We start from the raw sequence: 112,177 nt of genomic DNA, 5'->3' as shown, positions 1-112,177 counted from the left end.
CGATCGTGGTGGATCGACGGATGCCGGTCGGCGCCGACGGCACCTTTCTCTACGCACGCCGCGAAGGCGCGAACCCGGGCTGGGCCGGAGTGCTCGAGAAGGCCGTGGCGGTACACGTCGCAGGCGGGTACGGGATGCTGCAGCGCGGTTTCGCCCGCTTCGGCCTCGAGCTGCTGCTCGGGGAGCGGGTGCGCACGCAGCTGCGGCTCCCCTCGGCCGAGCAGATCCTCGCGTGCCGGGAGGAGGGCCGGGCGATCGCCGCGTCGACCCATCCGCTGAGTGCGCGGGTCGGGACCGCTCAGGGTCCGCTGCCGCCCAGCCACGTCTTCGCCGTGGTCGGCGCCGACGCCACGACCGGCCACGTGCTGCTGCGCAATCCGGTGCGGCCCGGTCGGGTGCTGCGCATCGACGCGCGCACCTTCCGCCGGGGTTTCCTCTCCGTGGACGTCACCGGCCCGCTGCGCTGAGCAGCGGGCGGGTGAGCGTCAGCGCGAGCGGGCGAGGGTGTGGTCGACGGTGCGGAACACGTCCAGCCACGCATCCGCGAGCAGGCGGTGGCCCGCTATCGTCGGGTGCACGCCGTCCTCGGCGATGCTCGCCGGCGTGTGCCCGACGGTCCACGCCTCCTCGAGCACCGCCTCGAGATCCACGATCGCGGCCCCGAACTCCTTGCCGAGGGCGCGGATGATCGCGACCTTCTTGTCGAGTTCCCCGTGATACCCGGCCTTCTCCTCGTCGACATCGGCGACGAAGGGCACCACGAGCAGCACCGGGACGCCCGGGCGGGTCGCCGAGAGCTGGTCGAGCAGGAAGCGGTAGTCCCGCTCGAAGTCCGCGTCGCTGACGCCGTCGCCGCTTGTGAAGCCGTGCCACACGTCGTTGACGCCCACGTAGATCGTCACGACGTCCGGGTTCAGGTCGAGGCAGTCCGCGTCGAAGCGGGCCCGGAGGTCGCGGGCCTTGTTTCCGCTGATGCCGCGATTGATCACGGTGGCCGTCGGCTCATGGGCCGCGAAGTGCTCGGCGAGGAGGCGGACGTAGCCAAAGCCGAGACCCGCCGGATCCTCGGCGCGAGCGCAGTCGGTGATGGAGTCCCCGATGAACAGGAGGGTGCGAGGCGTGGGCGCGGACGTCGTGGTCATGCGCACATCCTGCCATCGGGGGGACGCGACGGTGAGCGACCCGCCGACCCCCACCTGGCCCTGGGCCCCGCCGACTGGATGTTCCCCGTTTGACCCCGGGGTCCCGTCGCGCTGTAGCGGCGCCTCAGGAAGCATCCTGCACCGAACATGCTCCCTCAGACGCCGTGGAGCGGCTCTGGGGGCACAGCAAAAGACCCCTCCTCAGCATTTCTGCTGAGAAGGGGCCTTACTCGTAGCGGGGGCAGGATTTGAACCTACGACCTCCGGGTTATGAGCCCGGCGAGCTACCGAACTGCTCCACCCCGCGGCGACATCGATAACTCTAGGACGACCCGACCGCCGAGTCCAGGCGAGACCCCTCGGACGTGTGCCATCGCACGTTCACGGGGAGTTCACCGGGCACCGGCATCACTGCGGACCGCTCCAGACCACCGCGGAACGGCCCGGACAGGACGGTTCCGACCCGGAGAGGTCCGGTCCGCTCCGGGCGGGGCTATTCCGCCCCGGACACGATGGCGCCCGCGAGGGATGAGCGCTCAGCCCTCTCCGCCGTCGGAGGCGCCTCCCCCGTTGATCTCCTGGTTGGCGGTGTTCGCGCGGTTGAGCGCGTCGGTCAGTCGGTCCTGGGCCTCGCCGTAGGCGGCCCAGTCCCCGGCGGCCATGGCCTCCTCGGCGTCGATCACCGCGGCGTCCATGTCCGCGAGGGCCTGGTCGAGACGCTGCTGCGGTGTGCCCTCCTCCGTCGGGGCCTGCGTCGGCTCGGTGGTCTCACCGTCCGCCGGCGGCTCCGCGGGGGTGCTCTCGCCGCCCTCGGTGTCCACCGCGCCGGTGAGCGACTCCTCGCTCCCGGTGGCGGGCTCGGTCGAGCCGGTCACCTCGGCGTCACCCGCGTCGGCGCCGGAATCGCCGCCGAACACCAGGTCCATCGCCTCGTCGAGGGTCGGCGCGAAGCCGACCTTGTCGCCGAAGGACACCAGCACCATCTGCAGCAGCGGGTACTGGGTACCGCCGCCGGCGGTCGAGGACTGCAGGTAGACCGGCTGGACGTACAGCAGGCCGCCGCCGACGGGCACCGTGAGCAGGTTGCCGTTGATCACCTCGGAGTTACCCTCGCGCAGCAGGTTCAGCGCCTGCGACACGGTCGGATCCGAGTTGAAGGTCGCCTGCACCTGTCCCGGGCCGTTGACCGGGTTCGAGGTGGGCAGGACCAGCAGGGTCATCTTGCCGTAGGTCTCGGCGGGATTGCCGCCGTCGCTGCCGGTCTCGGAGTCCACCGCGAGGAAGCCGGTGAGCACGCTCTGGCCGTCCGAGGGGATGAAGCTCGAGGAGAGCATGAACCGCGGCGAGTCATCGCCCGGCATCTGCATGGTGAGGTACATCGGCGGCTGCGGCGGCTGGGTGCCCGCGCTCCCGTCGGGGTTGGTGGTGGGCTGCACCGTCGGGTCCGGGGAGACCTGCCAGAAGTCCTGCTGGGTGAAGAAGTCGTCCGCATCGGTGATGTGGTACCTCGAGATCAGCTGGCGCTGTGCCTTGAAGAGGTCCGCCGGGTAACGCAGGTGCGACATCAGCTGGTCGCTGATCTCATCGGCTGGGCGCAGCGCCTCGGGGAACACCTCGGACCAGGCCTGGAGGATCGGATCCTCGGTGTCCCAGGTGTAGAGGGTGACCGAGCCGTCGAAGGCGCTGACGGTGGCCTTGACGGAGTTGCGCATGTAGTTCGCGCTGCGGGACCGGTTGCCGGCGCTGGCCCGCGGGTCGGTCTGCGAGTCGTTCACGACCGCGTCGAGGTCGACCCCCTGGGCGTACGGGTACTCGGTGGTGGTCGTGTAGCCGTCGATCACCCACACCATCTCGCCGTCGACGACCGCCGGGTACATCTGCGAGTCGAGCGAGAGGAAGGGGGCGACCTCGCGGACCCGCTGCGCCGGATCGCGGTCGTAGAGGATCTGCGACTCCTCGTTCACGTAGCCCGAGATCACGATGTTCGGGTCGCGGAACTTGATCGCGTAGAGCAGCTGGTTGACGAAGCTGCCCACCGAGGGGCCGCCGTCGCCCTGGTAGGTGTTGTAGACCTGGTCGCCGCCCTCCTCGCTGTCGGTGCTGCCGCGCTGGTAGTCGAACTCCTCGGGGGTCGCACCCTCGGGGGCGCCGACGATCGAGTAGTCCGGCGAGTGGCGGCCGAAGTAGACGCGCTCCTCGTACTCCCCCAGCTCGCCGGTGCCCGGGACGCCGGACTGCAGGAAGCTCGGCTCGCCGTCGGAGCTGCGACGGTTGCCGTAGGCCGCGGCGAGCCCGTAGCCGTGGGTGTAGATGATGTGCTGATCGACCCAGGAGCGCTCGGCGAGGCCGAACTTGTCAGGGCGCAGCTCGCGCACTCCGACGACGGTGTCCTGCAGCTCCCCGCCGATCTCGTAACGGTCCACGGCGAGCACCTCGTCGAAGCCCCAGTACTGACGGTTCGCCTCGCGCTGGACGAACGTCGGGGAGACGACGTTGGGGTCCATCAGGCGGATCTGCGCCGTGGTGGCGGCATCGGCGCGCAGGGCACCGGGCTCCGCATCGGTCGCCGCTGTGTACGGCACCTCCTCGATCGCATCGAGGCCGAAGGCCGCGCGGGTGGAGTCGATGTTGTCCTGGATGTACGGCTGCTCGAGGGCGCGCTCGTTGGGCTGGACGCGGAATTGCTGGATCGCCCACGGGTAGGCGTTGCCGACCACCAGGGTGGTCAGCAGCATCAGGCCGGCGCCGACGGCGGGGATCCGCCAGTCCGCCCGCAGGATCCACAGCACGAACAGCGCAGCGACGACGATCGAGGAGATCGCGATGATGGTCTGTGCAGGCAGGATCGCGGTGACGTCGGTGAAGCTCGCCCCGTCGAAGCGGTCATGCTCGTTGACCAGCATGTCGTAGCGCTGGAACCAGTGCCCCGCACCGAGGAAGAGCACGTACAGCGCGGCGAGCACGCCGAGATGACGGCGGGCGGCGGTGGTGACCTCGAGGCCGCGCTCCTGGCCCCAGGCGACGCCGCCGTAGATGAAGTGGCCGATCACGGCGCCGACGATCGCGACCAGGAGCACGAACTGCCCGTAGGACACGACCATGTCGATGACCGGCAGGGTGAACACGTAGAAGCCGATGTCGTTGCCGAAGACCGGATCGGTCTGCCCGAAGTCCTGGGAATGCATGAACAGCTGCACGTCCTGCCAGCGGCGCGAGGCGGCGAGACCGCCGAAGGCCCCGATCACGACCGGCGCGGCGTAGGTCAGGCCCCGGCGCAACGGGTCGACGGCCGCGCGGAACTGCTCCAGCGCCTCCTGCTCGCGGGTGATCGGCGGATAGACGGGACGCTGCGTGTAAGAGATCCGCAGGCTGAAGAAGAGCGGGACGGCGAGCACCGCGAAGGCGATCGCGAAGAGGACCGCCTGCGTCCCCCAACGCACCAGGAGGACGTCGGCCGCGCCCAGCTGATCCATCCACAGGTACTTGGTCCACACCTCCGAGGCGATGACCAGGCCGACGAGCAGCAGACCGATCGCGAGGGCGGTGATGGCCAGCGGGGAGATCCGACGCGGCCCCTCCTCGCCGGCGCCCGACGCCGGTCTCGGAGAGGGGCGGGGGACGTCGCCGAACGGGGCGGAGAAGCTCACGGGGTACCTCAAAGTGCCTCGGGGTCGGAGCCGTGGTGGTCACCCGCCGCAGCGCGGGACCGGTCCTCGACGTCCGGGTACAGTGGAGTGCCCCCGCGCAGGGCGAGGGCCACACCATTCTGTCAGGCCTTCCTGGAAGAGAGTTCTCGATCTGATGACGATCCCCGCCCAGGACCCCCTCGACGCCCCCACCGCGGCACTGGCCGCGAGCGTGCTGGAGATCGCCCGCCACGTCGGCGAAGGAGACCTCCCCGCACCGCGCCTGTTCGCCCTGGCCCGCAGCGCCGAGCTGATGGCGGCCTCGCCCTCGCTCGCCGCCCTGCTGGGCATCGGGCAGGAGACCGCTCCGGATCCCCTGCACCTCACCCCGATCGACCTCGACGACGGCACCGCGGACCAGCCCACCGATCCGCTGGCCGCCCTCGAGCAGGTGCAGTGGCCGGACCTGGCCGCCGGTGGCGCGCTCGCCGGTGACCTGGCGCCTACTGCGGTGGAGCTTCGCGGGAGCGAGGCGACAGATGCCCGGCCTCTCGGAAAGCTGCGGGTCGTCGTCGCGGCCCTGGCGGACGGCACGACCTGGTCTGCGGTCGACCGGGGCGACGGGCGCGGATACGCCCTGGGCGCTGCTCTGCTGCCGGACATCACCACGGCCCTGCAGCAGACCTTCGCCTCGGACTGAGCGCCCGCCGCGGTCGCTGCGCTCAGAAGGGCGCGGATCCGGCGAGCTCGCGTTCTTCGGAGGTCTCCTCCTCGGCCTCGTCCTGGCGGAGATCCTCCGCTCCGTCGGAGACGTCCTCCGGCAGGATCACGCCGGTGTCGTGGTCGAACACGGGCACATCGGCGGCGCGGGTCGGGCGGGTGAACACGGCACTGCCGTAGCGGAGATCGTGGCCGATGGTCTCGGCCCACAGGGTGAGGCTGAACCGCGTCACGCCCTCCTTGTCAACCCACTCGGAGCTGCCGAGGCGACCGCTGACCACGAGCGGCTGCCCCTTGCGCACGGAGTGGGCGAGGTTCTGGCCGAGTCCGCGCCGGGCGTACACGGTGATGAACTCGGTGCGGCGGTCGACGAACTCGCCCTTCTCGCGGTCGAAGTAGCTGCCGGTCACCGCGATCCGCACCGAGGTGCTCTCGCTGCCGTCGCGATGCTTGTGGATGGCCGGGTCGGCGGTGGCGTTGCCGGTGATGCTGGTCTGGATGTCGCGCATGGTGCGTCGTCCTTCCTGAGGTGCCGGGACCGTCCCGGCCTCGGCACGGTGCCGATGGACTTCAGCGTCCTCGGCACGACGCGGCGCTTCCAGGGCGGCGCGGATCCTGTGGATGAACGGGGTGTGGGGAGGAACGGTCCACGGCTCGACCCTGCTGGAACTCCGCGCCTGGCGTGACCTCAACACCCCACAGGCCCTGAGGTCACGCCACACGCAGTTTTTCAGCAGGAGCAGCTGGGACCGGGCGGCAGAACCCCGGTCACAGGATCCGCCGACACCAGGCCGGCAGCACGCCCGGCCCCAGACGACGAAACGGTCGGCCCCTCCGGAGAGGGACCGACCGTCCGAGATCAGCGCGCACCGGGCGCGCACGGCACCGGTCATTGCTGACCCGTGCCGCAGAGCGGATCAGGCGCCGGGCACCACGATCGTGCTCGCGTTCGCCCGCGCGTTCTCGAACCGCGCCTGGACATCCGCCCAGTTCACGATGTTCCAGACCGCCTTCACGTAATCAGCCTTCACGTTCTGGTAATCCAGGTAGAACGCGTGCTCCCACATATCCAGCTGGAACAGCGGGATCGTCGCCACCGGCACCCCGTTCTGCTGATCGTAGAACTGCTCGATCACGAGGTTCCCGCCAGCCGGCTCATAGGCGAGCACCGCCCAGCCCGAGCCCTGGATCCCCAGCGCCGCGGCCGTGAAGTGCGCGCGGAACGCATCGAAGGAGCCGAAGAACTCGTCGATCGCGGCCGCCAGCTCACCGGTCGGCTTGTCGCCGCCCTCCGGGGAGAGGTTCTTCCAGAAGATCGAGTGGTTCGTGTGACCACCGAGGTTGAACGCGAGGTCCTTCGACAGCTGGTTCACCGTGCCGAAATCGTTCGCCTCACGCGCCGCCGCCAGCTTCTCCAGCGCCGTGTTCGCACCCTTGACATAGGTCGCGTGGTGCTTGGAGTGGTGCAGCTCCATGATCCGGCCCGAGATCGAGGGATCCAGAGCGCCGTAGTCGTAATCGAGATCGGGAAGCGTGAATTCCGCCATGTGGATCATCCCTTCGTCAGAAGTGCGCGGGACCAGCCGCTGCGGGCCCCGCCGTGCCGTCCATCCTGCCACGCGGCGCGGAGCGGCGGCAGGCGTGGTCGCGGGGCGATCGCCGGTCGCGCGACTCCGCCCCCGTCGGCCGCGGCGGATCCGCACCGGACGTCGGCCCCCGCGCGACAATGGACCGATGGCCCGCCCCCACAGCGCCCTCCCCTCCTCGTTCTCGCGCTCCACGGCGACCTGGTTCGAGGAGTCCTTCGCGGCACCCACCGCCGCCCAGGAGGAGGCGTGGGCCGCGATCGCCCGGGGTGAGGACACGCTCGTCGTCGCGCCGACCGGCTCCGGCAAGACCCTCGCCGCCTTCCTCAGCGCGATCGATCGGCTCTCCGCCGCACCGCCCCCGGACTCCCCACGCACCTCCGTCCTGTACATCTCGCCGCTCAAGGCGCTGGGCGTCGACGTCGAGCGGAACCTGACCTCGCCGCTCGTGGGCACGGCGCGCATGGCGGAGCGGCTCGGCGAGGAGCGTCGGCCGCTGAGCGTGGGCGTCCGCACCGGGGACACCCCGCCCGCGGAGCGCCGTCGGCTCGCCTCCCGTCCGCCGAACATCCTCATCACCACCCCCGAGTCGCTGTTCCTGTTGCTCACCTCGCAGGCGCGCAAGACGCTCACCGGGGTCGACACGGTGATCCTCGACGAGGTCCACGCGGTCGCCGGCACCAAGCGCGGCGTGCACCTGGCTCTGTCGCTCGCACGGCTCGACGCGCTGCTGGAGCGTCCCGCGCAGCGGATCGGGCTGTCGGCGACGGTCGAGCCCGTGGACGAGGTGGCGGCCTTCCTCAGCGGCTCCGGGCGCGGGCGCTCGGCGACGGTGGTGCGCCCTGCCTCGACCAAGCGATGGGACCTGAGCATCTCCCTCCCCGTCCCGGACCTGCAGGCGATCGAGCCGCCGGCCGATGCCGTCGACGACGAGGACGTCTCGGGGACGATCTGGCCGCACGTCGAGCGAGCGGTGTACGAGGAGGTCCTCGCCCACCGCTCCACGATCGTGTTCACGAACTCCCGCAGCCAGGCGGAGCGCCTCACCGGGAAGCTGAACCGGCTCCACACCCGACGCCTCGCCGCGGCGGCGGACGAGTCCGCAGACTCGGCCAGCGACGCGGAGCCCGAGGAGGCCCCGGACATCGCCCGTGCCCATCACGGCTCGATGGCGAAGGAGGTGCGCGCGCAGATCGAGGACCAGCTGAAGGCGGGGACGCTGCGCTGCGTAGTCGCGACCAGCTCCCTCGAGCTCGGCATCGACATGGGCGCGGTCGACCTCGTGCTGCAGGTCGCGGCCCCGATGTCGGTCTCGAGCCTGCTGCAGCGGGTGGGCCGGGCCGGGCACGACGTCGGCGCCGTCTCCACCGGGTCCCTCCACCCCCTGCACGCGGCCGACGTGCTCCGCTCCGCGGTCGCGGTGCAGGAGGCCGTCGCCGGACGGATCGAGCCGCTCGCCGTGCCCCGCAACGCCCTGGACGTCCTGGCCCAGCACACGGTCTCGGCCGCCGCCATGGAGGACCTGCAGATCGACGCCTGGTTCGATCTGGTCCGCTCCGCGCATCCCTATCGGGCCCTGCCGCGCGCCGCCTTCGACCAGACGATCGATCTGCTCGCCGGCCGCTACCCCTCGACCGCCTTCACGGAGTTGCGCCCACGGCTGGTTCACGACCACGCCACCGGCACCCTCACCGCACGTCCCGGAGCGCAGCGCCTCGCCGTGACCAGCGGTGGCACCATCCCCGATCGAGGTCTGTACCCGGTGCACCTGGTCGCCTCCGACGGCGACTCCCAGCCGCGGCGGGTGGGAGAGCTCGACGAGGAGATGGTCTACGAGTCCCGGCGCGGGGACGTCATCACGCTCGGGACCAGCAGCTGGCGGATCGAGGAGATCACCGCGTCACGCGTCACGGTCTCCCCCGCCTTCGGGCTCAGCGGCCGGATCCCGTTCTGGCATGGCGACGGGGACGGGCGTCCCGCGAGCCTTGGCCAGGCGATCTCCACGGCGCAGGCCGAGCTCGCCGCCCTCCCCCGCGCCGAGGCCGAGGAGCGGCTGAGCGGACTGGGACTGGACGATAACGCGCGCACCGTCCTGCTCGATCATCTCGGCGAACAGCTGCAGGTCACCTCCGTGATGCCGGGCCCCGACCGGCTCGTGGTCGAACGCTTCCTCGACGAGCTCGGGGACTGGCGGGTGGTGCTGCACTGCGCGGCCGGACAGCGGATCACGGCGCCGTGGGCACTCGCGGTCGGTGCCCGCGTCGAGGAGCGCTACGGCCTGGACGGCCAGGTGATGGCGGCCGATGACGGGATCGTGCTGCGCATCCCCCACGGTGAGCAGCCCCCGGGAGCGGACCTGTTCACCTTCGAGCCGGAGGAGATCGCGGAGGAGGTGCGGCGCCTGGTCGGCTCCTCCGCACTGTTCGCGGCGCGGTTCCGGGAGTGCGCCGCCCGGGCGCTGCTGCTGCCGCGCCGGGACCCGAACCAGCGGGCGCCGCTGTGGCAGCAGCGACAGCGGTCGGCACATCTGCTCGAGGTGGCGCGTCCCTATCCGGACTTCCCGATCATGCTCGAGGCGGCGCGGGAGTGCCTCCAGGACGTGTACGACCTGCCGGCCCTGGTGGAACTGATGACCCAGGTCGGGCGCCGACGGGTGCAGGTGCACGAGGTCGAGACCCCCTCCCCCTCCCCGTTCGCCCGCTCCCTGCTCTTCGGCTACATGGCGCAGTTCCTCTACGACGCCGACGCCCCGCTGGCCGAACGGCGCACCGCGGCCCTCGCCCTGGACCAGTCGCTGCTGGCCGAGCTGCTGGGCACGGTGAGCCTGCGGGAGCTGTTGGACGCCGAGGTGATCGCAGAGGTCGAGCGGAGCCTGCGGGGGCTCAGGGAGGAGGGGGCGCTGCACACCCCCGAGCAGCTCACCGACGCCCTGCGGCGCCTTGGCCCGCTCACCGTGGGGCAGATCGCCGAGCGCGCGGCCGACGAGCTCGACGTCGAGGAAGCGCTCGCGGAGCTCGAGCGGGCGCGTCGCGTCATCCGGGTGCGGATCTCGGGCACCGAGCATCTGGCGACGGTCGAGGATGCGGGACTGCTGCGCGATGCGCTGGGCACGGCGCTGCCGACGGGAGTGCCCACCGCTTTCCTCGCCCCGGTGGACCGGGCGGTCGCGCAGCTGATCGCCCGCTGGGCCCGGGGGCGGGGCCCGTTCCCGGCCGGGGCGCCGACGGAGGCCTTCGGCCTCGCGCCGGGGGTGGCGCGGGCGGCGCTCGAGCAGCTCACCGCTGAGCGCGTCCTCTCCCAGGGCGAGTTCACCCCGGGCCGCGAGGACCAGGAGTGGGTCGAGACGGACGTGCTGCGCCGCATCCGTCGAGCGAGCCTCGCCGCCTCGCGCCTCGAGATCGCGCCGGTCCCCGGCCCCGTCTACGCCCGCTTCCTGGGCCAGTGGCAGCACCTCGTGGGGCGTAGGGCCGACGGCCGCCGCGAGCGCGCCTCCTGGTCCGGTCACGACGGTCTGCTCTCCGTGGTGGACCAGCTGGCGGGGGTCTCGCTGCCGCTGTCCGCCTGGGAGCGCCAGGTGCTCCCGGCCCGCCTGCCCGAGATGACCCCCGCCCTGCTGGATGCCGCCTTCGCGAGCGGGGAACTGGTGTGGACCGGGCACGGCCGCCTCGGCGCCGACGACGGCTGGGTCCGGCTCCACCTCGCCGACGCACTGCCCCTGGGTCTCGACGCCGCAGCCCTCGAGGAGGCCGCGGACGCCCTGCCGCAGGACTCGCTCGCCGCGCGCGTCCTCGCCCTGTTGCGCGCCACGCCTGGCGCGCTCCGTCACGGGGAGATCCTCGCGGCACTGGCGGGCGAGGACGGCGCCCCGGTGGACCCCGCCGCGCTCGAGGAGGCGGTGTGGGATCTCGCCTTCCAGGGACTGATCACCAACGACTCCTTCGCGGCGCTGCGCACCCTCGCCCACGGACCCTCGGGCAGCGGTGCCGCCCGCACCGGGAGCGCCCGACGCTCGGGCACGCCGTCCCGATCACGGACCCTCGGCCGACGCGGCGCCGCCCGGCTCTCCGCGGCGATGATGCGCCAGGGCGTCACGAGCAGCGCGGAGCTCGCCAGCACCGCGCTCGGCACCGGCCGCTGGTCCGCAGTGCGGGTCGGTGCGGTGGATCCCGCCGCCCGGTCGGCGGCCCTCGCGGCGCTGCTGCTGGACCGCCACGGCGTGGTCACCCGCGGCGCGATGGACGTGGAGGACGTCCCCGGGGGCTTCGCCGGCGTGTACCGAGTGCTCTCCGCCCTCGAGGACAGCGGCGGCTGCCGCCGTGGCTACTTCGTGGACCATCTCGGCGCCTCCCAGTTCGCCCCCGCCGAGGCGGTGGACCTGCTCCGCGACCGCGACCGCGAGGCCGCGGCGAGCTCCGGGGCCGAGGCGGCGGGGACCGCCCCGTCGGCCGATGCCGTCGCCGTGGCGCTCGCCGCGACCGATCCCGCGAACCCCTATGGTGCGGCCCTCCCCTGGCCTGCACTTCCGATCGCCCCGCCGGAGGGCCCGGCGGTGCGCCCCGCGCGCCGCGCCGGGGCCCTCGTGCTGCTCCGGGACGGCCACGTGCAGGCCTTCGTCGACCGGGGCGGGAAGCACCTGATGTGGTGGGCCGACGAGGCCGCGACACCGGAAACCGCGGAGCAGCTGGTCCGCGCCGTGGCGGAGGACTCCCGCCTGCCGCATCTGCGGATCGAGCGCATCACCGGCCACGGCCTCGACGCGGAGCCGGTCGCCCACGTCACCGCAGCCCTCGCGGAGGCCGGCTGCTACCGCTCCCCCCGTTCGCTGCGGCTGCGGGCGGGTGATCGCTGATGCCCGAGGGCGACACCGTGGCGCGTCAGTGCCGGATCCTCGACGAGGCGCTCGCCGGCGCCGTGCTCACCACCTGCGACCTCCGGGTGCCGCGCGCGGCGACCGCCGACCTGGCCGGCTGGAGCGTGCTCGAAGTGCGACCGCGCGGCAAGCACCTCCTGATCCGGCTCGCCCCTCCCGGGCCCGGACCGAGCCCGCTGACCCTGCACAGCCATCTGATGATGGACGGGATCTGGCACGTCGACGGGCGGGCGCTGCGCTCGAGCGACACCAGCGCCGGACCTCGCTCCCCCGACACGATCCGCATCGAGCTCCAGGCCCGGCACGGGGACGGGAGGTCGGTGCGGGCCGTCGCCTACGACGTCAAGCAGGTGCGGCTGCTGCGCACGGCCGACGAGGAGCAGCTGCTCGGGAGCCTGGGCCCCGATCTGCTGGACCCGGCCTGGGACACCGATGAGTCACTGCGCGCGCGAGCGATCGCGAACCTCGCCGCCGAGCCCGCACGTCCGATCGGCCTCGCCCTGCTGGACCAGCACGTCCTCGCCGGGATCGGGAACATCTACCGCAGCGAGCTGTGCTTCCTGCGCCGGGTGCATCCCGCCGCCCCCGTCTCCGCCGCCGGGGACCTCGGGGAGCTCGTCGACCTCGCCCACCGGCTGCTGGTGCTGAACCGAGACCGGGAGGTGCGGGTGACCACCGGCGGGATGCTCGGCCGGGACGGCGACCTCTGGGTGTACGGCCGCGGAGGCCGCCAGTGCCGCCGCTGCCGCACCCGGATCGAGCGGGGAGAGCTGGCCGAGCCGCGGCTCGAGGGGACCGAGGCGCGAGTGCTGTGGTCCTGTCCCCGCTGCCAGGCAGGACCGGGTGCGCCCGAGGTGAGCGGGACGCCACCGGCCTCTCGGGCCCGGGGTCGACGCGCGCCTCGGTAGACTCGTGCGCCGTCAGCCTCCATAGCTCAATGGATAGAGCAACGGCCTTCTAATCCGTAGGTTGCAGGTTCGAGTCCTGCTGGGGGCGCCGCCCGTCGGCACACCGCCGATCCCCACCCGCCGCAGAGGTGCCGCACTGATGATCCTGAAGGTCCTCACGTTCGGCGCGATCGCCCTGCTGATCCTGCTGCGCCTGACGCGCACGCCGCTCGGTGCCCGGCTGCTCGGTGTCTCCCGGAGGGTGCTCGACGCCGTCTACTTCGGGGCGCTGCTGGTCACCGGCGTGCTCGCCGCGGCCTTCGAGCAGTGGATCCTGCTCGGCGCGGTGGTGGTGCTGCTCGTGCTCGGCCTCGTCGAAGAGGTCCGCCGACGCTCGCGAGCCGCTCGCCTCGTCACAGAGCCCGGCCGTGCGCCGAGGAGCCCTCGTTCCAGGCGATGACCCAGGCGGGCAGCTCTCGGTCCGCGGGCATCGGACCGGAGAGCTCGAGCACCTCGGAGACCGGGACGGAGCCGCCCTCCTCGCGCAGGAAGCGGGCCCGCACGACCGCGTCGGCGATGACGCGGCCCTCGCGGCGGAACACCTGCTCCATGTAGATCCACCGCTCGTCGTGCCCGATCACCCGCGTGTCCAGATCGAACTTCTGCCCGAGCGTGAGGGAGCGGCGATAGGTGATGGTCTGGCCCGCGACGACCGGGTACCACCCGGCATCGGTGATCCGCTTCCAGAAGCCGGAGCGGAGCATGAGGTCCATCCGGCCGAGGTCCATGATCGAGAGGTAGCGGCCGTTGTTCATGTGCTGCTGCACGTCGAGATCGGCGAGGTTCACGCGAAAGCGCGCCCTCGAGGTGTCCCAGATCGAGAGCGGGGTCTTCCCGCGCACCCGCACCAGGAACAGGAGAAGGCGGATGTACATGTTCACGGCAGGATCCTCCCCGGGCCCCCGTCGGCCCGCCCTCGACTCCGGATGACCACAGGGTAATCTCCCGCGGCCCGCGTCCCGGCCGCCGGGCGGGACCGGCCCTCGCGCTACTGTTGCCCGGTGACCTCCAGCTCCTCCCGCTCCGTGAACGACCGCATCATCTGGGTCGACTGCGAGATGACCGGACTCGACAAGCAGCGCGATGCGCTCGTCGAGATCGCGGTGCTCGTGACCGACGCCGATCTGAACATCCTCGGAGACGGCGTCGACGTCGTGATCAAGCCGCCCGCGGAGGCGCTCGAGGGCATGGACCCGTTCGTGGTCGACATGCACACCACCTCCGGTCTCCTCGACGAGCTCGAGGCGGGCATGACCCTCGAGGAGGCGCAGGAGCTGTGCCTCGAGTACGTGAGGGAGTTCTGCCCCGAGCAGGGCAAGGCGCCGCTCGCCGGCAACAGCGTCGGCACGGACCGTGCGTTCCTGGACCGCGACGTGCCCGAGTTCGCGAGCTGGCTCTCGTACCGCACGATCGACGTCTCGAGCCTCAAGGAGCTGGCCAAGCGCTGGTTCCCGCGCGTCTACTACAACATCCCCGCGAAGCACGGCGGCCACCGCGCCCTCGCCGACATCCGCGAGTCGATCCAGGAGCTGAAGTACTACCGCGAGGTGCTGCTCGTCGACGAGCCCGGCCCGACCTCCGCCCAGGCCCAGGCCGCTGCACGCACCTTTGAGCTCACCGACGAGGAGAACCCCGTGACCCCTGCCCCCGGCCCCCACCAGCCCTGGCTGTCCCGCCCCTCCCACCGCTCCTGGCTCGAGGGCGAGGGCGACGAGCTGCTCGTCTTCGGCTCCGAGTCGGTGCGCGAGGACGGCGGCTTCGCGTGGCTCGACGAGGAGGGTGCCCCGGATATCTCTCGCCCCGCCGAGCTGTGGATCACCTGCCGGATGACGCATTGCTTCGCCCTCGGCCATCTGCTGGGCCGCCCCGACTTCGGGCGCTTCGCCGACCACGGCATCGCCTCGCTGCGCGGGGTCTTCCGCGACGCGGAGCACGGCGGCTGGTTCGCCTCCGTGCAGGACGGCGCGCCGGTCGACGACACCAAGCAGGCCTATGCGCACGCCTTCGTGGTGCTCGCCGCCGCCTCCGCGACGGCCGCCGGTCGTCCCGGCGCCGCCGAGCTGCTGGAGGAGGCGCTCACCGTCCTCGAGGAGAAGTTCTTCGACGAGGCCGCGGGGATGAGCGTCGACACCTTCGACCGCACCTTCACCGAGTGCGAGGAGTACCGCGGGATCAACGCCAACATGCACACCGTGGAGGCCCTGCTGGCCGCCGCGGACGTCACCGGCGAGCGTCGCTGGCTGGACCGGGCCGTCGGCATCGCATCCCGGGCGATCGACGAGTTCGCCCGGGCGAACGACTGGGCGCTGCCCGAGCACTTCGACGTCGACTGGAACCCGCTCCTGGACTACAACCGGGACGAGCCGAACCACCCGTTCCGCCCCTACGGGGCGACCGTCGGCCACTGGATCGAGTGGGCGCGCCTGGTGCTCCACGCACGGGCGGCGCTCCTCGCGGCCGACGGCGTGGCGCCCGAGTGGATGCTCGAGGCGGCGACCGCGCTGATGGAGAAGGCCGCGGCCAGCTTCGGCATCGACGGCGCCCCCGGCTTCGTCTACACGGTCGACTGGGACGGCTCCCCCGTCGCCCGCGAGCGCATGCACTGGGTCGCCGCGGAGGCCGTGGGCGCCGCCGCCGTGATGCACGAGGTCACCGGCGAGCGGATCTGGGCCGAGCGCTACGAGCAGTGGTGGGAGTACATCTCCACCTTCCTCCTCGACGCGGAGGACGGCTCGTGGTTCCACGAGCTCGATGCCGACAACGAACCGCAAGGCGTGACCTGGCCGGGTAAGCCCGACATCTACCACGCCTTCCAGGCGACGCTGATCCCCCGCCTGCCCGTCACGCCGACCCTGGCCGCCGCGCTGCGGGATGGTCTGCTCGACGCGAACCTCTGAGACGGCAGGAGCGCTCGGCCGCCGGATCCGCCGAACGCTCCCCGCGTCCCCGTCGTCACCGCGGGGGATCTCGCGGCGCGCTGCCGTCCCGGGTCCGTGCGTCGACGGGACCCCGAGGAGGAGTGCGGAGGAGTGCAATGCGACTCACACTCCTGCGGGCCGCCGGACGGCTCGGAGCAGGCCGCGGAGACGGTATGCTTGCTTCTCGTTGCACGGCATCGCCGCGCACATGGTGGTCGTAGCTCAGTTGGTAGAGCTCCTGGTTGTGGTCCAGGCGGTCGCGGGTTCAAATCCCGTCGATCACCCCAAGAAACGCCCTGGCCACAGGGCGTTTTCTCGTTCCCCGGCAGAGTGCGGGGTCTCCGGGATGAGCACCTGAGCGGTGGGAGACGCCCCTGGCCCCCAGCCAGGGCTCGTCCCCGCAGCGACCTCGACTGCACCTCGCATCCAGTCCGTTCTGGCAGGATCGATCCTCCGACCCCGACCCGCGAGGAGTGCCCCGGATGGACGACGCAGCGTCACCGCAGGAGAGGCCCTCGCCGGTCGTCGCAACCCAGCCGGTCCGCGACCTTGTCGCCGCTCGCGCGGAGCAGGCCGTGCTGACGGAGTCCGAGCAGGACGAGATCGCAGCGGGGCTGCGACAGGTGTACGAGGAGTTCATCGCCCTGCGAATGCACTACCAGTTCGGCATCGACGAGGTGCTCACGAAGGTGGAGATCCTCCGCAAGGAGTTCGAGCAGATGCACGACTACTCCCCCATCGAGCATGTGCGCACACGGCTGAAGTCCGTCGAGTCCCTCATGGACAAGGCACTGCGCACCGGCGGGGAGATGACGGTGCGCGCGATCCGGGAGCGGATCCACGACATCGCCGGCATCCGCATCACCACGAGCTTCGTCGCGGACGCGTACTGGATCGCGGACATCCTCGCCTCGCAGGGGGACCTCGAGGTGCTCACCGTCAAGGACTACATCGCCGCCCCCAAGCCCAACGGCTACCGCTCCCTGCATCTCATCGTGCAGGTGCCGGTGTACCTGTCCACGCATGTCGAGCAGGTGCCGGTCGAACTGCAGATCCGCACGATCGCGATGGACTTCTGGGCGAGCACCGAGCACAAGCTCTCCTACAAGTACGAGAAGAACCTCCCGCCCGCGCTGCGCGAGGAGCTCGACGACGCGGCCCGGGTCGCGAACGAGCTGGATGCGCGGATGGAACGGCTGCGCGGGGAGATCCGGCCGCAGGCCGCGCCCGGAGGGGGCAGCGGCCTGTTCTCGGACCGCCCCGGCTCCCCCGCCTGAGCTCGGCAGCATGTGACCGGGGACATGCGCGCCATACTGGGGGCATGTCACGGAACACTGCCCGACGACGTGTGCTGATCACGGGAGCCACCGGAGGCGTCGGCTCCCATCTGGCCACCACCCTGGCCGACGACTACGAGCTCGTGCTCCACAGCCGCAGCCCGGAGAAGACACCCCAGGGCACGGCGCTGAAGATCGCCCAGCTCGGCGAGTACCAGCAGGTCCTGGAATTGATGGAAGGCATCGACACGGTAGTCCACATGGCCGGGGCGGCTTCGCCCGAGTCCAGCTGGGAGCTCGTGCTCGAGGCGAACATCATCGGCGTGCGCAACGTCCTGGAAGCCGCCCGGGAGGCGGGTGTGCGTCGCGTGGTGCTCGCCTCCTCCAACCACGCTATGGGCATGTACGACCGCCACGAGCAGTGGCCGGTCTACCCACACCAGCTGCAGCGGGCCGACTCCCTGTACGGGGTCTCGAAGGTCTTCGGGGAGGGGATCGGACGCTTCTACCACGACGAGCACGGCCTGGACGTGATCGCCCTGCGCATCGGCTGGTTCACCGAGGATCCGCTCGCCGCGGAGGAGGACATCCTGCGCGCCATGTGGCTCAGCCCCCGCGATTGCACCGAGGTGGTGCGCTGCGCGATCGAGGCCGAGGTGACCTTCGGCCTGTTCTACGCCATCTCCGACAATCCCAACCGTCGCTGGTCCACGACGAACACGCAGCTGGAGCTGGGGTATCGGCCGCAGGACTCCTGGACCCGCCTTCCCGGGGCAGACGAGCACGTGGTCGAGGGCGGTGCCGGAGTGCGGGACGACTGGCCGCTCGGGTCATGACCGGCGTCCCCGGGCGAGGTCCGGGCGAACCCGGCGGTACGCATCGACGCCGCGACCCGCTCACCGCGGTGCCGCGAGCGGCGGTCGCGGTGCTCGTGCTCGCGGCGCTCGCCTGGAGCTCACTCGAGGCGGCCCGCGACGGGACCCTCCCCCAGCACGTCTCCTTCTTCACGAACCAGTCGAACTTCGCCTTCGCCCTCGTGATGCTCGCGATGGCGCTGCTCCCGCAGGCGCGGCACCCGAGGTGGTGGGAGCACCTTCGGGGCGCGGTCGTGTTCTACCTGGCGATGACGGGGATCATCTACGCCCTGCTGGTCGCCCCGCTGGACGAGCTGCTGCGCTGGGACATCGGCTGGACGGGCATCGTGCTGCACCGGGTGGCGCCCGTGGTCGCGGTGCTCGACTGGCTGCTGACCCCGCGGCGCTCCCGCCCGCGACCGGTGCGTCTGCTCGTCTGGCAGGGGTACCCGGTGCTCTTCCTCGCGCTGACCTGGATCCGGGGCGCGGTCACCGGCTGGTACCCGTACGACTTCCTCGACCCCACGGCGTCCTCGTGGGGGCAAGTGCTCGTGACCACCGCCGTCGTGCTGGTCGCCTTCCTCACGGTCGCCCTCGGGATCCATCTCCTGCAGGGACGGCTCGTTCGCCGCCGACCCGCTCCGAGAGACGGCGGATCGGGCGTCCGGTCCTCGACCGAGGAGCCGACGGGCTGAATGACCTGCCCGGGCCCCGGCGACCGGTGCCGCTCCCCGCGGAGAGTCCCGGGCGCGGGTCAGCTCAGTCGTGCCCCTCGGCGATCAGCGCCTCGAGCTGGGCGACGGCCTCGGGATCGCCGTCCACATCCACCGTCTGGGGTCCGCCCGGGAGTCGGTCCAGCGCCCGGACCCTGCCCCAGGCCCACAGGTCCAGGGCCTGCGGGGTGCCGGCGGCCCGCGCACGCGGCAGGCCGTCGGCGTCCGCCGGATCGGCGAGGGGCCGGCCGACGGGGGCGTCGAACTCCTGACCGTCGCGGGGTCGGGTCCCGGACCAGCGGCTGATCAGCAGCTGCCGGGCCTCGTCACCCGCGGGGGCGATCTCGACCACGGCGACGGGGCGCAGCGTCGCCCAGTCGGGGATCCACTCGAAGCCCGCCGGCCACATCACCTGCAGGACGTGGTCGAGTCCGGCGAGAGCGTCCTCGGGAGCGATCGGGCTGAGCTGGTCGAGATCCGCGGTGAGCTCGGCGTCCACCCTGTGCACCGTCGCCTCGTGGGGCTGCATGCGACGGGTCGCGCCGACGCCCTGCACCTCGGAGAACCAGAACCAGGCGGGGTCCTCGTCCTCGTGCGCCCCGAGCTGATCGAGCAGGGCCGCGGTGGCCGCCGCGCGACGGGCCAGCAGCTCCTCGCGATCCTCGGGCCGCGGGGACTTGGCCTCCTCGATCCGCTGGACCTCCTCCTCGCTCGTGACGCCCTCGCGGAGGATGGCCGCCCAGAACTCATGGACCTCGGTGAGGTGCCACAGCAGGTCGTCAGCGGTCCAGTCGGGGCAGGTGGGAACGCGTGCGGCGGGGTCGGCCCGGGCGAGGACGGCGGCGAGGCGATCGGCCTCGCGGGCGATGGTGGCGTGCGCGTCGATGCTCATGGGCCCATCGAAGCACCTCGGGGTGACGCACGACACCCGATCGGGGGCAGGAGACCTTGCGGCACATACCCCCAAGGGGTATAAAGGACCTGTGCGGAGCGACCGCCCGCCCATCGTCGACCCGAGGAGAACCCCATGACCACCGCCACCTTCCAGGTCTCCGGGATGACCTGCGGCCACTGCGAGATGTCCGTGCGCGAGGAGGTCTCCGAGCTGCCTGGCGTGCAGGACGTCCAGGTCAGCCACGAGTCCGGGATCCTCTCGATCTCCTCCGAGCAGGAGCTCGAGGACTCCGCCGTGCTCGCCGCCGTCGAGGAGGCCGGCTACACCGCCGTCCGAGCCTGACCCGTCTGGAGGCCCTGCGCCGCGACCTCCTTCCCCTCCCGGGACTCCCCCGTCTCGCACCCGACCTCCCGTCCCACCCGCCCCGAAGGAGGACCCATGTCCGCCGGATCGTCCCCATCGCCCCTCGGCGCCGAGATCGACCTCGAGATCAGTGGGATGACCTGCGCCTCCTGCGCGAACCGCATCGAGCGGAAGCTCAACAGGGTCGAGGGCGTCTCCGCGAGCGTGAACTACGCGACCGAGAAGGCCAGGATCACGGCCCCCGCGGGAACCGACCCCGCCGCGCTCGTCGCCGTGGTCGAACAGGCGGGGTACGGGGCGACGCTCCCCGCTCCCCCGGCTCCCGCGCCGGGTGAGGACGGCTCCGGCGCGGACGCGTCGGCCGATCCGGACGACCCGGAGCTGCACGCGCTCCGGCAGCGGCTGATCGGTGCGGCGGTGCTCGGGATCCCGGTGATCCTGCTGTCGATGATCCCGGCGCTGCAGTTCCCGAACTGGCAGTGGGCGGTCCTCGCCCTGAGCGCGCCGGTCGTGGTGTGGGCGGCCTGGCCCTTCCACCGCGCGGCGCTGATCACCGCCCGTCACGGCGCCACCACGATGGACACCCTGATCTCCGTGGGCGTCTCCGCGGCCTTCCTCTGGTCGCTGTACGCCCTGTTCCTCGGCGAGGCGGGCATGACGGGGATGACCCACGAGTTCTCCCTGTCGATCACGCGCACGGACGGCTCGGCCAACATCTACCTCGAGGTCGCCGCCGGGGTGACCCTGTTCATCCTGCTCGGCCGCTACCTCGAGAAGCGCTCCAAGCGCCAGGCCGGGGCGGCGCTGCGGGCCCTGATGGACCTCGGGGCGAAGGATGTCGCGGTGCTCCGCGACGGCGTCGAGACCCGCATCCCGATCACCGAGCTCGCCGTGGGCGACGAGTTCGTGGTGCGTCCCGGCGAGAAGATCGCGACCGACGGCACCGTCCTGACCGGCACCTCCGCGGTGGACCTGGCCATGCTCACCGGCGAGTCCGTCCCGCAGGAGGTCGCCGCGGGGGACGCGGTCACCGGGGCGACCGTGAACGTCGGCGGCCGCCTCGTGGTGCGCGCGACCCGCGTCGGCGCCGACACCCAGCTCGCCCGGATGGCGCGCCTCGTCGAGGACGCTCAGTCCGGGAAGGCCGCCGCCCAGAGGCTCGCCGACCGGGTCTCCGGGGTGTTCGTGCCCATCGTGCTGGTCCTCGCGCTCGGCGTGCTGATCGCCTGGATCGCGACCGGCCACCCCCCCGAGACGGCGTTCACCGCCGCGGTGGCGGTGCTGATCATCGCCTGCCCCTGCGCGCTCGGCCTCGCGACCCCCACGGCGCTGCTCGTGGGCACCGGCCGCGGCGCCCAGATGGGCGTGCTGCTGAAGGGTCCCGAGGTGCTCGAGTCCACCCGCCGCGTCGACACGGTGCTCCTGGACAAGACCGGCACAGTCACCACCGGCACGATGACCCTCGTGGACACGGTGGCCGCCGAGGGCGTCTCCCCCGAGGAGCTGCTGCGCGCCGCGGGCTCCCTCGAGGACGCCTCCGAGCACCCGATCGCCCGGGCCGTCGCCGACGGCGCCCGCGAGCGTCTCGGCGGGCTGATCGTCCCGACCGGCTTCAAGAACCTCCCGGGCCGCGGGGTGCGCGGCGAGATCGAGGGCCGCGAGGTCCTCGTCGGCCGCGAGTCGCTGTTCCCCGGCGCCCTGCCCGCGGAGCTCGCCCTCGCGAAGTCCGAGGCGGAGGCCGCCGGACGCACCGCGGTCGTCGCCGGCTGGGACGGTGCCCCGCGCGGGGTCCTGATGGTGGCCGATGCCGTCAAGCCCACCAGCGCCGAGGCCGTCGCCCGACTGCGGGACCTGGGCCTCACCCCGATCCTGCTCACCGGGGATCACCGCGCCACGGCCGAGCAGATCGCCGCCGAGGTGGGCATCGACGAGGTGATCGCCGAGGTCCTCCCCGAGGACAAGGTGCAGGCGGTCGCCGACCTCCAGGCGCAGGGACGGGTCGTGGCGATGGTCGGGGACGGCGTGAACGACGCCGCCGCCCTCGCCCGGGCCGATCTGGGCCTCGCGATGGGCACCGGCACCGACGCGGCGATCGAGGCCGCGGACATCACGCTCGTGCGCGGCGATCTGCGCGCGGCGGCCGATGCCATCCGCCTCGCCCGCCGCACCCTCGGCACCATCCGCGGGAACCTGTTCTGGGCGTTCGCGTACAACGTGGCGGCGATCCCCCTCGCGGCGCTGGGGCTGCTGAACCCGATGCTCGCCGGCGCCGCCATGGCCTTCTCGAGCGTCTTCGTGGTGGCCAACAGCCTGCGCCTGCGCTCGGTGCGCAGCCTCTCGCGCGACTGAGGTCCGCAGGGCGCGCCCGGCGACCGCGGTCCGGTCCGCGCAGTGGCGATCCAGGGGCGCTCGCTAGAGTGCCGAGGGTCCGCTCCGTCCCGTCCCCTGCGAGGAACCCTCCCCATGCCTCCTCCCGCCAGCCTCCTCGCCACCGCCGTCCGCGCCGGATACCCGGGGGAGGTCGTGCTCGAGGGCGTGGACCTCGAGCTCACCGCGGGCCGGCCGCCGCTCGGCCTGCTGGGCGACTCCGGCTCGGGGAAGACGACGCTGCTCGCCGTGCTCGCCGGGGAGCACCGGCCGAGCAGCGGGCGCGTCATATGGGAGGGCCGGGACGTGTCCCGGCTGCGGGGCAAGGACAGGCGACGCTTCCGCGCGGCGGTCCGCTCCGTCTCCCAGTACGCGATGACGATCGCCGACCCGCGGGAGACCGTCGGCTCCCGACTCGAGCTCGCCGCGAAGGAGGCCAGGAAGGGCGGTCGCACCCATGCCGTCTCCCCCGCCGAGCTGCTGCAGTCGGTGGGGCTGTCCGAGGCCTTCCTCCCCCGCACCATGCGCACCCTCTCGGGCGGCGAGACCCAGCGCGTGTCCCTCGCCGCGGCACTCGCCACCCGGCCGGAGCTGCTGCTCCTGGACGAGCCGCTGACCGCGGTCGACCCCGCGACCCGGGTCGAGATAGCGCGTCGGCTCGCCGCGACGATCGAGCGGCTCGGCATCGGCACCCTGATCGCCTCGCACGACGTGGAACTGCTGCAGCGGCTGTGCCCGCAGATCGCCTTCCTCGGCGAGGGACGGCTGCTGGCCCGCGGCACACTCGCCGAGGTGCTCTCCCGCACCGAGCACGAGCCGATCCGGGAGCTCGCGGCGGCGAACCCGCTCGCGGTGCAGCGCTTCCGCTGACCTCGTGAGCCCGGCCGTCGGCTGCGGGCGTGCGGCACCTCAGGAGGCGGCGGCCCACAGCCTCGCGGTCGCGTAGCTGCGATATGGGCTCCACCGCTCGGCCGACGGCGCGGCGGATCGCTCTCTCGGCTCCGCGGCGAGCGCGCGCCGGAGCACGGCGTCGGTCGCGGGGAACGCGTCCCGGTCCTCTCCCGCGCGGATCGCGAGGCAGTCCAGGGTCCAGGGTCCGACGCCGTGCAGGGCGTGCAGTGCCTCGCGGGGCGGGAGCGGCTCTGCACCCGTGGACGGATCGATCCCTGCCTCCGCGAACAGGGCGGCCACCTCGTGGAGGGTGCGGGCTCGGCCGCGGGTCAGCCCGACCTGCTCGCGCAGCTCGTCGACGGGGACTGCGGCGAGCACCGCCGGAGCGGGGAGATCGCGGAGCGCGCCCATCGTCTCGTCGCCCACCGTCTCCTCGCCCTTCGGCCGGATGCCGTGCGCCGCGATCAGGCGCCCGGCGAAGACCCGGCCGGCGGCGAGCGAGACCTGCTGGCCGAGGACGATGAGCACCGCCGCCTCGAAGGGCGAGGCGAAGCGGGTGAGGCGGACGCCGGGCCGCGCCCGGACCTGCTCGGCGAACAGCGGATCCCGTCCCAGCAGGGCGTCGATCGGCTCGATCGGGGTGTCGAGGTCGAACCAGCGCCGCACCCTCGCGGCGACCACCGAGCGCACGCCCTCGTCCCGCGTCTTGACGCGCAGCGCGACGCCGTCGGGGACGAAGTGCAACGTGATCGGGAAGCTGTCGCCCGCGACCGTGAGGCGCCGGGTGAGCGTGCCCGTGCCCGCCTCGAGACGGTGCAGCCCGTCGATCGCGTGCGCGCGCACCGTGGTGAGGGCGGCGGCCATGTCGACGGGACCCTCCGCGGTGAGGAGCAGGGCGTCGGCGTCCCTCACGCTGGCCAGACCCCGGACGTGCCGCGCCGGTGCGCGCCGAGCAGGTGCGTGTCCACGATGCCGATCGCCTCCATGAGGGCGAACATCGTCGTCGGCCCGACGAAGGCGAAGCCCTCCGTCCGCAGGGCCTTCGACAGCGCGATGGACTCCGCCGACCTGGTCGGGACCTCGGCGGGCGTCCTCGGGCGCGGCGTCTCCTCCGGCTGGAAGGACCACACGAGGTCCACGAGCCCGCCCTTCTCCCGCAGCCTCAGCGTCGCGTTCGCGTTCGTGATCGTCGCGAGGATCTTCGCGCGGTTGCGGACGATCCCGGCGTCCGCCAGCAGGCGCTCGACATCCCGTTCGTCGAAGCGCGCCACCGCCTCGGGATCGAAGCCGGCGAAGGCGGTGCGGAAGGCGGGCCGCTTGCGCAGGATCGTCGACCAGGAGAGACCCGCCTGGAAGGCCTCAAGGCTGATCCGCTCGAACAGGCCCTGCTCATCGCGGACCGGCATCCCCCATTCGGTGTCGTAGTACTCGCGCAGCAGGGCGTCCGTGCTCGCCCAGACGGGACGGGCCAGGCCGTCCTCACCCCGCACCAGACCGGGCACCTCCTCCGTCCGGTCGGCGTCGTGCTCGCGGGTCTGCTCGGGGTCGGCGGGATCGGGGGCGTTCATCGGCGATACCTCAGCTCTCTCGGGGCGCTGCGGGCAGTGTGTCAGCCCGCGGCACCTGCGGCGGCCTCGAGCTCGAGAAGGGTGGTCTTCGCCGCGAGCCCGCCGAGATAGCCGCCGAGGCGGCCGTCGCTGCGCAGCACGCGATGACAGGGCACGACGACCGGCAGCGGGTTGGTCGCGCAGGCGGTGCCGACGGCGCGGACGGCCCGGGGGTTCCCGACCAGCTCGGCCACCTCCCGGTAGGACAGGGTGCTGCCGTAGGCGATGCGCGGCAGGTGCTCCAGGACCTGCTGCCGGAAGCCCCGCGAGAGGGAGCGGTCCAGCGGCAGGTCGAAGGCGCGGCGCGTCCCGCCGAAGTACTCCTCGAGCTCGGCGGCGGCCTCGTCGAGGCGGCGCGGTGCCTCGAGCACGCGGGGGCTGAGCGTCTCGGCGAGGGTGCTCAGCACGGCGTCGAAGTCCTCGCGAGCGAAGGCGACCCGGACCAGTCCGGTGGGGGTCGCGGCGAGCAGGAGCGGGCCGACGGGGCTGTCGATCGTCCGGTAGGCGATGTCGAGGAGGCCGTCCTCCTCGGCGCATCGGGCGAGCCGCTCCCGCAGCGAGGTCAGGAGGGCGCTCGGGACGGGGAGATCCCGGTCGAGGTCCACGGTCGGGTCCGGGGCGGCGTCGGGGGCGGGGTGGTCCGCGGGGTGGGGGGAGCTCATCGGGGGTCTCCTGTGCTCGGGTCTCTCGGGGCGAACTGCCGACGGAGGGCGCGCAGGCCGTCGGAGGCGGCACGGCGCACGGAGTCGGCGCTGCCGCCGATCAGGGCGGCGGTCTCGGTGTGCGGGAGCCCGCCGAGATAGTGGTAGGCGAGGGCGAGGCGCTGGCGGTCGGGGAGCGCGGCGACCGCGGTCCAGAGGCCGTCCCCCTCCCCCGGGTTCCCGTGGGAGGAGGCCTGCTCGGGCAGATCCGCGGTCGGCAGGGCGTGGCGCGCCCGCCTCCGCGTCACGTCTATCGCCTTGCGCTGGGCGACGCGGACGAGCCACGCCTCGACGTTGGTCCCGGCGGGGAGCTCCGGCCAGGCGGTGAGCGCGGCGAGGAAGGTCTCGGACCAGGCGTCCTCCGCGTCGGGCCCGGGGCCGAGAACGGCTCGGCAGACCCGCAGCACCATCGCGCCGTGGCGGTCGACCGCGCTCTCGAAGGGAAGGGTCATGGGCATCGGCGAGCCCCGTCCCGAGCGGCGGCGCATGCGGGGTCCGGGGCCATGGCGCTCGCGGCTCAGAAGAGCCGTGCCCCGCTGGCCGCGTCGGGCTCCTCGAGATCGAGGAGGAGGCGCTTGCGGTGGAGGCCGCCGGCGTACCCGGTGAGGGAGCCGTCCGCCCCGACCACCCGATGACAGGGGATGACGATGCTCAGCGGATTGTGGCCGACGGCCTGGCCCACGCGCTGCGCGAGATGCGGATTGCCGAGCTCCCGCGCGATCCATCCGTAGGTGGTGGTGTTCCCGTAGGGGATCTCCCGCAGGAGGGCCCAGACGGTGCGGGAGAAGTCGTCGCCCGACGGGGCGAGCGCGAGGTCGACGTCGCGGCGATCGCCGTCGAGGTACTCGATGAGCTGGTGGGCGGCGCGGGCGAGCACCGGCCGGGTCGAGGCGTCGACGCGGTCGCCGATCGAGTCCGGCGCGGGCGGGTAGCGGTGCTGCGGGAAGTAGACGCCGGTGAGCGCGTCCTCCTCGGCGACCAGGGTCAGGTCCCCGAGGCGCGTCCCCACGAGCGTGTGGCAGGCGGTCGTCATGGTCACTCTCCTCGTCTCTCCCCGTAGTCGCGCGAGCGGCACGGGATGTGAGGTCCGCGTCCCGGCGAGTCCGGCTCAGCGCTCCCGGCTGACGGTGCGCCGCACGGCCTCGGCGATGTCCGCGGCGTCGAGCATGCCCGGGCCGAGCGCGTGATGGATGGTGAGCCCCTCGATGAGCGCATCGAGCAGCCGGGCCGTGAGCGGGTCGACGTGCCGCTCGAGCGCGGCGCGGCTGCGGGCCATCCACGCCATGGTCAGTTCGCGGAAGGCGGGTGAGCGGGCCGCGAGGGTGTACAGCTCGTGAGTCAGCACCAGCTCACGCGGGGTGGGGAAGACGTCCTCGAGGATCAGGGCGACGAGCGCCTCGACCACCTCGTCCTCGCCGCCGCCGACGGGCAGGGCCGCGAGCCGCGCCTCGAACCGCTCGGCAACGGTGTCGGCGAAGAGCGTCAGCGCCTCGCGGAGCAGCTCCTCCCGTCCCGTGAAGTGGTACGTGGTGGAGCCGAGGGGCACCCCCGCCCGCTGGGCGACCTTGCGATGGCTGGTCCCGTCGACCCCGTTCTCGGCGATCACGTCGACGCACGCCTCGATGATCCGCTGGCGGCGCTCGGGGTCGTATCTGCGTTCGGCGGCCATGGCTCAGGGTATCCGGCGCCGGACGCGCGCCGGGTTCCCGACGGCGACGACGTTCGCGGGGATGTCCCGGGTGACCACGGACCCCGCGCCGATCACGCTGTTCTCGCCGATGGTGACGCCGGGGCAGACGATGACCCCGCCGCCGAGCCACACGTTGTCGCCGAGGGTGATCGGCTCGGCCGCCTCGAGCTTGTCGCGGCGGAGCTCCGGATCGATCGGGTGCGTGGGCGTGAGCAGCTGGACGTTCGGGCCGATCTGGCAGTCCTCCCCGATCACGATGGGGGCGACGTCGAGGGCGGTGAGGTTGCAGTTGATGAACGTCCGGGCGCCGATGCGGATGTTCTCCCCGTAGTCCACGGCCAGCGGCGACGTGACGTGGGCGCCCTCTCCGAGCTCGCCGATCAGCTGCTCGAGCAGGGCGCGGGCGCCGGGCTCGCCCAGGGAGTCGGCACGGTGGTACTCGTGGGCGAGGCGCCGGGCGCGGGCGTGGAGGCGGGCGCTCTCCGGGTCGTCGGCGATGTACAGGTCGCCGGCGAGCATCCGCTCGCGGTTCGTGCGGGGGTCACCCGCGAAGTGGGGATGGGTCATCGGTCCTCCCGGCTCGGCACGGTCGGGACGATCGTACACATCCGGATGCGGCGCGTGAGCGGGGACCGCGGCGGACAATCCCGGCTCCCGAGCACCGGACGACGACGAAGCCCCCGCCGCATCTGCGACGGGGGCTTCTTCCTCGGGTGCGCCATCAGGGACTCGAACCCCGGACCCGCTGATTAAGAGTCAGCTGCTCTAACCAACTGAGCTAATGGCGCCAACGGAGAAGAACTTTACCCCCAAGTCCCCTCCCGTCCAACCGCAACGCCCCTTCTGTGAGCGAGCGAACAGCGACGACGCTCCGCTCAGTCCGCCACGGACCTCCCCGGGATCTGCACGCGCGCGGGACGGTCGGCGACGCGTCGACCGGACCGGATCCCCTAGACTCGAGCATCCAGGAAAGTCGTCGCGCGAGAACCCGGCCAGGGCACTCGGGAAAGAGGTCAGCGTGAGGATCGCGATCACCGGTGCCACGGGAGTTCTCGGCCAGGAGGCCGTCGAGGCGCTCGTCGCCGCCGGCCACGAGGTCACCGGGATCACTCGACGCGACTCCGGGGTCCCGATCATCGAGGGGCGTGGAGCTTCCGCGATCGTGGCCGACGTCTTCGATCAGGCCGACCTCGCCCGGGCCTTCCGCGGTCACGACGTCGTCATGAACACCCTCGCCCACGTCCCCGTCGGGATGGCGGGACTGCGTCCGCTCGCCTGGCGGGAGGACGACCGTCTCCACCTCGAGGCCTCCGTCGCCATCGCGAAGGCGGCCGCCGAGGCCGGGGCACGCCGCCTGGTGCAGGAGTCCTCGATCTTCATGTACCCGGACAACGGCACCGACTGGATCGGCGAGGACCTCCCGCTCAGCGTCCGCAACCAGGCCTTCCGGCCGCGGGTCCGGGAGATGCGTGCCGCCGTCGACTTCGCGACCGCCGGCCGCACCGCGGTGGTCCTGCGCCTCGGCCAGCTCTTCGGCCGCGATCAGCACACCACCCACGCCCTGCGCGCCACCCGGGCTGGGGACCCGATCCTGCTCGGCCGGCCCGACGGCTACATCACCCTGCTGCACCACTCCGACGCGGGCACCGCCTTCGTCGCCGCGCTGCGGGCGGGCAGCGGCTTCTACAACGTCGGTGGCGAGCCGATCACCCGTGGCCGCTGGGCGAAGGATCTCGGCACCGAGGCCGGCGCGTCCGGGCCGGCGAAGTTCTACCCCGAGATCACCCAGGCCCTCGTCGGGACCCGGCTCGACACGCAGCGCCGTTCCCTGCGGGTCTCCTCGCTCCGATTCATGTCCGAGACCGGCTGGCGGCCGACGGTGGGTCCGTCGACCAAGGGCTGGTCACGCCGCTGAGCCGCTTTCAGCGGGGCAGGCGCATGCCGAGGCTCGGCGTCGAGTCGACAAATCCGAGGGAGCGGTAGAGCCGTTGCCCGGGCGGGTCGGCGAGCAGGGTGATGTACGGATGCGGGGGCGCCGCCGCCTCGATCCGCGCGATCAGGTCCTCCATCACGGCTCGCCCGAGCCCCTGCCGCTGATGCCCGGGATCGGTCGCGATGTCGGCGAGGTGGAAGTACCAGGTGCCGTCGCCGAGCGTGCGGCCCATCGCAGCGAGATCGCCCTCCGCGGTGCGCACCGTGGTCCAGGCCCAGCTGTTCGCGAGCGCCCCGGCGGCCTGCTCCGGGGTGCGCGGGCTGAGCCCGGCGATCTGCCGGAGCCGCACGTACTCCGCGCTCGTCGGCGGCTCGGCACTCTGCTGATAGCCCGGCGGGAGCGGGGCGGGCGAGGGTGCAACGGGAGTCATGTCGGACGAGGCCATGCCCCGATCCTGCCACCGGGGCCGGACGGGCCGGGATACTGGGGCGATGACCCACTCCCCCGCTCCCCCGCCCGATGACGCCCGCTGCCCGTGCGGGAGCGGGGAGGTGATCGGCGCCTGCTGCGGTCCGGTGCTGCGTGGTGCGCGCCGGGCCCCGACGGCCCAGGCCCTGATGCGCTCCCGCTACACCGCCTTCGCCACCGGCGACGCGGAGCATCTGCTGCGCTCCTGGCATCCGAGCACCCGGCCCGACGAGGCCGAGCTCGCGGGCTCCCTCCGCGAGGAGCGGCACTGGCTGCGCCTCGAGATCCTCCGCACCGAGGCGGGCGGCCCCTTCGACGACGCCGGGGTCGTCGAGTTCGCCGCCCACGCGAAGGGCCCGGGCGGCCGCGAGCGGCAGCACGAGGTCTCGCGGTTCCTGCGCGAGGACGGCCTCTGGCTCTACGTCGACGGCGAGGTCGACTGAGCCCGCCGTCCCCCGCCCCGTCGGCCGCGGACAGCGAGACGCCCCGGTCCGAAGGGACCGAGGCGCCTCGTACAGACTCCGCGAGGGCGATCAGGAGCCGGCCGAGGCGACCTTCTTCTCGGCGCGCTTCGCGGCCTCCTGAAGGATCGCGCCGAGCTCCGAGGCGTGCTTCTCCGCCTCCTTCGGGACCGGCAGCGAGGACTTCCGGACGGACTTCCGAGCCTTCTTCGCCGAGCGCTCCGCGCCGCGGCGGGCGTCCGTCATGACCGCGGCGACCTTCTGGCCGCGGGTCGGCTCGCGGCGCGACAGGGCCACCGCCGCGGCGATCCCGCCACCGATCACGACCAGGCCGATGACGCCGCCGACGACCACGGGGAGGGTCGCGGCGGTCTTCCCGTCACCGGCGTCGGAAAAACTCTTCACCGATCCGAGCAGCTCGTTCTTCCAGCGCGTCACGGCGTTCTTGGGGTTGACGCGGTCGAGCAGCTCGTCGATGTCCGCGGCGAGGTTGTCCTGCCGGCGGAACGCCTCGTCGCGCATGTCGTCCAGGCTCTGCTTCTTGGCCACCACTTGCCTCCGGTGCTCGTGCGGTTCGTCAGGGGAATCGTAACGTGCCGGGCGTCTCAGCCCTGCGTGCGGGCGAGGAAGTCCTCGGCCCCGCCGACCAGCTCGACGTGGCCGGTCTCGACGTCGGCCGTCGCCATCCTCGCGACCTCGGCCGCGAACTCCTCGACCGAGTACAGCTTGCCGGCCGCCTCACGCCGCGCCTCGAGCGCCCCGGGACGGGCGCGGTTGAGCAGGGTCGCGGTGACGGTGCCCTCGATCATGTCGCCGGAGACGACCACGAAGGACACTCCCTTCGCGCTCAGCTCGGGGATGCGGGCGGTCAGCGCGGTCTCGCCGGCGCGCTTGGACCGGGCGACCTGCTCGTACTCGGGCATGGTCTCGACCTCGTCGATGAAGTGCGCCTGGTGGCTGGTCACGAAGACCACCCGGCCGCCCTCGGTCAGGTGCTCGAGGCCGGCCGTGAGGGCGTCGTCCTGCGCGTCGCGGTTCAGGCGCATCGCGTAGTCCTCGCCGAGGTCGGACTCCATGCCGCCGGAGGCGTTCAGGACCAGGAGGTCCAGGGAGCCGAAGGTGTCGACCGCCGCGCGCATGAGGGCGCGCACGCCCTCGGGGTCGGTGAGGTCCGCGCCGACGGCGAGGGCTCGGCCGCCGGCCGCCTCGATCTTCTCGACGACCTTGTTCGCGCGGGGCGCCTTCTGGCGGTAGTTGATGACGACGTTCGCGCCCTGGGCGGCGAGGAGCTCGGCGGTCGCGGCGCCGACGCCGCGGGAGGATCCGGTGATGACGGCGGTCTTGCCGGCGAGGGGGCTCATGGGGGTCTCCTGGTTCTCGGGACGGATGCTCGGGACGGGGTCCGGGTCGGGCGGGCGCCGGGCTCCGCCGCGGAGTCCTCCGCGAGCGGGTCGGCCTGCGCCACCGACCCTCGAGCCTACCCGTCGGCTCCGCGCGCTGCGGCTAGGCTGGTCCGGCGCGCGAGTGGCGGAATTGGCAGACGCGCTGGATTTAGGTTCCAGTGCCCGAGGGCGTGAGGGTTCGAGTCCCTTCTCGCGCACCGTCCGTCGGCCCGGGATCCCGGGCCGACGGGGCCTCCCCGCCCGTGGCCAGCGCGGTTGTACCCTGGGAGCCGCAGCGGCCCGGCCCGCTGCGCGACCCGTCCGCGATCATCCCGTAGGAGCCTCCATGACCCTGTTCGGTCTCGTCCGCCACGGTCAGACGGAGTTCAACCGACAGGGACTCTTTCAGGGCGTCAGCGACGTGCCGCTGAACGACACCGGACGCGAGCAGGCGCACCGGGCACTGGACGCGCTGCCGCCGATCGCCTGGGACGCCGCCCTCTCCTCGACCCTGTCCCGCGCGGAGGAGACCGCGCGCATCATCGCGGAGGACCATGCGATCCCCTTCGCCGGCACCGACGCGCGACTGGTCGAGATCGACTGGGGCGCCGCCGAGGGGAACCCCGTCGGCGAGATGGAGGACCGCTACCCGGGGCGCACCTTCCCCGGTCGCGAGACCACGCAGTCCGTGATCGATCGCGCGACCGCCGCGCTCGACGAGATCGCCTCCCAGCGTCCCGACCAGAACCTGCTGATCGTCGCCCACGGCACCCTGATCCGGCTGCTGCTCTCCGGCGTGACCGGCGAGCACCTGCCCTCGATCCCCAACGGCACCCTGTCGCAGCTCGAGGTGGTCACCGGCCCCGAGCAGGAGACCTGGACCGTGAGCATGGTCGCGGGCGAGGAGCTCGCCCCGCGCACCCGCACCGTCCCCCGCGACGGCACGCCGCGCTTCACCCTGCCGGACCACCACCTGCGCCCGCTCGGCCTCGAGCCCGCGCGCGACTGACCCGCACGCGCCGGAGCGGCCCTCGCGTCTCTCCCCGTCCCCGTCTCTGTCCCCGTCCTCTCATCCCGACCGCAGTACCCGCACCCCAGGAGCAGCCATGAACCGCACCGCCGTCGACTCCGAGGGAGCCTGGTTCGAGCGCGAGCGCATCGATGAGCTGCGCCGGCGTCTGCCCATCACCTACGTGGACGTGGTGCCCGTGCGGACCGACCTCGACGGCTCCGTCACCGAGGTCGGGCTGCTGCTGCGCGCCTCGGGCGACGGGGAGATCGTGCGCGCGATCGTCTCCGGCCGCGTCCTGATCCACGAGACGATCCGCGAGGCGATCGGTCGGCACATCGAGAAGGACCTCGGCCCCATGGCGATGCCGCGCATCCCCGTCTCCCCCGTCCCGTTCACGGTCGCCGAGTACTTCCCGACCCCCGGGGTGTCCCCCTTCCACGATGCGCGTCAGCACGCGATCTCCCTCGCCTACGTCGTGCCGATCGACGGGGAGACCGCCCCGCAGGAGGACGCGCTCGAGCTGTCCTGGTTCGGGATCGACGAGCTGCTCGGGGACAGCTCCCCGCTCGAAGAGATGAACGGCGGCCGCGACCTGCTCGTGCGGCGGGCGCTGGCCCACGTCGGCGCGGTCTGAGGCGGACCAGCCGCCCCACCACCAGGACCAGGCGGCGGCTCAGCCCAGCAGCCGCGCCACGTGCGGGGCGATCGCGCGGAAGGCACGCCCGCGATGCGAGATCGCGTCCTTCACCTCGGGGCTGAGCTCCGCCGAGGTGAGCTCCTGCCCGTCGGGCACGAACAGCGGGTCGTAGCCGAAGCCCCCCGCCCCGCGCCGCTCCCGCAGCAGGCGCCCGGTCATCTCGCCGCGCTCGACGAGCTCGGTCCCGTCGGCCGCCACCAGCGCCGCCGCGCACACGAACCGTGCCCCGCGATGCACGTCGGGGACGTCGGAGAGCTGCGCGAGGAGCAGGTCGTTGTTCGCCTCGTCGTCCCCGTGCCGACCCGACCAGCGGGCCGAGAAGATGCCGGGGGCTCCGCCGAGCACGTCCACGGCGATGCCCGAGTCGTCGGCGACCGCCAGCAGCCCGGTCGCCGCGGCCGCGGAGCGGGCCTTGAGCAGGGCGTTGCCCTCGAAGGAGACCTCGTCCTCGACCACGTCCGGCAGCGCGATGCCCGCCGAGGAGATCACCTGCTCCGGCGCGAGGCCAGGCACGGCCGCCGCGAGGATCCGCTGCAGCTCCCGCAGCTTCTTCGCATTGTGGCTCGCCAGGATCACCCGCGCCCCGGCCGGGACCTCGGCGGTGCTCATCGGAAGGCCGCCAGCACCTCGCGCTGGATCCGGGCGAGATCCGCGCAGCCCGCGGTCGCCAGGTCCAGAAGCGTGCCCAGCTCGGCCCGGTCGAAGGGGGCGCCCTCGGCGGTGCCCTGCACCTCGACGAAGGAGCCCGCGCCCGTGACGACGACGTTCATGTCCGTCTCGGCGCGCACGTCCTCGCGGTACTCGAGATCCAGCAGCGGCCGGCCGTCGACGATACCGACGCTGATCGCGCTCACCGAGTCGGTGAGCACGTCCTTCGCGGCCGGGATCGAGGAGTGCCGCTTGCCCCAGGAGATCGCGTCGGCGAGCGCCACGTAGGCGCCGGTGATCGCCGCGGTGCGGGTGCCGCCGTCGGCCTGGAGCACATCGCAGTCCAGCTGGATCGTGTTCTCGCCGAGCGCGTCGAGGTCGATCACCGCGCGCAGCGACCGGCCGATGAGGCGGGAGATCTCATGGGTGCGCCCGCCGATGCGTCCCTTGACGCTCTCGCGGTCCGAGCGGGTGTTGGTGGAGCGGGGCAGCATCGCGTACTCGGCAGTGACCCAGCCCGATCCGGAGCCCTTCTTCCAGCGCGGCACGCCCTCGGTGAAGGAGGCGGCGCACAGCACCCGGGTGCGGCCGAACTCGATCAACGCGCTGCCCTCGGCGTGGTCGAGCCAGTCGCGCGTGATGCGTACCTCGCGCAGCTGCTCGGGGGTGCGGCCGTCGACACGGTCGCCGGTGGGGGTGGGGGTCTGCGAGCTCACGGAGCTCCTCTCCTCGAGGGTCAGGATGACAGCTCGAGGATATCCATCGGTCGCACCATCGTGATCTCCCCCGGGAAGGCGGCGCGGGCCTCGGCCAGCGGCACCTCCGGATCGGTCCACGCGGGGATGTGCGTGAGCGCGAGAGACCGTGCCCCGGCGCGCGCGGCGCACTCCCCCGCGCGTCGGCCCGTCAGGTGCACGCCCGTGAAGCGGTCGTCGCGCCCCTCGACGTACCCCGCCTCGCAGAGGAAGAGGTCGGCGTCGGCGGCGAGCTCGTCCAGCGCCGGGCAGGCGTCGGTGTCCCCCGAGTAGGCGAGCACGCTCCCCCCGGCGCGGATCCGGAAACCGTACGCCTCGACCGGGTGCTGGACCTCGCGCACCGTCATCTCGAACGGGCCGATCCGCAGTTCCTGACCATCGGTCAGCGCCCCGTACTCGAAGGGCACACGGTCCGTGCCGTCGGGGATCCGGCCGTCCCGGCTGAGCACCGCCGAGAGCCGCTCCGGGAGCGGTGCCGGCGCGTGGATGGGCAGCTGAGGGAGGTCGGTCCGCTCGTGGTAGGCCCAGAACACCTCGAGACCCGTAAGGTCGAGATAGTGGTCCGGGTGGAGGTGGGAGATGATCACTGCGTCGAGATCCGCGGGGTCGATCACGGACTGCAGCGGGCCGAAGGCGCCCGAGCCGAGATCCATGAGCACCCGCCAGACGCGACCGTCGGCGTCCTCCTGCTCCAGCAGGTAGCTGGAGGCGGCGCCGTCCGGGCCGGCGAAGCTCCCCGAGCAGCCGATGACGTGGAGCCTCATGCCGAGATCACCGGGAGCGTCGAGGTCATGTCCAGGGCCGGGCCGAGGAAGCGCCGGGACAGTCGGGCGAAGGACTCCCCCGCGGCGCCCGTCGCGGTCTGGGCGAACACGTGCCGCGGCAGGTGCGCGTCCTCCCGCAGCAGTCCCGCCCCGCGCAGCTGACGGTAGACGTCCAGCGCCGTCTCTTCCGCGGAGGAGACCAGGGTGACCTCCGGGCCCATGACATAGCTGATCGGACCGGCGAGCATCGGGTAATGGGTGCAGCCGAGCACCAGGGTGTCCACGCCCGCCGCGAGCACCGGCTCGAGGTACTCCTCCGCCACCTCGAGCACCTCCTCGCCCGTGATCACGCCGCTCTCGACGAACTCCACGAAGCGCGGGCAGGCCTGCGTGGTGATCTCCAGGTCCGGGGCCGCCGCGAAGGCGTCCTCGTAGGCCCGCGAGTTCACGGTGCCCTGGGTGCCGATCACCCCGATCCGACGGTTGCGGGTCGCGGTCACGGCACGGCGCACGGCCGGCTGGATCACCTCGATGACGGGCACGTCATAGCGCTCGCGCGCATCGCGCAGCACGGCCGCCGACGCGGTGTTGCACGCGATCACCAGCATCTTCACGCCCCGGCCGACGAGATCGTCCATGATCTCGAGCGTCAGCGAGCGCACCTCGGCGATCGGGCGCGGGCCGTACGGGCCGTGCGCGGTGTCGCCGATGTAGACGAGCTCCTCGCGCGGCAACTGGTCCAGGATGGCCCGGGCCACGGTCAGCCCGCCCACCCCGGAGTCGAGGATCCCGATCGGCGCAGTATTCATCCCGGACAGGCTAGTGTCCCGGCCCCCGTCCCGCCGTGACGGCGCACGCACTGGGTGCAGTCTCACAACGGATTCGGACAGGTGTCAGGAAGGAGTGCTCGTCCCTCGCCCGTACGTCGATCAGTCCTGCGTCCGATCGACTGATCTCCTACCGGCTCGTCCCTCGCCAGTACGTCGATCAGTCCAAGGCCCGCAGGAGGCTTTCCTGCAGCCAGCTCAGCAGCTCGTACACCGCGATCACCACGTCCGAGCCGACCATCTCGTCGTCCCGCTCGGGGAGGTCCTCCACCCGCTCGCCGATCTGCTGGATCATGCGCACGGTGTCGAAGTCGCCGTCGCGCTGCAGGCCCAGCCGGTCCGCGAGCACGATCCGCACGTCGTTCAGCGCGCGGAGCACCACCACGGCCTCGTCGGCCGCGACCACGACCTCGCCGTGACCGGAACCCGCCCCGTCCAGCAGCGCGATCACCCGATGCAGATCCGCGAGCTTGCCCTCGGCGAGATCCTGCTGCCCGAGCCGCCGGTACTCCCGCGCCAGGTCCGGATCCTCCGACGCATCGGGGAACAGACGCTTGACGGCGCTGTCCGAGGGGATCCGCGCGTCCCGGCCCGCGAACTCCGCCTCGAGCCGGCGCAGCGGATCCTCGCTCTCGGCGGCCCGGCGGACCGCCTCCCGCTCAGGGTCCAAGCCGAGATCCGCCCGGATCAGATCGGCGGTCTCCTGCGCGACCTGGGCCAGGATCGCCTTCTCCTCGCCGTCCAGGCGGCAGGCGACGGTGCCGTCGGGCCGACGGCGGAATGCGTGCGCCATCAGCCCTCCCCTGCCCGCTCGAGCGTCGCCCGCAACCCGAAGGAGTGCATCGCCTGCACGTCCCGCTCGGCCTTCTCCTTCGACCCGCGGGAGACGATCGCCCGCCCCTCCTCGTGCACCTGCATCATCAGCTGCTCGGCCACGAGGTGGGAGTACCCGAAGTAGCTGCGGAAGACGTAGACCACGTAGCTCATGAGGTTGACCGGGTCGTTCCAGACGACGGTGCGCCAGGGCCCGTCCACCTCGAGCGTGGCCTGCGCGCCCGGAGAGAGGTCGCCGAGTGGCCCCGTCCCCGGGTCCGCTCCTGCCACCACGTCCTGCATGCGCGCTCCTCACCGGCCGGGGCCGCCCGCGGAGACCCGGCGGACGGCAATGCCGATGATTCTACGGCGACCGCGCACGCCCTGCCCGCCCCGCACCCATTACGGTGGACGCGTGACCTCCGCCCTGCTCACCGACCTCTACGAGCTGACCATGCTGCGCGCCGCCCGCGAGGCCGGCACCGCGTCCCGTCGCTGCGTCTTCGAGGTGTTCACCCGTTCCCTCCCCGAGGGGCGCCGCTACGGCGCGCTCGCCGGCACCGGCCGCGTCCTCGAGGCGATCGCCGACTTCCGCTTCGACGCGGCGGACCTCCGCTACCTGCGCGGGCTCGAGCTGCTCGACGAGGACGCGCTCGACTTCCTCGCCGACTACCGCTTCCGCGGGGACGTCCACGGGTACGCCGAGGGCGAGCTCTACTTCCCCGGCTCCCCCGTGCTGCGTATCGAGGGCACCTTCGAGGACGCCGTGATGCTCGAGACCGTCGTCCTCTCGATCCTGAACCACGACAGCGGCGTCGCCTCCGCCGGATCGCGCATGGTCACCGCCGCCCGCGGCCGTCCCTGCATCGAGATGGGCGGCCGACGGGTGCACGAGGACGCGGCGATCGCCGCCGCGCGCGCCGCGTACGTCGTCGGCTTCGCCTCGACCTCGAACCTCGCCGCCGGCGCCCACTACCGGATCCCCGTCGCCGGGACCGCCGCGCACGCCTTCACCCTGCTGTTCGACGAGGAGTCCGAGGCCTTCTCCGCCCAGATCTCCGCCCAGGGTCCCGGGACGACGGTGCTGGTGGACACCTACGACGTCGAGGAGGCGGTGCGCACCGCCGTCGAGCTCGCTGGGCCCGAGCTGGGCGCGGTGCGGCTGGACTCGGGAGACCTCGCCGAGCAGGCCGTCCGCCTGCGGGCTCTGCTGGACGGCCTGGGGGCGACCGGCACCCGCATCACCGCGACGGGCGACCTCGACGAGCACCGCATGGAGGACCTCGCCGACGCCCCGCTCGACGGCTACGGCGTCGGCACCCGGCTGGTCACCGGCGGCGGGCACCCCGCCCCCGGCTTCGTGTACAAGCTCGTCGAGCGGGAGGGCTCCGACGGGCTCATGCATCCCGTCGGCAAGCAGTCGAAGGACAAGGCCACGCTCGGGGCGGGCAAGCACGCCTACCGGGTGCTGGTCGGCGACCGGGCGCACGCCGAGCTGGTGCTGCCCGGCGAGTCCGAGGTGGCCGAGTTCGAACGGGAGCTGATGGCCGAGCTGACCTCGGCCGACGCCTCCCCGGACTGGGGTCGCACCTCGCTGCGCCCGCTGCAGGTCCCGCTGATCCGCGACGGCGAGCCCGTCGAGGACCTGCGCGGTCCCGAGCGCGTGCGGCGGGCACGGGAGCGGCACCGCGCCTCGGTCGCCGAGCTGGGCCTGGTCGCCGACGACGGGCCCGACGGGCCGATCGCGATCCCCACCGTCACCGACGGCACGGAGGCCGCCCGCGTGCTGCGCTGAGCGCAGAACGCTCGACCGCCCTCCCGCTCGACCTCCCGGATCAGCGTCGGCCGACGAACCAGCCGCGGACGATGTCGATCCGCGCCTGGATCTGCTCGGCGCTGGCCTGCGCGACCGCCGGACCGCCGCTGCGCGAGCGCAGCGTGTTGTGGACCGAGCCGTGCGGGGAGCCCGACTTCTTGGACCAGGCCGAGACCAGCGAGGAGAGCTCCTTGCGCAGGTCCATGAGCCGGCGGTGGTCGACCACGCCGGGGGTGACGGGAGCCTGCTCGGTGCCGTTGCGGCGGCGGCGCGCCTGCTGCTCGGCCTGCTGCTGCTGGAGGACGGCGCGCATCTGGTCCGCATCCAGCAGACCGGGGATGCCGAGGAACTCCTGCTCGTCCTCCGAGCCGATCATGCCGCCCGCGCCGTACTCGCCGCCGTCGAAGAGGACCCGGTCGAAAGAGGCCTGCGACTCGAGCGCCTCGAAGCTCATCTCCAGCTGATCGGAGGCGCGCTCGGTGCGGTTCGCCTCCTCGATCAGCGACTCGTCGAGCCCCGTCTCGGCATCGCCCTCGGCGGGACGGAGGTCGAGCACGTGGTCGCGCTCCTCCTCCATCGCCGCCGCGTGGGCCATGAGGATCGGCACCGTCGGCAGGAAGACGCTCGCGGTCTCGCCACGGGTCCGCGAGCGGACGAAGCGACCCACCGCCTGCGCGAAGAACATCGGTGTCGCGGTCGAGGTGGCGTACACGCCGACGGCGAGGCGGGGCACGTCCACGCCCTCGGACACCATGCGCACCGCCACCATCCAGCGGTCCTGCGAGGCGGAGAAGTCCTCGATGCGCTTGCCGGCGCCCGCGTCGTCCGAGAGCACGACCGTGGGCGCCTCCCCGCACAGCTCGCGCAGCGTCTCCGCGTAGGAGCGGGCGGCTTTCTGGTCGGTCGCGATGACGAGCCCGCCCGCGTCCGGCACGTGACGGCGCACCTCGGTGAGCCGGCGGTCCGCGGCGGAGAGCACCGACTGGATCCACTCACCCTGGGGATCGAGCGCGGTGCGCCACGCCTGCTGGGTGATGTCCTTGGTCTCGAGGGCGCCGAGCTGGGCCGAGACCTCGTCGCCGGTCTTGGTGCGCCAGTGCATGCGCCCCGAATAGGTCATGAACAGGACGGGGCGGACGACGTGGTCGCGCAGCGCCTCCCCGTAGCCGTAGGTGTAGTCCGCCTTCGAGCGGGAGAAGCCCTCGCCGTCCTCCTCGTAGGTGACGAAGGGGATCTGCGAGGAGTCCGAGCGGAACGGTGTTCCCGTCAGCGACAGCCGGCGGGTGGCCCGATCGAAGGCGTCCCGGACCCCGTCACCCCAGGTGAGGGAGTCACCGGCGTGGTGGATCTCGTCGAGGATGACCAGGGTGCGATCGGCCTCGGTGCGGGCGCGGTGCAGCGCCGGGGCCATGCCCACCTGCGCGTAGGTGATCGCGACCCCCTGGTAGTGGGCGCCGTGGGTGCCCTGGGCGTTCGAGAAGTTCGGATCCAGGGAGATGCCGACGCGCGCCGCGGAGTCCGCCCACTGGGTCTTCAGATGCTCGGTCGGGGCGACCACGGTGATCCTCCGGACCGTCCCTTCCGCGAGGAGGCCCGCGGCGATCTGGAGCGCGAAGGTGGTCTTGCCCGCGCCGGGCGTCGCGACCGCGAGGAAGTCCTTCGGCGCGGTGCGGCGATAGAGGTCGAGAGCCTCCGCCTGCCAGGCACGGAGCTTCGGGACCGTGCCCCAGGCGGCGCGCTCGGGGTAGGCGACGGGGAGCGATCGCGCGGCGGCCTCGGAGGGCCGACGGGGATCGCCGGTGGAGAACAGGGATGGTGTCGTCACAGCGTGCTCCACCGTACCGCTGAGGACCGACGACCCGCCCGCGCGAGGGATGTGAGGAAGTCCCCCGGGCGTGTCGGGCGGACGGGTGGGAGAGAGGGTCGCCGACTGGGGTCAGCGGCGCCCGCCGAAGAGACCGCGGAAGCCGCCGCCCCCGCCCTTGCCGCCGGAGCCGCCCGCGCCGTTCCCGCCGTCGTTGGGCTCGCGCAGACCTTCGTAGATCTCCTTGCACTCCGGGCAGACCGGGTACTTGTTCGGGTCGCGGCCGGGCACCCACACCTTGCCGCAGAGGGCGATCACCGGGGTGCCGTCGAGCGCGGCCTGCGTGATCCGGTCCTTGCGCACGTAGTGGGCGAACCGGTCATGATCGCCGTCGTCGGTGGTCTGCTCCCGCTCCTGGACCTGCCGGTCCAGCACGGCGGTGCTGCCGGGCGCGGCACCGGGTTGGTCGCTGTACGGGTCCAGGCGGGACGGATCAGAGGTGGAGGACATGGCTGCTCCCGGGGTCAGGGGTCGATCTCTCGAGACACGCCGAGACTAGCGGAGTCCCTGGGCGGCGGACGGCCCCGCCTCCCCGATCCCGGTCACGGCTCCGGGGAGAATGCCGCCCATGTCAGCGCCGCTTCGCTTCGCCCTCGACCTGCCCGTCCAGATCCGGGAGGTCGGCGGATCGCTGCCGCTGCGGATCGCGCTCGCGGTGCTCGCGCTCGTGCTGAACCTCGGCTTCTACCTGCCGTCGATCCCCTCCGGGACCCCCGGCGTCGGGGTGCCGGGACTGGACAAGATCTACCACCTGGTGGTCCTCGCCCTCACCGTGTGGGCGCTCGGTCGGCTGCTCGCGCCGCGGCGCCGCTTCCCGATCGGTTGGGTGGTGATCGTCGCGCTCGCGCAGGTGCTGCTGGTCGAGCTGGTCCAGGCCCTCGCCCTGCCGGAGCGGTCGGGAGACCTCGGCGATGCGGTCGCGGGCGTGCTCGGGATCGGGGTGGGTCTCGGCGCGTGGATCCTCGAGCGGCGCCGATCCGTCACGGCCGCTGACGCCGACGCCGACGCGCTCGACGGCGACATGGTCTGAGGCCTCCGGCGGCCGGTGCCGCCGGAGGGCCCGGCTCAGCTCTCCAGCGTGATCTCGTCGGCGTAGACCGGCCGCATCGCACCGGTGATGGTGTCGACCGTCCCCTCCTCCTCGCGAGCGACCTGCTCGACGGCGCTCGCGACCGCCTTGGTGACCCCGTCGTGGAAGACGCTCGGCACGATGTAGGTGGGGTTGAGCTCCTCGGTGGAGACCACGTCGGCGAGCGCCTTCGCGGCGGCGAGCAGCATGCGGTCGCTGACCTTCGTGGCGTGCGCGTCGAGCAGCCCGCGGAAGACTCCCGGGAAGGCGAGGACGTTGTTGATCTGGTTCGCGAAGTCGCTGCGGCCGGTCGCGACGACCTCGGCGTGCTTGGCCGCCTCGGACGGGTCGATCTCCGGGGTCGGGTTGGCCATGGCGAACACCACCGAGCGGTCGGCCATCGTCGCGACGTCCTCGGCGGTGAGGATGTTGCCCGCGCTGACACCGATGAAGACGTCGGCGTCCACGACGGCGTCCCGCAGGGTGCCCGTGAGCTCGCGGGGGTTGGTGACCTCCGCGATCCAGGGGAGGCGGCCCTCGAGCTGCTCGCGGCGCTCGTGCACGATGCCGTGGATGTCGGTGACGACGATGTCGCGGGCGCCGGCCGCGCGCAGCAGGCGCAGGATCGCGGTGCCCGCGGCGCCCGCGCCCGAGAGCACGATGCGGGCGGTGGCGATGTCCTTCTCCACCACGCGCAGGGCGTTGCGGAGCGCCGCGACGACGACGATCGCGGTGCCGTGCTGGTCGTCGTGGAAGACGGGGATGTCGAGCTCGGCCCGCAGCCGGTCCTCGATCTCGAAGCAGCGCGGCGCGGAGATGTCTTCGAGATTGATGCCCGCGAAGACCGGCGCGATCGCCTTCACGTGCGCGACGATCTCGTCGACCGTATGCGCGTCGAGGCAGATGGGGAAGGCGTCGATGCCGGCGAAGCGCTTGAAGAGGGCGGCCTTGCCCTCCATCACCGGCATCGCGGCGAGCGGGCCGAGGTCACCGAGGCCGAGAATCGCCGAGCCGTCGGAGACCACGGCGACGGTGTTGCGCTTGATGGTGAGGCGGCGCGCGTCCTCGGGGTTCTCCGCGATCGCCTTGACCACGCGGGCGACGCCCGGCGTGTAGATCATCGACAGGTCGTCACGGTGGCGGATCGGGAGCTTGGACTCGACGGTGAGCTTGCCCCCGAGATGGGCGAGGAAGGTGCGGTCGGAGACCTTGCCGAGCTCGACGCCGTCGAGTCCCTTGAGCGACTCCACGACCTCGATCGCGTGGTCATGGCCGGCCGTGAGCACCGTGATGTCCGCGCGCATCCGCTCCGGGCCGGAGGCGGAGACGTCGAGGGCGGTGACGGTCGCCCCGTGCTGCTCGATGCGACTGGTGATGTCGCTGACGGCGGCGGATCTCGCCTCGAACTCGAGGCGGATCGTGATGGAGTAGCTGACGGATGGCGACGGTGACATGAGGCACAGCGTAACGAGCGCGTCAGGCCACGCGCACCCGCGCCGCGCCGGGCGTGTCCGGCACCCCGGACAGCCGCTCCGCCCGCGGCGAGCGCGTCCCGATCAGGCGGTGTATGGCACCACGCGGTCGGCGAACCGGTCCCACAGGGCGTCCGCGGCCGGGATCTGCTCGCTATAGCGGTCGGGGTGGGCAGAGGCCTGCACGGCCTGCGCCGCGGCACCCGGGTCCCACGCCTCGTACTCCGGGACGACCTGCAGCAGGCCGGGCGCCTCGGAGTGCTCGGAGAGGCCGAGGAAGGCGTCGACGGCGAGCTTCTTGTGGCGGACCTGGGCGGCGGTGCCCCAACCCATCGAGGGCCGCTGCTGGAAGAGACCACCGGAATCGAGGTCGACGGCGGGCTCGTAGTTGCGCAGCCAGGACTCGACGATCGCGGTGATCAGGGTGATGCGGGCGGCCTCACGTCCCAGGCCGTGCCCGGCGATCACGGAGAGGATGAACCGCGCGTTCTGCTCCTGCCAGGAGTCCAGGGTGTTCACGTCGAAGCCCTCGCGGGTCTCCGGCCGGGTCATGAACTCCTCGGTCCACACGTCATCGGCCCGGGCCGGCGCGGTCACCCCGAGTCCGAGGAGGGCCCCGGCGCCGAGCGCGCCGACGAGCAGCGTGCGACGTCGCGGGAGCGGGGACGGCGCCGAGGCGACGAGGGCGGTGGAGCAAGAGCCGAGCATGCGGGAGTTCCTTCGGGAGACGGGCGGATCGGTCGCCCGGGACGCGGGCCGTGCCACCGTAGGCGCGACCCACGCCGCAGGGAAGAGAGCGATGTCGCAGGTCGGAGCCGTGCGCCGCCCTTCTTGGGATCGCCATGACCACCGCTTGGGGTCTCTGCGCAGGACCGTCAGGGCGACGTCCGCACCGGTCGGGGACGGTTCCCGGCCGCCGCGGCCGGGGCGGCCGAGCGGAGACGCTGACGAATCACGGCGCGCGGGTAAAACTTCCGCAAGGTCCCGCTTCGGCGCAGGCGGCGGAGGCGTGGCTCACCCCGAGCGGGCCTCGGTCCGTTCGGGGCTCAGAGCGCCGCGATCGCCTGGCGGATCCGCTTGTCGGAGACGGTGACGCGGGTGCCCAGGGTCTGCGCGAAGAGGCTCACCCGCAGCTCCTCGAGCAGCCAGGCGATCTCCTGCGCCTCCTTCTCGGAGCGGCGCCGGGCACCGAGTGCCGCACGTCGGGTCGCCCAGTACCCCTCGAGATCGGCGATCTGCCAGGCGGCCTGTTCGTCCCGGCGCGGGTTCTCCGGCAGCTTCTCGAGCCGGATCCGATCCGCCTCGAGGTATCGCCGCAGGTCCGGCAGGCGATCGACGCCGGTGCGGGAGATGAAGCCGTCCGCGAGCAGGCCGGCGGCGTGCTCGCGGATCTGGGTCAGGTGGGACAGGATCGCGAGGGACGAGACCCGCGAGAGCTCCTTCTGCAGCTTCGCGTCGACGGCGAGGGCCGCGGCGGCGTCCTTGACGGCCTGCGCCGCGAGCTCGGCGTGCCGGGGGCGGGCCGCCTCGAGCAGTTGCTCGTACTGCGCGCGGGTGCGGATGGTGGCGGCGTCGCCCCCGAGGTGGATCGTCGCGGCGCGCGTCGCGTCGGCCAGCAGCGCCGCCGTGCTCGCGTACTCGGAGCCGGCGACGGCGAGCTTGGTGGGGTTGGGCAGGGCGTTCAGCACGGTCGACAGCTCGGTGCCGAGGTCGCGGTCCAGCAGCGCGATGACCCCCTCCCGGTGGGCGAGGGTCTGCTCGTCGGCGCTCGCGAGCACCGCGAGGTCGACGCGCTCGAGGCGGCCGTCGGAGCCGCGGCGGGCCACGAGCGCGGGATACCCCGTGACCTTGAGCCCGCCGACGGTCGACTCGTGCAGCGCCGGCACGCCGCTGTCGGGGAAGCCGTCGAGATCCCGGCGGGCCAGGTCGTCGCCCTGGGAGGAGACGGAGGCGTCGACCCGCTGCTTGAGCCGGCCGCGCAGCGCCTCCAGATCATCGCCCGCTCCGATCTGCTTGCCCTGCGCATCGACCACCCGGAAGTGCATCCGCAAGTGGTCCGGCAGCTTCGCGAGGTCGAACTCGGGTCCGTACAGCGGCAGGTCGTCGGGCACGCCGGGCAGGGCCACGAGCTCGTCGGCGACCGCCTCGACGAAGGCCTCCCCGGACTCCGGGTCGTCGTCGTGGAGGGTCGCGGCGACGGTCTTCGCGCGCTCGGGCGCGGGGACCAGATGCCGCCGGATCGGCTTCGGGAGCGAGCGGATCAGCTCGGTCACCAGCTCCTCGCGCATGCCGGGCACGAGCCAGTCGAAACCCGCGGGCCGCAGCCGGTTCAGCACCGCGAGCGGGATCGTCGCGGTGACGCCCTCGGCACCCTTCGACCCGACCTCGCCGAAGGAGTAGCTGAGCGGGAGGGTGATATCGCCCTGGACCCAGGTGTCGGGGAAGTCCGCGGCGATCGCGGCCGTGGTCTCCTCATCGGCCGCGAGGAGGTCCTTCTCGGTGAGGGTGAGCAGGTCCGGGGTCTCGTGCCGCTGGGACTTCCACCAGGTATCGAAGTGGCGGCCGGAGACGACCTCGCGGGGGATCCGCCGGTCGTAGAAGGAGAAGATCTGCTCGTCGCCGATCAGCAGGTCGCGTCGGCGGGTCTTCGCCTCGAGCTCCTCGAGCCGCGCGATCAGGGCCCGGTTGTCGCGGAAGAAGTGGTGGCGGGTGCGCCAGTCCCCCTCGACGAGGGCGTTCTGCAGGAAGATGTCGCGGGCCGCCTCGGGGTCGATGCGTCCGTAGCCGACCACGCGGTCCGCCACGAGCGGCACGCCGTAGAGCGTGACCTTCTCGTGGGCCATGGCGCCCGCCTGCTTGGAGGACCAGTGCGGCGCGGAGTGGGAGCGCTTGACGACGTGCGCGCCGATCTCCTCGGCCCAGGCGGGGTCGATGCGGGCGGCGGTGCGGCCCCACAGCCGGGAGGTCTCCACCAGCTCGGCGACCATCACGTAGTCGGGGCGCTTCTTGGCGAGCGCCGACCCGGGCCACAGGGCGAAGCGCGCGCCGCGGGCGCCGGAGTACTCGCGGGTGCGGTCGTCGAGGAGGCCGACGTGGCTGAGCAGCCCCGCGAGGAGGGACTGGTGGATGGCCTGCGGGGTGGCGTCATGCTCGTTGGCGCGCAGATCCGCGTCCTTGGCCATGTCGCGCAGCTGGGCGTGGAGGTCCCACCACTCGCGGATGCGCAGGTAGTGGAGGTGGTCGGCGCGCACCTCACGGCGGAAGGCGCTCGAGGAGAGATCCTTGCGGCGCTGCTGCAGGTGGTTCCAGAGGTTGAGGTAGGCGAGGAAGTCGCTGGTCTCGTCCTCGAAGCGCTTGTGCTTCTCGCGGGCCTGCTGCTCCTGCCCGAGGGGCCGCTCGCGCGGGTCCTGGATCGAGAGGGCGGCGACGATGATCAGCACCTCGCGCAGGGCGCCGAGGCGGTTCGCCTCGAGGAGCATGCGGGCCATCCGCGGGTCGAGCGGGAAGCGGGCGAGGTCGCGGCCGATGCGGGTGAGGCGGCGACCGCCTGGTGATTTCGGATCGTCCTCGATCGCGCCAAGCTCTTCCAGCAGACGCACGCCGTCGGCGATCGCGCGGCTCGCGGGCGGCTCGACGAAGGGGAAGGACTCGACGTCGCCGAGGCCCAGCGAGGTCATCAGCAGCACCACGGAGGCCAGCGAGGTGCGCAGGATCTCCGGCTCGGTGAACTCGGGCCTGCTCTCGAAGTCCTCCTCGGAATAGAGGCGGATGGCGATGCCGGGATGGGTGCGTCCCGAGCGTCCCGAGCGCTGGTTGGCGCTCGCCTGGGAGATCGGTTCGATGGGGAGCCGCTGCACCTTGGTGCGCTGGGAGTAGCGGGAGATGCGGGCGAGCCCCGAGTCGATCACGTACGTGATGCCGGGGACGGTCAGGGAGGTCTCGGCGACATTGGTCGAGAGGATGATGCGACGGTAGGTGCCCGACGGGGGCGGGGAGAAGATCTTCTGCTGGTCCTGCGCGGAGAGCCGACCGAAGAGGGGCAGCACCTCGACGGGCAGCGCCGCTCGCCCGCGGGTCCCGCGGGACAGGTGCGCGGTGAGGGCGTCGGAGATCTCCCGGATCTCCCGCTCACCGGGCAGGAAGACGAGCATGTCGCCGGGTCCCTCGGCGGCGAGCTCGTCGACGGCGTCGGTGATCGCCTGGGTGAGGTCCCGCTCGACGGAGTGGACGTCCTCCAGCTCGTCGTCCTCGTCCATCTCCGGCTCGAGCACGAGCGGCCGGTACCGGACCTCCACGGGGTAGGTCCGGCCCGAGACCTCGATGATCGGCGCCGGGCGCCTCTCCCCCGAGGGCAGCACCGCGGCGAAATGCTCGGCGAAGCGCTCCGGGTCGATGGTCGCCGAGGTGATGACGACCTTGAGATCCGGACGCTGCGGCAGGATCTGGCGGAGATAGCCGAGGATCACGTCGATCGTGAGGGAGCGCTCGTGGGCCTCGTCGATGATGATCGCGTCGTAGCGCTTCAGCAGCCGGTCTCGGCCGATCTCGGCGAGCAGGATGCCGTCGGTCATGAGCTTGAGCCGGGCTCCGCGGGCGGTCTGCTTGGTGAAGCGGACCTGGAAGCCGACGGTCCCCTCGCCGAGGGTCTCCCCCAGTTCGCTCGCGATGCGCCCGGCGACGGAGCGGGCGGCGATCCGGCGGGGCTGCGTGTGCCCGATCAGGCGGCGGCCTTCCCCGTACCCCATCTCCAGCAGCATCTTGGGGATCTGGGTGGTCTTGCCCGAGCCGGTCGCCCCGGCGATCACCACCACCTGGTGGTCCCGGATCGCGGCCTGGATGTCCTCGCGGCGCTGCGAGACGGGGAGGTCCGACGGGTAGGAGATCCGCGGGCCGGGGGGCCCGGGGGACGGAGCCGGGCCGCCCGGGGTCGCGACGGACGGATCAGGGCTCGAGGGGGGCGTGGTCATGGCGGAGTCGAGTCTACGGTCCGGGACGGGGCGAGGTCCCGTGCTCCCCCGCGCGAGGGGTCGCCGCGCCGTATCCTCGTCGCGTCGGCGTCCCACCCGGGGCCGACGGACCGCCCGATTCGATGCCCACCCCCGCACCGCGCCCCGGCGCCGGTCCCACGATGCTCCGGACGGAGCCGGTCGAGGAGGTCTGATGCGCGCACTGCGCAAGCTCGCACCCGGAGAGGGCCTCGAGCTCACCGAGGTCGAGGAGCCCGGCTGCGGGCCCTGGGAGGTCAAGGTCAGGGTGCTCCGCACCGGGATCTGCGGGACCGATCTGCACATCCTCTCCTGGGACGCCTCGGCGGAGTCGATGTGCGACACGGTCCCCTTCACCCCCGGCCACGAGTTCTACGGCGAAGTGGTCGAGATCGGCGCCGAGGTCACGGACGTGCGCGTCGGCGATCGGATCTCCGGCGAGGGCCACGTGGTGTGCGGGACCTGTCGCAACTGCCGCGCCGGGCGGCGCCAGATGTGCAACCGCGTGCGCTCCGTCGGCGTGCAGCGCGACGGCGCCTTCGCCGAGTACGTGACGCTCCCCCACGAGAACGTCTGGGTGCACGAGCACGACGGCCGCACGGACCTGATCAGCCCCGAGCTCGGCGCCGCCTTCGACCCGCTGGGCAACGCCGTCCACACGGCGCTGAAGTTCCCGCTCGTCGGCGAGGACGTGCTGATCACCGGGGCCGGGCCGATCGGCCAGATGGCCGCAGCGGTCGCGCGCCACGCCGGCGCCCGCTACATCACGATCACCGACATCTCCCCGCAGCGCCTGGCGATGGCCGAGGAGTGCGGGGCCGACGTGGTCCTCGACGTCTCCACGACGCGGGTGCGCGATGCGCAGCGGCGCCTCGGGATGCGCGAGGGCTTCGACGTGGGCCTCGAGATCACGGGCCAGGCCCGCGCCCTGCAGGAGATGATCGAGAACATGAACCACGGCGGGAAGATCGCCCTGCTGGGACTGCCCGCGACGCAGTTCGAGATCGACTGGACCGCCGTCGTCACCCGCATGCTCACCCTGCAGGGCATCTACGGCCGCGAGATGTTCGAGACCTGGAACGCGATGAGCGCGATGCTCTCCACCTCCCCCACGCTGCGCGGCGCGATCGAGCGCACCATCACGCACGTCCTGCCCGCGACCGACTGGGAGCAGGGCTTCGCCCTCGCGAAGGCCGGCTCGGCCGGGAAGGTGCTCCTGGACTGGAGCGCCCTCGACGACTGACCGCGCCCGCTCCCGCACCCCACGACCCGAACGACCCGGAGGCTCCCATGTACACCGCCCTCAAGGACCAGCTGACCGCCGAGCTCGCCGCCCTCGAGGAGGCCGGCACCTACAAGCACGAGCGGGTGATCACCACCGCCCAGGGCAACCGCATCACCGCCGGCCCCATCGGCCGCGACGGCGCCGAGGTGCTGAACTTCTGCGCCAACAACTACCTGGGCCTGGCGGATGATCCGCGCCTGGTCGAGGCGGCGAAACAGGCCCTCGACGAGCGCGGCTTCGGCATGGCGTCGGTGCGCTTCATCTGCGGCACCCAGGATCTCCATCTTCAGCTCGAGCAGGCGGTCTCCGCCTTCCTCGGCACCGAGGACACCATCCTGTTCTCCTCCTGCTTCGACGCCAACGGCGCCGTCTTCGAGCCGCTGTTCGGCACGGAGGACGCGATCATCTCCGACGAGCTGAACCACGCCTCGCTCATCGACGGCATCCGGCTCTCGAAGGCCGCTCGCTTCCGCTACCGCAACGCCGACCTCGCGGACCTGCGCACCCAGCTCGAGGCGGCCGCCGCGCTCCACGACGGGCACGGCGCGCGCCGCACCATCATCGTCACCGACGGCGTCTTCTCGATGGACGGCTATCTCGCCCCGCTGCCCGGCATCTGCGACCTGGCCGACGAGTTCGGGGCGCTGGTCCTCGTCGACGACTCCCACGCCGTCGGCTTCATGGGCGAGACCGGGGCCGGCACGCCCGAGCACTTCGGCGTCTCGGATCGGGTGGACCTCTACACCGGGACCTTCGGCAAGGCCCTCGGCGGGGCGAGCGGGGGCTATGTTTCGGGCCGGGCCGAGATCGTCGCGATGCTGCGCCAGAAGGGCCGCCCCTACCTGTTCTCCAACTCGCTCGCCCCCGCGATCACCGCTGCGACGCTGCAGGCCCTCGAGCTCGTCGAGGGCAGTGCCGAGCTGCGCGCGACCCTGTTCCGCAACGCCGAGCTGTTCCGCACGCGCATGAGCGAGGAGGGCTTCGAGCTGCTGCCGGGAGAGCACGCGATCGTGCCGGTCATGTTCGGGGACGCCGCGCTCGCGGCGCGCATCGCCGACCGCATGCTCGAGAACGGCGTGTACGTCACCGCCTTCTCGTACCCGGTGGTGCCGCAGGGGAAGGCCCGGATCCGGGTGCAGCTCTCCGCCGCGCACACCGAGGCCGATGTCGAGGCCGCCGTCGCCGCTTTCGTCAGGTCCCGGGCCGCCGAGCAGGGGTGAGCTCCCCCTCCTCGACCGCCCGCAGCAGCTCCGTTCCGCTCCGCCCGAGCGGGTGCGCGGAGTCGTAGGCGGTGACCAGGGCGAGGGAGAGGCGCACCGACCAAGCCCGGGCGCGCTCGAGGAGCGCCGACCATCGCGCCTCGTCCTCGATGCCGTTCCAGGTGGCGTGCCGGCGGTAGCGGGCGAGGAGCTCCCCGCGGGGATCGTGCAGCAGCAGGGCCCCGAGGTCGCTCGCCGGGTCGCCGAGCGTCGCATCGCCCCAGTCGATCAGCGCTCCCGTGCGGGCCCTGTCGCGGACCGCGTCGTGGTCCTCGTCGGGTGCCGGGTCGCGGTCCGGGTCGACCGTCGGGACCACGACGTTGCCCGGATGCGGGTCCCCATGGAGCAGCCGGTCCTCGCCGTCCCAGACCGGTGCCTCGAGCCCCCGGTCGGCCACGTCGCGCGCGGCACGACGGAGGTCTGCCGGCAGCTCGGCCCGCTCCAGGTCCGCGGCGAGGGCCTCGGCACGGCCGGCGAGCGGCACGCCGCGCACCGGGTTCCGCTCGAGGTCGGCCAGGTCGCGCGGAGGGAGCGAGTGCAGGGCTGCGAGCATCGAGGCCAGGCCCGTGGCGCTGCGGCGGCGGTGCGGCAGGCTCGACTCCGCCGCACTGCGTCCGGGAACCCAGGGGATCAGCAGGGCGTCGGGGGCGGTGGCCAGGATCGTCGGGATCCGCAACGGGAGCTCGGCGGAGAGCAGGGCCAGTCGCCGCAGCACGGCCAGCTCCCGATCCCGCAGCGGGCGCGCGCTGCGGCGGCGGACGACGCGCAGGACCACCGGGAGGCCGTCCACGGTGCCGACCGGCCAGAGCACGTTGTCCCATCCCTCGCCGGCCGGCCGCGGCGCGAGATCGACATCGACATCGAGAGACCCGCGTCGGACTCCCGGCTCGGGCACGAGCTGCATCAGCAGATGCCGGACGCGCTCCCGGTCGACCGGGAGGTCCGCCGCGGGCGGGGCGGGTCGGGAGGCGGGCATCCGTGAAGGCTACGCGCCCGCGGTCGGCGTGTCCCCCGTCGGACCCACCGGATCGCTCTCGCACCGCGCGGACGCACCACGGTCCCGCCCCCTCGGGAGGACGGGACCGCGGTGCGGAGGGGACGAGGGGCGGCGTCAGCCCTGCGCCGAGGTCTCCTCGGTGGGCTTCTCGCCCCGGCTCTCGAGCTCGGCGAGGATCTCGCGGTGCTTGGCATCGCTCATCGGGTAGAAGTGCATGACCACGATCGCGAGGACCATCGAGACGGCGGGCAGCAGGCCCGTGGCCACGTTGATGCCGAAGATCGTCTCGGCGCTCTGCGCGGCGGCGGTGCCGTCGTAGCCGAACCAGCCCAGGATTCACAGGCCCACCGCGCCACCGAGGGCCTGCGAGCATTTCCGCACGAAGGAGAACACCGCGTAGGTGGTGCCCTCGTTGCGGATGCCGGTCTTCCACTCGCCGTACTCGACGGAGTCCGCCTCCATGTTCCACATGAGGGTGTTGGCCGTGCTGTTCGCGATGCCGAAGAGCCCGAAGCCGACGAAGGCGAGCCACACGAGCTCCTGCGAGGCGAGGAACAGCAGCACACCGGCGACGATGCCGACGACCCCGGCGACCTGGAACAGCCGCGGCTTGCCGAGCTTCTTGGCGAGGACCGGGATGAACGCGCCGGTCACGAGGATCGCGCCGGACATGAGCACCTGGTTCACCGCGATGAGCGTCGCGTTCCCGAGCACGTCGCGGGCGTAGTACGCCATCATGCCCGAGGCGCCGAAGACGCCGACCAGCATCAGGACGGAGGACAGGGCGAGCATCTGCAGCGCTCGGTTCGAGGCGATGGTGGCCACGCTCGCCCGCAGGCTCACCCGGTCCACGGAGCGCTGCACGTTCTCGCGCGCGGTGAGGAAGAGGAAGACGTAGAGGGCGATCGCGAGGACGCCGAGGGGGATCAGCGCGGTGAGGATCGCGTTCTGCAGCCCGGCGGGATCGCCGCGGAAGGAGTTGATCGCCGGGGCGATCGCGAGGGCCACGACGATCTGCATCAGGGCCGAGCCGACCGACCGGGCGACGGCGAGGCGCGAGCGCTCGGCGCGGTTGTCGGTCATCGCGGCGGCGAGCGAGCCGTAGGGGATGTTCACCGAGGTGTAGGCGACCGACCCCATCAGGAAGTACATGATGAAGGCCCAGGCGACGCCGGCCGCGGTGCCGTAGAGCGACGCGGGCATCGCGAAGTTCAGGATCGCGAGGACCACGAGGGGCACGGAGCCGGCGAGGATCCAGGGTCGGAACTTGCCGAATCGGGTGCTGGTGCGGTCGATCAGGGAGCCCATGAGCACGTCGGTGACGGCGTCGACCGCGCGCATCAGCAGGAACATGAGGCCCACGACCGCGGGGCCGATCTGCGCGACGTCGGTGAGGTAGACCGCGAGGAAGGACATCGCCAGGGAGAAGGCGAGGTTGTTCGCCGCGTCACCGCCGGCGTACGCGACGTAGTTCAGCGGGTTCAGCCGCTGCAGGCCGCGGGCCGACGCGGCCTGGGGTGCGGTGTTCGAAGTGGTGCTCATCATCATCCTTGATCCGGGAGCTCTCGAGCGGGGTGTGCTCGGGGAGGCGCCCTTGCCGTTGCGGAGGACGCTCCCAGAGCGCAGATGCCCCCTCACCCAGTTGTCACGGGTTGCCACAGTTTCCAGCGAGATCGTCAGCACATTGCGACGCCGCTCACATCGCACCTCATCCCGGCCCGTGCGGGATGGCAACCGGCGGCATCCTCCCGGGGTGCACTCCGCTCTCTGGGCGCTCCTCGGCAACGGACGGGAAGACCGCGATCGCGGCGACGGCACGCCGTACGGTGGCGTCGTGGACGGAGCGCGCCGTCCCGGGGCGACTTCCCCCCTCACCCCCAGGAGGTTCGCATGGCCCGCATCGGGATCCAGCTCATGATGCTCAAGGACCACATCGCCCGCGAGGGCGTTCTGCCCGTGCTCGAGCAGGTGAGCGAATCGGGCTTCCAGGTCGTGGAGGTCTCCCAGATCCCCATGACCGAGCAGAACGTCGCCGACATGGAGACCGCCCGCGAGCAGCTCGGCATCGAGTACGCCGCGATCTCCGCGAAGACCTCCGCCCCCGCCGGGAGCGAGGACCTCACCCTCGAGCAGCACTTCGACCTGCACGTCGAGCACGCCCGTCGCCTCGGCACCTCGATGCTCCGCATCGGGATGATGCCGCTGCCTGCCATGCGCTCCGCCGAGGCGATCGACGCCTTCGCCCGCGAGGTCGACGAGTACGCGCAGCGCTTCGCCGCGCTGGGCCTCTCCCTCAGCTATCACAACCACCATGTCGAGTTCGCCCGGCTCGAGGGTCGCACCGTCCTCGAGCGGCTGCGCGAGCAGGCCCCGCACCTGCGCTTCGAGATCGACTGCCACTGGGTCCAGCGCGGCGGCCGCGACCCGCAGCGCACCCTCGCCGCCTTCGACGGCGTCCTCGACCTGGTGCATCTGAAGGACTACCGCATCGTGCTCCCGCCCGCGGAGGTGCTCGACGCCGTCGAGGCCGGGGACCGCGGCGCCTGGGGCGAGTTCTGGTCGGGCTCGATCGTGCAGTTCGCGGAGGTCGGCTCGGGGACGCTCGACTGGGGCCCGATCATCGAGCAGGGCATCGCCGCCGGCGCCCAGCACTTCCTCATCGAGCAGGACCAGACCTACGGCCGGGACATCTTCGCGTCCCTGGCCGACTCCCGCGCCCACCTCGTCTCCCTCGGATACGAGTCCCTCCTGACCGGATCGGAGCCCGCGTGACCGCTCAGCCCCACCTCTCCAGCCGCCACAAGTCGATCCTCGAGGTCGACGGGCTGCGCTTCCGCGACCTCGACGCCGACGGCGCGCTGAGCCCCTTCGAGGACTGGCGCCTCTCCCCCGCCGAGCGCGCCGCCGATCTCGTGGCCCGCATGGCGCCCGACGAGAAGATCGGCCTGATGGTCATCTCCTCGCGCCCCATGGGCATCTCGCAGCACAACAAGGACTTCACCAGCCACGACGGCGTCCTCGACGAGCAGCACCTGCCGATAAAGCTCGACCCGCACACCAGCGCCGGGATCCCCTTCGAGGGCACCACCGAGATGATCGCCGAGAAGCACATGCGGCACTTCATCATGCGCGAAGAGCCCACGGGCGCTCGCATCGCGACCTGGATCAACACGATGAACGAGGTCGCCGAGCAGACCCGCTTCGGCATCCCCGTCCTCGTCGCGGCGAACTCGAAGAACGAGGCCGGCGGCTTCAAGATGGGCGGCACCCCCGAGGACCAGCCCTTCGCCCAGTGGCCCGGGACCCTCGGGCTCGCGGCGACCGGCTCCCTCGAGCTCATCGAGTCCTTCGCCCGGCACTCGCGAGCCGAGTGGGCGGCCTCCGGGCTGCGCAAGGGCTACATGTACATGGCGGACGTCTTCACCGACCCGCGCTGGTTCCGCGGCCACGGCACCTTCGGCGAGGACCCCCGCTTCGTCGCCGCGGCGATCGGCACCATCGTGCGCACCTTCCAGGGCGAGGACGGCCTCGAGGCGGACGGCGTGGCGCTGACCACGAAGCACTTCCCCGGCGGCGGCGCCCGCGAGAACGGCACCGACCCCCACTACGCCGAGGGCCGTTTCAACATCTATCCGACCGAGGGCTCCCTCGAGGAGTACCACCTGCCGCCCTTCCAGGCCGCGATCGACGCCGGCACCGCCTCGGTGATGCCGTACTACGCGATCCCGTCGGCCGAGAAGTCCGCGACCCCGCAGGGCCGGGTCACCGACTTCGAGCAGGTCGGCTTCGCCTTCAACCGGGAGATCCTGGGCCTGCTGCGGAGCATGGGCCACCGCGGCTACATCAACTCCGACTCGGGTGTGCTCTCGAAGATGGCCTGGGGCGTCGAGGACCTCACGACCCCCGAGCGCGTCGGCCGCGCCGTCATGGCAGGGACCGACATGTTCGCCGACACCAATGACGTCGCCTCCGTGCGCGAGGCGTACCTCGCCGGCGAGTTCACCACGCAGCGCCTCGACGAGGCCGCTCGGCTCCTGCTAGCGGAGCTGTTCGCGCTGGGCCTGTTCGAGAATCCCTACGTCGATCCCGAGCGGGCCGACGAGGTGGTCGCGAACGCTGAGGCCGTCGCCGCGGCACAGGAGGCCCACCGTCGTTCGGTGGTGCTCGCCAAGAACCGCGCCGCGACCCTGCCGCTGGCCGCCGCGGACCTCTCCGGGAAGCGCGTCTACCTCGAGCTGTTCGCCCGCGACCTGCGGGTCAAGGAGCTCGACGCCCTGCGGTCCCGGATCGCCGCCGCCCACCCCGAGGTCGAGTTCACCACCGACCACCGCGGCGCGGACGTGGCGATCGTGCTCATGGCCCCGTTCATCGGCAGCTACTTCGAGTTCGTCGGCATCGGGGACCTCGCGATCGACGAGCACTCGCACGTGGACCTCGAGAAGGTGCGGCGGATCCGCGAGAGCGTTGGCATCCTCGTCGTGGGGCTCAACGCGAAGTTCCCCTGGCTGCTCGACGGGGTCGAGCCGCTCGCGGATGCCCTGCTGATCGGCTTCGACACCGACTGGGACGCGATCGTCGACGCGGTCTTCGGGGCGTTCTCCCCCAGTGGCCGCCTGCCGATCACCTTCCCGATCTGCGCGGAGGCCATAGCCATCGATACGGAAGGCCGCTGCGCCTCGCCGAACGACGTCCCCGGCTTCGCCAAGGAGCAGCACATGGACGGCCGCCCGTACGTGTACGTCGACGCGGACGGCAACCGCTACGAGCTCGGCCACGGCCTCGGCTACGAGGGCTGAGCCGGCTCCTCCGCCACGCCCCCGCCCTCACCTCGCCGAGAGGGCGGGGACGTGGCGGCGCTGTTGTGCTCACCGCGTGGGTACATAGTGGGTACAGGAACGCGAGAGGCCCCCTCCCCCGCGCATCAGCGCAGGTGAGGGGGCCTCTCGTCGGTGAGTGCAGCGTGGAGCCGGCGGGAATCGAACCCGCGTCCGATAGTGCGAAGCCAGGGCTTCTCCGGGCGCAGTCCGCGAAAACGTGTTCTCAGTCCCGACGCTCGCACGGACACGTCGTCGACGGACTCAGTCACTCTGAGGTGTTCATCCTTCCCCGGTGACCAGGGTCGGCAGCAGTGGCTCCTTAGCTGATGGAACGATCCGGGTCAGGAGCACCCCCGGGGTTCCAGACTGCTAACGCTGATCAGGCAGCGAGAGCGAAGTCAGTGCGCTTGGGTTCGGCACTTATTGGTTTCCAGAGAACGTTTACGAGATGACTCTGGATTCTCGGCCCGCTTCCCCTCGCTGGACAACTACCGTCGAAACCGATCGGCCCCTGGCGTGGGAAGGCATGACTATCGTGACGGCCTGATGGCCGTCCTGCACTCACTCTTCGGTTGTCAATCACCCACGGGCGCCCCCGGGGGAACGCCGTGGATCTAGTCTACCGCGCCCCACCGACGGACAGAAGCGAATATCCCTCAGCTCACGGCGAAGCGCCGGGGGCTGGACCAGGCAGTCCTCCGCGCCGATGATGACGCGATGAGCAGCTTCGAGATGGCCGGGATGCGGATCGAGATCGACCCCGAGACCCTGCGGGAGACCGTCGCGGATCCCGCAGCCCTCGCGAGCTGGTGCGCCGAGAACCCCGAGGATCCGCGCACGGTGGCCGGTCTGCGCATCGTGGGCCGGCTCGACGAGGCCGCCGCCGCGGGGAGGCGGGCCCTCGATCAGTCGGGGCTGTCGCCGGTGATGCGAGCGGTGCGCCGCACCCGCTATGCGCAGGTACTGCAGTGGCAGGGAGCCTTCCTCGCGGCCGAGGAACAGATGGACCTCGCCGCCGAGGAAACCGGGTTCGAGGACCCGACCTCGCCGTCCTCGCTGTCGGCGCTCGCGAGCGTCTTCCAGCACCGCGCGAAGAATCGCTTCGAGCACGCCCGGGCGGAGCAGGCCGCGGACCGGCCCCGTGCCGCCGCCCGGTTGTGGGACGCGGCGCTCGAGGACGCGCGCCGGGCGCTGCTGATGCGGGAGCGTCTGGGCGTCGCCGATCAGGGCCTCCTCGCGTCGAGCCGCCAACTGGTCGCCCGGCTGGAGCGGCGGGACCTCGGGGCCGCGGAGCCGTCGGAACGATCCGGCGTCTGAGCCGGCGTCGGGCCGAACCCTCCGGGCACCGCGGGCGACCCCTCCGAGAGGGGCTCGCGTCGGCTGCAGCCCCGCGGTCGACGACCGGGGTCAGGCGATCTCGCGCTGGCGCATGGCGCGTTGCGCCTCGCGCATGTCCTGCTTCTCGCGGAGGGTCTGGCGCTTGTCCCATTCCTTCTTGCCGCGGGCGAGGCCGATGAGCACCTTCGCGTGCGAGCCGAGGAAGTACATCTCGAGCGGCACGATCGTGTAGCCCTTCTCGCGGGACTGGCTCGCGAGCTTCTCGATCTCCCGCTTGTTCAGCAGGAGCTTGCGCTTGCGCCGCGCGGCGTGGTTGGTCCAGGTCCCCTTCACGTAGGGGGCGATGTGGGCGTTGTCCATCCACACCTCGCCACCCTCGACATAGCAGTAACCGTCGATCAGCGAGGCTCCCCGATCCCGCAGCGACTTCACCTCGGTGCCGGTCAGGACGATGCCCGCCTCCCACGTGTGGTCGATGAAGTAGTCGTGACGAGCTCGCTTGTTCGAGGTGATCAGCTTCTTCTGGGGGCCGTCGTCCGCCGCGGACTTCTTCGCAGCGCCCTTCTTCGCGGACATGGGTCCCTCCTCGCGGATCCTCGTGGTGGTCGGTGCCGGTGCCGCGGGATGCCTCCCCGCCCGGACCGGATCCCCCAGCTTACGCGCCAGTCAGCGGCGGGGCGAGGGAATATGGCGCGCCCCGCTCGCGAGGCAGCGCTCCGCTGCGGTGCGTCGGCTCGCGGCCCGACCCGGTCTCAGATGTACTTCGTCGGATTGACGGCGTTGCCGTCCTCGTGGACCTCGAAATGCAGGTGGCAGCCGGTCGAGGAACCGGTCGTGCCGACGTAGCCGACCGTGTCCCCGGCGGAAACCTCCGCCCCGACCGGCAGCGCGAAGCCCTGCAGGTGGTGGTAGCTGGTGGTGATCAGCTTCCCGTTCTGGATGCCGTGGCTGAGGATGATCTTGTTGCCCGCACCGCTGTTGTAGGTGCGGGCGATCACGCGGCCGGAGTGCGCGGCTCCGACGGGCACGCCGCAGGCAACGGGGAAGTCCACGCCCGCGTGCAGCTTGCGCGTGCCGTAGATCGGATGGACCCGCCAGCCGAAGTTGGAGTTCAGGCGGGCATCCACGGGGCGCACCCAGCCGCTCGAGCTCGAGGACGACGACCCGCCGCCGCCACCGCTGCTCGAGCTCTTCTTCGCGGCGGCGGCCTCCCGCTCGGCCCGCTCGCGCTCCTGACGGGCGAGCTCCTCGATCTCCGAGTCGAGGGTCGAGCTGCGGGTCTCCAGGGTGGAGACGTCCCCCTCGTACTGCGCCTTCTTCGTCTCGAGGTCGTCGCGCTGGGTGATCTGCGTGGCGTACAGGGCGTCGAGGTCGGCCTTCGCGTCGGCCGCTGCCTGCTCGGCGGCCTCGGTGCGGGCGACCGCCGCCTCCGCCTCGATCTTCAGATCCGCGATCTCCTCGCGGACGGCCTCGAGGCGGTCCGCGGAGTTCTCCGTGACCGCCTGGTCGCTGCGGAGATCGTCGAGGCGGGTGCCCTGGGAAGCCAGGGTCAGGCGGTAGTTCATGGAGCGGTCCACCGCGTCCTGCGGCTCCTCGCCCCCGAAGTAGATGGTCGAGGGGTTGGGCAGGCCCCCGCCCTTGTACGCCTCGAGCGCGATCTGCGACAGCTCCTCGTCGCTGCGGTCGACCTCGACCTGGCCGTCCTCGACCTCGCCCGAGAGCTCGGCCTCCGCCTCCTCGGCGGCCGCGAGGCGCTCGCCGGTGACGCGGTCGTCCTCCTGGGCCGCCGCGAGCTCGGCCTGGGCGTCCTCGAGGTCCTGCTGGGCGATCGGGATCTGCAGCTCGGTCTCGGCGAGGGCGAGATAGGTGGAGGCGAGATCGTCGTTGACGCCCTCGAGCTCGAGGCGGAGGTCCTCGAGCTGCTGGTCGACGCTCTCGCGCTCGGCGATCTTGTCCTCCTTGGTGGGGGCGGCCCAGGCGGAACCGGGCAGGCCCAGCGCGGGCACGACCAGGAGCGCGCCGACGGCGAGGAGGGACAGCGGACGGTGCAGACGGCGCAGGAGCATGCTCACACCTTCAGATGTCGGTTGAGGGAGACCACGGAGGAGGCGATCGACAGCACCGCCCCGAGGACGACCAGGGTCGGGGCCGCCCAGAGGAGGTCCGCGGTGGAGACCGTGATCAGCTGCTCCCCGAGGGTGGGCGCGAGCCAGCGGGCGACGATGTACTCGAGGCCCACCCAGAGCATCCCCGAGGCGATCAGGCCGCCGATGATCGCGGCGACGGCACCCTCCAGCAGGAAGGGCAGCCGGATGAAGACATTGGAGGCACCCACCAGGCGCATGATCGCGATCTCGCGGCGCCGGTTCGCGACCGACATCCGGATGGTCGTGGCCACGAGCAGCACCGCCGCGATCAGCATCAGCACCGCGAGCCCGAGGGCGAAGAGGGTGGACTGGTTGAGGACGTCGATGAAGGGGGCGTATGTGCTCAGGAGGTCGGTGACCTCGTCCACGCCGTCGCGGCCCTGGAAGAACTCGACCACCGCCGCGGAGTCGTCGGCGTCCTGCAGGGTGATGTGGAAGGAGACGGGCATGTCCTCGGCGGTGAAGTTCGAGACGAACCCCTCCCCCGCGAACTGCTCCTGGTAGATCGCGAGCGCCTCCTCCTGGGAGCGTTCGTCGTAGGAGGCGACGTACTCCGAGAGCACGTCGCCCTCGAGCGCCTCGCGCACCGAGTCGATCTGGGCGTCGGTCGCCGCCCCGCCCGCGCAGGAGGCGGCGGTCGAATGCGGGGAGCACAGGAAGATCGTCACCTGCGACTGCTCGACGAGCGTCGCCTTCATGTCCATGATCTGCTTCTGCATCAGCAGTCCGGTGCCCACGAAGGTCAGCGAGACGGCGGTGACGATGACCACCGAGATCACCATCGAGACGTTCCGCCACAGGCCCGAGACGATCTCGCCGAGGATGTAACGGGCCCTCATCGGGTGACCTCCTCGTCCTCGTCGAAGGCGTCCGCGTCGAAGGCATCCGCGTCCCGCTCGCGGCGGGACGCGCGCTCGTCGATCAGGTCCTCGTCGAGCACGTCCGTGCCCTCCGGCTCCGCGGTGCCGGGGGTCCGACCGTCCTCGTCCGAGAGGTCGATTGCGTCGGACGGACGATCGAGGTCCTCATCGTCCTCGCGGACCGCCTCCGAGGGCTCGTCCGCGGCTCGATCCTCTGCGCTGTCCGGGCTCGCGACCGTGACGACCAGCTCGTCCTCCGATTCCGCCTCGACCCGCAGGGACGAGTCGTCAGGGAGGTTCCCGGAGATCACCGAGACGGCCTCGGCGGAGTCGTATCCGCCCTCGTCTTCGTCGCGCACGACGACGCCGCCGACCATCTCCACGACGCGGCGCCGCATGCGGTCCACCGCCGCCCGGTCATGGGTGGCCATGACCACGGTGGTGCCGCGCTCGTTGATCTCCGCAAGCAGGTCGAGAATGCCCTCGGCGGTCGAGGGGTCGAGGTTGCCGGTGGGCTCGTCGGCCAGCAGGATCGAGGGGCGGTTGACGTAGGCGCGGGCGATCGCGACGCGCTGCTGCTCGCCGCCGGAGAGCTCGTGCGGGAGCCGCTTGCCCTTGTCCTCGAGACCGACCATCTCGAGCATCTCGGGGACCAGGCGCCGCACGATCTTGCGCGGGGTGCCGATCACCGCGAGGGCGAACTCGATGTTCTGGTAGGCGGTCTTCGAGGGCAGCAGGCGGAAGTCCTGGAACACCATGCCGATCTCGCGGCGCAGGGCGGGCACCCGCCAGGACGGGATCCGGGAGAGGTCCTTGCCGGCGACGTAGACGGTGCCGCGGGTGGGGGCGACCTCCTTGAGCACCATGCGCATGAGGGTCGACTTGCCGGACCCGGAGGCGCCGACGAGGAAGACGAACTCCCCGCGGGAGAACTCGATGTCGAGATTCTCCACCGCGGGGTGCTGACCGCGCATGTACGTCTTGGTGACGTTGTCGAAACGGATCACGGGAACCTGTCACATCGGGGGTGTCGAGCGACTCCAGCGTAGGGGCGCGCCGCGGCGGGACACGGTCAGGGCATGCGGGATCCGGGTCAAGACCTGGTCAAGGCCTGGTGGGGCCGGTCACGTCGTGCGCTCCGCGGCCCGCCCGGTCCCTCCGCCGACGGGTCGGCGCCGTGCTGGGCCGACGCGATGGCGGTCCGGTGGGGTCTCGGTCCGACGGCACCTTCGTGGGCCGGTGGGGTCGCGGTCCGACGAGAACGCCCGAGCTCGGGTCGGCTCAGTCCTCGGACTTGGACTGCCCGGCGCGCCAGCGGATGCCGGCGTCGATGAACTCGTCGATCTCGCCGTCGAACACCGAGGCGGGGTTGCCCTCCTGGTACTCGGTGCGCAGGTCCTTCACCATCTGGTACGGGTTCAGGACATAGGAGCGCATCTGGTCGCCCCAGCTGGCCTTGACGTCGCCCGCGAGTTCCTTGCGCTCGGCGGCCTCCTCGGCGCGCTTGAGCAGCAGCAGGCGGGACTGCATGACCCGCAGCGCCGCGGCGCGGTTCTGGATCTGGGACTTCTCGTCCTGCATCGACACGACGGTGCCGGTGGGGATGTGGGTCATGCGCACCGCCGAGTCGGTGGTGTTGACCGACTGGCCGCCGGGGCCCGAGGAGCGGAAGACGTCGATCTTCAGCTCGTTCTCGGGGATCTCGATGGAGTCGGTGGACTCGATCAGGGGGATCACCTCGACCGCGGCGAAGGAGGTCTGCCGGCGGCCCTGGTTGTCGAAGGGGCTGATGCGCACCAGGCGGTGCGTGCCGCCCTCGACGGAGAGGGTGCCGTAGGCGAAGGGGGCGGAGACCTCGAAGGTGACGGACTTCAGGCCCGCCTCTTCCGCGTAGGAGGTGTCCATGACCTTGGCCGGGTAGCCGTGCCGCTCGGCCCAGCGCAGGTACATGCGCAGGAGCATCTCGGCGAAGTCCGCGGCGTCCACTCCGCCGGCGCCCGCGCGGATGGTGACGACGGCGTTGCGCTCGTCGTACTCGCCGGCGAGGAGGGTGCGCACCTCGAGCTCGTCGAGGGTGCGGTGGATGGAGACCAGTTCCTTCTCGGCCTCGGCGAGGGTGTCGGCGTCGTCCTCCTCGGCGGCGAGCTCGACCATCACCTCGAGGTCCTCGATACGGCTCGCGAGCTCGCTGATGCGGCGGCGCTCGGCCTGTGCGTGGGAGAGTGCGGCGGTGACCTTCTGGGCGTTCTCGACGTCGTCCCACAGGTCCTGGGCGGAGGCCTGCTCCTCGAGCTCCGCGATCTTCGCGTCGAGCGCGTCGATGTCCGTCACCTGCTCGATCGAGGACAGGGTCGATCGGAGCTGCGGGATCTCTGCGGAGAAGTCGGTGGAAGTCACAAGGGGTGAGTCTACGGCAGTGCCCCTCAGGGGCCGGGGGTTTCCGGGGCGACGCCGGACAGGGAGCGTCCGATCTCACGGCCGACGAGCTCGAGCAGCTCCTCGCCGCGGGCGATCGCGTCGGGGACGTCCGCGGCGCGGGAGAGCAGGTCCCAGGCGCGGGAGATCCCGGCCTCGTGCAGCTGGGCGGTGTCGAGGTCGATCGCCCCGGCGACGGCGAGGACCTCGGCGCCGGCGGCGACGGCGCGGCGCGCGACCTCCGCGGGCCCCTTGCCGTGGAGGGTCTGCGCGTCGAGCCTCCCCTCACCGGTGAGCACCACGGCGGCACCCTCCAGGCGGGTGTCGAAGTTGGCGAGCTCGAGGACGACATCGGCGCCGGAGCGCTGGGTGGCGCCGAGCACCAGGAGGGCGAAGCCCGCTCCCCCGGCGGCCCCCGCTCCGGGAGCGTCACGGTGGACGGCCCCCGGGTCGAGGAGCTCCGCGGCGGCCGCGAGCACGGCGTCGGCCTCCCGCACCTCCTCCGGACCGAGGCCCTTCTGCGGTCCGTACACCGCGGCGGTCCCCTCCGGGCCGAGCAGCGGGTTCTGGACGTCGTTCGCGGCGACGAGGTCGATCCCTCGGAGCCGGTCGCGGGCCGGGCCGAGGTCGACCTCGGCGAGCTCGCGCAGTCCCGCGAGTCCGGGGCCGATCGGGGCGCCGTCGGCCGTGAGTAGACGGGCGCCGAGCGCCTGCAGCAGCCCTGCCCCCGCATCGGTCGAGGCGCTGCCTCCGAGGCCGACGACGAGCTGGCGCGCCCCGGCGTCGATCGCCGCGGCGATCAGCTCTCCGAGCCCGTGGGTCGAGGCGGTCTGCGGGGCGAGGGTGCCGCCGGGGAGGGCCTTCAGGCCGACGGCATCGGCGAGCTCGAGGACGGCGGTGTCGCCGTCGAGGGCCCAGGTGGTCTCGTGCCTCGCGCCGGTCGGTCCCGTGATGGTCGCTCTGCCCGCGGTCGCGCCGGCGGCGACGGCGGCGTCGACGGTGCCGTCCCCGCCGTCGGCGATGGGGCAGGCCAGGATCCGGATCTCCGGGGCGGTCGCGGAGATCCCGCGGGAGAGGGCGCCGACGACCTCCGCGGCGGTGAGGGAGCCCTTGAACTTGTCCGGGGCGAGCAGCAGGGTGCGCGCGGTCATCGCGATCTGGCCTCTCCTTCGACGGTCAGCGGGACCGAGGTGCCGGTGCCGCGCGTGAACCATCCTGCCAGGGGCGGGTCAGTGCGCGCCGCGAGGACCACGTGCACGGTGCCATCGTCGTCGACGGAGACGTCGGCGAGCTGCAGATCGTGGGTGCGGGAGGAGTCGAGCGGGTAGGACGCCAAGTGGTCCTGCGCCGCGCGACGGGCGGAGCCGGGGTGGATGACGGGGCCGTCGGAGGAGTCGTAGATCCGGGAGGGGTCCACGGCCTGGGAGCCGGCGAGCGCTGCGGCGTCGGCGGCGTGCTGCAGGGCGGTCCGCTCGAGCTGCACCCCGGTGATGGCGGTACCGACGCCGATGACCATGAGGACTACGACCAGCACCCCCGTCGTGAGCAGGGTCATCGACCCGGTCGTCTCGGCGAGGCGGAGCCGGAGCGCCCGGGCGGCGCGGCGGAGCGGACGGTCTCGCGGATGCGGGGACCGTGTGGGGGTCGCGGTGCGGCGGCCTCTCATGCGCGGTGCATGTCGACGGGGACGGAGTGCGAGGCGCCGACTGTGATCGGCCCGTCGTCGCCGAGGATCGGTCCCAGCCCGGGGACGGGCACGGGGATGCGGACCGTGGCGACGACGGTCCCGCCCGGGCTCGAGCAGGGGTCCTCGGAGCAGCGGATCTCCACGACGTCCCCGGGCTCCAGGCCGAAGTCCTCGAGGACCAGATCGGTATGCCGGGCGGTGCGTTCGGCGGCGATCTGCGGGTCGGGCTCGACCGCGTGGATCCGTGCGGCATCCCGCGAGATGGTGTCGGCGGCGAAGACGGCGGCCTGCACCGACCCGAGCGTCAGCACGAGGTAGAGGCTGGGGATGAGCAGCGCCGCGGAGAGCACCACGAACTCCACCACGGCGTTGCCGCGGTCCTCGCGCAGTCGCCGCGCCGTGCGGCGGACCGCGTTCACCACTGCTCCTCGTCGAGAGCGCGCCCCTCGACGGCGAGCGTCCCGCTCGGCCCGAGCAGACCGACCAGCGGGAGGGTCGCGGTGATGCGGACGTGGATCGTCCCGTCGGGGTCCTGGACAGCCGTCGCCTCCGCGCCGAGGGCGTCGCCGTAGCGCCTCTCGAGGAGCTCCTCCGCACGCTGCGCCCCGTCCTCGGCATCGGATCCCGCGAGCGCCCCGAAGTGGGCGCCCTGCACCGCGGCGTCGACGAGCGAGTTCCGGGTGTGGACGATCAGCGAGGCCTGGATGATCGCGAGGCCGATCAGCACGATCAGGACCGCGACCATCGGGAACTCGACGACCGCCGCACCGCGATCGGACCTCAGCCGCGCGAGGATCCCTCCCGACGCACGGGTCGCGGCCCCGTGCGTCGATACGCACGGACCGGCACCGTCCCGGGACGAGGAACTGGAGGCGCACACGGTGTGGTTCCGTCCGCGCTCAGAGGCTGCCGCCGAGGAACGGGGCCATCGCGTTCTCGAAGATGCGCACGATCTGGTCGGATGCCACGGCCCACAGGGCGACGACGATCCCGGCAGTCATCAACGTGATCAGCACCCACCCGGGCACGTCCCCGCTGTCGTCCCGCAGGCGGGCGAGGAGTCGCTGGGCGAGGTGGCGGCGGCGGGTGGGGCTCGCGGCGGCGAGGTCGGTGACGCCGCAGGCATCGGGGGCGCCGCCGGCGCCGGGTCGACGGAGCGGACGGTTGCGGTGGACGGTCATGATCTCCTCCTGGAGGTCGGACCGGGGGTGGGTTCCCCCGGTCGGGATGGGGTGCTGCGGTCGTATGGGGCTGGTCGGGTGTCCGGACCTGGCGGTCGGCCGGGGAACAGGGGCCGGCGCGGGGTCACAGGGAGATCTCCAGGACCGCGAGACCGGGGAAGATGGCGAACACGATCACGAGCGGCATCACGAAGAACACGACCGGGACGAGCATGTAGATCTCGCGCCGCCCCGCCATCTCCATGAGGTCCCGCTTCGACGCTTCGCGCGCGTCCTGCGCCTGGGCGCGCAGCACCTCGGCCAGGGGTGTTCCGCGTTCGATCGCGATGGACACGCCCTCGCCGAAGCGGGCGAGCGCGTGGAGGGGCGTGCGGGTGCCGAGGGAGGCGAGGGCCTGGGCGACCGTGGTGCCCGCGCGGATGTCGGCGACGGTGGCGGCGAATTCGTCGGGCAGGGCGCCCGACGAGGTGCGGGCCACCCGCTCCATCGCGGCGATCGGGCTCTCTCCGGCCGCGACCGCGAGCGCGAGGAGGTCCGCGATGGTGGGGAATTCGCGGGCCATCCGGCTCGCACGTCGGGTGATCTCCACTCCCAGGAGGTAGTCGCGCAGGAGCACGCCCGTCAGAGCTCCGAGGATCACGATGGCGAGGCCGAGCAGCGGGCCGGCGCCGCGCAGGGTGATCGCCCCGAGGGCGATAGCGATGCCGAGCACCATCCCGAGGACACCGCAGACGACCTGCTCGATACGGAAGGAGTCGACGGAGGTGCGGCGTCCGGCGAGCCGCAGTCGGCGCTCGAGCTGATCGGCGCCGCCGGTGAGCCGTTCGAGGAGGCCGATCGTGCGCTCGGCGACGGGGCCGAAGAGGTTCTCCGCCACGACCCGCGCCCGGCCGGGCGTCCGGGGTGCCCCGAGGAGGGAGCTCCTGCCGGGTCGGCGCAGGTAGGGGTCGATCCTGGCGGCGAGGTCGCGTCGGCGCAGCCAGGGCAGCTGGCCGGCGAGGAGCGCGAGACCCGTTCCGAGGACGAGGCCGAGCAGGGCTCCGGCGAGCATCGGGGTGGCACCGGTCATCGCAGCACCCGCTCGTCCTGCGGCAGGCGGGCGATGAGGATCATGACCCGGTAGGCGAGCAGCGAGATCCCGGCCCCGGCGAGGATCATCGCCACCCCGGCGGGCGAGTCGTAGGCTTGTGCCGCCTCGGGGCGGGTCGACATCAGGGCGAGCACGATCCACGGTGCGGCGAGGGCGAGCCGGGCGGCGTTGACGGTCCAGGACTGGCGGGCTTCGAGCTCGGCGCGGGTGCGGGCGTCCTCGCGCAGGAAGGCGGAGAGGGTGCGCAGCAGCCCGCCAAGGTCGGTGCCGCCGACGTCCCGGGTGATCCGAAGCGCCTCGACGATGCGATCCCCCACGGGGTCCGCGAGGCGATGCTTGAGCCGGTCGAGGCAGACGGCGAAGTCCCCGGTGGCCTGGTAGTCGAGGGAGAACTCGTGGAACGCCGGACGGAGCTGCTCGGGCCCCTTCCGGCTGAGCTGCACGAGCGACTCCGGGAGGGACAGCCCGGCACGGATCGCCGAATGGATGTGGTCCACCGCCTCGGGCCACACCTCGCGCAGGGCGGTGGTCCGGCGGCGGGCGGCGCCGCGCAGGATCACCGGCGGCAGCACGGCGGCGACGGAGCCGATGGTGAGGGCGGGCACGACCGCCGTCGAGACCGCCCAGAGGATCGCGGCGGCCACCAGGCCGAGGCCGACGCTGAGCGCGGGCACGGCGATCGGCGGGACGCTCGCGAGCCCGACGACGAGCAGGTCCTCCCGGATCCGCTCGAGGCGACGCTGCAGGGGTCCCTCGCGCTCGGGACGTCCCTCCTGCTCCCACAGGGACCACCAGATCGCGAGGAGGCCCAGCCCCGCCAGGAGGCCGAGGAAGGCGCCGCCGCTCATGCCGCCTCCGCTCGGCGCAGGATCGCGGTGAGGTCGTACCCGGCCCGGGCGAACCGTTCGACGTGCGGAGGATGCCCGTCGCCGCGCACGAGCCGGTCCCCGCGCAGTGAGAAGAGGTCGCTCACCTCGATCGTCTCGTCCTCGACGCGTCCGGACAGCCCGGCGATCTCCCGGACCCGCCGCCGCCCGTCGGGGAGGATGTCGAGGTGGACGACGAGGTCGATGGCGCTCGCGACCGTCGGCACCACGAAGCGGGAGGAGACGTTCTCCCCCGCCAGCAGCGGGAGGGTGCACAGCTTCACGACGGCGTCCCGCGCCGAGTTCGCGTGGATCGAGGCGAGGCCCGGTAGGCCGGAGTTGAGGGCGATCAGCATGTCGAGCGATTCCGCCTCCCGCACCTCGCCGACGATCACGCGACTGGGCCGCATCCGCAGGGCCTCCTTCACCAGGCGGCGCATCGAGATCTCGCCGGCCCCCTCGAGGTTCGCCTGCCGGGTCTGCATCGCGACCACGTCGCGCAGGCGGAGGTCGAGCTCGAACACCTCCTCGATGGTGACCACCCGCTCCCGCGGGCCGACGGAGCCCGCGAGGCAGCGGAGGAAGGTGGTCTTCCCCGCCCCTGTCGCCCCGGAAGTGATGATGTTCAGGCCCGAGGCGACGGCGGCGTGCAGGAAGTCAGCGGACTGCTGCGTGAGGGATCCGAGGGCGACCAGGCCGTCGAGGTCCTGGGCGCGGGCGATGAACTTGCGGATGTTCACGGCCCAGTGGGTGCGGGTCACGCTCGGGATCACGACATGGAGGCGCGATCCATCGGGCAGCAGCGCGTCGACGAAGGGCGTGGACATGTCCAGGCGGCGACCGGAGCTGACCAGCATCCGCTCGACGATGCCACGCACCTCGTCGTCGCTCAGCACGATCGTGGTCAGCTCACTGCGACCGTTGCGCGCGAGGAAGACCTGGCTCGGCGAGTTCAACCAGATCTCCTCGACCGTCGGATCGTCGAGGAGTTCCTGGAGGGGGCCGAAGCCGCCGATGCGCGCGGCGACCTCGGCGACCAACGTGTCGGGTTCGCGCAGCACGGGCACCTCGCCGGAGGCGGAGCGTCGGTCGTAGTCGGCGACCACCTCGCGGATGAGCGGCTCGAGCTGATCCGCGCGGGCATCCAGCCCGCGCCTGCGGATCAGCTCTCGCGACTCGTTCTCGATGACGGCAGTGACGTCCATCCGGTCCCCTCGCACCCCGCGCCGGGACTCCATGCTCCCGACGTGCGGTGCCGGCGCACCGCCTCGGCCACCCTAAGCAGGTCCGGGCGACGCGCGCACCCCGCTCCCCGGATTTGTGGATAACTCGCCCAGCCCGCTCCCATGGCAGGATGACGGCAGTCAGCCCGACGACTTCCCCCGAGGAGCTCTCCATGGCAGCGACCACGACGAACGGCGAGGACGCCCCGAAGCTGTCCGCGCCCACGCTGAAGTACATGGCGAAGCGGGTGATCGCGGAGTTCGTCCGCGACGGCGGCACCGACCAGGCCGCGAAGCTCACCTACTTCATGGTCCTCTCGATCGCGCCGACGCTGCTGGCGCTGTTCTCGCTGGCGACACTGCTGCTCGCGGACATCAAGGACCAGATCGCGGATCTCCTGGTGGACCTCATCAACCAGGCGGCCGGCGGCAGCGGCCTCGGCGCCGAGGACGCGGTGCGCTCGACCGTCACCTCGCTGATGGGCTCCGCGACCGGAGGCACGGTCGCCCTGATCATCGGTATCGGCACGGCCCTGTGGTCGGCGTCGGCGTACATCAAGGCGTACGGCCGCGTGGCGAATCAGATCTACGAGGTGCCCGAGGGGCGCGGTCCCCTCCGGATGAACGGCACGATGCTCGCCCTGACCGTCGCGATCATCATCGGGATCCTGCTGGTGATGGTCTCGGTGCTGCTGAACGCCTCGCTCGTGGAGGGACTGCTGGGACCGATCGCCTCGAGCATCGGCGCGCAGGGCCTGCTGACCTTCCTGCTGGACTCCTTCCTGCCGATCTGGGCCTTCGCGAAGTGGCCGGTGATCCTGGTGATCGCCTTCGCCCTGATCTCACTGCTGTACTGGGGCGCCCCGAACGTCGACAAGCCCTTCCGCTTCATCTCCCCCGGTGGGGTCTTCGCGATCCTCGGCATCGCCGTCGCGGCGGTCGCTCTCTCGATCTACATGAGCACGGTCGCCGGCTACTCGAGCTACGGTGCGATCGGCGGCATCATGGCCGTGCTCTTCGCGCTGTGGGTCATCAACATCGTGATCATCCTCGGTGCCGAGGTCGACGCCGAGTACGAGCGGGCCCGCGAGCTCGAGGCCGGCAAGCCCGCCGAGGACTCCCTGGCCCTGCCGATGCGGGAGTCGAAGGGCGCAGCGAAGGCCGAGGACAAGCACGAGGCGATCGTCGACGAGGGCCGCGACATCCGCCTGCGGAACCTCCACCACGACGCCGACGCCTACACCGGCGAGGACGCCCGCCTCACCCCGCGCCACGGCGTGCCCGTGGTCGACGCGGACGGGGACAGGAACAGGGACGAGGACGAGCGCACCGACACCGCCTCCTCCGCAAAGGACTCCTGACATGTGCGGGCGCTTCGCCTTCTTCCAGGAGATCGAGCCGCTGGTCGACGACCTCGACGCCGTCGACCTCACCGATCCGCACCTGCGCGCCCGCTGGAACATCCCTCCCACCGCCCCGATCTACGTGGTCACCGAGTCGGTCGAGAAGGAGACGGGCGAGGTGCGGCGCGCGCTGCGCGTGGCCCGCTGGGGGCTGCTGCCGCCTTTCGCGAAGGACGCCTCTTTCTCCTCCCGCACCTTCAACGCGCGCCGCGAGACGCTCGCCGAGAAGCCCAGCTTCCGCGGGAGCCTCTCGCGGTATCGTGCGATCGTGCCCATGGACGGCTACTTCGAATGGGTGCGGGACGCGAAGGGCTCCCGCAAGCAGCCGTACTACATCTCGCCCGCGAACGGCTCCCCGCTGTACATGGCGGCCCTGGTCTCCTGGTGGAAGGGGCCCGGCGGGCACGAGGGTCCGGCCGCGAGCGAGGACGGAGCCTTCCTGCTCTCGGCCACGATCATCACCCGCGAGGCCACGGGGGAGCTCGCGGAGATCCATGACCGCACCCCGGTCATGCTGCGCCGCGAGGAGATCGATGCCTGGCTCGACCCCGGGATGGACGACCGCGCCGCCGCCCAGGAGTGGGTCCTCGACGACGCCCACCTCCTCGACGACGCGACCCTCGCCGTGCGGGAGGTGGATCCGGCGGTGGGGAAGGTCGGCAACGACGGTCCCGAGCTGCTCGAGGACCCGAGCCGGCTGCTGTGACCGGGCTCGCCTCCTCCGCGGCCGCGCGTCCGACCGCGGTCTGACGCCCCGCTCCCCACCCGCCCGTACCCTCGGGAGGATGACCGGCATGCCCGCCCCCACCGCTCCCCCGATGCCCCCGTCGTCGCCGGGACCGGTCTCCGCACGCGCTCGCGCGGGTTGGCGCGATCCCTTCCGCTGGATCCTCGAGAACCCCGGCACGGTGGACCTCGTCAGCTTCGGCGGGGCCACCCTGACGATGCTCGTCCTCGGGCTGGGGACCGGGAACCTCGGCTGGTGGGTCGTGTTCTCCGTGCCGATGGTGCTCGCCGGCGCGGTCTGTCGCATCCGCCCCCTGCTGGGCGTGCTCGTGATCGGTTCCCTGGCGCTCCTGCACGTCCTCGTCGGCATGCCGGTGGTCCTCGGCGACGCGATGACCTTCTACGCCCTGTTCTGCGCCGTCGCCTACGGCACCAGCACCGTGCACGTGGTCGGCGTCGTCGCGGGGATGCTGGGCGTGCTCGTCCAGTCCACCGCCTGGGCGGTGCTCGCCCTGCTCGATCAGTACGGCGGCATCGCCCAGGCGGCCACGACCTTCGTGGTGCTGGTCGTCGTCGGCACCATCACCATCGTCGCCATCTGGGCGCTCGCGAACCTGCAACGCGCCCGCGTGCGCCAGCTCGCGCTCACCCGGGAGCGGGCCGAGCAGGCAGTGCGCGAACGAGAGCAGCGCACCGCCCTCGCCGTCGCCGACGAGCGCGCCCGCATCGCCCGCGAGATGCACGACGTGGTCGCCCACTCCCTGTCCGTGATCATCGCTCAGGCCGACGGGGGCCGCTTCGTCGCGGCGCAGAAGCCGGAGAGGGCCGTCGAGGTGCTCGCCACGATCGGCGAGACCGGGCGCTCCGCCCTCGCCGACATGCGCTCCCTGCTGGGCGTGCTGCGCCAGGAGGACGAGACCAGCTTCGGGCCCCAGCCCGGGCCCGCCCAACTGTCGGATCTGATGGAGCGGGTCCGCGGCGCGGGCCTCGAGGTGGATCTCGAGATCCACGGATCACTCGAGGACCTGCCGCACGCCGTCGGCGTCTCGGTCTTCCGCCTCGTGCAGGAGTCGCTGACGAACGTGCTCAAGCACGCCGGACCCGGGGCGACAGCCGCCGTGCGGCTCGAGCGCACCGCAGAGCACCTCACGCTGGAGGTGCTCGACGACGGTCGGGGCACTGATCCCGACTCCGACGGCCTCGGCCACGGTCTGACCGGCATGCGCGAGCGGATGGCGGCGCTCGGCGGGACGCTGCAGGCGGGGCCGCTCCCCTCGCGCGGCTTCCGCGTCCAGGCGAGCGTGCCTCTGGCCGATCCCGCGGGCCCCGCCCGACCCCGCTCGACCGCCGCCTGACCCCGCTCTGCCGCTCCCGCCCGACCCCGCCCTGCCTCACCCCCAGGAGAGACCCGATGACCGAGCCCGACCCCCGCCCCCTCCGCATCGCCCTCGTCGACGACCAGCCGCTCGTGCGCACCGGATTCGCGATGGTCATCGACTCGCAGGACGACATGGAGGTCGTGGCGCAGGCCGCCGACGGCGCCGAGGCCGTTCGCGAGCTCTCCGCCCGCGCCGTCGACGTGGTGCTGATGGACGTGCGCATGCCGCGGATGGACGGCATCGAGGCGACCACGACCCTGCTCGAGCGTCTCCCAACGGACCGCGCCCCGCGGATCATCGTCCTGACCACCTTCGACCTCGACGAGTACGTGGTGGCGGCGATCCGTGCCGGGGCCAGCGGCTTCCTGCTCAAGGACGCCCAGCCCGAAGACCTCCTCAGCGCGATCCGCACCGTGCACCGGGGCGATGCGGTGATCGCCCCGTCGGCCACCCGCCGACTCCTCGAGCGCGTCGTCTCCATCCCCGAGCCCGCCGTGCAGGACGACTCCGCCCTGCACCAGCTCACGGACAGGGAGCGCGAAGTGCTGACCCTCATGGGGCGCGGACGCTCGAACCAGGAGATCGGGGCCGAACTGTTCGTCGCCGAGGCGACCGTCAAGACCCACGTCGGCCGGGTCCTCGCCAAGCTCGGCGCCCGTGACCGGGTGCAGGCCGTGATCATCGCCTTCGAGACCGGACTGGTCAGGCCCGGCGACGGCTGAGCCGCCACGCCGCCGGGCGCGGGTCGCATCATCCCCCGGTATGACGGCCCGTCATCCCGGGGCACGTCGGGCGGCGCGAGAGCACGACCGGGGGCCGACGCCGACGGGCACGCCGGCGGGCGAGCATCGGAGACGACCCCCGGCCCCTGCCCGAAGGACTCCCGATGACCGCCGCCACCCAGGCCGCTCCCCCGCCCTCCTCCCCGTCCGGTCCCCGCGCCGACGCCTCCGCCCTCCGCGCCCGCAGCCTCACCCGCACCTACGGATCGGGGGATGCGACCGTGAAGGCGCTGGACGACGTCGACGTCGACATCGCTCGCGGGGCGTTCACCGCGATCATGGGTCCCTCCGGATCGGGCAAGTCGACCCTCCTGCACCTCCTCGCCGGGCTCGACGAGGTCACCTCCGGCTCGATCGAGCTCGACGGCACCGAGATCACCGCGCTGCGGGACGACGCCCTGACGCGCCTCCGCCGCGAGCGGATCGGCTTCGTCTTCCAGTCCTTCAACCTGCTGCCGATGCTGACCGCCGAGCAGAACATCCTGCTGCCCCTCGAGCTCGCCGGCGCCCGTGTGGACCGGTCCTGGCTGGACACCCTCACCACCGCCTTCGGGATCGCGGACCGCCTCGATCACCTCCCCTCCCAGCTCTCCGGCGGCCAGATCCAGCGCGTCGCGATCTCCCGCGCGCTGGTCACCTCCCCCGCCGTCGTCTTCGCCGACGAGCCCACCGGCAACCTCGACTCCCGCACCACCGAGGAGGTGCTCGACTTCCTGCGCCTGTCGGTGGACGAGTTCGGGCAGACCGTCGTGATGGTCACCCATGAGCGGGACGCGGCCGAGCGCGCCGACCGGATCCTCACCCTCGCCGACGGCCGGATCGCCTCCGACGAGGACCTGCGGGCGGCCCGCACCGCCGAGGCCCCCCGCCCCGAGCGGGGGCAGCGCTGATGGCCCGCCCCCGAGTGCGGCTCACCCCGCTGCGCCGCCACCTCGCGGCGGTCGTCACCGTCGCCCTGTCCTGCGCCTTCGTCGCCGTGATGGTGCTCGCCGGAGCTCTGATGCAGGACACGCTGCGCGCCCAGGCCTCCCAGGCCTACGCCGGCGCCGACCTCGAGATCACGCGGGAGCTCGCTGAGGAGGACTGGGCCGCCGAGGAGCCGCTGCCCGCCCCCGCGGTCGAGGGCGTCGAGTCCGTGTGGCCGATCCCGATGACCTACCTCGAGACCAGCTCGGCGAGCACCGGCGCCTACCTCGAGGCGGTGATGCTCCCGCCCGGCGAGGAGCTCGAGGAGGGGACGACCGCCACCTCCGCCGAGCAGATCGTCCTCGGCCGCACGGCTGCCGAGACCCTCGAGGTCGGCGTCGGCGACCGCATCGATCTCGCGCCCGGATTCGCGCCGACCGACGACGCCGGGGCCGCTCCCGAGATCACCCTGGAGGTCGTCGGCATCGCCGCGGATCCCGCAGGCGCGCTCCTCGGCACGACACCCCGCCTGATGGTGCAGCAGGTCAACGCCGCGGCCGTGCTCGGGCCGACGGAGGGCACCCTCACCCAGACCTGGCTCGCCACCGTCCCCGACGGCTCCGACCCCGCTGAGGCCGCCGCACGCGCGGCGGACTCCGCCGCGCCCGGCGTCACCGTGCGCAGCGTCGACGCGGCCGAGGAGGAGGCCGCCGAGGACCTCCTGCGGGGCTTTGCCGTGCTCGGGCTGCTGCTCGCCGTGTTCGTGATCATCGCGCTGTTCACCAGCGCCGTCGTCATCGCGAACACCTTCGCGGTCACCCTCGCGCAGCGCACCCGTTCCCTCGCCCTGCTGCGCACCCTCGGCGCGACCCGCCGACAGGTCCGCGGCGTGGTCCTGCGGGAGTCGCTGCTCGTCGGCCTGCTCGGCGCGGGGCTGGGGATGCTGGCTGGCCACGTGCTGGTCCAGGCCGCGCTCGTGGGCGCCGCCGCCCTCGGACTGCTCGAGGTCCTCGTCCCGGTGCCGGTGACCCTCTGGTCGGTGCTGCTGCCCCTGCTCGCCGGCATCGCGATCACCGTGCTGGCGAGCCTCGCCCCGATGCGGCAGGCGACCCGGGTCGCACCCCTGCAGGCGCTGCGGCCCGCCCCGCCCGCCGCCGCCCGCCACCTGGGAGTCCGCGAGGCGGCCGGTCTCGCGGCCGTCGTGCTCGGCATGGCCGCCCTCGCCGGGGGCACCGCGCTGGCCGTCCGCGGGGTCGCCGCTCCCGGGCTCCTCGCCGCGATCGTCGGCGGTGTCGTGAGCTTCACCGGGGTGATGCTGGGACTCGTGACCCTCACGAGGCCCCTTGCCGCCCTCGCCGCGCGGACCGCGGGCCTGCTCGGCGGCCTCCCGGCGCGGATCGCGGGGGCGAACGTCGCCCGGAACCCGCGTCGGAGCGCGGCCACGATCGCCGCCCTGCTCATCGGCACCACGCTGATGACGATGATGACCGTCGGGGCGCGGACCGCCGAGGCGACCCTCACCGCGGAGCTGGACTCGCGCCGACCGATCGACCTCGTCCTCAGCGCCGACGAGATGCCGGAGGACGCCGCCGCGAGGATAGCCGCGATCCCCGGGATCGACGCGGCCGACACCACCGCCCGGGGCGATGTGGAGGTCGGCGCGGACGAGCCGATGACCCTCGTCGCCGCGACCCCCGAGACGGTTCGCGAGCTGTCCCACCGTCCCGCGATGGCCGCGGACCTGACCGACGGAACGGTCCTGCTCGGCCTCGAGCGCGCGGAGCGGTTCGGGCTGCACGACGGCCAGGTCCTCACCCTCCGGGACCCCGACGGGCGATCGCACGAGCTGCGGGTCCAGGTCGACGCGAACCTGCAGATGTCCCTGGTCACCCCCGGCACCCTCGAGCAGCTGGTGGGCGACGGGACGCGGCCGGTGGTGCTCGCCGACTTCGCCGATCCCGGCAGCGCCGGGCGGGAGGGCGTCGACATCCGCGAGCTGGTCGCCGCAGTCGACGAGGTCTCCTCCGGAGAGGGCTTCACCGGGGCGAGCAGCATGGTCGGCGGGGCCGAGCGGGAGGCCTACGGACAGATCCTCGACGTGCTGCTCGGCATCACCGTGGCGCTGCTCGCGGTCGCCGTCCTCGTCGCCCTCGTCGGGGTGGCGAACACGCTCAGCCTCGGCGTCGTCGAGAGGACCGGGGAGAACGCGCTGCTGCGGGCACTGGGCACGACCCGACGGCAGATGCGGGCGATGCTCGGGTGGGAGGGCGTCCTCCTCGCGGCCGTCGGCGCCGTGCTGGGCCTGCTGATCGGCAGCCTGTACGGCGTGCTCGGGATCATCGCGATTCTCGGATCGACCTACCCTGTCTCGATCACCATCCCGTGGGACCGCCTAGTGATCGTTCTGCTCCTGGCCCTCGCCGCCGGGGCCCTCGCATCCGTGCTCCCGGGCCGGGCTGCGGCGCGCACCGCCCCGGCCGCGGCGCTCGCCGCGGGCGACTGAGGCGCGACGGCGCGAGGGAGCAGGAGGGAGGGTACCGGCAGGACGTGCTGGGCGGCGGACTCGCCGCTCAGCCGTCCTGCCGCGGGAGCGGGGTGGAGCGCACCAGGTTCAGCAGCAGCACGAAGGTCGCGATGGCGAGGAGCAGCGCGAGGGCCCCCTGCCACACCATCCCCGAGCGCAGCATGCTCGCCGCCACGAGGGCCTGGAAGAGCTGCCAGGTCACGCCGTAGCCGAGCCCGAAGCGCCCTCGTGCCCGCAGGGACCGGGCCGCGAGCGCGACCAGCACGGCGAAGAGGACGAGGAAGGCGCCGAGACCCAGCCCGAACCGCGGATCGCCGACGCCGGAGGTGGCCAGCACGAGGAAGTACGACCCGGCGGCGAGCAGCATCACGGCCTCGACGAGGAGCAGCACCGTGGCCGTCGGGCGCAGGCGGGGATCCGGATCCACCTCGTCCGAGCGGTCGGCGGGGCGGGAGCCGGTGGAGGACGCGCTGGAGGGCATGGACGCACTGTATCCGCCGCCCGGGGGATGCCCCGGACGGGCCCGCGCGCACAGCATCCCCGCGGTCCTCGCGCAAGCCTCCGTGCCCGGTCTCACGGGTTCCGCACCGTGTCCGGTGACCGTGTGGGAAGTGCCACCCAGGTCGCGCGGGAAGACCCTTGTCGCCCGCCCGGACCTGGCCGGAGAATGGAGGACGGCTCGAACCGGTGCCTGCGCCGGAGACGAGCCGGAGTCCCGAGAACGCCCCGTCAGGGAGCGAACCCTCGTCGCAGTGCGACAGTACCCGTCGCGCTGCGGCGTCCTGGAAAGAGAGAGTGACGATGGACTGGCGCCACCGTGCCGAGTGCCTCAAGCATGATCCCGAGCTGTTCTTCCCGATCGGGAACACCGGACCGGCGATCACCCAGATCCAGGAGGCGAAGGCGGTGTGCCAGAAGTGCGACGTCATGACCGCATGCCTGAAGTTCGCCCTCGAGACCGGTCAGGACTCGGGCGTCTGGGGTGGCCTCTCGGAGGATGAGCGCCGCTCCCTCAAGCGCCGCAACGCGCGCGCCCGCCGCGCCAGCTGACCCTCCCTCGCGTCCCGCGGATGCCCCTCCCCCGTGGCCGCGGCCGCAGGGCCGCCCCGGCGGCGGCCCCGGCCCGCCACGCGGCGGATCCCTCCCTCAGACCTGGATCGGGTCGAGGTAGACGTCGACGACCGCACTGGTCCCCCCGCCATCCCGGCTCCCCCAGGTGAGCGTGCCGCCGAGCTGCCCCTGCACGAGGGTCAGGGCGATGTTCGTGCCGAGACCCGTCGGCTTCGCCGCCCCCATCCCGTTCCCGTCGTCCTCGATGGCGATGACCAGGTGCGAGCCGGTGCGCTCGCTGCGGATGGTGAGCGTGCCGCCGCTCTCGGAGAGCCCGTGCTCCACGGCGTTCGTCGCCAGCTCCGTGACGACCAGTGCGAGCGGGGTCGCCTCCTCGGCGCGGATCGTCCCCACCCGACCGATCTTCTCGGTGCGCACCTCCACCTGGGACTCGGCGAGCTGCGGGGTCCCTGCCCGGTGCACGGAGGCGCTCGCCGCATCCACTGCGAGGCGTAGACAGCGATCGATGACCTCGTCGAAGTGGACGGCCTCCTCGGATCCCTGCAGCAGCGACTCGTGCACCAGGGCGATCGTGGAGACGCGGCGCATGGCCTCGGTGAGCGCCTCCCGGGCCTCGTCCGTCTTCATCCGGCGGGACTGCATCCGCAGCAGGGCCGCCACGGTCTGCAGGTTGTTCTTCACCCGGTGGTGGACCTCGCGGATTGTGGCGTCCTTGGTGATCAGCTCCCGCTCCCGGCGCCGCAGCTCGGTCACGTCGCGCACCAGGATGATGGCGCCGGTGCGCTGGCCGTCCTCGGTCAGCGGCACGGCGCGCAGGGAGAGGGTCCCCCCGCGGGCCTGCATGTCGGAGCGCCAGGCGGCGCGGCCCATGAGCACGAGGGGCAGGGACTCGTCCACCGGCGAGCGGGACTGCAGCACCTCGGTCGAGTGCTCGGCGAGGGTCGAGCCGACGATGGATCCCTCGATCCCGAAGCGGTGGAAGGCGGACTGGGCGTTCGGGCTGGTCCACTGCACGATCCCGGCGGCGTCGACCTCGACCACTCCGTCGCCGACGCGCGGAGCGCCGCGGCGGGGCGGGATCGGCGCGCCCTCGATCGGGAACGCCCCGGCCTCGAGCATCTCCAGGATGCGGCGACCGAGCTGCTGCTGACGACGCTCGCTCTGCGAGGGCTCGCCGTCGCTCGCGGGGCTCTCCGCGGCGAGCACGCCGAGCGTCCGCCCGGCCTTCCGCACCCGGACCAGCAGGCCACGGGCCTCACGGCCCTCCCGCTCGATCCCGATCGCCTCCCAGCTGGGCTCCGCGCCGGCGAGGAGCGCCTGGACCTCGGAGTCGGAGTCCTCGGCGAGCACCGTCCCGACGGGGTCCTCGTAGTACACGGTGGCCCCGGTCGCGGGGCGGCAGTGGGCGACGGCCCGGGGGCCGTCGGCGGAGCGGATCCAGAGGACCAGATCGGCACGCAGGAGGTCGGACAGGAGGTTCCAGTCCCCGACGAGGTGCTGGAGCCAGTCCGCCTCCTTCTCGGAGAGCTCACGATCATCGGCGAGGAACTTGGACAGGCTCGGCATGCCCCCAGGATAGGCGCCGCCCCTGCGGTCCGGACTCAGGGGACATCCCGGCGCTGGCCTAGTCTGGGACGGACGACCCGACGAGAGGATCCTGATGAAGCTCCGCGAGACGATGAACCTGCCGCTGCCCGCCCGCGAGGCGGCCGCGATGTACGCCGACAGCGACTACGCCGAGATCCGGCGCCGCACCCTCGGAGCCGACGCGGCGAGCGCCGTGGTGGCCGGCGATCCCGCGGGCGAGTTCACCGTCACGACCGACCTGCACCTGCCCACGAATCGGGTGCCGGACATCGCCAAGCGCTTCGTCGGCTCCTCGCTGACGGTGCGCGAGACCCAGCGGTGGTCCGCTCCCGCGGCCGACGGCTCCCGCACCGGCACGATGGAGTTCGACGTCGTGGGCCTCCCCGCCGGGATGACGGGCACGGCCCGGCTCGCACCGGCCGGCGAGGGATCCTGCACGGTCGAGATCGACGGCGATCTCACGGCGAAGGTTCCGCTGATCGGAGCTCGGCTCGAGAAGGCCGCAGAGCCCTATGTCTCGAAGGTCCTGCGTGCCGAGGAGCGCTCCGCCGCGTCGTACCGGGAGCAGTCCGCCGCGAGCTGATCAGCAGGCTGCTCGGGAGCGGCACCCGGGACGATTCCGATCAGTCCGGGGTGCCGCCGGCGAGGTACTCGAGCGCACGCGGGCCCTCGGCGGCGTCGAACCACAGCAGGGCGGGGTCGGTGTCGTCGGCCTCCGCCGCGGCGGCGCTCAGCTCGGTGACATGGAAGCTCGCGATCCTGCCGTTGGTCGCGCGCACAGCAGCGATCCCGTAGGCGCCGCCGTCCTCGGCGGACGCCAGGTCGCGCTCGGGGACGTCCAGCGCGATCACGAGAGCTCTCGACGCAGCCGCGACCTCGCCGAGAGCGACGTGGGTCGCCTCCTGGAGCGCCTCGTACTCGAGATCCTCCTCGTCCCCCTGGGGAAAGGAGGCCCGGGCCTCTGCGGTGACGGCCCAGGCGGCGCGGCCCGCGACGAGCTCGACGTCGCTGCCGCTGCGCTCGAGCACGGGACGGTCCGCGGGGGTCAGCGGCAGGTAGATCCTCATGCCGTCCATCCTCTCACCCGGATCGCTCCGACCCCTCTCACCGATCGGGCTCGACCGGCGCGAGCGAGGCGCCCAGCACGGCGGGCGAGAGCGCGAGCTCGCGCAGCGCCCGGCGCAGCGGCGAGCGCGGCGCGGACTCGGCGAGCAACGCCCCGTCCCAGATTGCGGTCCGGCAGGCGACGGGGTCATCGGGCAGGAGGTGGAGCGAGGTCGGCTCGAGCCTCCCGCGCAGGAGCTCGCGCACCTGGTCCCCCGAGATCGGGGGTCCGACCCGGTTGACCACCAGGTGCAACTCCCCCTCCCCGAGCTCCTCCAGACGGGCGTGGTCCCGCAGCAGCCGGGTGATGCTCACGGGATCCGCCGAGGTCACGGCGATCACCGCATCCGCGGCGGCGACGGCGCTGAGCGCCGCGGCGTTGCGCTGCGGGGCGGCGGTGTCGTAGCTCAGCTCCTCGTCCTCCTCGAGGACCGCGCCGACGTCGGCGACGACCAGTCCGCCGCGCCGCGCGAGCGCCTGCCACACCCCGTCGAGCGAGCTGCTGCGCACCTCGGCCCAGCGGGCGGGCACCCCGATCCCGCTGAGCAGGCGCAGGCCCGGCTGGACCAGGGGCAGGAGGGAGTCCAGGGTCTCCTCATCGAGGGTGTCCCGATCGTGCGCGCGGCAGGCGGCGACCAGGCCCGGCGCCTCGTCGAGCACTCCCAGGACCTGGCTGAGGGAGGGCCCGTAGGTGTCGGCGTCCACGAGGGTCGCCTCGCGGCCGCCGGCCGCGGCCTCGGCGGCGAGGTTGACGGCGACGGTCGTCCGTCCCGGAGCGCCTCCCGGTCCCCACACCACGACCAGTCGGCCGTCGGACCCGGTGCCGCTGGTGGCGTCGCTCGCCTCCTGCACCCAGTCGGTCGCCTCGTCGCCGGAGTCGGTCGCCGCGACGAGCGCCGCGAGGATCTCCTCGATCGGCGCGGAGGCGGGCACGACGTGCCGCAGCCCCAGCGTGGTCTGCTCCCCCGCGCGCTCGTCCCGCAGCCCCACCACGGCGGCGTCCCGCAGCAGGGTCGCGAGCGGCTCGCGCCCGAGCCCCCGCACGGACACGTCGAGGAGGACGACGTCGCCGATCCCCGCGGAGACCACGGCGAGGGTTTCGGCGAGATCGGCGCAGCGCCGCACGACCCGTGCGGTGCGGCCCCGGTCGACGGCGAGGTCGTGCACGATGCGGACCTCGTCGCTGCCCGAGGCGCAGAGCACCACGTCGATCACGGGGTCACCCCGTAGGCCCCCGGGACGCCGATGACGTCGAGTCGCTCCTCCTCGGCGAGCACCTGGAGCACCTCGGCGACGCTCTCCTGCGGCACGAGCACCTCGACCGACATGGACCGCATGCCCAGCGAGCTGCCCTCGTCGACGCGCCGGACGATCGCCTCCTCCACGAGCAGGCGCGCCTCCCCGCTGCCGCCGTCCTGCGGCGCGGGGCTGGTGTGCCACAGCTCGACGGTCGCGCCGGGCACCACCGACTCCGCCACCGAGGCGTCGACGGGGATCACCACGGGGCGCAGCGCGACGTCCTCCGGCTGGCCCACCGCCGACACCGGGAGCATCTCCCCGGCCTGCACGGCGCGGCTCGCGACCGCCCCCTCGGGGACGGCGTCGAGGCTCCCGACGTAGAGCTCCTGCTGGTCCCCGAGGCGCAGCTCGACCGTCGTGAGGGTCTCGGCGTCCAGCGGATCGCCCGGGGCGATCGGCCCCTTGGCGATCAGCACCGGGGTGGTCTCGGAGAGTCTCGAGACCAGCAGGGCTCCCATAAGCACGCTGGCCACCACCAGCACGATGCCCACGATCAGACGCGGATCCCTCCATCTCGGCCTGCGCAGCCTCATCACCGGTGCGGTCGCCCCCACGGCATCCTCCTGCCCTCGCCCGGCCCTGATGGCCGGGTCCCTCGGGAGAGTACGGGAGCACGAGCGGATGGGAGGCCGACGGGGCGAGGATTGTGGACAACCCGAGGGCCGGAGCGCCATGACCTCGGCGCCGCGCGGGGCCGGACCGGTTGTCCACAGAGCCCCCACGGAATACTCGGAAAGCTGTGAGACTATCCGTGACGCAGTCGAAGCAGCAGTCGCCGGAGCATCCCGTGAGCCGGCAGGAGTCGGAAGGAGCAGTGGTGGCGCCCCGCTTCATCCCGTTGTCCGACGTGGCCGAGATGCTGTCCATCTCCGCCTCGCAGGCCTACGCCCTGGTCCGTTCCGGCGAGCTGCGAGCGATCAAGGTCGGCGGCCGCGGCCAGTGGCGGGTCGAGGTCACGGAGATCGAGTCATACATCGAGCGCAGCTACGCCGCCACCGCCCAGATCCTCGAGGAGGAGCGGGCCGCCGAGCACCCCTCGATCCGCGGAGGGGTCTGATCCCTCCGGACCGCTCCCCGCTCAGCGGGGACGCACCGCCAGGATCGACGAGAGCACCACGCTGAGGCGTGAGGAGCCGGGGACCGAGGACCGCTCCCCCGTCGGGAGCGACACGACGTCGATCAGCTCGGCCCCGACATCGGCGATCCGCCCCGTGATCCCACCCGACCTGGTCTCTACCCGGACCGTGGCGCGATCTCTCGCCATGCCCCGCAGCATCGCCCCCAGTCCCCGCGGCGCGAGCGCCGACTCCTCGAGCGGACGCGCCCGGGCGCTCAGCCCCTCGAGGAGCACGATCGCGGTCAGGGGCACCAGCGAGGCCCGTCCGGCACCATCCTCCCGAAGCGTCATCCAGGAGGACGAGACCTCCTCGACCCGACCGGAGAGGCGCAGGCTCTCGCTCAGCTGGAGGACCACGGGGCGATCGAGGGATGCCCGCAGACGATCCGCGAGGGTCAGCTGCGCCCGCTCGGCGCGGGCCAGATCCTCGGAGACCGCCAGCATCTCCTCCCGCTCCTGATGCGCGAGGCGCCCCGAGAGGTCCTCGAGGAGCCGGTCGAGGTTCGGGTCGTCAGCCATGACCGCCACTGTAGAGCCCCGCTCCTGCAGCCGGGGCGCGGGGCCGCCGTCGTCCACATGGCACTAAAGGACCATTGCGCCGTGTCCCAATCCACACTAGGTTCCCAGGAAAGAGATCGATCGACACCAAACTGCATCAAACGACACGGTCCGCAGGCCGGGTGTCACGAGGGGTCAGGGGGATCCTATGGAGCAGCAGCACGACGACGGCGCCGAGAGCGTCAGAACACAGCCCGGGGGTCTGCTGTGCGGGGCCGTCCTCGCCGCCCTCGCGACCGCAGGGATGACGGCCGCGGCGTCGGCCCTCCTGCCGAGCGCGCGCTCGGGCGACCCCGCCGCCGCGCTGCAGGGAATGCTCCTGGCCGGGACCGCAGCGCTCGGTGCACTCCTCTGCCTGTACCTCGCGGTGATCTGGTCGCTCGCCGGCCTGATCCTGATCGCCGGCCCCGCCAGCCGCACCGGCCGCACCCTGCTCGCCGCCCTGCGGATGATCGCTCCGCGCATCGCCCGCCGGATCACGCTCGGGGCCGCGCTCGCGACCACTGCCACCGGTCTCGCGCTCGGCCCGGCGCTCGCCGTCTCCCCGTCGACCGATCCCGAGGAGGCCCCGCGCCCGATCGCGGTCGCCGCGGAGCTGCGGCCCGCCGCTCCGGCCGAAGCTCCGACGGAGTCCCCGTCCGGCGATCCGGCCGAGCGGCCACAGCCCTCCTCGGCCCCGGAGGACGCGACGGAGGCCGAGGACCTGCCGCCCCTGGGATGGGAGACGGCATCGCCCGAGTCCGCGCAGGACACCGCCGTCCCTGAGCCGACCCCGATCTCCCCTCCGCCCCCGAGCTCGCCCGGATCCTCAGCGCCACCTGCGCGCACGATCACCGTGGCCCCCGGAGACACGCTGTGGAGCCTCACCGATGACCTCCTCGGCCCGGGCCCTGACAGCACGCAGGACGTGGCCGCCGCCTGGCCCCTGCTGTACGACCTCAACCGCGACAGGATCGGCGACGATCCCGAGCTCATCCGCCCCGGGCAGGAACTGATCGTGCCCACCTCCCTCGCCTCCCTGGAGCAGCGATGACCAGCATCTACCACCGACCGGCACACACCGGGGAGCAGTCCGGGCCCCAGCGCACGGACGATCCCGGGCAGGTTCAGCGCATGGTCGAGGCGGTCGCGCGCCACGCCATCGAGATCGTGCGCGACATGCGGCCCGAGAACGCGCTGTCCCGCATCGTCACCCCCGAGGTCACCTCGATGCTCGCCCGCCGTGCCGCGCTGACCCGGCGACTGCGCGCGACCACCGGATATGCCCCGGTGCAGCGGGTGCAGGTGACCGGGGTGCGTACCTGCATCGTCAACGAACGGACCGTCGAGGCGAGCTGCGTGGTCCGCGAGCCGGAGCGCAGCCGCTTCCTCGCCATGCGCTGGGAACTGCGGCACTCCGGATGGCGGGTCACGGTGCTCGAGATCGGGTGACCTCGCGGGGCGGAGGCCGAGCAGCTGCCGCTCGGTGAGGAGCTCCGCACCGCCTCATTACGGCAGAAGTGGCGGTTGAACCCCAATTACATGAGCCAACCCCCCCCCCCCCCCCCCATACCCATCCCCCCCCCCCCCCCCCCCCCCCCCCCCCCCCACTCCTCTCTCGCGGGTCGGTGCGTCGGGTCCGGGTCAGTCGCGGCGGCGCTTGCTCGCGCGGCGGCGCTGCGCCCGGTTCGCCCCGGCCTGGCTGGGGGCGCCCTCCGGCTTGTCCGAGGGGGTGGTGCGGGCGGCGCTCTCCGCGGTGGTGTCCTGGCGCTGCTGCCGCTCGCGCTGGCGACGCTGAGCACGGGTGAGCGTGCCGGAGTCCTGCACCCCGCTGCCCTCCGCGGAGCTGTAGCGCAGCTGACCGGCGGACGGGCCGTCATCCAGCCCCTTCGCGACGATCCGCACGGAACCCGAGGGGCTCGCGTCGGCCGCCTCCTCGCTGGCGCCCTCCTCGCTGGAGTCGTTGTCGTCGGCGGCGTCCGCGTCCGCGGCGGTCTCGTCCGTCGACGTGGCGGCGCCCTCGGCGTCGGAGTCCGTGTCGGCCGTCCCGGACTCTCCGTCCGCGGAGTCCGATGCCTCCGACGAGCCCGTCGTCGTGGCCGCCGCCGCGGCACCTGCTCCCGCGCCGGCCGCGGCGGCGCCCGCCGCCTTGACCGCGCCCTGGGTCGCACGCAGCAGGTCGCTGACCGCCTTCGGCACCACCTGATCGGTCTTCTCGACCTTCACCTCGAGGTTGTAGACGTAGCCGACCACGTCTTCCTTGATGCCCGCGATCATGTCGTTGAACATCAGATGGCCTTCGCGCTCGTACTCGATGAGCGGATCGCGCTGGGCCATGGCGCGCAGGCCGATGCCCTCCTTGAGGTAGTCCATCTCGTAGAGGTGCTCGCGCCAGCGACGGTCCATCACCGAGAGCAGCACGCGCCGCTGCAGCTGCGCGAGACCCTCGTCGCCGAGCTCCTCGCGGCGCCGCTCGTAGGCGACGCGGGCATCCGCCAGGATCTCCTCGCGCAGGACGTCGGCACCGAGGTTCTCCTTGCCGCCGACCTCTTCGATCAGCTCGTCCGCGGTGATCGAGACGGGGAACGCCGGACGCAGGGCGCCCCACAGCTCCTCGAGATCGACGTCCTCGGGGTTCACGCCCTTGGTGTGCTCCGCGACGGTGCCGCCGATGACCTCGTCGATGAAACGCTGGATGTGCTCCTCGAGCTCCTCGCCCTCGAGGATCCGCGACCGCTCCTCGTACAGCTTCTTGCGCTGCTTGGTGAGGACGTCGTCGTACTTCAGGACGTTCTTGCGGATCTCCGCGTTGCGGGACTCGATCGAGTTCTGCGCGCGCTGGATCGCGCCCGAGACCATCCGACCGGTGAGCGGAATGGACTCGTCGACGCCACCGCGCGCCAGGAGCGACTCGGCCGCGCCCGCGTTGAACAGCCGCATCAGGTCGTCCTGCAGCGACAGGTAGAAGCGGGACTCGCCCGGATCGCCCTGTCGGCCGGAGCGACCGCGCAGCTGGTTGTCGATGCGTCGCGACTCATGGCGCTCGGTGCCCAGCACGTACAGGCCGCCGAGCTCGACGACCTCGTCGTGCTGCTCGGAGATCTGCTCCTTCGCCGCCTCGAGGGCCTCGTCCCACGCCGCCTCGTACCCCTCCGGGTCCTCCTCGGCGTCCAGCCCGCGCGCCGCGAGATCCGCATGGGCCATGAACTCGATGTTTCCGCCGAGCATGATGTCGGTGCCGCGGCCGGCCATGTTGGTGGCGACCGTGACGGCGCCCTTCGCACCCGCCATCGCGACGATCGCGGCCTCGCCCGCATGGTTCTTGGCGTTGAGCACCTCGTGCGTCACGCCCTGCGCGGTCAGCAGCTTCGAGAGGTACTCGGACTTCTCGACGCTGGTGGTGCCCACGAGCACCGGCTGCCCGCGGTCGTGCCGGGTGACGATGTCCTCGACCACCGCGTCGAACTTGGCCTTCTCCGTGCGGTAGATGCGATCGGGCTCGTCCTTGCGCTGCATCGGGCGATGCGTCGGGATCGGGACCACGCCGAGCTTGTAGGTGTTCATGAACTCGGCGGCCTCGGTCTCCGCGGTGCCGGTCATGCCTGAGAGCTTCTCGTAGAGCTTGAAGTAGTTCTGGAGGGTGATCGTGGCGAGGGTCTGGTTCTCGGCCTTGATCTTCACCCCCTCCTTCGCCTCGATGGCCTGGTGCATGCCTTCGTTGTAGCGGCGACCGGCGAGGATGCGGCCGGTGTGCTCGTCGACGATGAGCACCTCGCCGTTGAGGATCACGTAGTCCTTGTCGCGCTTGAACAGCTCCTTCGCCTTGATCGCGTTGTTCAGGAAGCCGATCAGCGGCGTGTTGAGGGACTCGTAGAGGTTCTCGATGCCGAGGTGGTCCTCGACCTTGTCGATGCCGCTCTCGAGGACGCCGACGGTGCGCTTCTTCTCGTCGACTTCGTAGTCGCGGTCGCGGCGCAGCAGCTTCACAACCTTCGCGAACTCGGCGTACCACTTATTGGCGTCCCCGCCCGCAGGGCCGGAGATGATCAGCGGGGTGCGGGCCTCGTCGATGAGGATCGAGTCGACCTCGTCGACGATCGCGAAGAAGTGGCCGCGCTGGACCCGGTCCGCCGGGGTCAGGGTCATGTTGTCGCGCAGGTAGTCGAAGCCGAACTCGTTGTTCGTGCCGTAGGTGATGTCCGCGGCGTACTGCTCGCGGCGCTGCGCGGGGGTCATCCCCGAGGTGATCACGCCGGTGGTCAGGCCGAGGGCGCGGAAGACTCGGCCCATCAGGTCGCTCTGGTACCCGGCGAGGTAGTCGTTGACGGTCACCACGTGCACGCCCTTGCCGGCGAGCGCGTTGAGATAGGCGGGGAGGGTCGCGACGAGGGTCTTGCCCTCACCGGTCTTCATCTCGGCGATGCGGCCGCGGTGCAGCGCGGCACCACCCATGACCTGCACGTCGTAGGGGCGCTGGCCGAGAGTGCGGTCGGCCGCCTCACGCACGGCGGCGAACGCCTCGACCATGATGTCGTCGAGGGTCTCTCCGTCCTCGAGCCGCTCCTTGAAGTGGTCGCTCTCCGCGCGCAGCTCCTCGTCCGTCAGCTCGGAGAAGACCTCGCCGGCCTGCTCGACCTTCCGCGCGATGGACTCGAGCCGGCGGACCTCGCGGCCCTCACCGGCGCGCAGGATCCTGTCGAAGAGGTGTGCCACTCGTGCTCCCGTATCCGTTGATCGGCGCCCGTCCGGGCGCAATGGTGCTGACCCATCGTAAGCGTCCCCCTCGGAGCGGGTGACGCGGTGGGGCGATCGTCACGACGCCCGGGCGTCGGCGAGGCGCTCCCGCAGCGGTGCGGAGAGCGAGCCGGTCCCCGGACCGACGGCGACCTCGAGCGTGTCGAGCCCCTGCCAGCGTGCGGCGTGGCGCAGCTCCGCGGCGAGGGCGTCGAGCATCCCCTCCTCGTCGGGCCGACGCGGGGCGGGCACATGGGGCAGTGGCTCGCGGAAGGCCCCGCGCACCTCGAGCACGCCCCGGTCCCGGGCGGCGCGCAGGTCGACCCGGGCCGGGAAGAGGTCCTGGTGCAGGAAGGGCAGCGCGTAGTAGCCGGTGGTGCGCTTCGCGGCGGGGGTGTAGATCCCGATCCGGTAGTCGACGTCGAACAGATGCGCTAGACGGGGGCGGTGGAAGACGATCGGGTCGAAGGGGCTCACGAGCGTGGAGACGCTCAGCGGCGACGCCCCGGGGGCGTCACGGTGCAGCAGCAGGGTGCGGTCCCCCGCCGGGTGCCGGACCACGACCTCCTCGAGCACGCCGCCGGTGAGGAGCTCCTCGACGGCGGGGCGCACCTGGGCGGTGCGCAGGCGGAAGTAGTCGGCGAGCGAGCTGATCTCGGCGATCCCGAGCGCGCGGGCCGCCCGCGCGACGAGCTCGCGGACCTCCGACTCGTGCCGGGCGCCGAGGTCGCCCGGATCCGTCGATGCGTCCGCTGCGACGTCGGAGCGGACCGTCCCGGTCGGCTCGGCGCCGCCGGTGGCGAGCTCGGCGAGGCGCTCGGCCGCGTCGTCGACGGCGACGTACAGCCGCTCGAACTGCGCACTGCGCCCCACGCAGTCCAGGCAGCCCGCGCGGAAGAGGTACTCGACCACCCACTGGCTCGAGGTGCGCCTCCAGCCCCAGCCCTCGCCGCGCTCGGTGTCGCCGAGATGGCGGGAGATGGCCGCGGCGCTCGAGGGACCGATTTCCTCGAGGGCGGCGATGATGCGGGGCAGCAGGCGCGGGGAGGCCTCGGCCGCCTCGCGCACGTTCCCCCAGTCGCGCTGCGCCACGGCCCGGCGGCGGAAGTCCAGCAGGGCGTGGACCTCCTCGGTGGTGTAGACCGCCTCGTGGGCGAGGGCCTCGTGGACCAGCCGTCCGCGGCCGGGCCGGGAGGCGCGGTCCAGCACCGCCGGATCCCAGGCACCCGACCGGGTGTAGACCGGGAGGTGGTGGGCGCGGGCGAAGACGCTCACGGAGTCGATCTGCAGCAGGTGGGTGTGCTCGAGGGTGCGCCGCAGGGCGCGACGGCTCGCGGCGGCCGTGGGCTCCTCGTGCCGGCGGGCCGGGCCGATCCCCTGGGAGCGCAGGGCGATCCGGCGGGCGGCGGTCCAGGTGAGTGTGCGGGTCATGGGTCCTTCCGAGGTCCGGACGTGAGCCGGCCGGGAGGGCGGATTCGCTCCTCCCGGCCGGACGTCGGCGGGGCTCAGCCGGCGGGCTGGAGGTCCCCGTCGAGCTCGATCACGCCGTAGTTGAAGCCGCGGCGGCGGTAGACCACCTTGTGCCGACCGGACTCGGCGTCGATGAAGAAGAAGAAGTCGTGACCCACGAGCTCCATTCGGTAGAGGGCGTCCTCGACGCTCATGGGCGTGGCGGGGTGCTTCTTGGTGCGGATCAGCACGGGGCTGCCGGCCTCGGCGAGGTCCACGCCCTCGGCGGGCGGGTTCTCCGCCTCCGGGGCGTCCTCCGGGGCGGGGGCGACAGCGCTCGACGGCTGCAGGGTCTCGGGCAGCTCCTGGTCCGCGGGCATGGTGCGGACGGACGCGCCGGCACCCTGATGGGCCTTGTCGCGGCCGCGGTGGCGGTCCTTGCGACGGTCGCGGGCGCGGCGGAGGCGCTCGAGCAGCTTCCCGTAGGCGATGTCCAGGGCGCCGTAGAGATCGTCCGCCCGGGCCTCCGAGCGGACGACGGCGCCGTTGTCGTGCACGGTGAGCTCGACGCGATCGCTGAGCTCGGTCTGCCTGGGGTTCTTCTCCTGCGAGATCTCGACGTCGACCCGCAGCGCCGCAGGGGCGAGCTGGGTGACCTTGTCGAGCTTCTCGGCGAGGTGACGGCGGAAACGATCCGGGACGTCCATGTGGCGTCCGACGACATTGATCTCCATGAGGTTCTCTCCTCCAATCAGGGGCGGCCGCTCGGAGCCCGGCCGCAGTGGCTCTTCGGCTGGGGTGCGCACCTCCTGGCGAGAGGGGGATCGTCCGTGTGTGACGAGTCGCATAAGCATGCCACGTCTTCCGGGGTGTTCGCTGATCAACGGTCCTGCGAAGCCGGATTCCCTCCGCCGGGGAGGCCGACGGGAGCCGGGATCCGCGCGGCGGCCACCACCGCGGCCCCGAGCACCTCCAGCCCCGCCGCGGTGAGTGCTCCGTGCAGGGCGCGCAGCGTGGACCCGGTGGTGACCACGTCGTCGACGATCACCACGGGGGCGCCCCGCCGGGCGGCGCGACGGGCGGCCCGCTCGTCGAGGAGCATCCCGCGGCGGCGCCGACCCCGGGATCCCAGTCCCTCCTGGGTGTTCGTCGGGCTCGCGCGCAGCAGCAGGGGACGGCCCAGGCCCCGCGCCGCCAGCTCGCGGACCAGCTCGGCGGTGTGGTCCTCGCCGCGGCGCAGCCGGGCGGCGAGCCGGGAGGGGACGGGGACCAGGTCCGGCCCCTGCCCGTCGTCGGGGAGTCCCGCGGCCCCGGTGATAGCGGTGACCGCCGGGGCGAGCCCCTGCGCGAGGTCGGGGCCGAGGTGCAGCCGGCCGCCGTTCTTCCAGGCGAGGACGATCCGCTGGAGGTCCCCGCCGTACTCGCCGAGGGCCCAGACGGGCAGCAGCGGCACGTGGTCCACCCCCGCGGGAGCCTCCGGCCCCTCGTCCCGCACCCGCGCAGCATGCAGCTGCTGGAGCGCGTCGCAGGTGGCATCGACCCGCACCGGCGGGGCGCTGAGCAGGGCGCGGCACGCGGCGCAGAGCCATGCACCCTCGGTCCCGCAGGGGCAGTCGCGCGGGGCGACGAGACCGCAGGTCTGGGCGAGCACCTCCCGGACCCACTCCCCCGCCGCGGCGAGGACCCCGCGCTGCTCACGCTCGGAGAGGCCGGGGACAGGGGGATCGGCGGTGCGCATGTGCCGATCCCACCGCACCCTGCGCCGCGGCGTCGGGGATCGGGCGCGGCGGTGGATGACGGCGCCCTCGGGAGGAACGATCCGCCCCGGGTCAGTAGAAGGACGGGTCCCTCGCCTCGAGGGGGATCTCGCTCCAGGTCTGGCCGTCGCTGCGCAGCAGCTGCCCGCTGTCGGTGCCCGCCCAGATCGCCTCGGCGATCACGGTGCCGGCCAGGCGGTCGGTGCCGGGTCGCGGGGAGGGCAGCGGGTCCCTCCCCGACGCGAAGTCCACGACCAGGGCCCGCTGCTCCCCGGTGCTCGGGTCCGTGCCCAGGAGGATCATCGCGATCTCGTCGTACCAGCTGGCCTGGGTGACATCCTCGAGGAAGGTGCGTAGCTGCACCGGCTCCGTGAGGGAGGAGGGCGCCCCGTCCTCATCGCGCACCACCGCGCAGAGGTCGACTCGGGCGCCCCCGGCGTCGGCGGACAGCACCAGCAGTCGGGTGGCGTCGGCGGCGAGGTCCAGGGCGCGCACTTCGCGCCCGGCGAGCCAGGGGGCGTCGATGCGGGCATCCCCCCGGGCGTCCGGCACGGAGAGGGCGAGCAGTGCCCCGGCGTTCGTGCGCGTCGACGTCCAGGCGTAGCCCGCGTCGTCGAGCCGCGGGGGCACGAAGCTGCCGCCGGCCGCGGCGTCGCGCACGGGCACCGAACCGTCGGTCGACGCCACCAGGACCGTCGAACCGGCGGTGTCCAGCGCCGCGACGAGGATCCCGTCGGGCGCGATGACCGGCGAGCTGACGGTGCGGCCGGCGAGACCGGGGACCAGCTGGACCGGGTCCGTTCCCGCTTCCACCTCGCCGAGGGCGACGACGCCGCGGGGACCGGCGGCGATGGGCCGATGGCCGGGCAGGGCCCGCTCGATCCGCGCCTCCTCGTCGTCGTTCACGGCACGGCCGGCGAGCAGCAGCTGCACCTCGGCGAGCGCCGGCATGGAGCGCAGCGACGCCTCCATCTGGGCGAGCGCGAGGGCGCGGCGCGCGGTGGGCAGGGCGGTGATCGGGGCCGGCACCACCACCTGGAGGGTGCCGTCGGGCGAGGTGGTGATCTCGGCGAGCGCGATCTCCGCGGAGTCGGGGATCTCGCTGCGGACCGCGGGGCGGAGCATCTCGACCGGTCCCTGCCGCAGTCCCTCGAGGATCGCTGCCGGACCCCGCTGCGCGGCGAACCAGCGGTGATCGGGCACCAGATGGGCGGACCGCGGGTCGACGAAGTAGAGGCGGGTGGGGCTGTACAGCGTCTCGAAGGCCGCCTCCGAGAGGTAGATCCCGTCGGGGACGTCGCTGATGCGCCACTGCCCCTCGATCAGCTCCACCCCGATCTCGATCTCGCGCGCGAGCGGGCTCGCCAGGAGGCTGCGCACTCCGCGCTGGTCGACGACCGAGAGGGTCTGCAGATGCAGCACCAGCCGGGTCTCGGAGAGGGGCTCGACCTCGATCTCCTGGCTGCCGGAGTAGACGGTCACGGCGGCGCTCGGATCCCACACCGGGGCCAGCTCCGGCGTGAGGTACTCGCGAGCGACCGCGAAGTCGTCCTCGGAGCCGACGCCGGCCTGCACGAAGCCGGACACCAACTCCTCGGGGGTGGCGTCCTCCGGCGGCGGCAGGGCCTGGACGTACGGCGCGCCGGGCCGCTCCTGGACCTCGAGCGGCCGCGAGTCGATCGGCGACGAGGTGGGGATACGGGCGCAGGCCGCGCCGAGGCCGAGCACTCCGAGCACCCCCGCGGCGCGCAGGAGGTCGCGACGGTCCGGGATCATCGAGGGCCTCCCTCTTCGGCCGGGGACAGCTCACCCAGGGCGGGCAGCTGGGCGGGATCGATGCGGATCTCCCCCGTCGGCGTGGTCGAGTAGGTTCCGGCGTCGGCCCGGTCGAAGGAACGCTGCAGGGGCAACGGGGAGCGGGCGAGGGTGATGCCGGGGCGGCGGGGCAGGGTCAGGCGGAACACCGCTCCGGCCCCCTCCTGGCCCCAGGCCTGGAGCCACCCGGAGTGCAGCCGGGCGTCCTCGACCGAGATCGAGAGGCCGAGTCCGGTGCCGCCCAGGGTGCGGGCGCGGGAGGGATCCGCGCGCCAGAACCGGTCGAAGACCCTCCGGGCCGCCTCGGGCGAGATCCCGTGCCCGTAGTCCTGGACCACCACGGCCACGGCGTCCTCGTTCCCGGCGGTCTGCACCAGCACCGGGCTCCCCGCGCCGTGCTCGATCGCATTGGTCAGCAGGTTGCGCAGGATCCGGTCGATCCTCCGCGCCTCCACCACGGCGTGCATCCCGTGCCCGGCGAGGCGCACGTCCAGCAGGCAGCCGCGTGCTCCCGCGAGATGGCGCACGTCCTCGACGGCGCGCAGCACGAGATCGTCGAGGTCCTCCCGGGAGGCCTCGAGCTGGGCGGCCCCCGCGTCGAAGCGGCTGATCTCCAGGAGATCGGCGAGCAGCACCTCGAAGCGCTCGACCTGGGCCGAGAGCAGCTCGACGGGTCGGCGGAGGTCCTCGGGCAGATGCTCCCGATCGGCATGCAGCACGGAGGTGGCCATGCGGATGGTGGTCAGGGGGGTGCGCAGCTCGTGCGAGACGTCGGCGACGAAGCGGTGCTGGACCCGGGACAGCTCGGTGAGGTCCTCGACCTTCTGCTCGAGGGTCGCGGCCATGCCGTTGAAGGAGACGCCCACCCGGGCCAGCTCGTCCCCGCCGGAGACCTCCACGCGGGACCGGAGGTCGCCGCCCGCGATCCGCTCAGCGGCGACGGCGGCCCGACGCAGCGGGATCGTCACCAGGCGCGCGACGACGATCGCGATGCCCACCACAAGGGCCAGCAGCACGCCGCCCCCGCCGAGGATCACCGACTGCACGAAGGCGAGGGTCTCCTGCTCCTCCTGCATCGAGAAGACGAGGTAGAGGTCGTAGGAGCCGACGCCCGGCACGACCACGCGCGTGCCGACGAGGAGCGCGGGGACGGTGCGGCCCTGCTCGTCCTCCCGGCCGATCGAGCGCCACAGCACCTCGTCCGGCTGCTGGGCGACGGCGGCCGCGAACTCGTCGTCGACCTCCTGGAAGAGGCTGCTGTCGGAGGAGGCGACCGGGAACACCACCCCGGAGGTCTCCACGGGCACGAGGGCGACCTCGCGCCGATCCCCGCCTCCCGGCCCGCCGGCGGACTGCACGAAGGCGTTCGAGGCGTCCTGCTGCTGGGTGCTCGTGGCCCCGGCGAGGCCGGTGAGGGTGTCGGTGAGGTCCGAGCGCACCTCGAGCGTCTCCTCGAGCACCCGATCGCGGCGCTGCTCGTACAGACCGTCGGCGATCACGGAGGACAGGTAGGCGCCCACGGCGAGCATCGCGAGGATCGAGAGCAGCGTCGTGACCACCACGACCCGCAGCGCGAGCTGCCAGTGACGCGGGTCGAAGGCGCGCCCGAGGCGGGCCGCGGCCGACGGCACGGGGCTCCCCGCCCCGGTCACCTGCCCACCGCCGCTCAGGCGGTGCCCGCGCGGTAGCCGACCCCGCGGACGGTCACCACGATCCGCGGGTTCTCGGGATCGTGCTCGATCTTCGAGCGCAGGCGCTGGACGTGCACGTTGACGAGGCGGGTGTCGGCGCTGTGGCGGTAGCCCCACACGTCGCGAAGCAGCACGTCACGGGTGAAAACCTGCCAGGGCTTGCGGGCCAGCTGCGTGAGCAGGTCGAACTCGAGCGGGGTCAGCGGGATCAGCTCGCCGTCCCGGCGCACCTCGTGGCCGTCGACGTCGATGCTGAGATCGCCGATCGTCAGCTGCTCGGTGCTGGGCGGCTCCGCGCGACGCACCCGGGCCTTGATCCGCGCGACCAGCTCCTCCGGCTCGAAGGGCTTGGTGAGGTAGTCGTCGGCCCCGGCCTCGAGCCCCTCGACCACGTCGGCGGTGTCGGTGCGCGCGGTGAGCATGATGATGGGCACCCCGGAGTCGCGGCGCAGCCGCCGACAGACCTCGATGCCGTCCATGCCCGGGAGCATGAGGTCCAGCAGCACGAGGTCTGGGCGCAGGCGCGGGAAGGTCTCGAGTGCCGAGGCGCCGTCGGGCGCGGTGGCGACCTCGTAGCCCTTGCCGCGCAGGACGATCCCGACCATCTCGGCGATCGCCTGATCGTCGTCGACCACGAGGATCCGTGAAGGCGTCGTCATGTCGGACATTGTGCCACCGGCCGGGCCCGGGTCCGGGGAACGGCGGAGGCCCGGGGCGTCGAACGCCTCCCGAAGACGCCGACCGATCGACGATGGTCGGGTCGGAGGAGGGCCCACGGTTCCGTAGGTTGTGCGGGGCAGCAGTCGTCGACGAACCGTTCGAGGAGGACCCATGACCACCGGATGGACCGCACCGGGAGCCGCCGACGCGGAGGGCTCGCCGTCTCCGGAGGTGCCGACGCCCGCACCCGGGACGCCGGCGCGCGGACCGCAGCGGGAGCTCACCGTGTCCCTGCCGCTCTTCCCGCTCCGCCCCCTCGGCCTCGGCGAGATCCTCGGCGCCGCGGTCCGGATCTACCGCCTGCGCGCGCGCACCGCGCTGAGCCTCGCCGCGATCGTCCACGGCATCTCCTACGCGCTGATCACCCTCGCCACGGGCGCGGGACTGATCCCCTTCATCGGCGAGATGCAGGCCGCCTTCGAGGACCCCACCGCCACGACACCGATCGGCGCGGGCTCCGCGGGGGACCTGGTCCTCACCATCGCGAGCTATGTCCTCACCTTCGTGGTGAGCGTGGTCGCCGCCTCGCTCGTGACAGTCGCGCTCACCGAGCTCGCGATCGGTGAGGCGCGGGGCCAGGGCCCGAACCGCGCCGCTCTCACGGCCTCCATGCGTCGCAACGCCCTGCCCGCCATCATGATCTCCCTGCTCGTCGGGCTGCTCGGGCTGATCGTCTTCGCGGTCCCGCTCGGACTCGGCATCCTGCCGGCGATCCTGATGGGCGAGGCGAACCTGCTCACCGTGGGGGCCGTGCTCCTGGGCGTCCTCGTCGGCCTCCTCGGGCTGATCTGGATCTGGGCGCGCACCGTCCTGGCCGTCCCCGCGCTCGTCGTGGAGGGGACGGGGATCGGCGGCTCGGTCGCGCGGGCCTTCGCCCTGACCCGGGGCCGAAACCTGTGGCGGATCCTGGGGATCTCCCTCCTCCTCGTGCTCATCGTGTCCCTCGCGGTGCAGATCATCTCCGGCGTCCTCGGGACCGTCGGCTTCGTCGCCTACATCGCGATCCTGTTCGCGAGCAACGGCACCGCGCTCGTGCTCGGCATTGCGGTGCTGACCATCCTGACGATGCTCGGCAGCTATGTGGCCACGGTGCTGGTCGCCCCGTTCCAGTCGGCGGCGATAGCCGCCCTCTACGCCGACGCCCGGATGCGGCAGGAGGCCTGGGACGTCGAGCTCACCCGCAGCTCCCGCGAGGCCTGGGACGCCGGGGGCGACCGGTGATCCTCGCCGGCGGCGTGCCCGTGGATCCCGAGGAGGCGCGTCGGCGCACCCTCGAGGAGCTCTCCAAGGGCGAGTACGACGACTCGCCGGGCTTCGTCGCCTGGCTGTTGCAGACCCTCGAGGATTGGCTCGCGGGGATGCTCGACGGGGTCGACGGCTCCTCGCCGCTGCAGGCCGGACTCGCCATCCTGATCGTGATCGCGCTGGTCGTGGCCACGGTCCTGGTGCTGCGGCGCACGGGTCTGCTGCGCCGCGGCCACGCCCTCGCCGTGGACGTCGAGCTCGATGCCGAGCCGGTCCTCGGCGCCGAAGAGCTGCGCGCCGCCTCCCGCCGGGCGGTCGACGCCGGCCGCACCGACGACGGCACCGTCCTCGCGCTGCGCGCGCTTGTGCGGGATCTCGAAGAGCGCACCCTGCTCGACGTCGCCGCGGGGATGACCGCGCACGAGGCGGCCCGCGATGCCGCGGTCTCCTTCCCCGACCTGCAGGGACGCCTCGATCGCGCGGCGGCCGCCTTCGACACCGCCGCCTACTCCCAGCGCACCGCCTCCCCCAAGCAGGCTGAGGACCTGCTGCGCCTGGCCGAGTACATCGCCGAGGCCTCGCCCGACCTCAGCCGCGCCGCCGAGGCCGCCGGGGCCGGACACGGGAGCGTGTCATGAGCGGGGAATCCGTCCTGCTGCGCGCCGGGACCGCGCCGTCCGCTGACTCGCCCACGGACGGGGCACGTCGTCGGCCGTGGATGACCGTGCTGGTGGTGATCGCGGTGCTCGCGGCGGTGCTCGCGAGCGTCGCCCGCGGTCTCTACCGGGACGGCCCGCTCGAGCCCGACGCCCCCACCGCCGGCGGGTCGAAGGCCGTGGTGCAGGTGCTCGGGGATCTCGGTGTCGAGGTGACCGTGGATCGGCACACGTCCGCCGCGGCCGACGCCCTCCGCGGTGGCGGGACCGTGCTGGTCACGGAGCCGAACGCGCTGTCCGGGGAGCAGCTCGCGCTGCTCGACGAGGCCCGCGCGGACGGCGGGGGCCGGCTGGTGCTGGTCGCCCCCGACGGTGAGGCCCTGTCCTGGCTCGATACCGCCATCTACCCCGTGGGCATGCACGGGGACGAGGCGCTCCTCGAGCCCGGGGCGGGCTGCGGCGATCTCGCCGGCGGCGCGCGGATGCTCGAGATCCCGCAGGAGAACGACTCGCTGCGCGGGCCCGCGTACCTCTACCGCACCGTCGAGGGCACGGGTGCCCGGATCTGCTTCCCCCTCGACAACTGGGCGCTCGTCGCCGAGGACGACGGCCTCGTCGTGCTCGGCAGCGCCGATCTGCTCACCAACGCGGGCGTGGGGCGGGCCGACAACTCGGCGCTGGTCCTCAGCACCCTCGGCGCCGAGGGCACGCTGAGCTGGTACGTCCCGTCCCCCAACGACCCGATGGCCGCGGCCGAGGGCACCCTGCTCGCCCACATTCCGTCCTGGGCCGGGCCCCTCCTGCTGTGGGTCCTGCTCGCCGCCGTGCTCGCCCTGCTCGCGCTGTCCCACCGGCTCGGACCGGTCGTGGTCGAGCCGATGCCCGTCACCGTGCGCGCCCAGGAGCTCGTGCTGGGCCGAGCCCGGCTGCTGCAGCGGGCCGGCGCCCCCGACGCCGCCGCCCGCTCCCTGCGCGCCGCGACCGCGACCCGCCTCGCCGACCGGCTGGGGCTGCGCCGCACCTCGACCCTCGACCATTTGCTGGCCGCCGTCGGCCCGCACACCGACCTGTCCCCCGAACAGCTGCGCACGCTGCTCGGCCCCACCCCTGTGACCGGCGACGACGCGCTCGTGCGTCTCGCCCGGGATCTCGACCGTCTCGAGAAGGAGATCGACCGATGACCGAGCCCAGCTCCTCCCCCGCCCCGTCCGGCCCGCCCGTCGAGGAGGACGCCCGCACCGCCCTGCAGAGCCTCTCGACCGAGATCCACAAGGGGGTCGTCGGGCAGGACGCCGCGGTGACGAGCCTCGTCGTGGCGCTGCTCTGCCGCGGCCACGTGCTGCTCGAGGGCGTGCCGGGCGTCGCCAAGACCCTGCTCGTGCGATCCCTCGCGGCCGCGCTCGACGTGCGCATGCGCCGCGTCCAGTTCACGCCGGACATGATGCCCGGCGACATCACCGGCTCCCTGGTGTACGACAACACCACGAGCGACCTGGTGTTCCGCGAAGGTCCCGTCTTCACCAACCTGCTGCTGGCCGACGAGATCAACCGCACCCCGCCGAAGACCCAGTCGGCGCTGCTCGAGGCGATGGAGGAGCGCCAGGTGACGATCGACGGCGCCTCCCGGCCCCTGCCCGATCCGTTCCTAGTGGTCGCGACCCAGAACCCGATCGAGTTCGACGGCACCTACACCCTGCCCGAGGCGCAGCTGGACCGCTTCCTGCTCAAGGCCGTCATGCCGCTGCCCGAGCGGGACGTCGAGATCGACGTGCTGCGTCGGCACGCCGACGGCTTCGACACCTCCGATCTCGCGGCGATGGGTCTCGGCCCGGTCGTGGACGTCCCCGCCCTGCACCGCGCCCAGGCCGATGTGGCGCGGGTCGTCGCCGAGGACGCCGTGGTGCAGTACATCGTCGACGTGTGCCGGGCCACCCGTCGCTCCCCCAGCCTCGCGCTCGGCGTCTCGCCGCGCGGCGCGATCGCCCTGCTCCGCACCGCCCGGGCCTGGGCGTACCTCACCGGCCGGGACTTCGTGACCCCCGACGACGTGAAGACCATGGCCCAGGCGACCCTCTCCCACCGCGTGCGGCTCACCACCGAGTCCGAGCTCGAGGGCACGCAGGTCGAGTCCGTGCTCGCCGCGACCCTCGCCGCGGTGCCGGTGCCGCGCTGAGCGCGACCCGCCGAGTCTGGAGGACCGCTGAGCCCATGAGGATCTCGCTGACCCCGCGCGCCGCCCTCGCGGCGCTGCTCGGCCTGCCCGTGATCGTGCTGTGGCCCCACTGGACGACCGTCGTGGGGCTGTTCGTGCTGTGGACGCTGGTGGTGCTGGGCGACGCGCTCATCGCGCCCTCGCCGCGCTCGCTCCTGGTGCGTCGAGAGGCCCCGGCGCAGGTGCGTCTCGGAGGGAGCGCTGCCGGTCAGCTGCTGCTGACGAACCCGAGCGGTCGCGCGGCCCGGCTCGAGGTGCGGGACGCCTGGAACCCGACCGCGGGCCTCGAGTCCTCGCGCAGCGCGCTCGTCGTCCCCGCCCGGGAGCGGCGCGCGATCCGGCAGCGCTTCACGCCGACGCGCCGCGGGGAGCACTCCTCGCGGGCGCTCGTGGTCGCCTCCCGCGGACCGCTCGGCCTGGCCCGGCGCGCCGCTGCGGTCGACGCCCCCGGGCGGATGCTCGCGCTGCATCCCTTCGGCGCCCGTCGGCATCTCCCCTCGCGGGTGCGCCGCCTGCGGGAGATCGAGGGGCTCGCCGCGATCCATCAGCGCGGCCAGGGCACCGAGTTCGATTCCCTGCGGGACTTCGTCGACGGCGACGACGTGCGCTCGATCGATTGGCGGGCGACCGCGCGGCGGCGCAGCGTGGTGGTGCGCACGTGGCGTCCGGAGCGCGATCGGCACGTCGTGATCGTGGTGGACACCTCCCGCACCTCCGCGGCGCGGCTCGGCGACGCGCCGCGCCTCGACGCCGCCTTCGACGCGGCGCTGCTGCTGACCGCGCTCGCCGGTCAGGCCGGGGACCGGGTGGACCTGCTGTGCCTGGACCGGATCCCCCATGTGTCGGTCCTCGGTTCGACTCGCAGCCAGGTGCTCAGCGACATGGTCACCGCGACCGCTGCGGTGGATCCGGCGATGGTGGAGACGGACTGGGAGCTCGCCGCGGTCGCGATCGCCGAGAGGGCTCGCCGCGGGTCGCTCGTGGTGCTCGTGACCCCGGTCGAGGAGTCGGCGGTCCACTCCGGGCTGCTGCCCGTCGCGGCCCGCATCGCGCGGGACCATCCCCTGGTGATCGCCTCGATCTCTGATCCCGCTCTCGAGTCCCTCGCCGCCGGTCGCGGCGACGCGGAGGCGGTGTACCGCGCGGCGGCCGCCGAGCAGTCCCGACTCCAGCGCGACGGCCTCGCCCAGGCTCTCGAGCGGGTCGGCGCCCATGTCGCCGACGCTCCGCCCGACCGTGCGCCGCAGGCCCTCGCCGATACCTATCTCGCGCTGAAAGCCGCCGGGCGGCTCTAGCGCAGTGCGAGCAGCGGGCAGACTGGGCCCATGGGCACCTCCGACAGCTCCTCCACCGGCACCGCGACCACGATCGACCTGCTCGCCGCGTTCCTCGACGAGCACCGGGACCTGCTCGCCGCGAGCCTCGACGGCCTCACCGAGGATGAGGCCCGCCGCCGCCTGGTTCCGTCGCGGACAACGCTGCTGGGGCTGGTCAAGCACGCGACCTTCGTCGAGCGGGTCTGGTTCGAGGAGGCGCGCACGGGCACGCCGCGACGCGCCCTCGGCCTCCCCGAGAACGCGGGACACTCCTTCGTCCTCGAGCCGGCGGACACGATCGCCTCGATCCGCGCCGCTCACCGCGCCGCATGCCAGGCCTCCCAGACCGTGATCGCGGATCTCTCGGGCGAGGAGATCTGGTCCGGCAACCGCCGCGGTCCGCTCCCCGTGCCCTGGATCCTGCTGCACGTGCTGCGCGAGCTCGCCCAGCACGCCGGCCACGCGGACATCCTGCGCGAGCAGATCCTCGCCGCCCGCCGCTGACGCTGCTCCCGGGACCGGATCCCGGCCGGATCCCGGCAGCTCCTGGCTCAGCCCGCGGTCAGCACCCGGTCGCCCACCAGCTCGTCGGAGAGGTCACCGGTGATCCCGGACCGGTGGGCCTGGCGTCCCCGTCCGAGCATGAACACCAGGAAGGCGATCCAGAGCACCGCGCCGATTCCGATCCGCACGGCGGGCGGCAGGTCCGAGGGCGTCACGAAGGCCTCGACGACCCCGGAGACGAACAGCACCGGCACGAGGCCGATGCCGATCGTGATCAGGGCCCGGGCGGACTGCGACAGAGCCCAGGAGCGGGGCATCGGCCCCGGACGCACCCAGGCCGAGAAGGTCCGCAGCCCGGCCCCGGCGCCGACCATCACCGCCGTCAGCTCGAGCAGTCCGTGCGGCAGGATGAACACGAAGAACGTGCCGAGACCGCCGTGGGCGCCCATCACGCCCGCCGAGAGCCCCACGTTCAGGCCGTTCTGCAGCAGCATCACGATCGGCCAGAAGCCGGTGACGCCGAACACCACCGCCTGCATCGCGATCCAGGCGTTGTTGGTCCACACCTGCGCAGCGAAGCCCGAGGCCTCGCCCTGGAAGTAGTAGGCGACGAAGTCGTGCTCGACGAGGGCGCGCTGCGCCTCCTCCGGGAGGACCGCGGCCCGCGCCTGCTCATCCGTGCCGAAGAAGACCCCCGCGATCACCGCGGAGACGAGGAAGACCGCGGACGCGAGCGCGACGGTCCAACGCGACTGGAAGAGCGCCGAGGGCAGGTCGTTCCAGAAGAACTCCCGGGCATGCCGCCACAGCGGCACCCGTGCCCCGGTGATCCGCAGCCGCGCCCGGTGCACGAGCAGCGAGAGCCGCGAGATGAGCGCGGGATCGGGGGCGGTGGAGCGGACCGTCGACAGATGCGTGGACGTCTCCTGGTACAGCGCGAGCAGCTCCTCGATCTCCGCGGCCGAGTGGGAGCGGGCACGGGTGAGCTCCCGCAGGCGATCCCACTGCGGGCGGTGCACGGCGATGAAGGCGTCGGTGTCCACGGCCCCAGGGTAGGGCGGGCCACCTTCCACGGGCCGCCGACGAAAGTCGCCCCCGAGGGTGCCGGAAGCCGACCCTCGATGCTCCTGGGCCGTGGCGGCCTCTGCGACGATGGTGCGCATGGCAACCTCAGGGGCGGCCGCCGCTGTGAGCGGCACGGACCGCGACGCGCTCATCACCGGCGACGCCGTGCTGCTCGATCTGCGGCCGGCGTCCTTCGCAGTGCGCATGCTGTCGGGGGCGATCGACGGAGCGATCACCCTCGCGCTGCTCATCGCCGGCTTCGTCGCGGTCGCCGTCCTCGCCGTGCGGCAGGACCTCGACGAGGGACTGATCGCCGCGGCCGTGGTGCTGGTCTCCGTCGGCGCGTACGTTGGACTCCCCGTCCTCAGCGAGCTGCTGCTGCAGGGTCGCTCCGTGGGCCGGCTCGCCCTGGGCACCCGCGTGGTGCGCCTCGACGGCGGTCCCGTGCACGTCCGTCAGAGCCTGCTGCGCGCGCTGATGGCGATGCTGGAGATCTGGTCGACGGCCGGTGCGCTGGCTCTCACCTGCGCGGTCATCGATCGACGGGGGCGCCGGATCGGCGATCTGCTCGCCGGGACGATGGTGATCCAGGAGCGCATGCGCGCCCTCGAGCTGCGCCGTCCCGAGGTGCCCGACGCCTTGCGCGACTGGGCGGACGGGGCGGATGTCGGTCGCCTGCCCCTCCCGCTGCTGCAGGACATCCGCTCGTTCCTGCCGCGCGCCGAAGCGATCCATCCGCAGTCCCGTCGGCAGCTCGCCCGGGACCTGCTCTCACGGACCCTGCCGCACGTGGCCCCGGCGCCACCGCCGGGCACCGATCCTGAGGAGTTCCTCGCCGCGGTGCTGGCCGAGCGGTCGCGCCGGGACGAGATCCGCCTGCGTCGCGCGCAGGAGCGCCAGCGGGAGCTCTCGGCGGAGGTACGGGCGGTGCCCTTCAGCAGCTGACGGGCGATGCCCGAGTCGGCGCAGAGCCCTCCTCAGCGGGGCCTCGGGACCTCGGGTCCCCGATTCGCGTCAGCGCAGAGCGCTCCTCACCGGGTGTTCGGTGCCTCGGCACGCCCCGCGATGAGCACGGGGATCCCGCCCTCGACCGCATGGACCCGGTGGCAGTCCGCGCACTGCAGCGCCGCCTCGACGTCCCGCAGCTCGCCCCCGCAGTCGGGGCAGCGCAGGCGCGCGCGGACCCAGCCGGGCACGTCCGCGCCGCTCGGCCCGTCGGGCAGCGGGGCGGCGTGCCCGGTGTCGAACCCGGCCCCGTCGGCGGGAGCGGTCTCGCGGAGCGGCGTGTCCGCCATGGGTGCCTCCTGGTCGGGGGCGTCCCCCGGATGCTGGTCGAGCAGACCGAGGACCGTGTCCCGCACCCGCTCGAGGGTCTGGGGGGTGGCGGCCTCGACGTTCAGCCGCAGCAGCGGCTCGGTGTTGGAGGAGCGCAGCGAGAGCCACCAGCGCTCCTCCGCCGGCGCCCCGTCGTCCCATCGCGTGAGTGTGAGCCCGTCGAGGTGATCCGCCTCGACCGCGGGATCCGCCCCGAGCTCCTGCTCGACGCGGTCGCGGGCACCGGCCGGGTCCTCGTGGCGGACGTTGATCTCACCGCTCGCCGCATACGGGCTGTATGCGGCGACCAGGGCGGAGGCCGGGCCGTCTACCTCCTCGAGGGCCGCGAGCACGTGCAGGGCGGCGAGCATGCCGGAGTCGGCGGAGAAGAAGTCGCGGAAGTAGTAGTGCGCCGAGTGCTCGCCGCCGAAGACGGCACCGTGCTCGGCCATGAGCGCCTTGATCAGGGAGTGCCCCACCGGGGAGCGGAGCACTTCCCCACCGGCGGCGCGCACCGCCTCGGCGACGTGCCGGGAGGAGACCAGGTTCGCGAGGACGACCGGTCGCTCCTCCCCCGCGGCGCGGGCGCGGGCGATCTCCCGCTGTGCGATCAGGGCGGTGATCGCCGAGGGCGGGACGGGGGTGCCGGTCTCGTCGACGACCACGCAGCGGTCCGCGTCCCCGTCGAAGGCGAGGCCCAGGTCCGCGCGCTCGCGGCGCACGGCCTGGCGCAGGTCCTCGAGGTTGGCGGGGTCCAGCGGGTCCGCGGGATGGTGCGGGAAGGTGCCGTCGAGGGTGAAGTGCAGCGGCAGGATCTCGAGGGAGGGCAGGTCCCCGAGGACCGCGGGGGCCGTGTGACCGGCCATGGCGGAGGCCGCGTCGATCACCACCCGCAGGGGGCGGCGGCCCGTCAGCGGCACCAGACCGCGCAGCGTGCGGGCATAGTCCTCGAGGGTCGAGAGGTCCTCCGCCCGGCCCTCGCCGTGCTCGGGGATCTCGCCGGCCTCGAGGTACGCCTCGGCCGCTCGCCGGATCGTGTCGAGTCCCGTCGCCCGGCTGATCGGGCGGGCGCCGGGCAGGCACAGCTTCATGCCGTTGTCGGCCGGCGGGTTGTGGGAGGCGGTGATCATCAGGCCCGCCGCGCGGTGCAGCCCCGAGGCGCAGTACAGCTGATCGGTCGAGGAGAGTCCGGCATCGGCCACGATCGCCCCGCGACGCACGGCGCCCTCGATCACCGCGCGCGCCAGGTCCGGAGAACTGACCCGCATGTCATGGGCGACGATCATCGAGTCGCCCGAGAGGAAGTCCGCGAAGGCCGCACCGAGCGCCCGGGCGACCTCGACGGTGAGCTGCTCGCCGGCGACGCCGCGCACGTCGTAGGCCTTCACGATCGCGGAGAGGTCCGCGGCGGAATGCTGCACCTCAGTCATCGCCGCCCCGCACCACATGGAGGTGGCGGGCTGCCTCACGGCCCGGGGCGGGGGCGCGGTGGCTCGCCGGTGCGGCGGCGGGCCGGGCCGACGGGGCCCACGTCCCGGCGGGCAGCGGCGCCTCGGTGCGGCGGACCGCATCGGCGAGGGCGACGAGGTCGTCGCTGACGCCCTCCCCGCCCGCGACGCGCAGCAACTCCCACCCGCGAGGGGCGGTCATCCGCGCGGCATGGTCGCGGCAGAGGTCGTAGGCGTGCGGCTCACTGGTGCGGGAGAGCGGCCCCAGGACAGCGGTGGAATCCTCGTAGACGAAGGTCAAGGAGCTGACCGCCGGGTTCGAGCAGGCGGTCCGGGAGCATTCGCGAGCTGGCACGTCCAGCAGTGTACGCAGTGCCCGGTGCGCCCCGCGGGCCGACGCGCCCGGCCCGGAACCGTCCCCTCCCGGGGCACTAGAGTGCCCTCCATGGATGTCGAGCCGCTCCGTCCCGGCGCCCCCGGTCCCCGTCGTGCGGCGCGCCGCCGCGACCGTCACGGGCGGGGCCGGCGCTTCGATCTCATTCCCCCGCACCTGCCCGGATACCGGACCCGTCGGGAGGTCTTCGACGACCTCGTCGCGGAGTCCGGGGCCACGCTCGCGGAGCGCTTCCCCCGCCGCCTCGCACACCTGCGGGTGCTCGTCGAGGAGGTCCCGCCCACGGATCCGGCACCGTGGGAGGATGCCGCGGTGCTCCTCGGCCGCGCCCTCCCCGCCACCCGGGAGCACCCGCCGCGCGCGATCCTCTATCGACGCCCGATCCAGACCCGCTGCGCCTCGGAGGAGGACCTCGAGGCCCTCGTGCGCCAAGTGCTCAGCGAGCAGGTCGGATCCCTCCTCGGGATCGCCCCCGAGGACGTCGACCCCGGCGCCTGGGAGGACTGAGCACCGCGCGCTGCGCTTGCCGCGCCCCGGTCAGTCCGCGAGGCGGACCGTGACCTCGTTCGCGCCGAGCCGGGCGGGCAGCACGGGCAGCGAGGACAGCAGCACCCCGCCCGTGCCGTCGTTCTCGCGCTGGGTCCAGCTCGCGTGCAGCACCCCGGGGACGTCGGGGACGACGGTCACGGCCGAGGGCTTCTCGGCCCCGCGGCGCAGCGGCTCGTCGGTGACGCCCACGGCAGTCCCGGCGGCGGCCTCGACCTCGACCGGCTCTCCCGCGGTGCCGTCGGCGTAGAGCGGGACGAGGGTGACGGCGGTGTCCTCCGTTGCGGTCAGGGACAGCACCCCCGCGGCGCCCTGGGCGGGGAGGGCGAGCAGGGCGCTGGTGCCGATCGCGGGGGCGGCGACGGCGAACGTGAAGTCGACGGGGCTGCTGACGGTGTCGCCGGCGAGGTCCACGCCCGCCTGGGAGCTGCGGGTCACGGCGTGCACGGGCTCCTCGGCAGTCACCTCGACGCTCCAGGTCCCGACGGGCAGGTCCTCGAGCGGCACCTGGACGACGGCGCCGGCCGGCACCTCGACCTCGGGCACCTCGGCCGCATCAAGGGGTCCGTCGGCCCCGAGCACCCGCACCCGCGCGCGGGTGTCCGCCCCGCTCGGATTGGCGAGGGTCAGCACGGGGGCGATCCCGGCGGTCTCGACGCCGGTCATGATCTGCTGCTCGTCGGCGGCGGGGAGGGGCTGCTGGATCTCGGCCCCGCCCGGGGTGAGCCCGTCCCGCTCGGTGGTCTGGACGTGCATCTGCAGGGGCGCGCCGAGCACCGAGACGTCGACGCCGAGCGCCGCCTCCCCGGCCGCCACGGACTCCAGCAGCACCTTCTCCTCGGCTCCGGGTGCCACGACGACCTGGCTGCGGCCTTCCATCGCGGCGGGACCGTCGGCCGTCCAGACCTGGACCGAGGCGGTCGCGGGGCGGGTGGTGGGATTGCGCAGCACCAGCACGGAGCTGTCACCGGTCTCGGTGGAGACGCCGAGGAAGGTCGCGTCGGTCTGCGCCGCCCCGCACCGGGAGATCACCAGGGAGCGGTAGTCGCCGCTGGTCGTGGAGGTGGACTGGACCGCATCGGCGACCGGGAGCCCCGCCTCGGCGGTCTCGGTGCGCACGCTCGGGGCGGTCTCCAGCTCCGTCAGGGTCTGGACGGAGACACCCAGGTCCTCCGCGGCGGAGGCGTCGGAGAGCACGGCGCCCTCGGCGTCGGAGGCGGTGATCGACGGGGTGCGCATCCGACCCTGGTCGTCCTGGAGCGTGGACGAGGCGCTCACGGTCCCGAAGAGCACCGAGGAGTCGGGCTCGAGGGAGACGGTGCTCAGCCCGACGGTCGTCGAGGGCGGGGTGACGGACAGCTCGTCGTCCCCGCCGCCCTCCAGGAGCGCCTCGGGCAGCGAGAGCGGGCCGGCGCACGCGAGGCTCTCGCCGCCCTGCTGCGTGGTGGAGACGGCGCGGGTGACCGGGGCCTGCTCCGTCGGGTCGACGGTGGAGACCGCCGCGACGGCCGCCGCGAGCGGGAGCAGGGCGGCGAGGGCCAGCAGCGGGCGCGCGGGGCCGCGGCGCCCGGGACGGTCGGGTCGGGGCGTCGGCTCAGCCATACATCTCCTCGGCACGGGCGCGGGGGCGCCAGGGCACGGCGATCAGGACGGTCAGCAGCACGGCCGCTCCGAGGAGCAGGCGCTCGGCGAGGAGCAGCGGCTGGGCGCGCTCGATCGAGATCTCGCCTCCGGTGCCGGCCGGGAGCACGAAGCCCTGGGCCCAGCCGTCGACCGTGGTCGGCTCGAGCGCGGTGCCGTCGATGCTCGCGCGCCAGCCGGAGTCCGCCCGCTCGGAGAGGATGACGGTGCGCTCCTCCGCGGCGGGCTCGACCCGTCCGCTCACGTCGATCGCCTCGCTCGCGAGGGCGATGCTCCCCTCGGACCCGGTGACGACCGCGCGGGGGGGAGAGTCGACCACGCGCCACATGCCGCCGCGGGTCCCCTCGGTGACCTTCTCGAGGGTCGAGGAGGCGTCGAGGGTGGCCATGAGGTCCTGCTGCTCCACGGGATCTCCCTCGACCACGACGTAGGCGACGGCCAGCGAGGCAGTCGCCTCACGGAGGGCGTCGGCCTCCGCCGGATCGGCGCCGGAGGAGAGCATGAGCGCGACGGTGTCGCGCAGGACCGTGCTCGCCGGATCCGCGTCCACCTCCCCGGCGCGGGCCGCGGCCACGTCGCGCTGGTCGAGGATCGCGGCATGCTGCACGGCGGAGTCGCCGCCGTGCACCACGAGGTGGGCCGTGACCGAACCGTCGTCCTCCTGCGACAGGCTCAGCACCCGGGACCTCGCCTCGGTGCGCCCCTGATCGGCCGCCGCCGCGGGCACGTCGCCGGTCTCGGTCCGCTCCACGCGGAGCTGCCCGGGGAGGAGCAGGGTCCATCCCGCGACCGCGATCACGCAGCAGGCGGCGACGAGGGACGCGAGCACGACGGTGGCGGGACGACGCGCACGGGACTCCCCCTCCTCCCGCCGGGCGAGGGCGTCGAAGCTGGCGGCGGCGCCGACGCACAGCGCCAGGAGCGCGGCGCTCAGCAGGGCATGGGGCGGGAAGGGCACGAGCAGCTCGCCGCCGAGGCCCGCCGGGAGCTCCAGCGCGAGCAGCGCTGCCCCGAGGGCAGTCGCCGCAAGGAGCAGCCCGAAACGCCCCGCACGCCCTGCCTGACCGGCGAGGAAGGGCGCCGCGAGGGCGCCGAGGACGATCGGGGCCAGCGGCAGCGCGAGCGGGAGCCAGAACGCCGCCATCTCCCCGACCAGCGGGGCCAGCACCGTTTGGACTCCCGGGGAGACGGGCCAGAGGGCGAGCAGCTCGGCCCTCTCCGGCAGGTCCCCGCCGAGCGGCATGCCGCCGACGGAGAGCATCAGCCCCGGATGGCCGAGGTACTGGGGCAGGTAGGGCAGGTGCAGCGCGAGGGAGGGCAGGAGCACCAGGGCGAGTCGACGGCGGCGACCGGGAACGGCGGGGAGGATCAGCAGCAGCGCGAGGGCGGTGAGCAGCACGAGTGCCGGGGTCACGGCTCCGATCACGAGCAGCACCAGCCCGCCGGCCGCCGCGGCGGCGGGACTGGCCTGCGAGGCCTTGTGGGGCAGACCGATCGCGCGCCCGATCAAGAGCGCCAGCAGCGGCAGCAGCAGGTGCACCAGCAGCAGGGGCCAGGCTCCCGTCGTAAGGGCGCTCAGCAGCGAGGGCGCGAGCGTCCAGGCCACCACGAGGGCGAGCCGGGCCCCGACCGCCCGGGTGATGGCCCCCGCCGCCCACCAGGACAGCAGGGCGCTCAGCGGGAGGGCGGTGAGGATCAGCGCCTCGACCAGGAACGATCCGGGCACGGGAATGCTCCCGAGCAGGCGGAGCAGCGGGTCGGCGGGGCCGCGCTCCCCGAGACCCCCGGGGATCCAGTCCGACCAGCCGACCCGCCATCGCAGCGCGAGGTCGTCGGGCAGGGAGCGCAGGGCCGGACCGCTCAGCTCGCCGCGCCCGAACAGACCGCGCAGGGCGACCAGGCCCAGCACCGTGGCGAGCAGGGCGACCACGGCGGTCCACACCGCGTGCCGGCCGAAGTCGGCGTCGTCCTGGCCGTGGTGCGTGCCCGCGATGCCCCAGGTGGTGCGGCGGATGGTCCGCCGACGGTCGTCATCGGCCAGCAGCCGGGTCGCCAGATCCTCGAACCGCCGGCGGGCGGCCTCGCCGCGGGGCAGGTACAGCGGGGCGAGGCGCCGGGCGGGGACACGCGCGAGACGGCGATCCCGTCGGCCGCGCTGGAGCACCCGGGGCGCCCGACGCAGCATGCCCGCCCAGGCCCGCAGCTCGGCACCTGCCCGCCGCGGCTCCGAGGCGGCGATCGCCCCCGCGGTGCGCAGCAGCGCGGACAGCGGCGAGAGCAGGATCATGAGCAGCGCCGCGAACAGCGAGCGGTGCTTCAGCAGGAGCAGCAGCTGACCGGTCCGCTGCTCCTGGAGCCGTTCGAGTCGCGGGCGCGTGGGCAGCGGGTGGAGAGTGCGTGCTCGGGACTGCACGGCGACGCGATCGCCGCCGCGCCACACCCGTCGGCACAGGTCGATCTCGGCCCAGGGACCGGGCAGGTCGGGGTCGAGCACGCCGACGGCGCGCAGGGTCGACTCCCGCACGAGCATTCCGGCGAGGGGGACCGCGAGCACGTCCTGCCGCCAGTCCGCCTGCCCCTGGTCGACCTCGCCGGCGTCGACCCCGGTGATGATCCGGCCGCCATGGGTGAGCGTCAGCCCGACGTCGACCAGCGCATCCGCCTCCTCAGCGGTGCGGATCACGGCGTTCTCCGCGGCGGAGTCGACCCCCGACGACGGGGCGGCGGGCGCGACGCGCTTGGTGCCGACGACGGCGGTGGTCGGCGACTCCGCCACCAGCTCCAGCTGGGCCTCGAGCGCGTCGAGACCCGGCGTGGAGCCGTCCACGACGCACCAGAGCCAGCTCTCGTCCTCGGCGCTGCGGCCGGCACGGCGTCCGGTCCGCGGACCGTCCTCGCGCAGGCGCACCGGCACCTGGGCGAGGGCCGCGAGCTCCTGGGTGCGCTCGCGCTCGACGGCGTCCGGGTCGATGTCGCTCGCCCGCCGCCCGCGCGAGGCCGGAGCCTCCCCGGAGCTCACCTCGGGGGCGGAGCTCACGGCGTGATCTACGTGATCTGCGGCAACGGATCCCTCGCGCGCGCCGTCGGTCTCGTCGAGCAGACGCAGCACGGCGCGCAGCGCGGCCGTCCGCGCGGCCCCAGCGGGCACGGTCAGGACATGGTCGAGACCACCCGCGGAGCGTTCGTCGCGCAGCAGCGCGACGCAGTCCTCCGGGAGATCCTGGGGAGCGACCGCGACCAGGCGGTCCACCGGCCTGCTCTGTCCCTGGGCCCCGGCGAGCGTCGCCCTGAGAGAGGGCTCGGTCGTCGCCCGGCTCAGCAGGACGACGGCGGTGACATGTCGATCGCTCACCAGGTCAGGGTGTCAGACCGCCCGGCGCTTGAGCTTGCGCCGCTCGCGCTCGGAGAGTCCGCCCCAGATCCCGAAGCGCTCGTCGTTCTCGAGCGCGTACTCGAGGCACTCCGCCCGCACCTCGCACGAGACGCATACCTTCTTCGCCTCGCGCGTGGAGCCGCCCTTCTCGGGGAAGAACGCCTCCGGATCCGTCTGCGCGCACAGCGCGCGCTCCTGCCACGACAGCTCGGCCTCGTCGCCGTCCTGTCCCCCGAGATCGAGCAGGGACAGTTCGGCCCGCGCGCCCTGTTCGAGGAGGTCCTCGTCCATCGCCGCCACCCCTTCCACTGCATGGTCGCCTGTTGCGCGCCTAAAGTACACCCGTGTAGTTATGCCCCGTCAAGCGGCTCCGGCGCGTCGTGCAGCGCATCGGGTCCGGATCACAGCCCGGGAGGGCCCATGTCCGACTCCCCCCGTCCGCCCCAGCCACCCCGTCCCGTCGACGTGATCCCGGTCACCGGGATCGGGGGGGGGGGGGGGGGGGGGGGGAGGGGGGGACTCCCCTCCCCCACCCCCCCAGCCCCCCCCCCCCACAATAGGGAA

At 72.8% G+C, this 112,177-nt stretch carries 102 protein-coding genes, 5 tRNA genes, 1 other RNA gene and 1 pseudogene (1 of these 109 cut by a window edge); 45 read left to right on the top strand and 64 right to left on the bottom strand.

Translation table 11 applies throughout. From position 1 onward, the window contains the following. On the top strand, positions 1–467 hold the 3' portion of the coding sequence (locus V1260_RS02715; protein ID WP_329745256.1) for a C2 family cysteine protease. It extends 352 nt beyond the left edge of the window; the window shows 467 of its 819 coding nt (coding positions 353–819); its start codon lies beyond the left edge, outside the window; its stop codon occupies positions 465–467. An 18-nt stretch (positions 468–485) separates the two neighbouring features. On the opposite strand, the gene V1260_RS02710 is transcribed toward V1260_RS02715, so the two are convergent. From V1260_RS02710 to V1260_RS02700, 3 genes are all read right to left on the bottom strand, one after another. Beyond that, a complete protein-coding gene (locus V1260_RS02710) occupies positions 486–1,142 on the bottom strand; it encodes an SGNH/GDSL hydrolase family protein (RefSeq protein WP_329745255.1) in 657 nt (218 codons plus the stop codon). A gap of 233 nt (positions 1,143–1,375) precedes the next feature. Next, positions 1,376–1,449, bottom strand: a tRNA-Met gene (locus tag V1260_RS02705). Between the two features lie 229 nt (positions 1,450–1,678). Next, a complete protein-coding gene (locus V1260_RS02700; RefSeq protein ID WP_329745254.1) occupies positions 1,679–4,789 on the bottom strand; it encodes a UPF0182 family membrane protein in 3,111 nt (1,036 codons plus the stop codon). Between the two features lie 154 nt (positions 4,790–4,943). Here V1260_RS02700 and V1260_RS02695 point away from each other — a divergent pair, with 154 nt between their 5' ends. Then, positions 4,944–5,468: a PPA1309 family protein gene (locus tag V1260_RS02695; protein WP_329745253.1), complete on the top strand. Its 525-nt coding sequence runs from the start codon at positions 4,944–4,946 to the stop codon at positions 5,466–5,468. Between the two features lie 22 nt (positions 5,469–5,490). Here V1260_RS02695 and V1260_RS02690 read toward each other — a convergent pair whose 3' ends face one another. Together V1260_RS02690 and V1260_RS02685 are read right to left on the bottom strand one after the other, a co-directional pair. Beyond that, positions 5,491–5,997 (bottom strand): single-stranded DNA-binding protein, encoded by a 507-nt coding sequence (locus V1260_RS02690; protein ID WP_329745252.1) that lies wholly within the window; start codon positions 5,995–5,997, stop codon positions 5,491–5,493. 408 nt (positions 5,998–6,405) lie between these two features. Then, positions 6,406–7,035, bottom strand: coding sequence for a superoxide dismutase (locus V1260_RS02685; protein WP_329745251.1), 630 nt, complete (start codon positions 7,033–7,035; stop codon positions 6,406–6,408). A gap of 187 nt (positions 7,036–7,222) precedes the next feature. Between V1260_RS02685 and V1260_RS02680 the strand changes: the two genes are divergently transcribed. From V1260_RS02680 to V1260_RS02665, 4 genes are all read left to right on the top strand, one after another. Further along, positions 7,223–11,923 carry an ATP-dependent helicase gene (locus tag V1260_RS02680; RefSeq protein WP_329745250.1) on the top strand — a complete coding sequence of 1,567 codons (4,701 nt, stop codon included), beginning with the start codon at positions 7,223–7,225 and terminating at the stop codon, positions 11,921–11,923. Beyond that, positions 11,923–12,852 (top strand): DNA-formamidopyrimidine glycosylase family protein, encoded by a 930-nt coding sequence (locus tag V1260_RS02675; RefSeq protein ID WP_329745249.1) that lies wholly within the window; start codon positions 11,923–11,925, stop codon positions 12,850–12,852. The genes V1260_RS02680 and V1260_RS02675 overlap by 1 nt, the downstream gene beginning before the upstream one ends. Positions 12,853–12,867: 15 nt before the next feature. Beyond that, positions 12,868–12,940, top strand: a tRNA-Arg gene (locus tag V1260_RS02670). A 51-nt stretch (positions 12,941–12,991) separates the two neighbouring features. Further along, complete coding sequence (locus V1260_RS02665; protein WP_329745248.1) at positions 12,992–13,291, top strand: hypothetical protein; 300 nt, start codon at positions 12,992–12,994, stop codon at positions 13,289–13,291. Here the strand turns inward: V1260_RS02665 and V1260_RS02660 are convergent. Further along, a complete protein-coding gene (locus tag V1260_RS02660) occupies positions 13,245–13,766 on the bottom strand; it encodes an acyl-CoA thioesterase (RefSeq protein WP_329745326.1) in 522 nt (173 codons plus the stop codon). The two genes, V1260_RS02665 and V1260_RS02660, sit on opposite strands and share 47 nt — an antisense overlap. Before the next feature lie 126 nt (positions 13,767–13,892). Between V1260_RS02660 and orn the strand changes: the two genes are divergently transcribed. The 5 genes from orn (at position 13,893) to V1260_RS02635 (ending at position 18,635) form a co-directional block, all read left to right on the top strand. Next, complete coding sequence (gene orn, locus V1260_RS02655) at positions 13,893–15,788, top strand: oligoribonuclease (RefSeq protein ID WP_329745247.1); 1,896 nt, start codon at positions 13,893–13,895, stop codon at positions 15,786–15,788. A gap of 232 nt (positions 15,789–16,020) precedes the next feature. Then, positions 16,021–16,096: transfer RNA gene (locus V1260_RS02650), tRNA-His, on the top strand. 195 nt (positions 16,097–16,291) lie between these two features. After that, positions 16,292–17,086 carry a GTP pyrophosphokinase gene (locus V1260_RS02645; protein ID WP_329745246.1) on the top strand — a complete coding sequence of 265 codons (795 nt, stop codon included), beginning with the start codon at positions 16,292–16,294 and terminating at the stop codon, positions 17,084–17,086. Between the two features lie 44 nt (positions 17,087–17,130). Beyond that, positions 17,131–17,922: an NAD-dependent epimerase/dehydratase family protein gene (locus V1260_RS02640; protein ID WP_329745245.1), complete on the top strand. Its 792-nt coding sequence runs from the start codon at positions 17,131–17,133 to the stop codon at positions 17,920–17,922. Continuing rightward, entirely contained in the window at positions 17,919–18,635 is a 717-nt protein-coding gene (locus V1260_RS02635) for a Pr6Pr family membrane protein (RefSeq protein ID WP_329745244.1), read from the top strand. The genes V1260_RS02640 and V1260_RS02635 overlap by 4 nt, the downstream gene beginning before the upstream one ends. Positions 18,636–18,699: 64 nt before the next feature. Here V1260_RS02635 and V1260_RS02630 read toward each other — a convergent pair whose 3' ends face one another. Next, on the bottom strand, positions 18,700–19,545 hold the full coding sequence (locus tag V1260_RS02630; protein ID WP_329745243.1) for a maleylpyruvate isomerase N-terminal domain-containing protein: 846 nt from the start codon (positions 19,543–19,545) through the stop codon (positions 18,700–18,702). A gap of 135 nt (positions 19,546–19,680) precedes the next feature. Here V1260_RS02630 and V1260_RS02625 point away from each other — a divergent pair, with 135 nt between their 5' ends. The 3 genes from V1260_RS02625 (at position 19,681) to V1260_RS02615 (ending at position 23,148) form a co-directional block, all read left to right on the top strand. After that, the gene (locus tag V1260_RS02625) at positions 19,681–19,890 is read left to right on the top strand and encodes a heavy-metal-associated domain-containing protein (RefSeq protein WP_329745242.1); all 210 of its coding nucleotides are present in this window, start codon (positions 19,681–19,683) and stop codon (positions 19,888–19,890) included. A gap of 96 nt (positions 19,891–19,986) precedes the next feature. Next, positions 19,987–22,260, top strand: coding sequence for a heavy metal translocating P-type ATPase (locus V1260_RS02620; protein WP_329745241.1), 2,274 nt, complete (start codon positions 19,987–19,989; stop codon positions 22,258–22,260). Between the two features lie 114 nt (positions 22,261–22,374). Beyond that, positions 22,375–23,148 carry an ABC transporter ATP-binding protein gene (locus tag V1260_RS02615; RefSeq protein WP_329745240.1) on the top strand — a complete coding sequence of 258 codons (774 nt, stop codon included), beginning with the start codon at positions 22,375–22,377 and terminating at the stop codon, positions 23,146–23,148. A gap of 39 nt (positions 23,149–23,187) precedes the next feature. On the opposite strand, the gene V1260_RS02610 is transcribed toward V1260_RS02615, so the two are convergent. The 8 genes from V1260_RS02610 to V1260_RS02575 form a co-directional block, all read right to left on the bottom strand. Continuing rightward, entirely contained in the window at positions 23,188–24,081 is an 894-nt protein-coding gene (locus tag V1260_RS02610; RefSeq protein WP_329745239.1) for a DNA-3-methyladenine glycosylase family protein, read from the bottom strand. Then, positions 24,078–24,737: a DNA-3-methyladenine glycosylase I gene (locus tag V1260_RS02605; RefSeq protein WP_329745238.1), complete on the bottom strand. Its 660-nt coding sequence runs from the start codon at positions 24,735–24,737 to the stop codon at positions 24,078–24,080. The genes V1260_RS02610 and V1260_RS02605 overlap by 4 nt, the downstream gene beginning before the upstream one ends. Before the next feature lie 41 nt (positions 24,738–24,778). Then, entirely contained in the window at positions 24,779–25,438 is a 660-nt protein-coding gene (locus tag V1260_RS02600) for a methylated-DNA--[protein]-cysteine S-methyltransferase (RefSeq protein ID WP_329745237.1), read from the bottom strand. Beyond that, entirely contained in the window at positions 25,435–25,929 is a 495-nt protein-coding gene (locus V1260_RS02595) for an RNA polymerase sigma factor (protein WP_329745325.1), read from the bottom strand. The genes V1260_RS02600 and V1260_RS02595 overlap by 4 nt, the downstream gene beginning before the upstream one ends. A 65-nt stretch (positions 25,930–25,994) precedes the next feature. After that, positions 25,995–26,510, bottom strand: a complete 516-nt coding sequence (locus V1260_RS02590; protein ID WP_329745236.1) for a methylated-DNA--[protein]-cysteine S-methyltransferase — start codon at positions 26,508–26,510, stop codon at positions 25,995–25,997. 75 nt (positions 26,511–26,585) lie between these two features. Next, positions 26,586–27,146, bottom strand: coding sequence for a TetR/AcrR family transcriptional regulator (locus V1260_RS02585; protein WP_329745235.1), 561 nt, complete (start codon positions 27,144–27,146; stop codon positions 26,586–26,588). Between the two features lie 3 nt (positions 27,147–27,149). After that, the gene (locus tag V1260_RS02580; protein ID WP_329745234.1) at positions 27,150–27,734 is read right to left on the bottom strand and encodes a sugar O-acetyltransferase; all 585 of its coding nucleotides are present in this window, start codon (positions 27,732–27,734) and stop codon (positions 27,150–27,152) included. Positions 27,735–27,881: 147 nt separating this feature from the next. Beyond that, positions 27,882–27,955 (bottom strand) — tRNA-Lys (locus V1260_RS02575). A gap of 230 nt (positions 27,956–28,185) precedes the next feature. Here V1260_RS02575 and V1260_RS02570 point away from each other — a divergent pair. Further along, on the top strand, positions 28,186–29,082 hold the full coding sequence (locus V1260_RS02570) for an NAD-dependent epimerase/dehydratase family protein (RefSeq protein WP_329745233.1): 897 nt from the start codon (positions 28,186–28,188) through the stop codon (positions 29,080–29,082). A 7-nt stretch (positions 29,083–29,089) separates the two neighbouring features. Here V1260_RS02570 and V1260_RS02565 read toward each other — a convergent pair whose 3' ends face one another. Then, on the bottom strand, positions 29,090–29,545 hold the full coding sequence (locus tag V1260_RS02565) for a GNAT family N-acetyltransferase (protein WP_329745232.1): 456 nt from the start codon (positions 29,543–29,545) through the stop codon (positions 29,090–29,092). Between the two features lie 46 nt (positions 29,546–29,591). Here V1260_RS02565 and V1260_RS02560 point away from each other — a divergent pair, with 46 nt between their 5' ends. Continuing rightward, a complete protein-coding gene (locus V1260_RS02560; RefSeq protein WP_329745231.1) occupies positions 29,592–30,011 on the top strand; it encodes a YchJ family protein in 420 nt (139 codons plus the stop codon). A 90-nt stretch (positions 30,012–30,101) separates the two neighbouring features. On the opposite strand, the gene V1260_RS02555 is transcribed toward V1260_RS02560, so the two are convergent. Together V1260_RS02555 and V1260_RS02550 are read right to left on the bottom strand one after the other, a co-directional pair. Further along, positions 30,102–30,578: a hypothetical protein gene (locus V1260_RS02555; RefSeq protein ID WP_329745230.1), complete on the bottom strand. Its 477-nt coding sequence runs from the start codon at positions 30,576–30,578 to the stop codon at positions 30,102–30,104. Positions 30,579–30,634: 56 nt separating this feature from the next. Next, positions 30,635–31,390 (bottom strand): SDR family oxidoreductase, encoded by a 756-nt coding sequence (locus V1260_RS02550; RefSeq protein WP_329745229.1) that lies wholly within the window; start codon positions 31,388–31,390, stop codon positions 30,635–30,637. A 157-nt stretch (positions 31,391–31,547) separates the two neighbouring features. Between V1260_RS02550 and V1260_RS02545 the strand changes: the two genes are divergently transcribed. From V1260_RS02545 to V1260_RS02535, 3 genes are all read left to right on the top strand, one after another. Continuing rightward, positions 31,548–31,629: transfer RNA gene (locus V1260_RS02545), tRNA-Leu, on the top strand. A 128-nt stretch (positions 31,630–31,757) separates the two neighbouring features. Beyond that, entirely contained in the window at positions 31,758–32,420 is a 663-nt protein-coding gene (locus V1260_RS02540; RefSeq protein ID WP_329745228.1) for a histidine phosphatase family protein, read from the top strand. A 97-nt stretch (positions 32,421–32,517) separates the two neighbouring features. After that, entirely contained in the window at positions 32,518–33,057 is a 540-nt protein-coding gene (locus tag V1260_RS02535; protein ID WP_329745227.1) for an NUDIX hydrolase family protein, read from the top strand. A gap of 39 nt (positions 33,058–33,096) precedes the next feature. Here the strand turns inward: V1260_RS02535 and rdgB are convergent, their stop codons facing one another. The 6 genes from rdgB to clpS all read right to left on the bottom strand — a co-directional run bounded on the left by rdgB (position 33,097) and on the right by clpS (position 37,230). Then, positions 33,097–33,729 (bottom strand): RdgB/HAM1 family non-canonical purine NTP pyrophosphatase, encoded by a 633-nt coding sequence (gene rdgB / locus V1260_RS02530; protein ID WP_329745226.1) that lies wholly within the window; start codon positions 33,727–33,729, stop codon positions 33,097–33,099. Continuing rightward, entirely contained in the window at positions 33,726–34,484 is a 759-nt protein-coding gene (rph, locus tag V1260_RS02525) for a ribonuclease PH (protein WP_329745225.1), read from the bottom strand. The genes rdgB and rph overlap by 4 nt, the downstream gene beginning before the upstream one ends. A gap of 20 nt (positions 34,485–34,504) precedes the next feature. Beyond that, on the bottom strand, positions 34,505–35,287 hold the full coding sequence (locus V1260_RS02520) for an MBL fold metallo-hydrolase (protein ID WP_329745224.1): 783 nt from the start codon (positions 35,285–35,287) through the stop codon (positions 34,505–34,507). After that, complete coding sequence (murI, locus tag V1260_RS02515; RefSeq protein WP_329745223.1) at positions 35,284–36,096, bottom strand: glutamate racemase; 813 nt, start codon at positions 36,094–36,096, stop codon at positions 35,284–35,286. The genes V1260_RS02520 and murI overlap by 4 nt, the downstream gene beginning before the upstream one ends. Positions 36,097–36,274: 178 nt before the next feature. Further along, a complete protein-coding gene (locus V1260_RS02510; RefSeq protein WP_329745222.1) occupies positions 36,275–36,907 on the bottom strand; it encodes a DUF2017 family protein in 633 nt (210 codons plus the stop codon). Beyond that, positions 36,907–37,230, bottom strand: coding sequence for an ATP-dependent Clp protease adapter ClpS (clpS, locus tag V1260_RS02505; protein WP_329745221.1), 324 nt, complete (start codon positions 37,228–37,230; stop codon positions 36,907–36,909). Before clpS ends, V1260_RS02510 begins: the two co-directional genes overlap by 1 nt. A 112-nt stretch (positions 37,231–37,342) precedes the next feature. Between clpS and V1260_RS02500 the strand changes: the two genes are divergently transcribed. Further along, the gene (locus V1260_RS02500; protein WP_329745220.1) at positions 37,343–38,722 is read left to right on the top strand and encodes a nicotinate phosphoribosyltransferase; all 1,380 of its coding nucleotides are present in this window, start codon (positions 37,343–37,345) and stop codon (positions 38,720–38,722) included. A 40-nt stretch (positions 38,723–38,762) separates the two neighbouring features. On the opposite strand, the gene V1260_RS02495 is transcribed toward V1260_RS02500, so the two are convergent. Next, the gene (locus V1260_RS02495; RefSeq protein ID WP_442878108.1) at positions 38,763–40,553 is read right to left on the bottom strand and encodes a DEAD/DEAH box helicase; all 1,791 of its coding nucleotides are present in this window, start codon (positions 40,551–40,553) and stop codon (positions 38,763–38,765) included. A gap of 126 nt (positions 40,554–40,679) precedes the next feature. Beyond that, positions 40,680–41,057, bottom strand: a complete 378-nt coding sequence (locus tag V1260_RS02490) for a DUF3039 domain-containing protein (protein ID WP_329745218.1) — start codon at positions 41,055–41,057, stop codon at positions 40,680–40,682. Between the two features lie 118 nt (positions 41,058–41,175). Between V1260_RS02490 and V1260_RS02485 the strand changes: the two genes are divergently transcribed. Continuing rightward, on the top strand, positions 41,176–41,637 hold the full coding sequence (locus V1260_RS02485) for a VanZ family protein (protein ID WP_329745217.1): 462 nt from the start codon (positions 41,176–41,178) through the stop codon (positions 41,635–41,637). 35 nt (positions 41,638–41,672) lie between these two features. On the opposite strand, the gene V1260_RS02480 is transcribed toward V1260_RS02485, so the two are convergent. The 3 genes from V1260_RS02480 to hrpA all read right to left on the bottom strand — a co-directional run bounded on the left by V1260_RS02480 (position 41,673) and on the right by hrpA (position 48,115). Next, positions 41,673–43,130 (bottom strand): NAD-dependent malic enzyme, encoded by a 1,458-nt coding sequence (locus tag V1260_RS02480; protein ID WP_329745216.1) that lies wholly within the window; start codon positions 43,128–43,130, stop codon positions 41,673–41,675. Between the two features lie 102 nt (positions 43,131–43,232). Next, positions 43,233–43,856, bottom strand: coding sequence for a hypothetical protein (locus V1260_RS02475; protein WP_329745215.1), 624 nt, complete (start codon positions 43,854–43,856; stop codon positions 43,233–43,235). Positions 43,857–44,194: 338 nt separating this feature from the next. After that, entirely contained in the window at positions 44,195–48,115 is a 3,921-nt protein-coding gene (hrpA, locus tag V1260_RS02470; protein ID WP_329745214.1) for an ATP-dependent RNA helicase HrpA, read from the bottom strand. 193 nt (positions 48,116–48,308) lie between these two features. Here hrpA and tdh point away from each other — a divergent pair, with 193 nt between their 5' ends. Both tdh and V1260_RS02460 read left to right on the top strand, forming a co-directional pair. Continuing rightward, positions 48,309–49,376 carry an L-threonine 3-dehydrogenase gene (tdh, locus tag V1260_RS02465; RefSeq protein ID WP_329745213.1) on the top strand — a complete coding sequence of 356 codons (1,068 nt, stop codon included), beginning with the start codon at positions 48,309–48,311 and terminating at the stop codon, positions 49,374–49,376. A gap of 47 nt (positions 49,377–49,423) precedes the next feature. Continuing rightward, a complete protein-coding gene (locus V1260_RS02460) occupies positions 49,424–50,638 on the top strand; it encodes a glycine C-acetyltransferase (RefSeq protein ID WP_329745212.1) in 1,215 nt (404 codons plus the stop codon). Here V1260_RS02460 and V1260_RS02455 read toward each other — a convergent pair. Continuing rightward, on the bottom strand, positions 50,610–51,653 hold the full coding sequence (locus tag V1260_RS02455; protein WP_329745211.1) for a phosphotransferase: 1,044 nt from the start codon (positions 51,651–51,653) through the stop codon (positions 50,610–50,612). The genes V1260_RS02460 and V1260_RS02455 overlap by 29 nt on opposite strands. Positions 51,654–51,788: 135 nt before the next feature. Then, positions 51,789–53,216: pseudogene (locus V1260_RS02450) on the bottom strand (glycoside-pentoside-hexuronide (GPH):cation symporter). Between the two features lie 348 nt (positions 53,217–53,564). Between V1260_RS02450 and V1260_RS02445 the strand changes: the two are divergent. Beyond that, positions 53,565–54,446: a sugar phosphate isomerase/epimerase family protein gene (locus tag V1260_RS02445; RefSeq protein ID WP_329745210.1), complete on the top strand. Its 882-nt coding sequence runs from the start codon at positions 53,565–53,567 to the stop codon at positions 54,444–54,446. Continuing rightward, positions 54,443–56,470: a glycoside hydrolase family 3 protein gene (locus V1260_RS02440; protein WP_329745209.1), complete on the top strand. Its 2,028-nt coding sequence runs from the start codon at positions 54,443–54,445 to the stop codon at positions 56,468–56,470. Before V1260_RS02445 ends, V1260_RS02440 begins: the two co-directional genes overlap by 4 nt. Before the next feature lie 162 nt (positions 56,471–56,632). Here V1260_RS02440 and ssrA read toward each other — a convergent pair. After that, positions 56,633–57,003, bottom strand: a transfer-messenger RNA (tmRNA) gene (ssrA, locus tag V1260_RS02435). 205 nt (positions 57,004–57,208) lie between these two features. On the opposite strand from ssrA, the gene V1260_RS02430 reads away from it, so the two are divergent. Next, positions 57,209–57,808, top strand: coding sequence for a hypothetical protein (locus V1260_RS02430; RefSeq protein WP_329745208.1), 600 nt, complete (start codon positions 57,209–57,211; stop codon positions 57,806–57,808). A 90-nt stretch (positions 57,809–57,898) separates the two neighbouring features. On the opposite strand, the gene smpB is transcribed toward V1260_RS02430, so the two are convergent. The 13 genes from smpB to V1260_RS02365 form a co-directional block, all read right to left on the bottom strand. After that, a complete protein-coding gene (gene smpB, locus V1260_RS02425) occupies positions 57,899–58,405 on the bottom strand; it encodes an SsrA-binding protein SmpB (protein ID WP_329745207.1) in 507 nt (168 codons plus the stop codon). A 176-nt stretch (positions 58,406–58,581) separates the two neighbouring features. Beyond that, a complete protein-coding gene (locus V1260_RS02420; RefSeq protein WP_329745206.1) occupies positions 58,582–59,895 on the bottom strand; it encodes a peptidoglycan DD-metalloendopeptidase family protein in 1,314 nt (437 codons plus the stop codon). A gap of 2 nt (positions 59,896–59,897) precedes the next feature. Beyond that, on the bottom strand, positions 59,898–60,815 hold the full coding sequence (gene ftsX / locus V1260_RS02415; protein ID WP_329745205.1) for a permease-like cell division protein FtsX: 918 nt from the start codon (positions 60,813–60,815) through the stop codon (positions 59,898–59,900). Continuing rightward, positions 60,812–61,843: a cell division ATP-binding protein FtsE gene (gene ftsE / locus V1260_RS02410; protein ID WP_329745204.1), complete on the bottom strand. Its 1,032-nt coding sequence runs from the start codon at positions 61,841–61,843 to the stop codon at positions 60,812–60,814. The genes ftsX and ftsE overlap by 4 nt, the downstream gene beginning before the upstream one ends. A 274-nt stretch (positions 61,844–62,117) precedes the next feature. Then, on the bottom strand, positions 62,118–63,233 hold the full coding sequence (prfB, locus tag V1260_RS02405; RefSeq protein WP_329745203.1) for a peptide chain release factor 2: 1,116 nt from the start codon (positions 63,231–63,233) through the stop codon (positions 62,118–62,120). 26 nt (positions 63,234–63,259) lie between these two features. Beyond that, on the bottom strand, positions 63,260–64,402 hold the full coding sequence (locus V1260_RS02400) for a glycerate kinase (RefSeq protein ID WP_329745202.1): 1,143 nt from the start codon (positions 64,400–64,402) through the stop codon (positions 63,260–63,262). Continuing rightward, positions 64,399–64,806, bottom strand: coding sequence for a pilus assembly protein TadG-related protein (locus V1260_RS02395; protein WP_329745201.1), 408 nt, complete (start codon positions 64,804–64,806; stop codon positions 64,399–64,401). Before V1260_RS02395 ends, V1260_RS02400 begins: the two co-directional genes overlap by 4 nt. A 107-nt stretch (positions 64,807–64,913) precedes the next feature. Continuing rightward, a complete protein-coding gene (locus V1260_RS02390) occupies positions 64,914–65,357 on the bottom strand; it encodes a hypothetical protein (RefSeq protein ID WP_329745200.1) in 444 nt (147 codons plus the stop codon). Beyond that, positions 65,354–65,683 (bottom strand): pilus assembly protein, encoded by a 330-nt coding sequence (locus tag V1260_RS02385; RefSeq protein ID WP_442878105.1) that lies wholly within the window; start codon positions 65,681–65,683, stop codon positions 65,354–65,356. Before V1260_RS02385 ends, V1260_RS02390 begins: the two co-directional genes overlap by 4 nt. 154 nt (positions 65,684–65,837) lie before the next feature. Beyond that, on the bottom strand, positions 65,838–66,119 hold the full coding sequence (locus V1260_RS02380; protein WP_329745199.1) for a hypothetical protein: 282 nt from the start codon (positions 66,117–66,119) through the stop codon (positions 65,838–65,840). 124 nt (positions 66,120–66,243) lie between these two features. Further along, complete coding sequence (locus V1260_RS02375; protein WP_329745198.1) at positions 66,244–67,188, bottom strand: type II secretion system F family protein; 945 nt, start codon at positions 67,186–67,188, stop codon at positions 66,244–66,246. Continuing rightward, entirely contained in the window at positions 67,185–68,057 is an 873-nt protein-coding gene (locus V1260_RS02370) for a type II secretion system F family protein (protein WP_329745197.1), read from the bottom strand. The genes V1260_RS02375 and V1260_RS02370 overlap by 4 nt, the downstream gene beginning before the upstream one ends. Next, a complete protein-coding gene (locus V1260_RS02365; protein ID WP_329745196.1) occupies positions 68,054–69,280 on the bottom strand; it encodes a CpaF family protein in 1,227 nt (408 codons plus the stop codon). Before V1260_RS02365 ends, V1260_RS02370 begins: the two co-directional genes overlap by 4 nt. A gap of 191 nt (positions 69,281–69,471) precedes the next feature. Here V1260_RS02365 and V1260_RS02360 point away from each other — a divergent pair, with 191 nt between their 5' ends. The 6 genes from V1260_RS02360 to V1260_RS02335 all read left to right on the top strand — a co-directional run bounded on the left by V1260_RS02360 (position 69,472) and on the right by V1260_RS02335 (position 76,997). Beyond that, a complete protein-coding gene (locus V1260_RS02360) occupies positions 69,472–70,659 on the top strand; it encodes a YihY/virulence factor BrkB family protein (RefSeq protein ID WP_329745195.1) in 1,188 nt (395 codons plus the stop codon). A 1-nt stretch (position 70,660) separates the two neighbouring features. Next, a complete protein-coding gene (locus tag V1260_RS02355) occupies positions 70,661–71,407 on the top strand; it encodes an SOS response-associated peptidase (protein WP_329745194.1) in 747 nt (248 codons plus the stop codon). Between the two features lie 79 nt (positions 71,408–71,486). Beyond that, positions 71,487–72,782 (top strand): sensor histidine kinase, encoded by a 1,296-nt coding sequence (locus V1260_RS02350; protein ID WP_329745193.1) that lies wholly within the window; start codon positions 71,487–71,489, stop codon positions 72,780–72,782. A 56-nt stretch (positions 72,783–72,838) separates the two neighbouring features. Further along, positions 72,839–73,528: a response regulator transcription factor gene (locus tag V1260_RS02345; protein ID WP_329745192.1), complete on the top strand. Its 690-nt coding sequence runs from the start codon at positions 72,839–72,841 to the stop codon at positions 73,526–73,528. Between the two features lie 164 nt (positions 73,529–73,692). After that, the gene (locus V1260_RS02340) at positions 73,693–74,478 is read left to right on the top strand and encodes an ABC transporter ATP-binding protein (protein ID WP_329745191.1); all 786 of its coding nucleotides are present in this window, start codon (positions 73,693–73,695) and stop codon (positions 74,476–74,478) included. Then, entirely contained in the window at positions 74,478–76,997 is a 2,520-nt protein-coding gene (locus tag V1260_RS02335) for an FtsX-like permease family protein (protein WP_329745190.1), read from the top strand. Before V1260_RS02340 ends, V1260_RS02335 begins: the two co-directional genes overlap by 1 nt. 67 nt (positions 76,998–77,064) lie before the next feature. Here V1260_RS02335 and V1260_RS02330 read toward each other — a convergent pair whose 3' ends face one another. After that, on the bottom strand, positions 77,065–77,499 hold the full coding sequence (locus tag V1260_RS02330; RefSeq protein WP_329745189.1) for a hypothetical protein: 435 nt from the start codon (positions 77,497–77,499) through the stop codon (positions 77,065–77,067). Positions 77,500–77,819: 320 nt separating this feature from the next. Between V1260_RS02330 and V1260_RS02325 the strand changes: the two genes are divergently transcribed. Next, positions 77,820–78,068: a WhiB family transcriptional regulator gene (locus tag V1260_RS02325; RefSeq protein WP_329745188.1), complete on the top strand. Its 249-nt coding sequence runs from the start codon at positions 77,820–77,822 to the stop codon at positions 78,066–78,068. A gap of 96 nt (positions 78,069–78,164) precedes the next feature. Here V1260_RS02325 and V1260_RS02320 read toward each other — a convergent pair whose 3' ends face one another. Next, the gene (locus V1260_RS02320) at positions 78,165–79,655 is read right to left on the bottom strand and encodes a sensor histidine kinase (protein ID WP_329745187.1); all 1,491 of its coding nucleotides are present in this window, start codon (positions 79,653–79,655) and stop codon (positions 78,165–78,167) included. 94 nt (positions 79,656–79,749) lie between these two features. Here V1260_RS02320 and V1260_RS02315 point away from each other — a divergent pair, with 94 nt between their 5' ends. Further along, positions 79,750–80,259 (top strand): DUF2505 domain-containing protein, encoded by a 510-nt coding sequence (locus V1260_RS02315; protein WP_329745186.1) that lies wholly within the window; start codon positions 79,750–79,752, stop codon positions 80,257–80,259. 40 nt (positions 80,260–80,299) lie between these two features. Here the strand turns inward: V1260_RS02315 and V1260_RS02310 are convergent, their stop codons facing one another. The 3 genes from V1260_RS02310 to V1260_RS02300 are packed head-to-tail and all read right to left on the bottom strand — an operon-like array spanning position 80,300 to position 82,633. Beyond that, positions 80,300–80,743: a DUF6912 family protein gene (locus V1260_RS02310; protein WP_329745185.1), complete on the bottom strand. Its 444-nt coding sequence runs from the start codon at positions 80,741–80,743 to the stop codon at positions 80,300–80,302. A gap of 37 nt (positions 80,744–80,780) precedes the next feature. After that, positions 80,781–81,995, bottom strand: coding sequence for an AAA family ATPase (locus tag V1260_RS02305; protein ID WP_329745184.1), 1,215 nt, complete (start codon positions 81,993–81,995; stop codon positions 80,781–80,783). Next, a complete protein-coding gene (locus tag V1260_RS02300; protein ID WP_329745183.1) occupies positions 81,992–82,633 on the bottom strand; it encodes an SAF domain-containing protein in 642 nt (213 codons plus the stop codon). Before V1260_RS02300 ends, V1260_RS02305 begins: the two co-directional genes overlap by 4 nt. 263 nt (positions 82,634–82,896) lie before the next feature. Between V1260_RS02300 and V1260_RS02295 the strand changes: the two genes are divergently transcribed. Further along, positions 82,897–83,136 carry a helix-turn-helix domain-containing protein gene (locus V1260_RS02295; RefSeq protein WP_329745182.1) on the top strand — a complete coding sequence of 80 codons (240 nt, stop codon included), beginning with the start codon at positions 82,897–82,899 and terminating at the stop codon, positions 83,134–83,136. A gap of 21 nt (positions 83,137–83,157) precedes the next feature. Here the strand turns inward: V1260_RS02295 and V1260_RS02290 are convergent, their stop codons facing one another. Then, positions 83,158–83,715, bottom strand: a complete 558-nt coding sequence (locus tag V1260_RS02290; RefSeq protein ID WP_329745181.1) for a hypothetical protein — start codon at positions 83,713–83,715, stop codon at positions 83,158–83,160. Between the two features lie 187 nt (positions 83,716–83,902). Here V1260_RS02290 and V1260_RS02285 point away from each other — a divergent pair, with 187 nt between their 5' ends. After that, on the top strand, positions 83,903–84,787 hold the full coding sequence (locus V1260_RS02285) for a LysM peptidoglycan-binding domain-containing protein (RefSeq protein WP_329745180.1): 885 nt from the start codon (positions 83,903–83,905) through the stop codon (positions 84,785–84,787). Further along, positions 84,784–85,185 carry an Rv3235 family protein gene (locus tag V1260_RS02280; RefSeq protein WP_329745179.1) on the top strand — a complete coding sequence of 134 codons (402 nt, stop codon included), beginning with the start codon at positions 84,784–84,786 and terminating at the stop codon, positions 85,183–85,185. Before V1260_RS02285 ends, V1260_RS02280 begins: the two co-directional genes overlap by 4 nt. 192 nt (positions 85,186–85,377) lie before the next feature. Here the strand turns inward: V1260_RS02280 and secA are convergent, their stop codons facing one another. From secA to mtrA, 7 genes are all read right to left on the bottom strand, one after another. Further along, positions 85,378–88,446, bottom strand: coding sequence for a preprotein translocase subunit SecA (gene secA / locus V1260_RS02275; protein WP_329745178.1), 3,069 nt, complete (start codon positions 88,444–88,446; stop codon positions 85,378–85,380). Positions 88,447–88,545: 99 nt separating this feature from the next. Next, positions 88,546–89,898: a winged helix-turn-helix domain-containing protein gene (locus V1260_RS02270; protein ID WP_329745177.1), complete on the bottom strand. Its 1,353-nt coding sequence runs from the start codon at positions 89,896–89,898 to the stop codon at positions 88,546–88,548. Positions 89,899–89,972: 74 nt separating this feature from the next. Further along, complete coding sequence (hpf, locus tag V1260_RS02265) at positions 89,973–90,650, bottom strand: ribosome hibernation-promoting factor, HPF/YfiA family (protein WP_329745176.1); 678 nt, start codon at positions 90,648–90,650, stop codon at positions 89,973–89,975. A 146-nt stretch (positions 90,651–90,796) separates the two neighbouring features. Continuing rightward, positions 90,797–91,654 carry a phosphoribosyltransferase family protein gene (locus tag V1260_RS02260; protein ID WP_329745175.1) on the bottom strand — a complete coding sequence of 286 codons (858 nt, stop codon included), beginning with the start codon at positions 91,652–91,654 and terminating at the stop codon, positions 90,797–90,799. A gap of 91 nt (positions 91,655–91,745) precedes the next feature. Then, positions 91,746–93,449, bottom strand: a complete 1,704-nt coding sequence (locus V1260_RS02255) for an LpqB family beta-propeller domain-containing protein (protein WP_329745174.1) — start codon at positions 93,447–93,449, stop codon at positions 91,746–91,748. Beyond that, positions 93,446–95,140, bottom strand: coding sequence for an MtrAB system histidine kinase MtrB (gene mtrB, locus V1260_RS02250; RefSeq protein WP_329745173.1), 1,695 nt, complete (start codon positions 95,138–95,140; stop codon positions 93,446–93,448). The genes V1260_RS02255 and mtrB overlap by 4 nt, the downstream gene beginning before the upstream one ends. A gap of 14 nt (positions 95,141–95,154) precedes the next feature. Continuing rightward, a complete protein-coding gene (mtrA, locus tag V1260_RS02245; RefSeq protein WP_329745172.1) occupies positions 95,155–95,847 on the bottom strand; it encodes an MtrAB system response regulator MtrA in 693 nt (230 codons plus the stop codon). A gap of 163 nt (positions 95,848–96,010) precedes the next feature. Between mtrA and V1260_RS02240 the strand changes: the two genes are divergently transcribed. From V1260_RS02240 to V1260_RS02215, 6 genes are read left to right on the top strand one after another with little or no spacing between them, the layout of a single operon-like run. Beyond that, entirely contained in the window at positions 96,011–97,120 is a 1,110-nt protein-coding gene (locus tag V1260_RS02240) for a glycerophosphoryl diester phosphodiesterase membrane domain-containing protein (protein ID WP_329745171.1), read from the top strand. Positions 97,121–97,134: 14 nt separating this feature from the next. Beyond that, positions 97,135–97,782 (top strand): DUF4129 domain-containing protein, encoded by a 648-nt coding sequence (locus V1260_RS02235; RefSeq protein ID WP_329745170.1) that lies wholly within the window; start codon positions 97,135–97,137, stop codon positions 97,780–97,782. Beyond that, a complete protein-coding gene (locus V1260_RS02230) occupies positions 97,779–98,981 on the top strand; it encodes a DUF4350 domain-containing protein (RefSeq protein WP_329745169.1) in 1,203 nt (400 codons plus the stop codon). The genes V1260_RS02235 and V1260_RS02230 overlap by 4 nt, the downstream gene beginning before the upstream one ends. Continuing rightward, positions 98,978–99,973 carry an AAA family ATPase gene (locus tag V1260_RS02225; protein WP_329745168.1) on the top strand — a complete coding sequence of 332 codons (996 nt, stop codon included), beginning with the start codon at positions 98,978–98,980 and terminating at the stop codon, positions 99,971–99,973. The genes V1260_RS02230 and V1260_RS02225 overlap by 4 nt, the downstream gene beginning before the upstream one ends. 35 nt (positions 99,974–100,008) lie before the next feature. After that, positions 100,009–101,307, top strand: coding sequence for a DUF58 domain-containing protein (locus V1260_RS02220; RefSeq protein ID WP_329745167.1), 1,299 nt, complete (start codon positions 100,009–100,011; stop codon positions 101,305–101,307). Positions 101,308–101,337: 30 nt separating this feature from the next. Next, positions 101,338–101,832 carry a DinB family protein gene (locus tag V1260_RS02215; RefSeq protein WP_329745166.1) on the top strand — a complete coding sequence of 165 codons (495 nt, stop codon included), beginning with the start codon at positions 101,338–101,340 and terminating at the stop codon, positions 101,830–101,832. Between the two features lie 47 nt (positions 101,833–101,879). Here the strand turns inward: V1260_RS02215 and V1260_RS02210 are convergent, their stop codons facing one another. Beyond that, on the bottom strand, positions 101,880–102,875 hold the full coding sequence (locus V1260_RS02210; RefSeq protein WP_329745165.1) for a stage II sporulation protein M: 996 nt from the start codon (positions 102,873–102,875) through the stop codon (positions 101,880–101,882). 118 nt (positions 102,876–102,993) lie between these two features. Here V1260_RS02210 and V1260_RS02205 point away from each other — a divergent pair, with 118 nt between their 5' ends. Then, positions 102,994–103,842: an RDD family protein gene (locus tag V1260_RS02205; RefSeq protein ID WP_329745164.1), complete on the top strand. Its 849-nt coding sequence runs from the start codon at positions 102,994–102,996 to the stop codon at positions 103,840–103,842. An 86-nt stretch (positions 103,843–103,928) separates the two neighbouring features. Here the strand turns inward: V1260_RS02205 and V1260_RS02200 are convergent, their stop codons facing one another. Continuing rightward, the gene (locus V1260_RS02200) at positions 103,929–105,641 is read right to left on the bottom strand and encodes a phosphomannomutase/phosphoglucomutase (protein WP_329745163.1); all 1,713 of its coding nucleotides are present in this window, start codon (positions 105,639–105,641) and stop codon (positions 103,929–103,931) included. Continuing rightward, positions 105,634–106,014 carry a DUF3499 domain-containing protein gene (locus V1260_RS02195; RefSeq protein WP_329745162.1) on the bottom strand — a complete coding sequence of 127 codons (381 nt, stop codon included), beginning with the start codon at positions 106,012–106,014 and terminating at the stop codon, positions 105,634–105,636. Before V1260_RS02195 ends, V1260_RS02200 begins: the two co-directional genes overlap by 8 nt. A gap of 90 nt (positions 106,015–106,104) precedes the next feature. Between V1260_RS02195 and V1260_RS02190 the strand changes: the two genes are divergently transcribed. Next, positions 106,105–106,560: a metallopeptidase family protein gene (locus V1260_RS02190; protein WP_329745161.1), complete on the top strand. Its 456-nt coding sequence runs from the start codon at positions 106,105–106,107 to the stop codon at positions 106,558–106,560. A 30-nt stretch (positions 106,561–106,590) separates the two neighbouring features. Here the strand turns inward: V1260_RS02190 and V1260_RS02185 are convergent, their stop codons facing one another. From V1260_RS02185 to V1260_RS02175, 3 genes are read right to left on the bottom strand one after another with little or no spacing between them, the layout of a single operon-like run. Next, on the bottom strand, positions 106,591–108,201 hold the full coding sequence (locus tag V1260_RS02185; RefSeq protein WP_329745160.1) for a DUF5719 family protein: 1,611 nt from the start codon (positions 108,199–108,201) through the stop codon (positions 106,591–106,593). Beyond that, positions 108,194–111,592 carry a hypothetical protein gene (locus V1260_RS02180; RefSeq protein WP_329745159.1) on the bottom strand — a complete coding sequence of 1,133 codons (3,399 nt, stop codon included), beginning with the start codon at positions 111,590–111,592 and terminating at the stop codon, positions 108,194–108,196. The genes V1260_RS02185 and V1260_RS02180 overlap by 8 nt, the downstream gene beginning before the upstream one ends. A gap of 12 nt (positions 111,593–111,604) precedes the next feature. Continuing rightward, a complete protein-coding gene (locus tag V1260_RS02175) occupies positions 111,605–111,904 on the bottom strand; it encodes a WhiB family transcriptional regulator (protein WP_329745158.1) in 300 nt (99 codons plus the stop codon). Positions 111,905–112,177 lie beyond the last annotated feature (273 nt).

Origin of the sequence: Brachybacterium sp. J144, from assembly GCF_036321705.1 — a bacterium.
Taxonomy (GTDB): domain Bacteria; phylum Actinomycetota; class Actinomycetes; order Actinomycetales; family Dermabacteraceae; genus Brachybacterium.
Note: the sequence above shows the minus strand (reverse complement) of the source record. Positions and strands in the feature narration are given on the sequence as shown.

Excerpts from the sequence above, each read along its gene's own strand:
- V1260_RS02330 (WP_329745189.1), bottom strand. The coding sequence starts at position 77,499 with ATGCCCTCCAGCGCGTCCTCCACCGGCTCCCGCCCCGCCGACCGCTCG.
- V1260_RS02285 (WP_329745180.1), top strand. The coding sequence starts at position 83,903 with ATGGAGCAGCAGCACGACGACGGCGCCGAGAGCGTCAGAACACAGCCC.
- V1260_RS02350 (WP_329745193.1), top strand. The coding sequence starts at position 71,487 with ATGACCGGCATGCCCGCCCCCACCGCTCCCCCGATGCCCCCGTCGTCG.
- V1260_RS02520 (WP_329745224.1), bottom strand. The coding sequence starts at position 35,287 with ATGAGGCTCCACGTCATCGGCTGCTCGGGGAGCTTCGCCGGCCCGGAC.
- V1260_RS02675 (WP_329745249.1), top strand. The coding sequence starts at position 11,923 with ATGCCCGAGGGCGACACCGTGGCGCGTCAGTGCCGGATCCTCGACGAG.
- V1260_RS02220 (WP_329745167.1), top strand. The coding sequence starts at position 100,009 with ATGAGGATCTCGCTGACCCCGCGCGCCGCCCTCGCGGCGCTGCTCGGC.
- V1260_RS02255 (WP_329745174.1), bottom strand. The coding sequence starts at position 93,449 with ATGATCCCGGACCGTCGCGACCTCCTGCGCGCCGCGGGGGTGCTCGGA.
- V1260_RS02215 (WP_329745166.1), top strand. The coding sequence starts at position 101,338 with ATGGGCACCTCCGACAGCTCCTCCACCGGCACCGCGACCACGATCGAC.
- V1260_RS02550 (WP_329745229.1), bottom strand. The coding sequence starts at position 31,390 with ATGAGCCCCCTCGCCGGCAAGACCGCCGTCATCACCGGATCCTCCCGC.
- V1260_RS02540 (WP_329745228.1), top strand. The coding sequence starts at position 31,758 with ATGACCCTGTTCGGTCTCGTCCGCCACGGTCAGACGGAGTTCAACCGA.
- tdh (WP_329745213.1), top strand. The coding sequence starts at position 48,309 with ATGCGCGCACTGCGCAAGCTCGCACCCGGAGAGGGCCTCGAGCTCACC.
- V1260_RS02260 (WP_329745175.1), bottom strand. The coding sequence starts at position 91,654 with ATGCGCACCGCCGATCCCCCTGTCCCCGGCCTCTCCGAGCGTGAGCAG.
- V1260_RS02600 (WP_329745237.1), bottom strand. The coding sequence starts at position 25,438 with ATGAGCTCCCCCCACCCCGCGGACCACCCCGCCCCCGACGCCGCCCCG.
- V1260_RS02385 (WP_442878105.1), bottom strand. The coding sequence starts at position 65,683 with ATGGTCGCGGTCCTGATCGTGCTGATCGGCCTCGCGATCATCCAGGCC.
- V1260_RS02460 (WP_329745212.1), top strand. The coding sequence starts at position 49,424 with ATGTACACCGCCCTCAAGGACCAGCTGACCGCCGAGCTCGCCGCCCTC.
- V1260_RS02630 (WP_329745243.1), bottom strand. The coding sequence starts at position 19,545 with ATGAGCATCGACGCGCACGCCACCATCGCCCGCGAGGCCGATCGCCTC.
- V1260_RS02360 (WP_329745195.1), top strand. The coding sequence starts at position 69,472 with ATGGCAGCGACCACGACGAACGGCGAGGACGCCCCGAAGCTGTCCGCG.
- V1260_RS02535 (WP_329745227.1), top strand. The coding sequence starts at position 32,518 with ATGAACCGCACCGCCGTCGACTCCGAGGGAGCCTGGTTCGAGCGCGAG.
- V1260_RS02355 (WP_329745194.1), top strand. The coding sequence starts at position 70,661 with ATGTGCGGGCGCTTCGCCTTCTTCCAGGAGATCGAGCCGCTGGTCGAC.
- hrpA (WP_329745214.1), bottom strand. The coding sequence starts at position 48,115 with ATGACCACGCCCCCCTCGAGCCCTGATCCGTCCGTCGCGACCCCGGGC.
- V1260_RS02485 (WP_329745217.1), top strand. The coding sequence starts at position 41,176 with ATGTCAGCGCCGCTTCGCTTCGCCCTCGACCTGCCCGTCCAGATCCGG.
- V1260_RS02315 (WP_329745186.1), top strand. The coding sequence starts at position 79,750 with ATGAAGCTCCGCGAGACGATGAACCTGCCGCTGCCCGCCCGCGAGGCG.
- V1260_RS02240 (WP_329745171.1), top strand. The coding sequence starts at position 96,011 with ATGACCACCGGATGGACCGCACCGGGAGCCGCCGACGCGGAGGGCTCG.
- V1260_RS02230 (WP_329745169.1), top strand. The coding sequence starts at position 97,779 with ATGAGCGGGGAATCCGTCCTGCTGCGCGCCGGGACCGCGCCGTCCGCT.
- V1260_RS02620 (WP_329745241.1), top strand. The coding sequence starts at position 19,987 with ATGTCCGCCGGATCGTCCCCATCGCCCCTCGGCGCCGAGATCGACCTC.
- V1260_RS02185 (WP_329745160.1), bottom strand. The coding sequence starts at position 108,201 with ATGGCTGAGCCGACGCCCCGACCCGACCGTCCCGGGCGCCGCGGCCCC.
- V1260_RS02490 (WP_329745218.1), bottom strand. The coding sequence starts at position 41,057 with ATGTCCTCCACCTCTGATCCGTCCCGCCTGGACCCGTACAGCGACCAA.
- V1260_RS02345 (WP_329745192.1), top strand. The coding sequence starts at position 72,839 with ATGACCGAGCCCGACCCCCGCCCCCTCCGCATCGCCCTCGTCGACGAC.
- V1260_RS02635 (WP_329745244.1), top strand. The coding sequence starts at position 17,919 with ATGACCGGCGTCCCCGGGCGAGGTCCGGGCGAACCCGGCGGTACGCAT.
- V1260_RS02335 (WP_329745190.1), top strand. The coding sequence starts at position 74,478 with ATGGCCCGCCCCCGAGTGCGGCTCACCCCGCTGCGCCGCCACCTCGCG.
- V1260_RS02565 (WP_329745232.1), bottom strand. The coding sequence starts at position 29,545 with ATGGCCTCGTCCGACATGACTCCCGTTGCACCCTCGCCCGCCCCGCTC.
- V1260_RS02685 (WP_329745251.1), bottom strand. The coding sequence starts at position 7,035 with ATGGCGGAATTCACGCTTCCCGATCTCGATTACGACTACGGCGCTCTG.
- V1260_RS02680 (WP_329745250.1), top strand. The coding sequence starts at position 7,223 with ATGGCCCGCCCCCACAGCGCCCTCCCCTCCTCGTTCTCGCGCTCCACG.
- V1260_RS02580 (WP_329745234.1), bottom strand. The coding sequence starts at position 27,734 with ATGACCCATCCCCACTTCGCGGGTGACCCCCGCACGAACCGCGAGCGG.
- V1260_RS02455 (WP_329745211.1), bottom strand. The coding sequence starts at position 51,653 with ATGCCCGCCTCCCGACCCGCCCCGCCCGCGGCGGACCTCCCGGTCGAC.
- V1260_RS02430 (WP_329745208.1), top strand. The coding sequence starts at position 57,209 with ATGAGCAGCTTCGAGATGGCCGGGATGCGGATCGAGATCGACCCCGAG.
- rdgB (WP_329745226.1), bottom strand. The coding sequence starts at position 33,729 with ATGAGCACCGCCGAGGTCCCGGCCGGGGCGCGGGTGATCCTGGCGAGC.
- V1260_RS02395 (WP_329745201.1), bottom strand. The coding sequence starts at position 64,806 with ATGACCCTGCTCACGACGGGGGTGCTGGTCGTAGTCCTCATGGTCATC.
- V1260_RS02225 (WP_329745168.1), top strand. The coding sequence starts at position 98,978 with ATGACCGAGCCCAGCTCCTCCCCCGCCCCGTCCGGCCCGCCCGTCGAG.
- V1260_RS02190 (WP_329745161.1), top strand. The coding sequence starts at position 106,105 with ATGGATGTCGAGCCGCTCCGTCCCGGCGCCCCCGGTCCCCGTCGTGCG.
- V1260_RS02665 (WP_329745248.1), top strand. The coding sequence starts at position 12,992 with ATGATCCTGAAGGTCCTCACGTTCGGCGCGATCGCCCTGCTGATCCTG.
- V1260_RS02690 (WP_329745252.1), bottom strand. The coding sequence starts at position 5,997 with ATGCGCGACATCCAGACCAGCATCACCGGCAACGCCACCGCCGACCCG.
- V1260_RS02475 (WP_329745215.1), bottom strand. The coding sequence starts at position 43,856 with ATGCTCGGCTCTTGCTCCACCGCCCTCGTCGCCTCGGCGCCGTCCCCG.
- V1260_RS02510 (WP_329745222.1), bottom strand. The coding sequence starts at position 36,907 with ATGGCGCACGCATTCCGCCGTCGGCCCGACGGCACCGTCGCCTGCCGC.
- V1260_RS02400 (WP_329745202.1), bottom strand. The coding sequence starts at position 64,402 with ATGACCGCGCGCACCCTGCTGCTCGCCCCGGACAAGTTCAAGGGCTCC.
- hpf (WP_329745176.1), bottom strand. The coding sequence starts at position 90,650 with ATGGAGATCAATGTCGTCGGACGCCACATGGACGTCCCGGATCGTTTC.
- V1260_RS02175 (WP_329745158.1), bottom strand. The coding sequence starts at position 111,904 with ATGGACGAGGACCTCCTCGAACAGGGCGCGCGGGCCGAACTGTCCCTG.
- V1260_RS02710 (WP_329745255.1), bottom strand. The coding sequence starts at position 1,142 with ATGACCACGACGTCCGCGCCCACGCCTCGCACCCTCCTGTTCATCGGG.
- V1260_RS02380 (WP_329745199.1), bottom strand. The coding sequence starts at position 66,119 with ATGACCGTCCACCGCAACCGTCCGCTCCGTCGACCCGGCGCCGGCGGC.
- V1260_RS02205 (WP_329745164.1), top strand. The coding sequence starts at position 102,994 with ATGGCAACCTCAGGGGCGGCCGCCGCTGTGAGCGGCACGGACCGCGAC.
- V1260_RS02660 (WP_329745326.1), bottom strand. The coding sequence starts at position 13,766 with ATGTACATCCGCCTTCTCCTGTTCCTGGTGCGGGTGCGCGGGAAGACC.
- V1260_RS02280 (WP_329745179.1), top strand. The coding sequence starts at position 84,784 with ATGACCAGCATCTACCACCGACCGGCACACACCGGGGAGCAGTCCGGG.
- mtrA (WP_329745172.1), bottom strand. The coding sequence starts at position 95,847 with ATGTCCGACATGACGACGCCTTCACGGATCCTCGTGGTCGACGACGAT.
- V1260_RS02605 (WP_329745238.1), bottom strand. The coding sequence starts at position 24,737 with ATGAACGCCCCCGATCCCGCCGACCCCGAGCAGACCCGCGAGCACGAC.
- clpS (WP_329745221.1), bottom strand. The coding sequence starts at position 37,230 with ATGCAGGACGTGGTGGCAGGAGCGGACCCGGGGACGGGGCCACTCGGC.
- murI (WP_329745223.1), bottom strand. The coding sequence starts at position 36,096 with ATGAATACTGCGCCGATCGGGATCCTCGACTCCGGGGTGGGCGGGCTG.
- V1260_RS02640 (WP_329745245.1), top strand. The coding sequence starts at position 17,131 with ATGTCACGGAACACTGCCCGACGACGTGTGCTGATCACGGGAGCCACC.
- V1260_RS02320 (WP_329745187.1), bottom strand. The coding sequence starts at position 79,655 with ATGCCGAGCCTGTCCAAGTTCCTCGCCGATGATCGTGAGCTCTCCGAG.
- V1260_RS02365 (WP_329745196.1), bottom strand. The coding sequence starts at position 69,280 with ATGGACGTCACTGCCGTCATCGAGAACGAGTCGCGAGAGCTGATCCGC.
- V1260_RS02200 (WP_329745163.1), bottom strand. The coding sequence starts at position 105,641 with ATGACTGAGGTGCAGCATTCCGCCGCGGACCTCTCCGCGATCGTGAAG.
- V1260_RS02325 (WP_329745188.1), top strand. The coding sequence starts at position 77,820 with ATGGACTGGCGCCACCGTGCCGAGTGCCTCAAGCATGATCCCGAGCTG.
- V1260_RS02695 (WP_329745253.1), top strand. The coding sequence starts at position 4,944 with ATGACGATCCCCGCCCAGGACCCCCTCGACGCCCCCACCGCGGCACTG.
- V1260_RS02625 (WP_329745242.1), top strand. The coding sequence starts at position 19,681 with ATGACCACCGCCACCTTCCAGGTCTCCGGGATGACCTGCGGCCACTGC.
- V1260_RS02645 (WP_329745246.1), top strand. The coding sequence starts at position 16,292 with ATGGACGACGCAGCGTCACCGCAGGAGAGGCCCTCGCCGGTCGTCGCA.
- V1260_RS02560 (WP_329745231.1), top strand. The coding sequence starts at position 29,592 with ATGACCCACTCCCCCGCTCCCCCGCCCGATGACGCCCGCTGCCCGTGC.
- V1260_RS02270 (WP_329745177.1), bottom strand. The coding sequence starts at position 89,898 with ATGACCCGCACACTCACCTGGACCGCCGCCCGCCGGATCGCCCTGCGC.
- V1260_RS02615 (WP_329745240.1), top strand. The coding sequence starts at position 22,375 with ATGCCTCCTCCCGCCAGCCTCCTCGCCACCGCCGTCCGCGCCGGATAC.
- ftsX (WP_329745205.1), bottom strand. The coding sequence starts at position 60,815 with ATGAGGGCCCGTTACATCCTCGGCGAGATCGTCTCGGGCCTGTGGCGG.
- V1260_RS02370 (WP_329745197.1), bottom strand. The coding sequence starts at position 68,057 with ATGAGCGGCGGCGCCTTCCTCGGCCTCCTGGCGGGGCTGGGCCTCCTC.
- V1260_RS02290 (WP_329745181.1), bottom strand. The coding sequence starts at position 83,715 with ATGGCTGACGACCCGAACCTCGACCGGCTCCTCGAGGACCTCTCGGGG.
- V1260_RS02585 (WP_329745235.1), bottom strand. The coding sequence starts at position 27,146 with ATGGCCGCCGAACGCAGATACGACCCCGAGCGCCGCCAGCGGATCATC.
- V1260_RS02340 (WP_329745191.1), top strand. The coding sequence starts at position 73,693 with ATGACCGCCGCCACCCAGGCCGCTCCCCCGCCCTCCTCCCCGTCCGGT.
- V1260_RS02595 (WP_329745325.1), bottom strand. The coding sequence starts at position 25,929 with ATGACCCTTCCCTTCGAGAGCGCGGTCGACCGCCACGGCGCGATGGTG.
- V1260_RS02480 (WP_329745216.1), bottom strand. The coding sequence starts at position 43,130 with ATGTCACCGTCGCCATCCGTCAGCTACTCCATCACGATCCGCCTCGAG.
- V1260_RS02590 (WP_329745236.1), bottom strand. The coding sequence starts at position 26,510 with ATGACGACCGCCTGCCACACGCTCGTGGGGACGCGCCTCGGGGACCTG.
- V1260_RS02445 (WP_329745210.1), top strand. The coding sequence starts at position 53,565 with ATGGCCCGCATCGGGATCCAGCTCATGATGCTCAAGGACCACATCGCC.
- smpB (WP_329745207.1), bottom strand. The coding sequence starts at position 58,405 with ATGTCCGCGAAGAAGGGCGCTGCGAAGAAGTCCGCGGCGGACGACGGC.
- V1260_RS02310 (WP_329745185.1), bottom strand. The coding sequence starts at position 80,743 with ATGAGGATCTACCTGCCGCTGACCCCCGCGGACCGTCCCGTGCTCGAG.
- V1260_RS02420 (WP_329745206.1), bottom strand. The coding sequence starts at position 59,895 with ATGCTCCTGCGCCGTCTGCACCGTCCGCTGTCCCTCCTCGCCGTCGGC.
- V1260_RS02375 (WP_329745198.1), bottom strand. The coding sequence starts at position 67,188 with ATGACCGGTGCCACCCCGATGCTCGCCGGAGCCCTGCTCGGCCTCGTC.